General features: G+C 63.7%; 104 protein-coding genes and 1 pseudogene (2 of these 105 running past the window's edge). 58 read left to right on the top strand and 47 right to left on the bottom strand.

All coding sequences use genetic code 11. The annotated features are described in order from the left end of the window. Positions 1-503: the 3' portion of an ABC transporter permease gene (locus KYK29_RS09220; protein WP_254690588.1), read on the top strand. The gene continues 304 nt to the left of window position 1, outside the view; 503 of the gene's 807 nt are visible here — the last part of the coding sequence; the start codon falls outside the window, past its left edge; the stop codon is at positions 501-503. Between the two features lie 25 nt (positions 504-528). Beyond that, entirely contained in the window at positions 529-1287 is a 759-nt protein-coding gene (locus tag KYK29_RS09215; protein ID WP_254690587.1) for an SDR family NAD(P)-dependent oxidoreductase, read from the top strand. An 81-nt stretch (positions 1288-1368) separates the two neighbouring features. On the opposite strand, the gene KYK29_RS09210 is transcribed toward KYK29_RS09215, so the two are convergent. Then, positions 1369-2286 carry a LysR family transcriptional regulator gene (locus tag KYK29_RS09210; protein WP_254690586.1) on the bottom strand — a complete coding sequence of 306 codons (918 nt, stop codon included), beginning with the start codon at positions 2284-2286 and terminating at the stop codon, positions 1369-1371. A 157-nt stretch (positions 2287-2443) separates the two neighbouring features. Between KYK29_RS09210 and KYK29_RS09205 the strand changes: the two genes are divergently transcribed. The 8 genes from KYK29_RS09205 (at position 2444) to KYK29_RS09170 (ending at position 12078) form a co-directional block, all read left to right on the top strand. Further along, complete coding sequence (locus KYK29_RS09205) at positions 2444-4189, top strand: thiamine pyrophosphate-binding protein (RefSeq protein ID WP_254690585.1); 1746 nt, start codon at positions 2444-2446, stop codon at positions 4187-4189. A gap of 26 nt (positions 4190-4215) precedes the next feature. Beyond that, positions 4216-4884 carry an amino acid ABC transporter permease gene (locus KYK29_RS09200; protein ID WP_254690584.1) on the top strand — a complete coding sequence of 223 codons (669 nt, stop codon included), beginning with the start codon at positions 4216-4218 and terminating at the stop codon, positions 4882-4884. After that, positions 4881-5654, top strand: a complete 774-nt coding sequence (locus tag KYK29_RS09195; RefSeq protein WP_254690583.1) for an amino acid ABC transporter ATP-binding protein — start codon at positions 4881-4883, stop codon at positions 5652-5654. Before KYK29_RS09200 ends, KYK29_RS09195 begins: the two co-directional genes overlap by 4 nt. Before the next feature lie 203 nt (positions 5655-5857). Beyond that, complete coding sequence (locus KYK29_RS09190) at positions 5858-6703, top strand: transporter substrate-binding domain-containing protein (RefSeq protein ID WP_254690582.1); 846 nt, start codon at positions 5858-5860, stop codon at positions 6701-6703. A 193-nt stretch (positions 6704-6896) separates the two neighbouring features. Then, a complete protein-coding gene (locus KYK29_RS09185; RefSeq protein ID WP_254690581.1) occupies positions 6897-7067 on the top strand; it encodes a hypothetical protein in 171 nt (56 codons plus the stop codon). Further along, a complete protein-coding gene (locus tag KYK29_RS09180; RefSeq protein WP_254690580.1) occupies positions 7060-8439 on the top strand; it encodes an amidase in 1380 nt (459 codons plus the stop codon). The genes KYK29_RS09185 and KYK29_RS09180 overlap by 8 nt, the downstream gene beginning before the upstream one ends. A 398-nt stretch (positions 8440-8837) precedes the next feature. Next, the gene (locus KYK29_RS09175) at positions 8838-10109 is read left to right on the top strand and encodes an NAD(P)/FAD-dependent oxidoreductase (RefSeq protein ID WP_254690872.1); all 1272 of its coding nucleotides are present in this window, start codon (positions 8838-8840) and stop codon (positions 10107-10109) included. Between the two features lie 211 nt (positions 10110-10320). Beyond that, positions 10321-12078, top strand: a complete 1758-nt coding sequence (locus KYK29_RS09170; RefSeq protein WP_254690579.1) for an ABC transporter ATP-binding protein — start codon at positions 10321-10323, stop codon at positions 12076-12078. 4 nt (positions 12079-12082) lie between these two features. Here the strand turns inward: KYK29_RS09170 and KYK29_RS09165 are convergent, their stop codons facing one another. The 5 genes from KYK29_RS09165 to KYK29_RS09145 form a co-directional block, all read right to left on the bottom strand. Next, entirely contained in the window at positions 12083-12853 is a 771-nt protein-coding gene (locus KYK29_RS09165; protein WP_254690578.1) for an SDR family oxidoreductase, read from the bottom strand. Between the two features lie 91 nt (positions 12854-12944). Beyond that, positions 12945-14531 carry an ABC transporter substrate-binding protein gene (locus KYK29_RS09160; RefSeq protein WP_254690577.1) on the bottom strand — a complete coding sequence of 529 codons (1587 nt, stop codon included), beginning with the start codon at positions 14529-14531 and terminating at the stop codon, positions 12945-12947. A 176-nt stretch (positions 14532-14707) separates the two neighbouring features. After that, positions 14708-16810, bottom strand: coding sequence for an ABC transporter permease (locus KYK29_RS09155; protein WP_254690576.1), 2103 nt, complete (start codon positions 16808-16810; stop codon positions 14708-14710). Further along, positions 16807-17859, bottom strand: coding sequence for a quaternary amine ABC transporter ATP-binding protein (locus tag KYK29_RS09150; RefSeq protein ID WP_254690575.1), 1053 nt, complete (start codon positions 17857-17859; stop codon positions 16807-16809). Before KYK29_RS09150 ends, KYK29_RS09155 begins: the two co-directional genes overlap by 4 nt. Before the next feature lie 10 nt (positions 17860-17869). Further along, positions 17870-18832 (bottom strand): ABC transporter substrate-binding protein, encoded by a 963-nt coding sequence (locus KYK29_RS09145; RefSeq protein ID WP_254690574.1) that lies wholly within the window; start codon positions 18830-18832, stop codon positions 17870-17872. Between the two features lie 105 nt (positions 18833-18937). On the opposite strand from KYK29_RS09145, the gene KYK29_RS09140 reads away from it, so the two are divergent. From KYK29_RS09140 to KYK29_RS09080, 13 genes are all read left to right on the top strand, one after another. Next, positions 18938-19948 (top strand): GlxA family transcriptional regulator, encoded by a 1011-nt coding sequence (locus KYK29_RS09140; protein WP_254690573.1) that lies wholly within the window; start codon positions 18938-18940, stop codon positions 19946-19948. Positions 19949-20080: 132 nt separating this feature from the next. Continuing rightward, positions 20081-21220: an aromatic ring-hydroxylating oxygenase subunit alpha gene (locus KYK29_RS09135; protein WP_254690572.1), complete on the top strand. Its 1140-nt coding sequence runs from the start codon at positions 20081-20083 to the stop codon at positions 21218-21220. 60 nt (positions 21221-21280) lie between these two features. Further along, positions 21281-22081, top strand: coding sequence for an SDR family NAD(P)-dependent oxidoreductase (locus tag KYK29_RS09130; protein WP_254690571.1), 801 nt, complete (start codon positions 21281-21283; stop codon positions 22079-22081). 1 nt (position 22082) lies between these two features. After that, the gene (gene kce, locus KYK29_RS09125) at positions 22083-23015 is read left to right on the top strand and encodes a 3,5-dioxohexanoate:acetyl-CoA acetone transferase (RefSeq protein WP_254690570.1); all 933 of its coding nucleotides are present in this window, start codon (positions 22083-22085) and stop codon (positions 23013-23015) included. Continuing rightward, positions 23015-24436 carry an aminobutyraldehyde dehydrogenase gene (locus KYK29_RS09120; protein ID WP_254690569.1) on the top strand — a complete coding sequence of 474 codons (1422 nt, stop codon included), beginning with the start codon at positions 23015-23017 and terminating at the stop codon, positions 24434-24436. The genes kce and KYK29_RS09120 overlap by 1 nt, the downstream gene beginning before the upstream one ends. Positions 24437-24451: 15 nt before the next feature. After that, entirely contained in the window at positions 24452-25207 is a 756-nt protein-coding gene (locus KYK29_RS09115) for an SDR family NAD(P)-dependent oxidoreductase (RefSeq protein ID WP_254690568.1), read from the top strand. Then, positions 25207-26142, top strand: coding sequence for a 3-hydroxyacyl-CoA dehydrogenase NAD-binding domain-containing protein (locus KYK29_RS09110; protein WP_254690567.1), 936 nt, complete (start codon positions 25207-25209; stop codon positions 26140-26142). The genes KYK29_RS09115 and KYK29_RS09110 overlap by 1 nt, the downstream gene beginning before the upstream one ends. Before the next feature lie 17 nt (positions 26143-26159). After that, positions 26160-27395, top strand: a complete 1236-nt coding sequence (locus tag KYK29_RS09105; RefSeq protein ID WP_254690566.1) for an NAD(P)/FAD-dependent oxidoreductase — start codon at positions 26160-26162, stop codon at positions 27393-27395. A gap of 690 nt (positions 27396-28085) precedes the next feature. Continuing rightward, on the top strand, positions 28086-28769 hold the full coding sequence (locus KYK29_RS09100; protein WP_254690565.1) for an amino acid ABC transporter permease: 684 nt from the start codon (positions 28086-28088) through the stop codon (positions 28767-28769). Positions 28770-28777: 8 nt separating this feature from the next. Continuing rightward, positions 28778-29437 carry an amino acid ABC transporter permease gene (locus KYK29_RS09095; protein WP_254690564.1) on the top strand — a complete coding sequence of 220 codons (660 nt, stop codon included), beginning with the start codon at positions 28778-28780 and terminating at the stop codon, positions 29435-29437. Positions 29438-29448: 11 nt separating this feature from the next. Then, a complete protein-coding gene (locus tag KYK29_RS09090) occupies positions 29449-30195 on the top strand; it encodes an amino acid ABC transporter ATP-binding protein (RefSeq protein WP_254690563.1) in 747 nt (248 codons plus the stop codon). Between the two features lies 1 nt (position 30196). Continuing rightward, positions 30197-31459 carry a 3-oxo-isoapionate-4-phosphate decarboxylase OiaX gene (gene oiaX / locus KYK29_RS09085; protein ID WP_367880979.1) on the top strand — a complete coding sequence of 421 codons (1263 nt, stop codon included), beginning with the start codon at positions 30197-30199 and terminating at the stop codon, positions 31457-31459. Positions 31460-31562: 103 nt separating this feature from the next. Further along, positions 31563-32360 (top strand): transporter substrate-binding domain-containing protein, encoded by a 798-nt coding sequence (locus KYK29_RS09080; protein WP_254690562.1) that lies wholly within the window; start codon positions 31563-31565, stop codon positions 32358-32360. A gap of 71 nt (positions 32361-32431) precedes the next feature. Here the strand turns inward: KYK29_RS09080 and KYK29_RS09075 are convergent, their stop codons facing one another. Beyond that, positions 32432-33133, bottom strand: a complete 702-nt coding sequence (locus KYK29_RS09075) for a FadR/GntR family transcriptional regulator (protein WP_254690561.1) — start codon at positions 33131-33133, stop codon at positions 32432-32434. Positions 33134-33284: 151 nt separating this feature from the next. After that, positions 33285-34076 carry an SDR family NAD(P)-dependent oxidoreductase gene (locus KYK29_RS09070; protein ID WP_254690560.1) on the bottom strand — a complete coding sequence of 264 codons (792 nt, stop codon included), beginning with the start codon at positions 34074-34076 and terminating at the stop codon, positions 33285-33287. A gap of 129 nt (positions 34077-34205) precedes the next feature. Between KYK29_RS09070 and KYK29_RS09065 the strand changes: the two genes are divergently transcribed. Then, a complete protein-coding gene (locus KYK29_RS09065; protein ID WP_254690559.1) occupies positions 34206-35543 on the top strand; it encodes a four-carbon acid sugar kinase family protein in 1338 nt (445 codons plus the stop codon). Between the two features lie 14 nt (positions 35544-35557). On the opposite strand, the gene dhaL (KYK29_RS09060) is transcribed toward KYK29_RS09065, so the two are convergent. From dhaL (KYK29_RS09060) to KYK29_RS08980, 17 genes are all read right to left on the bottom strand, one after another. Further along, on the bottom strand, positions 35558-36193 hold the full coding sequence (dhaL, locus tag KYK29_RS09060) for a dihydroxyacetone kinase subunit DhaL (RefSeq protein WP_254690558.1): 636 nt from the start codon (positions 36191-36193) through the stop codon (positions 35558-35560). 29 nt (positions 36194-36222) lie between these two features. Then, positions 36223-38340, bottom strand: a complete 2118-nt coding sequence (locus tag KYK29_RS09055) for a bifunctional sugar-binding transcriptional regulator/dihydroxyacetone kinase subunit DhaK (protein ID WP_254690557.1) — start codon at positions 38338-38340, stop codon at positions 36223-36225. Between the two features lie 148 nt (positions 38341-38488). Next, a complete protein-coding gene (dhaL, locus tag KYK29_RS09050) occupies positions 38489-39130 on the bottom strand; it encodes a dihydroxyacetone kinase subunit DhaL (protein WP_254690556.1) in 642 nt (213 codons plus the stop codon). A gap of 14 nt (positions 39131-39144) precedes the next feature. Beyond that, positions 39145-40137: a dihydroxyacetone kinase subunit DhaK gene (locus KYK29_RS09045; RefSeq protein ID WP_254690555.1), complete on the bottom strand. Its 993-nt coding sequence runs from the start codon at positions 40135-40137 to the stop codon at positions 39145-39147. Between the two features lie 36 nt (positions 40138-40173). After that, entirely contained in the window at positions 40174-40947 is a 774-nt protein-coding gene (locus KYK29_RS09040) for an SDR family oxidoreductase (RefSeq protein WP_254690554.1), read from the bottom strand. 66 nt (positions 40948-41013) lie between these two features. Continuing rightward, positions 41014-42003 (bottom strand): substrate-binding domain-containing protein, encoded by a 990-nt coding sequence (locus tag KYK29_RS09035; RefSeq protein WP_254690553.1) that lies wholly within the window; start codon positions 42001-42003, stop codon positions 41014-41016. Positions 42004-42088: 85 nt separating this feature from the next. Further along, positions 42089-43093 carry an ABC transporter permease gene (locus tag KYK29_RS09030; RefSeq protein WP_254690552.1) on the bottom strand — a complete coding sequence of 335 codons (1005 nt, stop codon included), beginning with the start codon at positions 43091-43093 and terminating at the stop codon, positions 42089-42091. A 54-nt stretch (positions 43094-43147) separates the two neighbouring features. Further along, positions 43148-44626, bottom strand: coding sequence for a sugar ABC transporter ATP-binding protein (locus KYK29_RS09025; protein WP_254690551.1), 1479 nt, complete (start codon positions 44624-44626; stop codon positions 43148-43150). Between the two features lie 245 nt (positions 44627-44871). Further along, positions 44872-45654: an ABC transporter ATP-binding protein gene (locus KYK29_RS09020; protein ID WP_254690550.1), complete on the bottom strand. Its 783-nt coding sequence runs from the start codon at positions 45652-45654 to the stop codon at positions 44872-44874. After that, positions 45651-46373 (bottom strand): ABC transporter permease, encoded by a 723-nt coding sequence (locus KYK29_RS09015; RefSeq protein ID WP_254690549.1) that lies wholly within the window; start codon positions 46371-46373, stop codon positions 45651-45653. The genes KYK29_RS09020 and KYK29_RS09015 overlap by 4 nt, the downstream gene beginning before the upstream one ends. Next, positions 46373-47092: an ABC transporter permease gene (locus KYK29_RS09010; protein WP_254690870.1), complete on the bottom strand. Its 720-nt coding sequence runs from the start codon at positions 47090-47092 to the stop codon at positions 46373-46375. Before KYK29_RS09010 ends, KYK29_RS09015 begins: the two co-directional genes overlap by 1 nt. Positions 47093-47156: 64 nt before the next feature. Beyond that, a complete protein-coding gene (locus KYK29_RS09005; RefSeq protein ID WP_254690548.1) occupies positions 47157-48113 on the bottom strand; it encodes a succinylglutamate desuccinylase/aspartoacylase family protein in 957 nt (318 codons plus the stop codon). Between the two features lie 28 nt (positions 48114-48141). Further along, positions 48142-49293 carry an NAD(P)/FAD-dependent oxidoreductase gene (locus KYK29_RS09000; protein WP_254690547.1) on the bottom strand — a complete coding sequence of 384 codons (1152 nt, stop codon included), beginning with the start codon at positions 49291-49293 and terminating at the stop codon, positions 48142-48144. Between the two features lie 15 nt (positions 49294-49308). Next, positions 49309-50766 (bottom strand): FAD/NAD(P)-dependent oxidoreductase, encoded by a 1458-nt coding sequence (locus KYK29_RS08995; protein WP_254690546.1) that lies wholly within the window; start codon positions 50764-50766, stop codon positions 49309-49311. Then, positions 50763-51059, bottom strand: coding sequence for a (2Fe-2S)-binding protein (locus tag KYK29_RS08990; protein WP_254690545.1), 297 nt, complete (start codon positions 51057-51059; stop codon positions 50763-50765). Before KYK29_RS08990 ends, KYK29_RS08995 begins: the two co-directional genes overlap by 4 nt. 50 nt (positions 51060-51109) lie before the next feature. Then, entirely contained in the window at positions 51110-52210 is a 1101-nt protein-coding gene (locus tag KYK29_RS08985) for an NAD(P)/FAD-dependent oxidoreductase (RefSeq protein ID WP_254690544.1), read from the bottom strand. Between the two features lie 63 nt (positions 52211-52273). Next, positions 52274-53134 carry a transporter substrate-binding domain-containing protein gene (locus KYK29_RS08980; RefSeq protein WP_254690543.1) on the bottom strand — a complete coding sequence of 287 codons (861 nt, stop codon included), beginning with the start codon at positions 53132-53134 and terminating at the stop codon, positions 52274-52276. Positions 53135-53400: 266 nt separating this feature from the next. On the opposite strand from KYK29_RS08980, the gene KYK29_RS08975 reads away from it, so the two are divergent. Further along, the gene (locus tag KYK29_RS08975; RefSeq protein WP_254690542.1) at positions 53401-54318 is read left to right on the top strand and encodes a LysR substrate-binding domain-containing protein; all 918 of its coding nucleotides are present in this window, start codon (positions 53401-53403) and stop codon (positions 54316-54318) included. On the opposite strand, the gene KYK29_RS08970 is transcribed toward KYK29_RS08975, so the two are convergent. Further along, positions 54281-55216 carry a LysR substrate-binding domain-containing protein gene (locus KYK29_RS08970; protein WP_254690541.1) on the bottom strand — a complete coding sequence of 312 codons (936 nt, stop codon included), beginning with the start codon at positions 55214-55216 and terminating at the stop codon, positions 54281-54283. The two genes, KYK29_RS08975 and KYK29_RS08970, sit on opposite strands and share 38 nt — an antisense overlap. Before the next feature lie 122 nt (positions 55217-55338). On the opposite strand from KYK29_RS08970, the gene KYK29_RS08965 reads away from it, so the two are divergent. From KYK29_RS08965 to KYK29_RS08945, 5 genes are all read left to right on the top strand, one after another. Then, the gene (locus tag KYK29_RS08965) at positions 55339-56376 is read left to right on the top strand and encodes an ABC transporter substrate-binding protein (protein WP_254690540.1); all 1038 of its coding nucleotides are present in this window, start codon (positions 55339-55341) and stop codon (positions 56374-56376) included. Between the two features lie 79 nt (positions 56377-56455). Next, positions 56456-57472 (top strand): proline racemase family protein, encoded by a 1017-nt coding sequence (locus tag KYK29_RS08960; RefSeq protein ID WP_254690539.1) that lies wholly within the window; start codon positions 56456-56458, stop codon positions 57470-57472. Positions 57473-57499: 27 nt separating this feature from the next. After that, positions 57500-58534, top strand: a complete 1035-nt coding sequence (locus KYK29_RS08955; protein WP_254690538.1) for an ABC transporter ATP-binding protein — start codon at positions 57500-57502, stop codon at positions 58532-58534. Positions 58535-58538: 4 nt separating this feature from the next. After that, positions 58539-59372, top strand: a complete 834-nt coding sequence (locus KYK29_RS08950; RefSeq protein ID WP_254690537.1) for an ABC transporter permease — start codon at positions 58539-58541, stop codon at positions 59370-59372. A 1-nt stretch (position 59373) separates the two neighbouring features. Beyond that, on the top strand, positions 59374-60168 hold the full coding sequence (locus tag KYK29_RS08945; protein ID WP_254690536.1) for an ABC transporter permease: 795 nt from the start codon (positions 59374-59376) through the stop codon (positions 60166-60168). Between the two features lie 47 nt (positions 60169-60215). Here the strand turns inward: KYK29_RS08945 and KYK29_RS08940 are convergent, their stop codons facing one another. The 6 genes from KYK29_RS08940 to KYK29_RS08915 all read right to left on the bottom strand — a co-directional run bounded on the left by KYK29_RS08940 (position 60216) and on the right by KYK29_RS08915 (position 67494). Beyond that, entirely contained in the window at positions 60216-61268 is a 1053-nt protein-coding gene (locus KYK29_RS08940; RefSeq protein WP_254690535.1) for an ABC transporter ATP-binding protein, read from the bottom strand. A gap of 41 nt (positions 61269-61309) precedes the next feature. Then, positions 61310-62914 carry an arylsulfatase gene (locus KYK29_RS08935; protein ID WP_254690534.1) on the bottom strand — a complete coding sequence of 535 codons (1605 nt, stop codon included), beginning with the start codon at positions 62912-62914 and terminating at the stop codon, positions 61310-61312. 122 nt (positions 62915-63036) lie between these two features. Next, positions 63037-64389: an ABC transporter substrate-binding protein gene (locus tag KYK29_RS08930; RefSeq protein ID WP_254690533.1), complete on the bottom strand. Its 1353-nt coding sequence runs from the start codon at positions 64387-64389 to the stop codon at positions 63037-63039. 31 nt (positions 64390-64420) lie between these two features. After that, the gene (locus KYK29_RS08925; protein ID WP_254690532.1) at positions 64421-65305 is read right to left on the bottom strand and encodes a carbohydrate ABC transporter permease; all 885 of its coding nucleotides are present in this window, start codon (positions 65303-65305) and stop codon (positions 64421-64423) included. Next, complete coding sequence (locus KYK29_RS08920) at positions 65302-66216, bottom strand: carbohydrate ABC transporter permease (RefSeq protein ID WP_254690531.1); 915 nt, start codon at positions 66214-66216, stop codon at positions 65302-65304. Before KYK29_RS08920 ends, KYK29_RS08925 begins: the two co-directional genes overlap by 4 nt. 282 nt (positions 66217-66498) lie before the next feature. Continuing rightward, positions 66499-67494 (bottom strand): formylglycine-generating enzyme family protein, encoded by a 996-nt coding sequence (locus tag KYK29_RS08915; RefSeq protein ID WP_254690530.1) that lies wholly within the window; start codon positions 67492-67494, stop codon positions 66499-66501. A 71-nt stretch (positions 67495-67565) separates the two neighbouring features. Between KYK29_RS08915 and KYK29_RS08910 the strand changes: the two genes are divergently transcribed. The 6 genes from KYK29_RS08910 to scpA all read left to right on the top strand — a co-directional run bounded on the left by KYK29_RS08910 (position 67566) and on the right by scpA (position 75065). Next, a complete protein-coding gene (locus KYK29_RS08910; RefSeq protein WP_254690529.1) occupies positions 67566-68561 on the top strand; it encodes a LysR family transcriptional regulator in 996 nt (331 codons plus the stop codon). 41 nt (positions 68562-68602) lie between these two features. Beyond that, entirely contained in the window at positions 68603-68902 is a 300-nt protein-coding gene (locus KYK29_RS08905) for an XRE family transcriptional regulator (RefSeq protein ID WP_254690528.1), read from the top strand. Positions 68903-69083: 181 nt separating this feature from the next. After that, entirely contained in the window at positions 69084-70616 is a 1533-nt protein-coding gene (locus tag KYK29_RS08900) for an acyl-CoA carboxylase subunit beta (protein ID WP_254690527.1), read from the top strand. 12 nt (positions 70617-70628) lie between these two features. After that, positions 70629-70919 carry a hypothetical protein gene (locus KYK29_RS08895; protein WP_254690526.1) on the top strand — a complete coding sequence of 97 codons (291 nt, stop codon included), beginning with the start codon at positions 70629-70631 and terminating at the stop codon, positions 70917-70919. 25 nt (positions 70920-70944) lie between these two features. Then, positions 70945-72939 (top strand): acetyl-CoA carboxylase biotin carboxylase subunit, encoded by a 1995-nt coding sequence (locus KYK29_RS08890; RefSeq protein WP_254690525.1) that lies wholly within the window; start codon positions 70945-70947, stop codon positions 72937-72939. Beyond that, positions 72939-75065, top strand: a complete 2127-nt coding sequence (gene scpA / locus KYK29_RS08885; protein WP_254690869.1) for a methylmalonyl-CoA mutase — start codon at positions 72939-72941, stop codon at positions 75063-75065. Before KYK29_RS08890 ends, scpA begins: the two co-directional genes overlap by 1 nt. 118 nt (positions 75066-75183) lie before the next feature. On the opposite strand, the gene KYK29_RS08880 is transcribed toward scpA, so the two are convergent. Then, entirely contained in the window at positions 75184-75978 is a 795-nt protein-coding gene (locus KYK29_RS08880) for an IclR family transcriptional regulator (protein WP_254690524.1), read from the bottom strand. 166 nt (positions 75979-76144) lie between these two features. Between KYK29_RS08880 and KYK29_RS08875 the strand changes: the two genes are divergently transcribed. Together KYK29_RS08875 and KYK29_RS08870 are read left to right on the top strand one after the other, a co-directional pair. Beyond that, the gene (locus tag KYK29_RS08875) at positions 76145-76879 is read left to right on the top strand and encodes an SDR family oxidoreductase (RefSeq protein ID WP_254690523.1); all 735 of its coding nucleotides are present in this window, start codon (positions 76145-76147) and stop codon (positions 76877-76879) included. Between the two features lie 40 nt (positions 76880-76919). Continuing rightward, on the top strand, positions 76920-78203 hold the full coding sequence (locus tag KYK29_RS08870) for an L-fuconate dehydratase (RefSeq protein ID WP_254690522.1): 1284 nt from the start codon (positions 76920-76922) through the stop codon (positions 78201-78203). 111 nt (positions 78204-78314) lie between these two features. Here the strand turns inward: KYK29_RS08870 and tsaA are convergent, their stop codons facing one another. Further along, complete coding sequence (gene tsaA, locus KYK29_RS08865) at positions 78315-78839, bottom strand: tRNA (N6-threonylcarbamoyladenosine(37)-N6)-methyltransferase TrmO (protein ID WP_254690521.1); 525 nt, start codon at positions 78837-78839, stop codon at positions 78315-78317. 110 nt (positions 78840-78949) lie between these two features. Here tsaA and KYK29_RS08860 point away from each other — a divergent pair, with 110 nt between their 5' ends. Beyond that, on the top strand, positions 78950-80368 hold the full coding sequence (locus KYK29_RS08860; RefSeq protein WP_254690520.1) for a pyridoxal phosphate-dependent decarboxylase family protein: 1419 nt from the start codon (positions 78950-78952) through the stop codon (positions 80366-80368). Here KYK29_RS08860 and KYK29_RS08855 read toward each other — a convergent pair. Then, on the bottom strand, positions 80347-81375 hold the full coding sequence (locus KYK29_RS08855; RefSeq protein ID WP_254690519.1) for a L,D-transpeptidase family protein: 1029 nt from the start codon (positions 81373-81375) through the stop codon (positions 80347-80349). The genes KYK29_RS08860 and KYK29_RS08855 overlap by 22 nt on opposite strands. Before the next feature lie 341 nt (positions 81376-81716). Between KYK29_RS08855 and KYK29_RS08850 the strand changes: the two genes are divergently transcribed. Further along, positions 81717-82133, top strand: a complete 417-nt coding sequence (locus KYK29_RS08850; protein WP_254690518.1) for a MerR family transcriptional regulator — start codon at positions 81717-81719, stop codon at positions 82131-82133. 27 nt (positions 82134-82160) lie between these two features. Here the strand turns inward: KYK29_RS08850 and ribB are convergent, their stop codons facing one another. Both ribB and aroC read right to left on the bottom strand, forming a co-directional pair. After that, on the bottom strand, positions 82161-83261 hold the full coding sequence (ribB, locus tag KYK29_RS08845; protein WP_254690517.1) for a 3,4-dihydroxy-2-butanone-4-phosphate synthase: 1101 nt from the start codon (positions 83259-83261) through the stop codon (positions 82161-82163). A gap of 27 nt (positions 83262-83288) precedes the next feature. Next, positions 83289-84386, bottom strand: coding sequence for a chorismate synthase (gene aroC, locus KYK29_RS08840; protein WP_254690516.1), 1098 nt, complete (start codon positions 84384-84386; stop codon positions 83289-83291). A gap of 269 nt (positions 84387-84655) precedes the next feature. Between aroC and KYK29_RS08835 the strand changes: the two genes are divergently transcribed. After that, positions 84656-84916: a DUF1344 domain-containing protein gene (locus KYK29_RS08835; protein WP_254690515.1), complete on the top strand. Its 261-nt coding sequence runs from the start codon at positions 84656-84658 to the stop codon at positions 84914-84916. A gap of 22 nt (positions 84917-84938) precedes the next feature. Here the strand turns inward: KYK29_RS08835 and KYK29_RS08830 are convergent, their stop codons facing one another. The 4 genes from KYK29_RS08830 to KYK29_RS08815 form a co-directional block, all read right to left on the bottom strand. Then, the gene (locus KYK29_RS08830) at positions 84939-85520 is read right to left on the bottom strand and encodes a histidine phosphatase family protein (RefSeq protein WP_254690514.1); all 582 of its coding nucleotides are present in this window, start codon (positions 85518-85520) and stop codon (positions 84939-84941) included. Positions 85521-85528: 8 nt separating this feature from the next. Further along, positions 85529-86347: an enoyl-ACP reductase FabI gene (gene fabI / locus KYK29_RS08825; RefSeq protein ID WP_254690513.1), complete on the bottom strand. Its 819-nt coding sequence runs from the start codon at positions 86345-86347 to the stop codon at positions 85529-85531. A 131-nt stretch (positions 86348-86478) separates the two neighbouring features. Then, positions 86479-87516 carry a J domain-containing protein gene (locus KYK29_RS08820; RefSeq protein WP_254690512.1) on the bottom strand — a complete coding sequence of 346 codons (1038 nt, stop codon included), beginning with the start codon at positions 87514-87516 and terminating at the stop codon, positions 86479-86481. A 97-nt stretch (positions 87517-87613) separates the two neighbouring features. Continuing rightward, on the bottom strand, positions 87614-88066 hold the full coding sequence (locus KYK29_RS08815) for an RT0821/Lpp0805 family surface protein (protein WP_254690511.1): 453 nt from the start codon (positions 88064-88066) through the stop codon (positions 87614-87616). A gap of 42 nt (positions 88067-88108) precedes the next feature. Here KYK29_RS08815 and pdxH point away from each other — a divergent pair, with 42 nt between their 5' ends. Further along, positions 88109-88729, top strand: coding sequence for a pyridoxamine 5'-phosphate oxidase (pdxH, locus tag KYK29_RS08810; protein ID WP_254690510.1), 621 nt, complete (start codon positions 88109-88111; stop codon positions 88727-88729). Here the strand turns inward: pdxH and KYK29_RS08805 are convergent. The 3 genes from KYK29_RS08805 to KYK29_RS08795 all read right to left on the bottom strand — a co-directional run bounded on the left by KYK29_RS08805 (position 88726) and on the right by KYK29_RS08795 (position 91911). Beyond that, complete coding sequence (locus KYK29_RS08805) at positions 88726-89790, bottom strand: polysaccharide deacetylase family protein (RefSeq protein ID WP_254690509.1); 1065 nt, start codon at positions 89788-89790, stop codon at positions 88726-88728. The genes pdxH and KYK29_RS08805 overlap by 4 nt on opposite strands. A gap of 99 nt (positions 89791-89889) precedes the next feature. Continuing rightward, positions 89890-91305 (bottom strand): metalloprotease TldD, encoded by a 1416-nt coding sequence (tldD, locus tag KYK29_RS08800; protein ID WP_254690508.1) that lies wholly within the window; start codon positions 91303-91305, stop codon positions 89890-89892. A 75-nt stretch (positions 91306-91380) separates the two neighbouring features. Beyond that, positions 91381-91911, bottom strand: coding sequence for an invasion associated locus B family protein (locus tag KYK29_RS08795; protein ID WP_254690507.1), 531 nt, complete (start codon positions 91909-91911; stop codon positions 91381-91383). Between the two features lie 391 nt (positions 91912-92302). Here KYK29_RS08795 and coxB point away from each other — a divergent pair, with 391 nt between their 5' ends. The 11 genes from coxB (at position 92303) to rnhA (ending at position 101506) form a co-directional block, all read left to right on the top strand. Then, entirely contained in the window at positions 92303-93187 is an 885-nt protein-coding gene (coxB, locus tag KYK29_RS08790) for a cytochrome c oxidase subunit II (protein WP_254690506.1), read from the top strand. 19 nt (positions 93188-93206) lie between these two features. After that, positions 93207-94865, top strand: coding sequence for a cytochrome c oxidase subunit I (gene ctaD, locus KYK29_RS08785; protein ID WP_254690505.1), 1659 nt, complete (start codon positions 93207-93209; stop codon positions 94863-94865). Between the two features lie 96 nt (positions 94866-94961). After that, positions 94962-95906, top strand: a complete 945-nt coding sequence (gene cyoE / locus KYK29_RS08780) for a heme o synthase (protein ID WP_254690504.1) — start codon at positions 94962-94964, stop codon at positions 95904-95906. Further along, complete coding sequence (locus tag KYK29_RS08775) at positions 95906-96046, top strand: cytochrome c oxidase system small membrane protein (protein ID WP_496543702.1); 141 nt, start codon at positions 95906-95908, stop codon at positions 96044-96046. The genes cyoE and KYK29_RS08775 overlap by 1 nt, the downstream gene beginning before the upstream one ends. Before the next feature lie 3 nt (positions 96047-96049). Beyond that, positions 96050-96655, top strand: a complete 606-nt coding sequence (locus KYK29_RS08770) for a cytochrome c oxidase assembly protein (protein ID WP_254690503.1) — start codon at positions 96050-96052, stop codon at positions 96653-96655. 58 nt (positions 96656-96713) lie between these two features. Beyond that, positions 96714-97589, top strand: coding sequence for a cytochrome c oxidase subunit 3 (locus tag KYK29_RS08765; RefSeq protein ID WP_254690502.1), 876 nt, complete (start codon positions 96714-96716; stop codon positions 97587-97589). 217 nt (positions 97590-97806) lie between these two features. Next, positions 97807-98190 (top strand): DUF983 domain-containing protein, encoded by a 384-nt coding sequence (locus tag KYK29_RS08760; protein WP_254690501.1) that lies wholly within the window; start codon positions 97807-97809, stop codon positions 98188-98190. Beyond that, positions 98183-98920, top strand: a complete 738-nt coding sequence (locus KYK29_RS08755; RefSeq protein ID WP_254690500.1) for an SURF1 family protein — start codon at positions 98183-98185, stop codon at positions 98918-98920. Before KYK29_RS08760 ends, KYK29_RS08755 begins: the two co-directional genes overlap by 8 nt. A gap of 71 nt (positions 98921-98991) precedes the next feature. Continuing rightward, a complete protein-coding gene (gene ispH / locus KYK29_RS08750; protein WP_254690499.1) occupies positions 98992-99996 on the top strand; it encodes a 4-hydroxy-3-methylbut-2-enyl diphosphate reductase in 1005 nt (334 codons plus the stop codon). 104 nt (positions 99997-100100) lie between these two features. Beyond that, on the top strand, positions 100101-101066 hold the full coding sequence (locus KYK29_RS08745) for a homoserine kinase (protein ID WP_254690498.1): 966 nt from the start codon (positions 100101-100103) through the stop codon (positions 101064-101066). Further along, positions 101063-101506 (top strand): ribonuclease HI, encoded by a 444-nt coding sequence (gene rnhA / locus KYK29_RS08740; RefSeq protein ID WP_254690497.1) that lies wholly within the window; start codon positions 101063-101065, stop codon positions 101504-101506. Before KYK29_RS08745 ends, rnhA begins: the two co-directional genes overlap by 4 nt. A gap of 14 nt (positions 101507-101520) precedes the next feature. On the opposite strand, the gene KYK29_RS08735 is transcribed toward rnhA, so the two are convergent. Beyond that, positions 101521-103725 (bottom strand): heavy metal translocating P-type ATPase, encoded by a 2205-nt coding sequence (locus KYK29_RS08735; protein WP_254690496.1) that lies wholly within the window; start codon positions 103723-103725, stop codon positions 101521-101523. A 520-nt stretch (positions 103726-104245) separates the two neighbouring features. On the opposite strand from KYK29_RS08735, the gene nspC reads away from it, so the two are divergent. Together nspC and KYK29_RS08725 are read left to right on the top strand one after the other, a co-directional pair. Continuing rightward, positions 104246-105346 carry a carboxynorspermidine decarboxylase gene (nspC, locus tag KYK29_RS08730; protein WP_254690495.1) on the top strand — a complete coding sequence of 367 codons (1101 nt, stop codon included), beginning with the start codon at positions 104246-104248 and terminating at the stop codon, positions 105344-105346. A gap of 51 nt (positions 105347-105397) precedes the next feature. Continuing rightward, complete coding sequence (locus tag KYK29_RS08725) at positions 105398-106639, top strand: saccharopine dehydrogenase family protein (RefSeq protein WP_254690494.1); 1242 nt, start codon at positions 105398-105400, stop codon at positions 106637-106639. A 105-nt stretch (positions 106640-106744) separates the two neighbouring features. On the opposite strand, the pseudogene KYK29_RS08720 reads toward KYK29_RS08725, so the two are convergent. Further along, positions 106745-106900: pseudogene (locus KYK29_RS08720) on the bottom strand (transposase); the annotation flags it as partial. An 89-nt stretch (positions 106901-106989) separates the two neighbouring features. On the opposite strand from KYK29_RS08720, the gene KYK29_RS08715 reads away from it, so the two are divergent. Continuing rightward, complete coding sequence (locus tag KYK29_RS08715) at positions 106990-107427, top strand: acetyltransferase (RefSeq protein WP_254690493.1); 438 nt, start codon at positions 106990-106992, stop codon at positions 107425-107427. 125 nt (positions 107428-107552) lie between these two features. On the opposite strand, the gene KYK29_RS22550 is transcribed toward KYK29_RS08715, so the two are convergent. After that, positions 107553-110090, bottom strand: a complete 2538-nt coding sequence (locus KYK29_RS22550; protein WP_254690492.1) for a winged helix-turn-helix domain-containing protein — start codon at positions 110088-110090, stop codon at positions 107553-107555. A gap of 209 nt (positions 110091-110299) precedes the next feature. Between KYK29_RS22550 and KYK29_RS08705 the strand changes: the two genes are divergently transcribed. After that, entirely contained in the window at positions 110300-111721 is a 1422-nt protein-coding gene (locus tag KYK29_RS08705; protein WP_254690491.1) for an amidase, read from the top strand. Between the two features lie 29 nt (positions 111722-111750). Beyond that, positions 111751-112797, top strand: partial view of an ABC transporter substrate-binding protein gene (locus KYK29_RS08700; RefSeq protein ID WP_254690490.1) — the 5' portion only. The gene runs 501 nt beyond the window's last position; only the first 1047 of its 1548 coding nucleotides appear in the window; its start codon is at positions 111751-111753; its stop codon lies beyond the right edge, outside the window.

The raw sequence follows: 112797 nt of genomic DNA, 5'->3' as shown, positions 1-112797 counted from the left end.
GGATCGTCATCGGCATCGCCACGCTGATCGCGCTGGTGACGGTGTTCGACACGCTGAACCCGTTTCTCGCAACGCTGACCGGCCCGGACAACCCGTTCCAGCTCGGTCTCGGCAAGGGTTCGCTGATCGCCGCCCACGGCCTCTTCACGATGGCGCTGGTGATCATTATCGTTCGGGCGAGGCTTCAGGGCATGGACCGCTCGCTGCTGGAGGCTTCCGCCGATCTCGGCGCGCCGCCGATGCGCAGCTTCCTCCAGATCACCCTGCCGCAGATCGCGCCGGCCGTGATGGCCGGGTTTCTCCTGGCCTTCACGTTCAGCTTCGACGATTTCATCATCGCCTTCTTCGTTGCCGGATCGGAAACGACCCTGCCGATTTACGTCTTTTCGTCGATCCGGCGCGGGGTGACCCCCGAAATCAACGTCATCGGCACGCTCGTCATGGCCGCTTCGCTGATCAGCCTGATCACCGCGCAGGTGATCATGCGCCGGCGCAGCCATTGAGTCTCGACCCCAGGAGTTTTCAAGCATGGAACTGAAGGACCGTATCGCGCTGGTAACGGCGGGAGGATCGGGTATCGGCCGCGCGGGTGCGCTCGCCATGGCGCGCGCGGGCGCCCATGTCGTCGTCACCGACCTCGTCGCCGACCGGGCGGCGGCTGTGGCCGGCGAGATCGCCGCGGCGGGCGGGCGGGCCGAGGGCTTCGGCCTCGACGTCCTCGACGATGCCGCTCTGGAAAGGGCGATCCTGACGGCCGCCGAGCGTCATGGCCGGCTCGATGTGCTGCATTCCCATGCCGGCGTTCAGGTGCCGGGCCGGCTCGATCAGGTCGACGCCGGCGATATGGATCTTTCCTGGCGGCTCAATGTCCGCGCGCATTTTGTCGCCGCCAAGGCGGCGATGCAGGTGATGATGCCCCGTCGTCAGGGATCGATCATCGTCACCTCGTCGAATTCCGGCGTGCAATACGATCGCGAGATGATCGCCTATTGTACGACCAAACATGCGGTCATCGCCATGGTGCGCCAGATCGCCGCTGACTTCGCCCGTCACAACGTGCGTTGCAATGCGCTCTGCCCCGGTTTTGTCGATACGGTGTTCAATGCCGGCTTCGAGAGCCAGATGGGCGGCCGGTCCGCGCTGGAGGATTACGTGCGCGACACCATTCCCATGGGCCGCTTCGGCTCCGCCGCGGAAATCGGCGAGGCGATCCTCTATCTCGCCTCCGACAAGTCCGCCTTCATGACCGGCCATGCGCTGGTGATCGACGGGGCGGAAAGCTTGTGACGCCGCCTGCATGATGATGCTGGCTTGCAAGAGGTCGATAAACGCCTGAAGGCCGCTGTCGGCCCCGTCCCGGCATTGCCTTCAGCCGTCCGGTCGGGCCGGTGATCTGGCCGCTTCCATGAACTCGTTCTGGCAGGACTGGTACAGATGCGTGACGGCGGGATCGTCCTGCATGAAACTGGCCATTCCGAAATAGACCTGAACGGCCGCCAGGTCATCGAGATCGATGCTGAGGACACGGGTGTCGCCGGGGTGCACGCTCCATGCCGGCAGAATGCCGAAGCCGAACTCCTTTTCGATACAGCGCTTCACGCTCGTGCTGCTGGAAACCGAAATGAGCGGGGTGATATCCAGGCCCCTGAGCTTGAGGAAGTCGAAGGCGAGATTACGCAGGGTCTGTCCCGGCTCGTGCGTTATGAACGGACGTCCCTTGATCCATTCGACAGCGTCCTCCTGCGGTGGCGGGACGCCCCAGGACGCCGGATAGACGAGGCTGAGCTTGTAGTTGCCGAGAAGCCGCTGGGTCAGAATGGGATCGCCGAAATACCGCTCGGAGATGAGAACGTCGACGTCACCGTTCCGAACGAGGTCCGACAGGGCGGTGTCCCGCTCGTAGAACGCCAGTTCGTAGTCCGGGTATTTCGTCCGGAACCTGGAGATTATGTTTGGAAACATATGCAGGAAGAACCCCTGCGGGACGCCGATCCGGATGACTGCGCGCTGATTGTCGATCAAGGTCTTGATCCGTTCGAGCATGACGTCGAATTCCGGATTCAGGATATTGAATAGTATCGTTCCCTTCGGGGTGAGGGAAATTCGCTTCGCGCCCTGCTCGGAAACGATGAGCTTGCTTTCGAGTATCTGCTCAAGCCTGCGGATGTGGTTTGCAACCGACTGGTAGCTCAGGTTGAGTTCACGAGACGCCGCCGAGAAAGACCCGGATTTCGCCAGATGATAGAAGGTCTGGACCAGTGTCAGGCTCGGCTTCGGCTTAGCCATTTCGCTTCGATCCACGGCTGTCGAGGATGGATATCCGCTTTTCGCCTCCACCGGCTACAAAATTTCGCAAAAGCCTGTTCCAGTTTCTTGTATCGACATGCGTCAGACGCCTATGCCAGCTTTGACCCCACTGTGCAATCGCGGAGACGGTCTGGAAATGAATGGTGCGGCAGCTCTCGTGAAAATGCTCTCCGACTATGGGGTCGAGGTCGTTTTCGGCGTTCCCGGAGATACCAATGTGGCTCTCTACGGCGCGCTCAAGTCGGTGGAAGGCGCACCGCGTCATGTCCTTTGCCGCGACGAGCGCTCGGCCCTTTTCATGGCCGATTGCTATGCGCGCCTTTCCGGAAAACCGGGCGTTGCGGAAGTGCCGAGCGGCGCCGGCGCCATGTATGCGCTGCCCGGCGTGGCCGAGGCCAACAAGTCGTCCGTCCCGGTGATCCTGCTGGTCAACGACATTCCCCGCGCCGGCGTGGGCCGGGGCACGCTGACGGAGCTGCCGATTTCGGAACTCTTCCGTCCCGTCGCCAAACATGTCGAGACCCTGCCGTCCGTCGCCAAACTGCCCGAAATCGTCCGGCGCGCCTTTCGGCATGCCACCGCCGGCTGCCCGGGTGCGACGGTGCTCGCCCTGCCGGAGGATCTTCTCTACGAGGAGATGCCGGAAGAGAATGTCTCCCTGCATGTCGAGCCGCAATGCCGGGTCGCGCCGTCCTATCGCGTCCGGCCGCAGCCGGAGGCCATCGCCGCGGCGATGGCTGCATTACTTGAGTCGCGCAAGCCGCTGATCGTGGCCGGCGGCGGCGTGAACCGCTCGGGAGCCTCTGCTGCGCTGACGGCCTTTGCCGAGCGCATGCACGTCCCGGTCGTCACCACGATCACCGGTCAGGGCGCGGTGCGTGACGATCATCGTCTCAGCATCGGCATCATTGGTGACAACGGTTTCCACCCGCATGCGCTCTGGGCGCAGGAGAACGCCGACCTCATCGTCTATATCGGCTGCCGTATGGGGTCCGTCGCCACAATGAACTGGCAACGCCCGGCCCCGGGTGCAAGGTGCCGGATCGTACAGGTCGATCTGGACCCGGAAGCGATCGCCAATACCTACGAGATCGACTTTCCCATCTCCGGTGACGCCCGTGCGGTGCTGGAGGCCATGCTCGATGCGGTCGATCCGGATTATCGTGCGGACCGGACTTCCTGGGTTGACGATATCAACGCGCGCCGCCGGGAATTCTGGGAGCATGCCGCCTCGATGGTCGAACGGGAAGCCGCTCCCATCCGGCCGGAATTCGTTATCGAAACGCTCAACCGGCATTTGCCGACCCCCTGCAACGTCATTTCCGACGCCGGCACGCCGACGCCATATTCCACCCGCTTCCTGAAGTTTCGCGACGACCGGTCGCGGCTCGTCATCCCCCGTTTCTTCGGCGGATTGGGCTATGCGATTCCGGCCGTCATCGGCGCCTATTACGCGGCACCCGACGTGCGCCCCGTCGGCCTGTTCGGAGACGGTTCGCTCGGCATGTCGGCCGGCGAACTGGAGACCCTGTCCCGGCTGAACATTCCGGCGGTGCTGATCCATTTCAACAATGCCTGCTTCGGCTGGATCAAGGCCCTGCAACGGGTGACGAGCACCGGGCGCGAGAACGACGGCACGTTCAGCGTCGATTTCAACGCCTACAGCATGGACAGGCTTGCCGACGTCTACGGCATCCGTTCGTTCCGGGTCGAGACCCCCGAGGAATTCGAAAGCGCTCTTGTCGCAGCCTTTGGCCACGATGGTCCCTGCTTTATCGACGTGGTTGTCGAATCCATCGCAAACCGGCTACCTCCCGTTTATTCATGGTTGCAGAAAACAGGTGTGAACCCTGTCGCGCTTGAAGAAATGGCCTCGGTATAGCCGGCGCAAACAGCGGATCGAACATTATGTATGCTTGGGATTTCCAATTCCTCTGGAACTATCGATACCTATTTGCCGAAGGCATCGGCGTAACGATCGGCTTCACCATCGCCGTCGTTATTCTCGGGATCATCGCCGGCATGGTCGCGGGGCTGATGATGCTGTCGCGCTTTGCGGTGATCCGGCTCATTGCATCCGCCTATGTCGAGCTTTTCCGTTGCACCCCGCTGCTGGTGCAACTGATCTGGATCTATTATGCGCTACCGATCCTGTCGGGGATAGAACTGTCGGGCGTATCGGCCGGTTTGATCGCTCTGTCCCTCTATGGCGGCGCATTCTATGCCGAGATCATCCGCGGCGGCATCGTCTCGATCGACGTCGGCCAAAGCGAGGCCGGCATGGCGCTTGGCATGACACCCTTGCAGATCATGAAAAGGATCATCCTGCCGCAGGCGCTCAAGCGCATGGCGCCGCCGATGCTGAACCAGTCGATCATCCAGCTCAAGAACACGTCGCTGGTGTCGATCATCGCCGTTCCGGATCTGCTTTATCAGGGCCAGATCATCGCCCATGACAGCTACAAGCCGCTTGAAGTGTATTCGGCCATTGCGCTCGCCTATCTGGCGATACTCTTCCCGCTGACGACGTTGGCGCGCTACGGCGAGAAGAAGTTTTCAGTGAGGATTGAGCCATGACCAGCGAACCCAAGATCGAAGTCAGCGGTCTTCACAAGAGTTTCGGTTCCCTCAATGTCCTGCATGGTATCGATCTGACGGTCGAGCCGGGTGGCGTCGTCGCCCTGATCGGTCCGTCGGGCTCGGGCAAGTCGACGTTGCTGCGTTGCCTCAACCTTCTGGTGACGCCTGATCAGGGCAGTATCCGCATCGGCCGGAACCGGTTCTCGTTCGGACCGGGTACGGCCCAGCCGTCGAAATACAAGCTGGCCGGTTTCCGCGCCAATACCGGCATGGTGTTCCAGCATTTCAACCTGTTTCCGCATCTGAGCGTTCTGGGCAATATCGTCGAAGCGCCGATGATCGTCCGCAAGATGCCAAGGGCGGAGGCGGAAGCCCTCGGCCTCGAACTGCTGACGAAGGTGGGGCTGCCGGACAAGGCGCAGGAGTTTCCCGGCCGGCTCTCCGGCGGCCAGAAGCAGCGTGTTGCGATCGCCCGCGCCCTTGCCATGCAGCCGGAGGTCATGCTCTTCGACGAAGCGACCTCCGCGCTCGATCCCGAGCTTGTCGGCGAGGTTCTGTCCGTGATGCGTTCGCTGGCGCGCGACGGCATGACCATGGTGATCGTCACGCACGAGATGGCCTTCGCCCGGGAGGTTGCCGACAAGGTCATCTTCATGCGGGACGGCGTGATCGTCGAGGAAGGCCCGGCCAATCTCGTTATCGACGAGCCGCAGAACCCGGCGACGCGCGCCTTCTTGGCCCATTTCCACGGAAAGGACGGCGTCTAGAGCATTTCCAGCCGAAGCGAGACCGCCTCGGCGTCGGATAATGCGATAAAAACAATATATTAGAACAATTCCTGCCGGATTCTACCGGAATTGCTCTAGCCAAGATCTGTCACGAAATGCAGGAGGCTGCCGGGAAGAGGCCCTCCGCATGCGGCCGCCGCCGCAAGACCAACGGAAACGATAAAACGGGAGCAAGTGAAAATATGACTATGACCAATCGACGGAACCTGTTGACGGCCGGGCTTGCCGTGTCGGCCATCGCCATCCCGGCGACTGCCGCCGTCGCCCAGGAAGCTGGCGTGGAACGCGTTATGGACCGTATCGCCCGGACGAAGGAACTTCGGCTGGGGGCAGTGGCCGGCGGTGCGCCCTTTACCTACAAGGATCTTTCCAGCGGGGAGTGGAAAGGTTTCTGCGTCGACTTCGCCAAGGACATCGCCGCCACGTTCGACGCGCAGTTGAAGATCGTCGAGACGACCTGGGGCAACGCCGTCCTGGATCTGGAGGCGAACAAGATCGACCTTTTCTTCGGCATGTCGCCAACGCCGAAGCGCGCGCTGGTGGTGGATTTCTGCAATTCGCTCTTCATGAGCGCCTTCGCCATGATCCGCAAGAAGGGTTTTGAAGGAAACAACTGGGTCGACCTCAACGATCCCTCGGTGACGATCGCCGTCGACGTCGGCTCGTCCCATGACCAGATCGTCACGCGTCTTTGCCCCAACGCCAATGTCATGCGCTTCAAATCCGTCGATGAAGGGGTGGCGGCCGTCCAGGCTGGCCGGGCGGATTGCCAGATCGTGGATGTCTTCCTCGCCCTGACGATGGTGCAGAAAAACCCGCAGCTCGGCCCGCTTACGGTTCCCCAGCCGGCCTATGGCGCGTCGACCAACGGCGGCTTCCGGCGCGAGGACAGGGCGACCTGGCGCGACTTCATCAACGTCTGGATCAATTACCAGAAAAACATCGGCGGCATTCGCGAGATGGTCATCAACAACATGGAGGCGATCGGCGTCTCGGCTTCGACCATTCCCGAGGGCCTCGATCTCTAGAGCATTTCCAGCCGAAGCGATCTCGCTTCGGCGTCGGATAATGCAGAGCAATCCCGGTGAACCGGATTTCACCGGAATTGCTCCGGAACCCGCAGGATCGGGTGGAATTATCCGATCCCGTGCTTTCGTCCGCCAGCATCGGCGGCTGCAAACCGGCGGCCGTCGTTGAACTCGAAATGTAGGAACCTCTGGCATGATCCAGCGTCACACGCCGGCGGAGCTGCCGCCGCATGTCACCGATGAAGAACGGGCCGAGCTTGAACGGGGCCGCAGGCTTCTGGAGGCGATGATCGCCGTCGTCAGAAAGGCGAGCCCCGTCGCGCAGGACGTTACGCCGGAAGAAGAAGACGCCCCTCATGAATGACATCGGCGCCCTGACCATCGCTAAACTGCAAGACGCCATATCGGCCGGCCGGCTTTCGGCTGTGGATGTCACGGGGTATTACCTCGATCGTGTCGAAGCCAGCCAGCCGATCCTTTCCGCCTATACGTCCATCGATACCGGCGGAGCGCTCGCCCAGGCCCGTGCCATCGACGAGAGGGTGGCGCGCGGCGAGCCGGTGGGGCCGCTTGCCGGGGTGCCCGTCTCGGTCAAGGACATCATCGACGTCAGAGGGCTTGCGACCACGGGTTGCTCCCGTTCGGCTCTCGGAGAGGTGCCGGCCCGCGATGCGGAGGTGGTCGCGCGTCTGCGCGCTTGCGATGCCATTATCCTCGGGAAGGCCAATTGCCACGAATTCGCATTCGGCGGCCCCTCCTTCGACCTGCCCTTCCCGCCGGCCAGGAACCCGTGGAATCCGGAATATTTTCCCGGCGGATCGTCCAGCGGTTCCGGCGTGTCGGTCGCCGCCGGCCTCTGCCTCGCCTCGATCGGCACCGATACGGCCGGCTCGATCCGTACGCCAAGCGGCCATTGCGGCGTCGTCGGGCTGATGCCCGGTTACGATCGCCTGTCGAGACACGGTGTCCGCCCTCTCAGCATCACCATGGACCACGTCGGCCCGATGGCCCGCAACACGCGGGACTGCCGCACGGTTTATGAATGCCTTACCGGGTCCGACACCGGGGAGGGTGACGCCGGCATTCGCTACAGACGGGGCGATTTTTCCGGGCTTCGCTTCGGCATGGCCGCCGTCGGATGGGGACTGGAAGACCGTCTCCACCCCGAGGTGCGCGCAGCTTACAACGCCGCCGGCCTTCTCGTCGAAGACGGTGGCGGTTTCGTGGAGCAAGTTCGCCTGCCGTCGCTGGAACTCGTCCATGCAGCGGCTTCCGTCACGATGATGGCCGAGGTTGCGGCGAACCACGCTCCGGCCGTGCGCGCGAATTACGACGATTATGGCACCGTGTTCCGCAGCAGGACGCTGGCTGGCGAAGCCGTCCGGCTGGACGACTATATGGCCGCCATCTCGCTGCGCGACACGCTTTATCGCGCGACGATCAGGCTCTTCGACCGGGTGGAGTTTATCGCCCTGCCGGTTTCCGTGAATCCGCCGGGCAAACTGGCCGCCGTCGACCGCTTCTATTTTATGGGAGATCCGAACATCAACATCCTGGCCAACTTCCTGCATCTTCCGGCCGTCACGCTGCCGTGCGGTGTTTCGAAACAGGGCCTGCCGATCGGCATGCAGCTTCTGGGCCGCCGGGGAAGCGAAGCCTCGTTGCTCGATATTGCCGAAGGTCTCGAAAGGCGTATCGGCAGGTGGGATGATCAGAGAACAGATAAAGTGATTTAATTCAAGGAGGTGGAGCGCTCCTTGCGCGTCCGCCCGGACGCGTGGTGCTCGAAAACATGTGCATGGCAATTTTACCATCCTGCGCGGCGTCGCCGTGTGGGCGGCAGTTTGACGTCCATTTTTCCGGAGAAGCCAGTGAAGGCTTGCATAGAGAGAATGAGGCTTTTCTTCATCGAAAGTCCGATCAGGATGCCGGGCGCTGGGCCGACCGGCCCCGGCTCGGTATCCGGGTCGATGAATACACGATACGGCGAAACGTCCGTGTCCTTGTGGAAATCTAGAGCGGTTCCGGTGAAATCGGTCTCATCGGGATTGTTCTAATATATTGTTTTTACGGCATTATCCAATGCCGAAGCGAGGTCGCTTCGGCTGGAAATGCTCCAGGTCGTGGAATGATGATGACCAAGCATATTGCAGTTGTTGGTAGTGGTATCGTCGGCGCCTGTGTCGCCGCGGCGCTCGTTGCCGAGAAGCATCGTGTCACCCTGATCGAACCCGGGCCGGTAGGCGGCGAGCAGGCGGCGAGCTTCGGCAACGGCGCATGGATAAGCCCTGCCTCCGTGGTCCCGATGTCGATGCCCGGCACCTGGAAGAAGGTGCCGGGCTATCTTCTCGATCCGACCGGCCCGCTGACGATCCGTTGGCGTGACGTTCCGGCCATGCTGCCCTGGTTGCTTCGCTTTCTCTGGGCGGGCTGTACCGAGGCCAAGGTTGAGCGCACCGCAATGGCGCTGGCGTCGCTGCTTTCGGATGCGCCAGCGCGCCACCGCTTTCTTGCCGCCGAGATAGGACGGCCGGAAATGGTCGTGTCGAACGGGCTGCTCTATGTCTATCCGGATCGCCGCGCGTTCATGCTCGACGGGCTTGCCTGGCGTCTGAGGAAGCAGAACGGGGTAGAGTGGACGGAACTCGAAGGGGCGGCGCTGCATGAGCGCGAGCCGTCGCTCGGCACGCATTACGGTTTCGGGGTGTTTGTCGCCGGCGGCGCCCATTGCGTTGATCCGGGGGCCTATGTCGCTGCGATCAAGGATCATGTGATCGCGATGAACGGACATCTGCTGCCCGCCGTCGCAACCGGCTTTTCGATCACGGGAGGACGGCTGAAGGCGGTGGAAACGGATGCCGGTCCGCTGGCGTGCGATGCGGCGGTGATCTGCGCCGGCATCCGATCCCGCGCATTGGTGCGAATGTGCGGCGACGATGTTCCGCTCCACAGCGAACGGGGCTATCACGTTGTGGCGCAATCCCTGCACGAGGGGCCATCCATTCCCGTGATGACAAGCGATAGCAAGTCGGCCAACACGCCGACCCGCGCAGGCTTGCGGATCGCAGGCCAGGTGGAGATCGCCACCGTCGATGCGCCGCCCAACTGGCGGCGCTCCGATCTGCTGCTGGGGCAGGCGGCGGCGACCTATCCTTCGGTGCGCGAGGATCTCAAGAGCCGCAGGGTGTCGCGGTGGATGGGGCATCGGCCGTCGACGCCCGACGGTCTGCCGGTGATAGACGCGTCTACCCGGTCGCCGGATATCATCTATGCGTTCGGCCATGGTCATGTGGGTCTGGCGGCCGCGCCGATGACGGCGCATCTGGTGGCCGGTCTCGTGGCCGGCCGCGAACCGGCCGTAAGCCTATCCCCCTTTTCGCTCGACCGCTTTTCCCTCTGGCGGTGAAGCTGACGTCGTGACCGCCGCCGGGTCCCTTGCCGAAGCCGCCGTCGCCGTGCCATGCGTAGTCGTCGACGCCCTTGCCTTCGCCCCGTCATGGCCGTAGTGCGGGGGGTGACACTCATAAACCCGTGCAAGGCTCGAAAATCCTCCACCGGAGGCGGCGGAAACGGTGTAGTCGATCGTCTTGATCCCGAGCGGTATTGAAAGCATGCCCATGTCTGATCTCATCAAGCGCTTCGCCGCCTATTACCGCCCGCATCGCGGGCTGTTCGTGCTGGATTTCGGCAGTGCGGTCGCCGCCGGCCTGCTGGAGCTTGCCTTCCCGGTCGCCGTCACGCTCTTCATCGACCGGTTGCTGCCGACCGGGCGGCTCGATCTCATCGCGCTGGCGGCCCTCGGCCTTTTTCTGATCTATCTCGTCAATGCCGGCCTTCAGGTCATCGTCACCTATTGGGGCCATATGCTCGGCGTGCGCATCGAGGCGGAGATGCGCCGCAAGGCCTTCGACCATCTCCAGAAACTGTCCTTCGGTTTCTTCGACAACCAGAAGACCGGCCATCTCGTGGCGCGGTTGACCAAGGATCTCGAAGAAATCGGCGAGGTCGCCCATCATGGCCCGGAGGATCTGTTCATCGCCATCATGACGCTGATCGGCGCCTTCCTCCTCATGCTCTGGGTGCATGTGCCGCTGGCGCTGATCACGGCCGTCATCGTGCCGCTGACGGCTTTCGTCACGACCCATTACGGCGCTCGCATGACCTCGACCTGGCATGCGCTTTACGGGCGCGTTGCCGATTTCAACGCCCGCATCGAGGAGAATGTCGGCGGCATCCGCGTCGTGCAGGCCTTCGCCAACGAGGATCACGAGCGGAAATTGTTCGCGGAGAACAACCGCAACTATCTCGTCACCAAGCTCGAAGCCTACAAGGTCATGGCGGCCTCCCTGTCGCTCTCCTATCTTTCGATGCGTTTCGTGCAGGTCGTGGTGATGCTGGCGGGTGCATGGTTCGTGACGCGCGGCGAGCTTTCGGCCGGCGGTTTCGTCGGCTTCCTGCTTCTGGTCGGCGTGTTCTTCCGGCCGATCGACAAGATCAACTCGATCATCGAGACCTATCCGAAGGGCATTGCCGGCTTCACGCGCTATACGCAGTTCCTCGACACCCTGCCTGATATCCGGGATCGCGTCGATGCGCGCGAGGTGGTGAGGCTTGCGGGCGATATCGCGTACCGCGACGTTCGTTTCGGCTATAGCGCCGTGAAACCGATCTTCGAGGGCCTAGATCTTGCGATCAGGGCCGGGGAGACGATCGCTTTCGTCGGCCCCTCCGGTGCGGGCAAGACGACGATCTGTTCGCTCCTGCCGCGCTTTTACGAGATTACGTCGGGCGCGATCACCGTCGACGGCATCGACATTCGCGACATGACGCTGAAATCGTTGCGCTCCAACATCGGCATCGTGCAGCAGGACGTGTTCCTCTTCGCCGGTACGGTGCGCGAGAACATCGCCTACGGCCGGCTTGACGCCAGCGAGGCCGAGATCGTCGAGGCGGCGCGGCGTGCCCGGCTCGACGAGGTGATCGCCAATCTGGCCGACGGCCTCGATACGATCATCGGCGAGCGCGGGGTCAAGCTTTCCGGCGGCCAGAAGCAGCGTCTCGCCATCGCCCGCATCTTCCTGAAGAACCCGCCGATCCTCATCCTCGACGAGGCGACCTCGGCGCTCGACACGGAGACCGAACGGGCCATCCAGCAGTCACTTGCCGAGCTTTCCGAAGGTCGCACGACGCTGGTCATCGCCCATCGTCTCGCCACCATCGCGAATGCCGATCGCATTCTCGTCGTCGACGATGGCCGTATCGTCGAAAGCGGAAGCCATGCCGAACTTATCGCGAGAAAGAACGGTCGGTATCGCGATCTACAGAACGTTCAATCGTCCGGCGACACCGTTCATCGATTGCAGAGCAAGGGATAGCGGCTCACAGGTGATAGGTCTCGGTGTGCCCGTCGATCGCTATGGCCTGCCCGCTGATCATGCTGGCGGCCGGCGAGGACAGGAACAGGCAGAGGTCGGCGATTTCCCTGGGCTCGACGAAGCGCTTGATGGATTGGCCGCTGGTATATCCCCGCCTGATTTCTTCCGCCGATGTGGCGCGCATGGAGGCCTCGGCGGCAATGACGCGATCCATTCGATCGCCGGAGACGGATCCGGGGCAGATCGCGTTGACGCGAATATTCCAGTCCCCGAGTTCGATGGCCATCGACTTGGTAAGACCGATGACGGCCCATTTCGCCGCGGCATAGGGTGTGCGCAATCCGTAGCCGAAAAGCCCGGCCGTGGAGGACAGGTTGATGATGGAGCCCGATCCTCTTTCCTTCATGAGCGGAATTGCGCAACGGCCCGTCAGGAACTGGCTGTTCAGGCACACGTCGATGCACTGCTGCCAGCGCTCCACGGCGATATTCTCCAGCCGGTCGGTCGGCCCGGCGATCCCGGCGTTGTTGATCAGGACATCGAGGCCGCCCGCCTCGGCCTTGACCGAGGCAAACCACGCCTCGATTTCCGCCGGCGACGTCACATCGACGCGGCTTGCGGCAATGGTGGGGTTGCTTGCCGACATTTCCTCGACCGCGCGGGCATCGGCATCGCAGGCAAAGACGCGATGGCCGGCGGTTGCGAAAGCTTCGGCGACCGTACGGCCAATCCCCGAGGCGGCCGCGGTTATCATGACGATCAGGGGAGCGGACATCCTGTTGCTATCTCCGGAATGAGGTCAGTGGTTTTTGCCGGGAGGTATCGGTGCGAGCGGCTGGGTTGCCGCTCGCACCGGAAGGCGGCCGTCAGGTGTTCGACAGCCAGCATTTGACCGGCGCCAGCGCATTCATCAGCGGCGCGTTCGGGTCGTCGGTCCAGCCGCCGACGTTCTGGCCGACGGCGTCGATGAAGTTGCTGAACATCGGCACGATGGTGCCGCCATCGTCGCGGATCGTGGTGGCGAGCTTGCGGTAGAGGTCGACACGCTTGCCGGCGTCAAGCTCGCCGCGGGCGAGAACGACCGTCTCGTCGAACTCGGGGTTCGAATAGGCGGATTCGTTCCAGGCGGCGCCGCTCGTGTAGATCGTGGAATAGATCATGTCCTGGGTCGGCCGGCCGTTCCAGTAGGAAGCGCAGAACGGACGCTTGTTCCAGACGTCCGACCAGTAGCCGTCACCCGGAATGCGCTTGATCTCAAGCGGGATGTCGGCGGCCGCCGCGCTCTGCTGGAAGAGCTGGCAGGCGTCGACGGCGCCGGGAAACGCCACTTCGGAGGTTTCGATCACGACGGGGCCCTGATGCCCGGACTTCTGGAAATGGAAGCGCGCCTTGTCCGGGTCGTATTCGCGCTGTTCCAGATCGTCGCCGAAGAACGGGTAGAATTTGTTGATCGGAATGTCGTTGCCCACCGTGCCGTGTCCCAGCAGCACTTTGTCGAGCAGCGACTGCCGGTCGATCGCATATTTCAGGGCGAGCCGCAGATCGTTGTTGTCGAAGGGCTGGGCATTGGTCCGCATCACCAGAACGTAGTGGCCGCGGCTCGGCACCGATTTGACGGCGACCGACTGAACGCGCTCCAGAAGCCCGGCGACCCTCGGCGCGACGCGGTTGATCATGTCCACCTGGCCGGACTGCACGGCGGCGACGCGGGCGGTATCGTCGTTGATGATCGTCACGTCGAGCGTGTCGCAGTGACCCCGCGTGTCATCCCAGTAGCCGGCGTATTTTTCGAAGACGTAGCGCACGCCGGGCTGCTGGCTGACGACCTTGTAAGGGCCGGCGGCGATGCCGTCGGCCGGGTTTGCGCGGCCGCCCTCCGGCTGGATGAGCAGGTGATAGTCCGCCATGATATAGGGGAAGTCGGCGTTCGGATCTTCCAGTTCGGCGATGAACTCGTTGCCGGAGGCGCTCATTCTGGTAATGCCTGCCATCAGGCCGAGAGCGGCCGAATTGCTCTCGCTGTCGGCATGGCGCTTCATCGTTTCGACCACATCCTCGGCGGTCACGGACTTGCCATTGTGGAAGGTCACGCCTTCGCGGATCTTGAACGTCCAGGTCTTGGCGTCCTTGGAGGAACCGAATTCCGTTGCCAGACGTGGAACGATGTCGCCTTTCGCGTCGACTTCGAGCAGCTTCTCGCCGAATTGCGCCATGAGGGTATTCGGTCCCTCGCTTGCCGCCAGCGCCGGATCGAGCGTATCCGTCGTCTGGCCGCCGCCGAGACCGACGCGCATCGTGCCGCCCTTGACCGGTCCTTCGGCGCGGGCGGCGCTCGCCAGCAGGCCGGGCGCGAGCGCAGCTGCGCCGAGCATGGCGGCGCGGCCGAGAAAGGACCGGCGATCCATTTTTCCGCGGGCGACCATGGTGGCCAGATATTTCAACTCATCGGACATTGGAACCTCCTCCCAAACAGGCTCTGGACGTCAGCGATCCCCGTATTCCTCAACCGGGGACCGTGGTAATTTCCTACCAAGCCGATTATCGGAGGCTCGCATGTTTGCCGGGCGCGACATGACTATTTTAGACGGGAATTTGAGTATTTGCGCCATCCGTCGCGCGGCCTTGTCGCTCAAAGTCCGAGGGCGTGCCGCTGCCGTGCGGCAAAGCCCTGGATCAGGCGATCCGCCACCAGCGCCAGGATCGCCATTGACGCGCCGGCCGCGACGCCGAGGCCGACATCGCCCTGACCAAGCGCCAGATAGATCTGCTGGCCGAGATCGGTGGTGCCGATCAGCGCCGCGATCACCAGCATCGAGAAGGCGTAAAGGATCGTCTGGTTGAGGCCGAGGAGGATCGTCGGGGCGGAATAGGGAATCCTGACCTCGCGCATGACCTGCCACTCGCTCGCTCCGGAAGCGACGGCGGCCTCGATCAGTTCGTCCGGCGTGGAGGTGAGGCCATGGTGCGTATAGCGGATCATCGGCACGATCGCATAGGCGCAGATGGCGAGAAACGCCGAAAATTCGCCGATCTGGAAGAACATCAGCACGGGGATGAGAAAAACGAACAACGGAATGGTTTGCAGGAAATCGCACACCGGACGCATGACGCGCCAGGCGTTCTCGCTGACGGCGCAGCCGGCGCCGATGGCGCCGCCGACGGCCACGCAGATCAGCACCGAAGCGGTGCAGAGATAGATCGAGAGAAGAGCAGGCTCCCACAGGCCGATCGAGAGGATCGCACCCGTCATCGATACGGCGAAGACGGAGAGTTTCGTTCCGCCGGCCAGCCACCCGAGGCCCCCGAGGGCGACGAGCACGAACGGCCAGGGCAGGTTGGTGATGCCGGTGACCAGGATGCCGGTTGCGATCAGCAGGGAAAGGCCGGCGACGGCGTGGTTGCGCAGCGCCAGGACGATCGCGGCGACGGTGGCGATGGAGAAGACGGCGATGCTGATGCCGGTCGTCCACTGGAAGCCCCAGGTGAAGGGCAGCACGGCCTTTTCAAGCCCGATGCGCAGCGGCAGGAGAACGAAGAACATGGTCCCGTTCTTCACGCCATCCAGGATCACGCCATTGGCGGCTATGAAAGCGCCGAGGGACCTGTCTATGACGGCGGCGGCGCTCTTGAATGCCGCAAAGTCCTGGGCGGCCGGAAGGGCGGAATTCTGGAACAGGGCGATGACGACGGCCGCAAGCAGGATGCTGGCCGTCACCTTCCACGAATGGCGTTTGCCGTCGCGCGCCAGCGCACTGCTCATCCGGTCGGCCAGGATAGCGAAGATCACGATGACGACGCCGGCAATGAGGCTCTGGCCGAAGGCGGCCTTGCGCATCGTCAGCAGCACTTCCCAGCCGATGTCGTTGAAACCGCCGATGACCGCGGCGATGATGACCATGGAAAGGGCCGCCATGATCGTCTGGTTCACGCCCACCATGATCTGCCGGCCGGCCGACGGGATCTCGACGAGAAGGAGTTGCTGGCTGCGCGTCGCGCCGTTCATGATGGCGGCTTCCCGGATGTCGGGCTCGACCCGCTTCAGGCCGAGAAGGACGTTGCGCGCCATCGGCGGAGCGGCATAGATGACAGAGGCGATCAGGCCGACCACCGGGCCGAAACCGAACAAAAGCAGCAGCGGCGTGAGATAGGCGAAGGTCGGCACCGTCTGCATGATGTCGAGAACGGTTTCGATGGCGCGCCGGAGGGAGCAGATCTCATGGGCGAGGACGCCGATCAGGCCGCCGACGATGAGGGCGAGCGGCACGGAAACGAAAACCAGCCCCAGCGTGTTCATGCTGGCGATCCAGTAGCCGCTGGCAAGAACGAACCCAAGGCCCGCAAGCGCGAGGGCGGCCATGCGGATGCCGCCGATGTGCCATCCGAGAGCGGTGAAGACGCCGATCGTCAGGGCATAGGGCGACCCCACCAGAAGACGGTTCGCCCCGGCCATCGGATATTCGAGCAGCCGGGCGAGAGAGCGTGCGGCAGGCTTCAGGAATTCGAAAAGGGTCGTGAGGCCGGCTCCGATCCATTCCGTTGCGGGAAGCGTCAGGGCCGCGGGCCAGGTCCTGATCCATGCCTGATAGGGCGAAAGCGCGAGGCAGATTGCGCCGACGAGAACACACAGAAAGGCGATCCGGACGCCGGGTGTCATGCCGTTCATACCCGTCCTTCCAGTTCCATCCTTGCCGCCGGTGGCGGCGACGCTTCCGCTCGCGCTGATGTCGGTCATGTCCGCTCCACCTGAAGGGCGTCCGCCAGCTGGCTCGGATGGACGATGCCGGCCATCCGGCCGTCACGTCCCCAGACCGGCACGGGCTGGTAGAGCGCCATGCAGGAGGCGAGCGCGTCGTCGACCGTCATGTCCTCGCCGATCTTCGGATCGTCCGGCATCGCAGGCAGCGTCTCGGGCATGTTCATCATGGAGCTGACATGGGAATAGCGGCCCTTCGGCACGTCGCGCGTGAATTCGCGGACGTAGTCGTTGGCGGGGTTCACGATGATTTCGTCCGGCGTTCCGATCTGGACGACGACGCCGTCGCGCATGATGGCGATCCGGTCGGCAAGCTTCAGGGCCTCCGTGATGTCGTGGGTGATGAAGACGGAGGTCTTCTGGAGGCCGGCCTGGATCTTCAGGAACTCGTCCTGCAACTGACGCCGGATGAGCGGATCGAGAGCAGAATAGGGTTCGTCCAGGAAGAGCAGGTCCGGATTGACCGCCAGCGCCCGGGCGATGCCGACGCGCTGGCGCTGACCGCCGGAAAGCTCGCGGGGGAAGGCGTCTTCCCGACCGGAAAGCCCGACGAGATCGAGCATTTCGAGCGCGCGGGCGCGGCGGTCGGTCCGGCTCATGCCCTGCATCTTCAGCGGGAAACCCACGTTTTCTGCCACGGTCATATGCGGGAAGAGGCCGAAGTGCTGGAAGACCATGCCGAGCTTGTTCCGCCTGAGCTCGATCAGCCGCTGCTTGCTGGCCGTCAGGATATCCTCGCCATGAATGAGGATTGAACCGGCGGTTCCTTCGGCAAGTCTGGAAATCGTGCGGATCAGCGTCGACTTGCCCGAGCCGGACAGGCCCATGATCACGAAGACCTCTCCTTCCAGGACGTCGAAGGAGACGTCCTGGACCGCCGGGACGAGGCCGCGCTCGCGCAGGAGCGCCGCAGCGGCGCGGGAATCGTTGCCGGTTTCGGCAAGCGCCCGTTTCAGCTGTTGCGGCGCGTCGGCGCCATAGACCTGCCAGATGCCCCGGCAGGAGATGGCCGCATGAGGATGGGACATGATCCTCTCCTCACTTCGTCGCCGCGTCGACGATGGGCTGCCAGATATCCGTGTTTGCGCGGACCCATTCGGTCGTCACGGCCTCGGTGGGCTTGCCGTCCACATCGACGGCTCCCATCAGCGGCTGCTGCTGCTCGGTCGAAAGGCTAAGGTTCTTGAGAATTTCGTAGGCGGCCGGCCACTTGTCCTTGAGACCCGGCCAGACAGCCTTGAAAACGCGCGTGGGAATGAAATCGCAATCGCCGGTGACATCCTTGTTCGGCCCGTAGGCAGGATCGTCGTAGCATTCCTGGGTGCCTTCGGGCAGATCGACGAACTTCAGATCGTAGGCCGCGATTGCCCAATGCGGCTGCCAGAAGACGGCGATCAGCGGCGTCTTGCGTTCGGCGGAGGCGCGGAACTCGGCGACGAGCGCCCCTTCGGAGCCGGCAGGAATCGGCTTGTAGGGAAGGTCGAGCGCCTTGATGCGGTCCGCTCCGGGCGTCCCCCAGTCGCCGGGGTAATCCACCAGCCTTCCGGCCGGAATGGTGTCGGCGGTGGCGAAGGTCATCGCACATTCCCGGAGAGCTTCCCAGTCGGGAAGGCCGGGACAAAGCTCGGCGACATGGGGCGGATAGGCGATCCCTTCCCGGGCGACGAGACCGAGTTCGCCGAGGTCTTCGACCTTGCCCTCCGCATTCAGCTGCCGGTACTGGTCGGTGACGTTCGAGCCCCAGACTTCAAGCGCCGCGTCGAGCTGACCTTCCGCCACCGCCTGCCACATGTTCTGGTAGCCGGCGGTGATATATTCGACCTTGTAGCCTGCCGCCTCCAGCATCTGGCCCGCGATGCGGGTGGTGATCTGCTGTCCGGTCCATTCGTTGATGGCGAGTTTGATCGGTTCGTTCGTGGCGCCCAGTTCGGCCGCATGGAGTGAAGCTGCCGACAGGGCCGCGAGGCAGGTCGAAATGCCGAGCTTGCAGAAATTTCGCATTGTCACTCTCCCGTTTTTTTGGTTCCCGATGAAAGTGTTGCACAAAGCGAACGGGTGATTTAACTAATCGCGCCATCAATTTTACATATTTGGACGGCGCCACCGATGGACCAGAACGAAATCCAGATCCTCATCCTCGTCACGCCGAATTTCAATCTGGCGGCGACGACGGCTTTCATCGATCCCTTCCGGGCGGCAAACTATCTGGAAGGCGATACCCGCTTCCGCTGGGTCCTGGCGTCCGCTTCCGGCGGCCCGTGCCAGACGAGCAACGGTCTCGTCATCGAGACGCTGAAGCTTGCAAACATCCAGAACGAGCCTTTCGACATCGTCGTCATGTCGGCCAGCTGGACGCCCGAGACGGGCAGGACGCCCCAGCTTCTCGCGGCGCTCAGGAAATGGGCGCGTGCGGGCAGTATCATCGGCGCCCTCGATACGGGCGCGTTCATCGTGGCGGCCGCCGGGCTCCTGCGCGGCCACCGCGCGACGGTGCATTACGAACATATCGACGCCTTCAAGGAACTGCATGGCGACGTCGATGTTTCCGAGGATATTTTCGTCCGCGACGAGAAACGGTTCACCTGCGCGGGCGGCATCGCCTCCTCCGATATCGCGTTGCACATCATCCGGGCGATCTCCGGCGACGCCCTCGCGAATGCATCGGCGCGCTACATTTTCCATCCGTCGTTGCGGCCCGCCGGCACATCGCAGAACCCGGCCAATTCGGAACCGCTCGGCACGCATGTCCCGACCACGATCCGGCAGGCGATCATCGTGATGGAGCAGCATCTTGAAAACGCCCTGTCGATTCCGGAAATTGCGGATCAGGTCAAGATATCGCACCGGCAGTTGAACCGGCTTTTCCTGCGCTATGTCGGAAAGTCGCCGGCCGTCTATTATCGCGATATCCGGCTGGACCGTGCGCGGGGCCTTGTCACCCAGACGGATATGCCGATGTCCGAAATCGCCATCGCGTCGGGATTTGCGAGCCAGGTGCATTTCAGCCGCGCCTATCGGGAACGGTTTGGATTGTCGCCCCGCACGGACCGGGTCGACGGCCGGATCCCCTTCGAGTTCCGCGCCTGGCCCATGCATCGAAAGCCGGGAAGCGGCTGATGATGGCAAAGAGGATGGCGAAAAAAGCTAAACCGATGGCGTACAAAGCATAGAAAGGCCCCCCGGTTGGCGTGAAGCTAGGTCATCGTGAACGGCGACAAAGACGTCGCCTCTGGCTTGGGAGACGCCACCATGACCCTGCTTCCATCGAAGGACGAATTCGCAGCCATCCAGAAAGGCTATTCGCCGAATCCCTCTCGCTCGTTCTCGCTGAACGCCGCCGCCTATACGGATCCGCGCTGGTATTCCGTCGATCTCCAGGAAATCATCGCCAAGACTTGGCAATGGGTCTGTCATGTCGAAAAGGTGCGCCAGCCGGGTTCCTATATCGCGGTTGAAATCGCAGGTCAGCCGATCGCCGTCGTGCGCGACCGCGAAGGGGTGCTGCGGGCGTTCTACAATGTCTGCAAGCATCGCGCCCACGCCCTTCTGGAAGGCGAGGGCACGTCGACGCGGATCATGTGTCCCTATCATGCCTGGGTCTACCGTCTCGACGGCCAGCTCGTGCGGGCGCCGCACACCGAGACGCTTGAGGAATTCGACACCGGCGAAATCTGTCTCGATCAGGTGCAGGTCGAGGAATTCTGCGGCTTCATCTATGTGAACCTCGATCCGAACGCCGCTTCGCTGCGCTCCCAGTCCGGCGATCTGGAAACGGAAATCCGCCACTGGGCGCCGGATATCGACAAGCTCACCTTCGCACGCCGGCTGACCTACGACATCAAGTCGAACTGGAAGAACGTCGTCGACAACTTCCTCGAATGCTACCACTGCCCGACCGCGCACAAGGATTTCTGCACGCTCGTCGACATGGATACCTACAAGGTCACGACGCATGGCATCTATTCCAGCCATATGGCCGATGCCGGCAAGGACGCCAACAGCGCTTACGACGTGTCGAACGCCACCGTCACGACCCATGCGGTCTGGTGGCTGTGGCCGAACACCTGCATCATGCGCTACCCCGGCCGTTCGTCGATGATCATCCTGAACGTCATTCCGGCAGGCCCCGACCGTACGCTCGAAACCTATGATTTCTTCCTTGAGGATACCGAGCCGAACGAGATGGAGCTTCAGACCATCAAGTATCTCGACGAGGTCTTGCAGGTCGAAGACATCAAGATCGTCGAGAGCGTCCAGAAGGGGATGAACACATCCGCCTTCACCCAGGGCCGGATCGTCAACGATCCCGAAGGCTCCGGGCAGTCGGAACACGCGGTGCACCATTTCCACGGTCTCGTCCTGGACGCCTATGCCAGAACGGCAGTCTAAGGCGCGCCGGTTGCATATCGGAAAACCGAACAGGAAAAGTCTGGGAAAAGGAGGCATGTGATGGCCGGACGCCTTGAGGGGAAAGTCGCCTTCGTCACCGGAGGGCGCGGAGGCATCGGCCGGGCGATCTGCGCACGGTTCGTCCGGGAGGGGGCCGCAGTCTATGCGGCCGATCTCTCGGACGCCGGAAGCATGGCTTCCGCCGTCGAGGACGACGTGCGTTTCGTTCGCCTCGACGTGACGTCGGAGGAGGAGGCCGTCGCCGCGATGGCGACGGTCGGCGCGCAATCCGGCAAGCTGGATATTCTCGTCAATGCCGCCGGCATCGAACTGGAGAAGACGGTCGAACATACCACGCTCGATGAGTGGAACCGCAGCTTTGCCGTCAATGTGACGGGAACGTTCCTCGCGTCGAAGCACGCCCTGCCGTTGTTGCGGAAGGCTGCATCGGGAGGCACGACCGCATCGATCATCAACTTCGGCAGCTATGACGGCTTCATCGCCGATCCGGGTCTTGCCGCCTATTGCGCGACCAAGGGCGCGGTGCACGCCCTGACGCGCGCCATGGCGGTCGATCATGGTCCCGAGGGTATCCGCGTCAACGCGGTCTGCCCCGGTTATGTCGACACGCCGATGCTTCAGGGTTTCTTTTCCGGCGCCGGATCGGGGGGCGGGGGCGGGACGATCGACAGCCTCAAGGAGGCCGTCCGCAACGTCCATCCCATCCGCAACTACGGAACGCCCGACGATATCGCAAATCTCGTGAACTGGCTGGCAAGTGACGAAGCCAGATACGCGACCGGACAATTATGGGTGCTGGATGGCGGCCTTTCGGCGCAGGTCCAGCAAATGAGGCTTTGACATGGCGAAATCCGTTATCATCACCTGCGCCCCGACCGGCGGCATCCACACGCCGACCATGTCGGAATATCTGCCGATCACGCCGGCCGAAATCGCAACGGCCAGCATCGAGGCGGCGGAAGCCGGTGCCTCGATCATTCATCTTCATGCGCGCGATCCCGAGACGGGCAAGCCCGATCCGCGCCCCGAAATCTTCCAGCAGTTCCTGCCCGTCATCAAGCAATCCACGGACGCGGTGATCAATATCTCGACCGGCGGCGGGCTGGGCATGACGATGGACCAGCGTCTGCTCGCGGCAACCTCGGCCAGTCCGGAAATGGCGAGCCTCAACATGGGGTCGATGAATTTCGGCATTTTCCCCCTGCTCGGCAAATACAAGGAATGGAAGCACGATTGGGAGCCGAAATTCCTGGAGATGACGCGGGACTTCATCTTCCCGAACACCTTTGCGACCATCGAGTATGCGCTGACGAACCTCGGCGAGGCCCACGGCACGAAGTTCGAATTCGAATGCTATGACCTCAGCCACCTCTACAACATCAAATGGTTCATCGATCAGGGGCTGATCAAGCCGCCCTTCTTCGTGCAGATGGTGTTCGGCATCCTCGGCGGCGTTGGAGCGGATCTCGAGAACCTGGTCCATATGCACAAGGTCGCCGACAGGCTCTTCGGCCCGGAAAACTACGAATGGTCGGTGCTGGCGGCCGGCCGGCACCAGATGCCGTTCGCAACCCAGAGCGCGCTGCTCGGCGGCAATCTGCGCGTCGGCCTCGAAGATAGCCTGTTCATCGGCAAGGGCGAGCTTGCCACGTCGAACGCCCAGCAGGTGCGCCGCATCCGCGAGATCGTCGAAAGGCTGGGGCTGAGCGTCGCGACCCCCGCCGAAGCGCGCGAACGCCTCGGCCTCAAGGGCGGCGACAAGGTGGGCTTCTGATGAAGACCAGCCTTTTCATCGATGGCGCATTCGTCGCCGGCGGCGGGGAACCGCTTTCGGTCGTCGATCCTGCGACGGGAAGCGAGATCGCCGCCGTCAACGAAGCGACCTTCGAGCAGGTCGACGCCGCCGTCGAGGCGGCATCGGCGGCCTTCGAGAGCTTCTCCCGCACGACTCCGTCCGAACGGGCGGCAACCCTGCTGAAGATGGCCGACGTGCTCGAAGCGAACGGCCGCGCGCTTGCCGAGCTTGAAAGCCTGGATGTCGGCAAGCCGTGGCCGTCCGCGCATGACGACGAGATGCCGCTGATCATCGATACGTTCCGCTTCTTCGCGGGCGCCGCCCGCACGATGACCGGCCCCGTCGCCGGGGAATATGTTTCCGGTCATACCAGCATGATCCGCCGCGAGGCGGTCGGCCCGGTGGCGGCGATCACGCCCTGGAACTACCCGCTGATGATGGCGGCCTGGAAGATCGCCGCGGCGATTGCCGCCGGCTGCACGATCGTCCTGAAGCCTTCGGAGATCACGCCGCTTTCCACGCTGAAGGTGGCCGAACTCTTTGCCGGTCTCCTCCCGAAGGGTGTCTTCAACGTGATCCATGGCCGGGGACCCACGATCGGCGACCGGCTGATGAACGCGCCGCAGATCGAGGGGATCGCCGTGACGGGTTCGCCGGCCACCGGCATGGCGGCGATGCGGGCCGCCTCGCAGCAGATCCGGCACGTCCATCTGGAGCTGGGCGGCAAGGCCCCGGTCATCGTCTTTAACGATGCGGATGTGGAGGCGGTTGCGCAGACCATCCGTTACGGCAGCTTCTTCAATGCGGGTCAGGACTGCGCCCAGCCATGCAGGATCATCGCGCAGGACGGCATTTACGATGCCCTCGTCGCCGCGGTCGCGCGTCAGGTCGGCGAGATCCGTATCGGCGCCCAGAAGGCCGAGGGCACCGAGATGGGACCGGTGGTGTCGGCGATCCAGGCCGACCGTGTGGCCGGCTTCGTCGATCGCGCCCGCCGGACCTGCGACGTCGTCGTCGGTGGCGAGCGGGGCGAGGGCCGGGGTTTCTTCTACAAACCCACCGTGATCGCCAATGTGGACCACGACGCCGAAATCGCCACCAGCGAGGTCTTCGGGCCGGTGGTGACGATCTCGCGTTTCTCGGATGCCGAAGAGGCGCTTTCCATCGCCAACGCCGGACGTTACGGGCTTGCGTCATCGGTCTGGACGCGGGACCTGGGCCGGGCGATGGCGGTGACCAGCCGCCTGCGCTACGGCTTCACCTGGGTCAATACCCATGGCGTCGCCACGCCGGAAATGCCCTGGTCGGCCATGAAGGGCTCGGGAACGGGCTGCGACATGTCCATTCATGCGCTTGACGCCTATACGTCGGTGCGACACGTCATGATCGCGCACGGATAGCCGGAGATGGAAACCATGACGGACGCAAGAGGAAGGGTCGCCATCGTCACCGGCGGCGGACGGGGCATCGGGCGCGCCATCGTCGAGCGGCTGCATCGCGACGGGGCGACTGTCGTCACCTGCGGGCGGGGCGAGCGCCCGGCGGACTTGCCCCGGGATATCGTCTGGATCACCGGCGATGTTTCCCGTCCGCAAGACGCAAGGCACATCGTCGCCGGCGCGGCCCGGCACGGCGATGTCGCCGTGCTCGTGAACAACGCCGGCATCCAGATCGAAAAGACGGTGGCGGAGACGACCGACGACGACTGGGACCGGCTCATCGGCGCCAATTGCCGGGGTGTCTTCAACATGTGCCGCGAGGTCCTGCCGCTGATGGCCGAGCGCGGTGGCGATATCGTGAACCTCGGTTCGATCTCGGCCATGGTGGCGGATCCTTCGATGGCCATCTACAACGCCTCGAAAGGCTTCGTTCACAGCCTCACGCGGTCGATTGCCGTCGATCACGGCCCGAACGTGCGCTGCAATGCGGTCAGTCCCGGCTGGATCATGACGGAAATGGCTGAAAACGGTTTTGCGCTGGCGCGCGATCCGCAGAAGGCGCAAGACGATTCGCTTGCCCGCCATCCGGCCCGCCGCTTCGGAAAGCCGGAGGATATCGCCAATGCCGTCGCCTGGCTGATTTCAGCCGAAAGCGCCTTTGTAACCGGTCAATGCATTACCATCGACGGCGGATTGACCGCCGCCTCTCCCCTTCAACCTGGATTATTCTGATGATCGAATTCAAGCAGACTGCAGTATTGGGCGCAGGCGTGATCGGTGCGAGCTGGACGGCGCTTTTCCTCGCCTCGGGGCGGGATGTTGCGGTGCATGACATCGCGCCGGCAACGGAGAAAAATGTCCGCGATTACATCGACCGCGCCTGGCCGACCCTCGAAAGCCTCGGCCTGGTGAAAGGCGGAAGCCCCGATCGCGTCCGCTTCTGCGGCTCGGCCGCCGAGGCCGTCGAGGGTGTGTCCTTCGTTCAGGAGAATGTTCCCGAGCGCATCGCGATCAAGCACGCGCTCTATGCGGAAATCGAGCCCTCGCTCAGCGCTGACGCCGTTGTCGCGACCTCGGCCTCGGGCCTCACGCTCAGCGAGATGCAGGAGGGATGGAAGGATCCCGGCCGCCTCGTGCTCGGACATCCCTTCAACCCGCCGCACCTGATCCCGCTGGTCGAGGTCATGGGCAACGAGCATACCGCCGCCGGCGTCGTCGAGGCGGCGGAACGCTTCTATGAAGCCGTGGGCAAGGTCACGATCCGCGTCAACCGCGAGGTGCCCGGCCATGTGGCGAACCGGCTTCAGGCGGCGGTCTGGCGCGAGGCCATTCACCTCGTCAAGTCCGGCGTCGCCAGCGTCGAGGATGTGGACAAGGCGATGTGGGCCGGCCCCGGGCTACGCTGGGCGGCGATGGGGCCGACCATGCTCTTCCATCTGGGCGCCGGCGAGGGCGGTCTTGCCGCTTTCTGCGAACGCTATACGGACAGCTTCAATCGCTGGTGGGACGATCTCGGCGTCCTGCATCTCGACCCCTCCATCGCCGAGACGCTTGTCGTCGGCGTGACACAGGAGGCCAACGGCCAGTCGCCGGCGGATCTTTCAGCGCAGCGCGATGCGCTGATCGCCAGCATCCAGAAGGCGATGGCACCGCTTCGCGCGAACTGAAACGACAAGGGGGTTCCATGAGCGACGACCCAATCGATCCCGATGCCCGTATCGTGGTGATCGGCGCAGGGCAGGCGGGTTTCACCGCCTGCGCGCGTCTGCGCGACCTGGGGCATCGCGGCCCCGTGACGCTGATCGGTGACGAAGCGCATCCGCCCTACCAGCGGCCCCCCTTGTCGAAGGGCTATCTGCTCGGCGAGATCACGGAAGACCGCCTCTATTTCCGCCCGATGGACTTCTATCGGGAGCGCGGGATCGATCTGCGGCTCTCCCGGCCGGCGGCGTTCATCGATCGCGGGAAGAAAGCGGTCGGCTTCGCGGACGGATCGAGCGTTCCCTATGATCGCCTGATCCTGACGACCGGCGCGCGGCCGAGAACCCTGCCAGACGAGATCGGCGGGCGGCTCGATGGCGTCTTCGCGGTCCGCAATCTCGCCGACATCAACGCCATGGCCGAGCGGTTCCGCCCCGGCCAGCATGTCCTCATCGTCGGCGGCGGCTATATCGGCCTTGAGGCGGCGGCGGTGTCGGCCAAGCTGGGGTTGACGGTGACGATCATCGAAGCCGCGCCGCGCATTCTCCAGCGCGTCGCCTGCGCCGAAACCTCCGCCTACTTCCGCGATCTGCATGGCGGCAAGGGCGTCACGCTACGGGAAGGAGCGGCGCTGAAGGCGCTTGTCGGCGAAGAGGGCCATGTCCGTGCCGCGCAACTGGTCGACGGTTCTCTCATCCCGGTCGATTTCGTCATCGCCGGCATCGGCGTCATCCCGAACGCCGGGCTTGCCGAAGCCGCGGGCCTTGTGATCGAAGACGGCATCGCCGTCGACGAGAACTGCCGGACCTCCGATCCCGAGATCTATGCGGCAGGCGATTGCGCCTCCTTTCCGTGGCGGTCCCGGCGCATCCGTCTGGAAAGCGTCGGCAACGCCATCGAGCAGGCCGAGGCGATCGCCAGGATGCTGACCGGGCAACCGGTCCGATATGAGGCCAAGCCATGGTTCTGGTCGGATCAATATGACGTCAAGCTACAGATCGCGGGTCTTTCGACGGGCTACGATAGCGTGGTGACCCGCATCGGCGCGGAGGGCAGCGTGTCCCACTGGTATTATCGCGCCGACGAACTGCTCGCCGTCGATGCGATGAACGATCCCCGCGTCTATATGGTCGCAAAACGGCTGATCGAAGCGGGAAAATCCCCCGGCGCGGAGATCGTCCGCGATCCCGCCACCGACCTGAAGGCGCTTCTGCGATAACAGGGGCCTGGCCGACAGGCGTGAGCTTCAGGCGCGCGACGGTGAAACCATCGCCGCCGGGGCCGGGCTGCCGGGTGGTCGAAGGCGCTTCATGCAAGGAAAGCCGCGCCGATACCGGCTGAAACGGTTCGAGCGCGGCTTACGGTTTTGCCCCTTACAGGCGACCGTTAATTGCTCAGGTAAAAGCCGGCGGCAGTTTCTTTCCATCCCCAGTTTCGCGGCCGTGGTGTCGGATCGATGGCAAGGCCGCAGACCGTCGCGATGGCATGGTGATGCCCGTTCCCTGAACGAATGGTTTGCGTATAAGAGCACCTGATAAAACCCTCGCCCGGAGACTTTGACAGCTACTCCAGGTCTCGTCTTGCGTTTCGGATCACTCTCCCGACGGCGGACCTTCACGGGTTCTGCCTGAAGATGAGGAAGAACTGAAAAGAAATCTCTTGTCAAAATAGGTATGACCTTATACCTTGCATCCTCATCGACGGGAGGATCGGTCGGTCGGGGGGACTCATGCAAGATCGGTGTCAGGAACGAACGGCGACTTTGCTGCCGGTTGGCATGGCGCATTCGCTGACCGATCCGCATCGGGTTGCCTGGCGGGATGCGGCTTCGAGATAACCTGTGATGCAGGACGGGGCCGGACCGAGACGGCTCCCCCTTCAACCCCCGGCACATGTGCATGGAAAGGACATGGAAGTGTCGCTAGATTTCAGCCCGATTTTTGAACGCTGGCCGATGCTGCTTGACGGCGCGATCGTCACGCTGCTGCTTTCTGTCGCCGCGACCGTGTCGGGTTTCCTGATCGGAACGCTTTGCGCCGCCGGCAGGAATTCCCGCTTCCGGATCGTTTCGGCGATTTGCGCCATCTATGTCGAAGCGATCCGCAACACGCCGTTCCTCGTGCAGATCTTCCTGATCTTCTTCGGCCTGTCGACGCTGGGCTTTACCCTGAGCGCGATCACGGTGGCGCTTCTGGCGCTTACGATCAACGTCGGAGCCTATACGGGCGAAATCATGCGGGCTGGCTTCGATTCGGTGCATGCAGGGCAGTGGGAGGCGGCCGAATGCCTCGGCCTCTCGCGGCTTCAGACCTATTGGCACGTCGTTCTTTTCCCTGCGGCGGAGCGGGTTTTCCCGTCTCTCAGCAGTCAGTTCATCCTGCTGATGCTGGCATCGTCCATTACATCGCAGATCTCGGTTCCCGAACTCACCGGAAACGCGAACTATATCCAGGGCGTGTCGTTTCGGCCGCTGGAAACCTACCTCGTGATCGGGGTCATGTATTTCATCCTGTCGGTCATCATGCGCCAGATCTTCAACCTGATCGGCATGGTCGCCTTCCCCCGCCGCCGCCGGCTCGGCACACCGCTCTGAGGTTCGCCATGGTTCCGACTTTTGGTTTCATCCATATTCAGTTCCTGCTCGAAGGTGCGATCTGGACCGTCATTCTGTCCGTCTGCGCATTCCTCGGCGGCGGGCTGATGGGGCTTCTGATCGCCCTTCTGCGCATCTCGCCCATCCCTTTCGTGCGCAGGCTCGCGGCCTGGTACATCGAGCTGGTGCAGGGCATTCCGCTGCTCGTTCTGCTGTTCACGGGATATTTCGGCCTGCCGGCCATCGGCGTTCCGGTCTCGCCGCTGCTGGCCGCCACGATCTCCATGACGGTCTGGGTCGGCGCCTATCTGGGCGAGTTCTGGCGCGGCAGCCTCGAAGCCGTGCCGAAGGCGCAGTGGGAGGCGGCCGAATGCCTCGCGCTCACGCGCTGGCAGCGCATGTTCAAGGTGATCGTTCCGCAAGCCGTCAGGAATGCGACGCCCGGCACCGTGGGCTTCATGGTCCAGATCATCAAGAACACCTCGCTCGCCTCGGCCGTCAGTTTCGTGGACCTGACGCGGGCCGGCCAGCTCATCAACAATTCGACGTTCCAGCCCTTCGTCACCTTTGTGGCGGTGGCGATCATCTACTTCCTTCTTTGCTTTCCCCTGTCGGTTCTCAGCAGGCGCCTGGAGCGCCGCATGGCCCGGGGCATGGCGAAGGCTTGAGCGAGGACAACATGAATATTTCTCCGGACAACAAGGCGGTCATCGTTCTGCGTGACGTCGAAAAGAGCTTCGGCCAGGTGAAGGTCCTGCATGGCGTCAGCTTCGAAGTGGCGCGCGGGCAGGTCACCGTTCTCATCGGCCGGTCGGGCTCCGGCAAGAGCACGGCCCTGCGCTGCATGGATCGCCTCGAAAAGGTCGATGCCGGCTATATCGAGGTCTGCGGCCACGTCGTGACCGATCCGGCCCTGGAATTGCGCAAGCTCCGCCTGGATGTCGGCATCGTTTTCCAGAGCTATAATCTCTTTCCGCATCTGACGATCGGGGAGAACATCATGCTGGCTCCCCGCTCGGTCAAGAAGCTGCCGAAGAAGGAGGCCGCCGATCTGGCCCGGGCGACGCTCGCGCAGGTGGGGCTCGGCGACAAGTTCGACGCCTATCCCGAGCAGATGTCGGGCGGACAGCAGCAGCGTGCGGCGATCGCGCGGTCGCTGGCCATGCAGCCCAAGGTCATGCTGTTCGACGAAGTGACATCCGCGCTCGATCCGGAACTGACGGGGGAGGTGCTGCGTGTCATCGAGCGGCTGGCCGCCGATGGCATGACCATGGTCATGGTGACCCACGAAATGGGATTTGCGCGGCGTATCGCCGATCAGCTCGTGTTCATGCACCAGGGCAAGATCTGGGAAAAGGGCCACGGTAGCATTCTCGATGCGCCCCGCACGCCGGAATTGCAGCGTTTTGCAGCGCAGGAGCTGTGAGGTGTCGCAGATCGTCGTGACCTACGCCATCGAAACGCCGGGCAGCGTCGAGCGTATGGCGGAGAAAATCGCCAGCGATCAGTCGACGGGAACCTTTGTCGCCGTGCCGGGGGAAACCGAGGAACTGAAGACGCGGGTCGCCGCCCGTGTCCTTTCCGTCCGCGACCATTCGTCGGGGGAGCGCCCCAGTTGGCCCGAAGCTCCGGAGGCTCCCGTCAACCGCGGCGTTGCGGATATCGCCTTTCCCCTGGATGCGGTCGGAACGGATCTCGCGGCGTTGATGACGATCGCCATCGGCGGAGCCTTCTCCATCCGCGGCCTCACGGGACTGCGGGTCGTGGATATGAAGCTGCCGGAGGACTACAAGGCAGCCTATGCGGGGCCGCAATTCGGGATCGACGGCAGCCGGCAGCTTACCAATGTCTACGGACGGCCGATCATCGGAACGATCCTGAAACCCGCTCTCGGATTGCGCCCTGACGAGACCGCAGGCCTTGTCGGGGCGTTATTGAAATCCGGTGTCGACTTCATCAAGGACGATGAGAAGTTGATGAGCCCCGTCTATTCGCCCCTGAAGGAACGCATTGCGCATGTGATGCCGAAGATCAGGGATCACGAACAGGCCACCGGCAAGAAGGTGATGTACGCCTTCGGCATCTCCGCTACCGATCCGGACGAAATGGTTCGCAATCACGACATGGTCGTGAAGGCCGGCGGAAACTGCGCGGTCGTCAATATCAATTCCGTCGGCATGGCGGCATTCCATTTCCTGCGAAAGCGCTCGAACATCGTTCTTCATGCCCATCGCAACGGCTGGGACATGCTCACCCGCCATCCGGCCATCGGCTTCGATTTCAAGGTTTGGCAGCAGTTCTGGCGCCTGCTCGGCGTCGACCAGTTCCAGATCAACGGCATCCGGGTCAAATATTGGGAGCCCGACGAGAGCTTCGTCGAGTCGTTCAAGGCGATCAGCACGCCGATCTTCGACGGCAAGGACCGTCCCTTGCCGGTCGTCTGTTCCGGCCAGTGGGGCGGTCAGGCGCCGGAAACCTATCGGCGCACGGGCGAAACCATCGATCACATGTATCTCTGCGGCGGCGGGATCGTCAGTCATCCGCAAGGGCCCGCCGCCGGCGTGCTGGCGGTGCGGCAGGCGTGGGAAGCGGCCGTGGCCGGCATCCCGCTGTATGAATTCGCCCGGTCCCACCCCGAATTGAAAGCCTCGCTCGGCAAGTTCGATCCACAGGGCGAATACAGGAACTGAACGGGTGGACGGGATCTGCGGCGCAAGACGCCGCCGCGGAACAGAGAACCGATATTGCAACGCCGAAATGCCCTTAAGGGCCCGGCAACCATGGGAGAAGGAAATGAAACTGGGACGTCGTGAGTTCAATTTTGTCGCAGCCGCACTGGTGGGGCTTGTCATCGCCGCGCCGGCGATGGCGGATGTGCTGGACACGATCATGAGCACCAAGAAAATCCGCGTCGCCACGGATATGGGTATCCCGCCCTACGGCATGCTCGACGGATCGATGCAGCCGACCGGGTCGGACGTCGCGGTCGCCAAGCTGCTTGCCGCCGATTGGGGCGTCGAACTGGAGTTCGTGAACACCACCGGTCCGACCCGTATTCCGAACATCAACACCGACAAGGCGGATGTGGTCATCTCGTCGCTTTCGGTCACGGAGGAGCGCAAGAAGGCGGTGGATTTCACCCGGCCCTATTCGTTCATCCGCACGACGGTCATCGCCCCGACGGAGGATACCGCCAAGGAGTGGACGGATCTTTCGGGCAAGGCGATCGCCGTGGTGCGCAGCACGACGCAGGATATCGCGCTTACGGAAATGGCGCCGGAATTCGGCTTCAACGTCGTTCGCTATGACGACGACGCGACCGCGATCACGGCGGCGATATCCGGCCAGGCGATTTACCTCGGTCTGGCTGATCCGCAGATGCGCGCCATCAACGAGCGCTCCACGGCCAAGCAGTTCGAGGCCAAGATCGTGATCAACCAGTTCCCCATCGCCATGGCGGTGAAGCAAGGGGAGACGCGTCTTGCCGAAAAGCTGAATGAGTGGATTGCCGAAAACGCCGCGAACGGCAAGCTCAATGAAGCCTACAAGGCCTATCACGATCTGGATATTCCGGCAGAGATCCTGAATTAATCCAGACGGCGAAAATCAGGACGGCCGCCCCGGAGGCGGCCGTCTGTTTCTGTCGGATGCGGAAGAACGCGTCAGTTTTGCGTATCGAGGGATTGCATGAAGTGCTGCATGTTCGCCTCGACGCTGGAGCGGTTTTCCTGGCCGACCGTGCGGTTGCGAATGGATTCATACATCTGCTCATGCAGATCGACCGCGCGGATACGGCCGCTCCGGTCGAGTGATTTCTTCACCCAGGGCGCAACCATGCTCAAGACGAACTCGGCGATCGTCACGATCAGCTTGTTGCCCGTGGCGACATAGACCGCGCGGTGGAAATCGAGGTCGGCCTTCAGCATCTCGTCCAGATCGGGATCGGCCTGCCGGGAAAGCTGGCGCAGTCTCTGAATGCAATCACGCATCTTCGCCAGATCATCTTCGGTTCGCCGCTGTGCGGCAAGTTCCGTACAGTTGCGGTCGAAGATGTCCCGAAGCTCCATGAGCATTTCGGGCGTCGAATCCTGCAAGTAGAGCTGGAAGAGGGTTAGCGGCATCGCGGGCACGCCGGGCCCGTCGCGCACGTAACTGCCATGACCGTGCCGGATGTCGATGAGGCCTGCGATCGCGAGGGTCTTCATCGCCTCGCGAATAGGGGTGCGACTGATCCCCAGCTGCTCGGCGAGGTCCTTCTCATTGGGGAGCTTGTCGCCGGCTTTCAGATTGCCGCGCGCGATTTCCCCCGTGATGTAGTCCAGCGCGAACTCGAGGCGGGTCTGGTTCTTCTTAGGTTCGGCCAATACGGTCTCCCTTCCAACGGCTCCCCGGCGACACCAATTCTGGAGAGAGGAAATAATGGTAATACATTATACCATTCAATGGGATATCGGAAGGGCAAGTGGCGCGAGCGGCTGAACAAATCACCCGCGCCCTCAAGGCGGCTTGCCGCCCCTATTTTTCGTCGGCCAGCTTGGTCGACGTCTTGGGATCGAAGGGAAACAAAAGGCCCGCTGCGAGGAAGCCGCCATCCACATTCAGCGTGTGCCCGGTGATGTAGCGGGCTTCATCGCTGGCGAGAAAAACGGCGGCGTCGGCGATTTCCTCGGGCTCGCCATAGCGACGTTGCGGCACGAGACGATGATAGGCCTCGCGTGTCTCCAGCGTGTGCATCGTTCTGGAGACTTCGGTCAGAATGGGTCCCGGCGCAATTGCGTTCACGTTGATTCCGAAGTCGGCGAGTTCGACCGCCATGACCTTGTTGAGAAGTTCGACGCCTGCCTTGGACGCGCCATAGGCGGAGCGGCCGACCCCGCCCTTCTGGCCGGAAAGCGAGGCAATATTGATGATGCTGCCGCTTTTCCGCTTCGCCATCGTTCGTGCGACAGCCTGGGATACGAGGAACGTTCCCGTAAGATTGATGCGTACGACCCGCTCGAATTCCTCGCGCGAACTTTCGAGGAAAAGGGTCGTTGCGCCGATGCCGGCATTGTTGACGAGAATGTCGATCCTGCCGAACTGCGCAACGGCCTGCTTCACAAGCCCGTCGACATCCTCGTCAACCGAGATGTCGGCGCGCACGGCGATGGCGGCCGGCCCGATTTCGGCAGCCGTGGTCTTCGCCGCATCTTCGTCCCGGTCGCTGACGACGACCTGTGCGCCCTGGCCGGCAAACGCAAGGGCAATCGCTTTGCCGATCCCGCGGGCCGCGCCGGTGACGATCGCCGTCTTACCTGAGAGTCGCATTGTCCATCCTCCCGAAACTGGATTATATGTATAAGGTATGAGGTATGATCTTGTGCAGTTATGAGCTTAGCGCTAGATTGATGTCAAGCAAATACATTGCGGTTTATCCGAAGCGTCGGGAGAGATGGAATGACGGCTGCGCGCCCCCTGGTCGGCTTTTACGGTGACGATTTCACGGGCTCGTCCGAGAACCTGGCGCAGTTTCACCGAAGCGGATTGCGGACACGGCTCTATCTCAAGGTCCCGCCGATCGCGGAGCTTCGCGAGGCGGCCGGACAACTGGATGTCATCGGTTTTGCCGGAACCGCGCGCGCCATGAACTGCGAGCAGATGGCGGTGGAAATCCAGCCCGCCTTCGATGCGCTGAAGGCCCTCGGTTGCCGGATATTGCAGTACAAGATCTGCTCGACTTTCGATTCCGCCCCGGAGACGGGCAATTTCGGATTTGCGGCGGAAATGATCACCCGTGGCGGGCGGGACTTCGACACGGCGGTTCTGGCCGCGACCCCGGATTTCGGTCGCTATACCGCCTTCGGCAACCATTACGCCCGCTTCGGCAAGGATGTGCTCCGGCTCGATCGCCATCCGGGCATGAGCAGCCATCCAAGAACCCCGATGCGCGAGGCCGATCTTCGCCTGCATCTGGATACGCTGTGCGCATTGCCCTTTGCCAATATCTGCCTGCCGGAAATCGGATCGCCCGGGACGTTGACGGCCCGGATCGCGACCCTCTTCAGCGAGGGGAAGGGGATCGTCTTCGACGGTGTCACGAACGACGATGTCGCCGCCGTTGTACGGGCGTTGTGGGAACGCAGCGCCATACACCCGCTGTTTGTGATCGCCGCGCAGGGTTTTGCGCAGCATCTCGGCCGGACCCTGGCCGGCATGAGGGCGGAAAACGAGCTGGAGACGGTCCGGACCACCATCCCGCCGGTGGATAATCTTCTGGTGCTCTCGGGAAGTTGTGCGATCCAGACGGGTCGCCAGATCGACGCGGCGCTCGCGGCAGGATGGGCGGGGATCGCACTCGATCCTGCGGGACTATGCGATGAACGCACCGCCTCGGACGCGGTGGATGCCATTGAGCCGAAAGTCCTGGAGAACCTGGAGGCGGGACGGCCGACCATTGTCTATACCGCGCGCGGCAACGTCGTGGATCGCGAGGCGTTCGAGGATATTCCGCCGCAGCATATCGGACGGGTTTATGCAGCCCTCATGGGCGCCGTGAGACGCCAGACCGCGATCCCCCGTGTCGTGTTTGCCGGAGGGGACAGCTCAAGCTATTCCATACGCCATAGCGGCGCCGATGCGTTGACCATCAAGGTGTTCGACGAGGTGCAGCAGGGCCATTTATGCGAATTGATCAGCGAAGACCCGCATCTGAATGGTGTCGAAGTGTTACTGAAAGGCGGCCAGGTGGGGGAGGAGGATTACTTTCTGCGGGTGCGCAACGGGACAGACCGCTAGGGCGGGATTGCGGTTTAAAGCGCTTCCGCGATTGCCTTGACAAGGGCCGCCGCCGAGGCGGCGCCGGGATCGGGGTGGCCGAGGGAGCGTTCGCGAAGACGTGCCGCACGGCCCTTGGTGGCGACCATCGTCGCGGTGGCGGCGGCGCCGTTGTCCGCAGCGACCGTTATGGCTTTCCAGAAATCCTGTCTTGACCGGCCATCTGCGAGTGCGGTCGCCGCGGCCTCGGCTGCCGGCAACCAGACGTCGAGCATGGTCTTGTCGCCGCGTTGCGCCTTGCCGCGGTCGCGGATGCCGTCGGAAATGGCGACGAGCATGTCTGTGCAGGCGGCCAGGTCGAGGCTGTCGCGGCCGGCCAGCGCCTGGGCGGCGCGGCGGAATCCCGTGGCGTAGAGCGGCCCGGTCGACGCGCCGACGGCATCGAGAAAGCCTGCGGCGGCTGTGGACATCACGTCGGCCGGGCTCGCCTTGTCGAGATCGAGACCGCCGAGGGCGGCGATCACCGCCTTGAATCCGATGGACATGGTGATGCCATGGTCACCGTCGCCGATCGCGCCGTCCAGTTCGGACAGGGTGTCCTTTCTCGCCTCGATCATCTCGGACATCCGCCCGAACATTCTGGCGAGAGCCCGTGCCGCATTTTCGGACATGTTTTCCTCCCCTTTACCGCCGGCCGCCGTCAGCCCGGCGCCGAGCCGTCCGTTCCGGGCGTGTTGATGGTCAGGATCGCCGACTGGCATGGGTGATGCAGCAGTTCGGCCAGTTGCGAGTCAAGATGCAGGATGGAAATGGAAGCCCCCGCCATGTCGAGCGAAGTGCAGTAATGGCCGACCCAGTTCGCCTCGATGGCGATGTTCTTGGCGGAAAGACGCTGCTCCACGCGGCGATAGAGGATGTAGAGTTCCATCAGCGGCGTGGCGCCGAAGGAATTGACCAGCACGGCCACGCGGTCGCCTGCCTCGGCCTTCATCTCCTTGAAGATATTGTCCATGATCGTGTCGACGATCTCGTCGGCGGTGCGGATCCGCTCGCGCGAGACGCCCGGTTCGCCATGGATTCCCATGCCGATTTCCATGTCGTCCGGCCCGATCTCGAAATTGTGCCGCCGTGTCTGGGGCATGGAACAGGATTCGAGGGCCACGCCCACCGTATAGGTGCGGTCATTGGCCTTGCGCGTGACCGCCTCGCATTGATCGAGCGTCATGCCGCGGTCGCAGGCCGCGCCGGCCACCTTGAAGACGAAGAAATTGCCGGCGACGCCGCGCCGTCCCTCCTTGTCCTCGACCGGTGAGGACGCGATGTCGTCGGTCGTCAGGATCGTGCGGATCGGAATGCCCTGTTCCTCGGCGACTTCGGCGGCCATCTCGAAATTCATCACGTCGCCGGCGTAATTGCCGTAGACGAAGAGCACGCCGGCCCCACCCGAGGCGGCGACGGCGCATTTGACGATCGGGTCGGGCGGCGGCGAGGAAAAGATATTGCCGATCGCCACCGCGTCGGCGAGCCCCTTGCCGACATAGCCCACGAAACAGGGCTCATGTCCCGTGCCGCCGCCGATCACCAGGCCGACCTTGCCGGCACGGGGACCGTTGCGGGCGACAAGCGCGCGTTGCGCGGTCCCGACCGGCTTGAGATAGGCACTGTGGGCGGCGATCAGGCCGTCGAGCATCTCCTCGACCACGTCGTTCGGGTTGTTGAGGAACTTCTTCACCTGGGTGCGATAGGTATTGGCGGCCGCCGGCCCCTTCTGGCGCTGGGAAAGCCGGCCGTCGAGGCTTGTCACCCCGTCGGCTCTCAGGATGCCCGCGCCGGTCGCCGCATCCGTGACGAGGACGCTCACATAGCCGCCGCGCAGGGCGGCAAGCAGCGCCGGCACCTTGTCGAAGCCGCCGGCGACGGCGACGCGCGTCCCGATCCCCCGCAACATCTCCAGGGAAATCCCGATGGTGCGGTCATCGAGCGGACCGGCGACCGGGCGGCCGCGCTCATCGATGAAGCGGCCCGCCAGCACGCCGGCGGCCCCCTTGGCGAGATAATGCTGCAAAGGCACGGATTCGAAGAAACCGCTGGTGTGGATCGTTGAGTTGGGGCGCAGCGACGAGATGCCGAAAACGATGCGATTGGCGCGGGAGAGCGTATCGAACTGCTCGTGGATCAAGGGCTCTTCGAGCAGCATGCGGTGCGTTTGCGCCGAAGCGACGATGGCGGGCGCGGTGATGTTGACGCAGCGCGCGGAGATCGCCCTTGCAACGGCGGCCGTCGTCAGTTCCGGCGTATAGGCGAAGCTGGCCGTGGTGCCGCCGGTCGCCTGCACGACGGTGACATCCTGCAACGGCCCCGTTTCGAGATGTTCGCCGACCGACAGGATGGTGCGCCCCCAGGCGACGGCGAGCGTATCTCCCGACTTGACGATCTTGGAAAGCGCCTGCGCGCCGGCGGCGCCGAGCCGGCCGATCAGCGGGCGCGTGTCGTCGTCGTTCGGCACCACCAGGCAGTCGGCAAGGCCGAAATGGCGCTTCAGTTCCTGGGCGATGGTGAGCGAGGCGAGGCGGGCGGGCTCGATGGAGATATTGACGATGCCCTTTTCGCGGGCGTCGGCGAGATAGCTGTTGACGGTGGCGCGGGAAACGCCCATCGCCGCGGCGATCTCGCCCTGCGTCATGCCGTCTTCATAATAAAGCCAGCAGGCCCAGACATAGGGGTCGTCGCCATAGCGCAGAGGTATCGAATCGATGCCCTCCGCTCCGCTTGCCCGGCCGATGCCGCCCTTGCGCGGCGAGGAAGTCTTCAGTGCCATCGGTTTCGCCGGTCCCCCTTCAGGCGGCGAAGATGAAAGCAATGCCGCCGGTTTGCAACCGGATTCAGAGAAAAAGCGGCGCGCGGCCCCTCACGATGGAGTGGGCCGCGCATCCTGGGAGGAACTTCCGATATGCGGATGCCGGGTTTCAGGCGATGTTCGCCCGGGCGCCGTCCGCCAATTCCTTGAGAATGATCGCGCAGGACGTCGCTCCCGCATCGAGCACGCCGAGCGAACGTTCGCCGAGACGGCTGGCGCGGCCGATCTTCGCGACGAGGTCGATCGTCGAATCGCGGCCGGCCTCGGCGGCGGAAACAAGCGCAACCAGCGCTTCCGCGAAGGATTTTCCTTCTTCCGTCGCCTTATCGAAGGCTTCGGTCGCCGGGACGAATGTATCGAGCAGCGTCTTGTCGCCGACCTTGGCCGAGCCGATCGACTGGATGCCCGAAAGGCCGGCATGCAGCATCTTGCTGAAGGTCGGCGCGTCGATCTTATCGACAGTCTCGATGGTCTCGGCGAATTCGGTGAACATGACGCCGTAGAGCGGGCCCATCGAGCCGCCGATCTCCGTCATCAGCACGGTGCCGAGCGTATCGAGGGATTCGGCAAGCGAGGCATCCTTGCCCTTCAGCCGGTCGGCTGCCATGCCGAAACCCTTGGCCATGTTCACGCCGTGATCGCCGTCGCCGATCTTGCCGTCGATCTCGCTGAGGTAGGCGCGGTTCTCCACGATCCGGTCCGCCATCGCCAGAACGATGGCGCCCGAGGAGGCATTGTCGAAAGTCTGCATGGGGCGTCCTCCCGTTACAGGATGATGGTGCAACGCGTCTCGACATCGAGCAGCGTCTTCAATTCATCGTCGAGCGCCATGACGGTCAGCGTCGCGCCGACCATCTCCAGCGAGGTGAAGTAGTTTCCGATCCAGGTCTTGTAGACCTTCAGGCCACGGGCCGAAATCTCGCTCTCGATCGTGTCGTTGAGAATGTAGAGTTCGTTGAGCGGCGTGGCTCCCAGGCCGGAAACGAGAACGGCGACCTCGGTTCCTGCCGGCAGGTCATGATCGTCGAGGACGATCTTCACCATGTCGCGGGCGGTTTCCGCGGCGGTCTTCAGTTTCTCGATCCGCACGCCCGGCTCGCCGTGGTGGCCGATCCCGACCTCCATCGTGCCCGGCTCGATCTGGAAATTGGGGTGGCCGACGGCCGGCAGCGTGCAGGGGCCGAGGCCGACGCCGATGGAGCGGCAGTTGTCGATCGCCTTCTGCGCGGTGGCGCGGACGTCCTCGAGGCTTGCGCCTTCGGCCGCCTTCGCGCCGCCGATCTTCCACATGAAGATTTCCCCGGCCACGCCCCGGCGCTTCTCGCGCTCTTCCGGCGGAGCGGAGCAGACATCGTCGTTGGCGACGACGGTCGCAACCTCGATACCGCTCTTGGCGGCGAGCTTGGTCGCCATCTTCACGTTCATGTTGTCGCCGGCATAATTGCCGTAGAGAATGACGACGCCCTTGCCGCCATCCGCTTCGCGGACGGCGTCATGGAAGCTTTTAGCGGTGGGCGAGGAGAAGAGTTCTCCCACGGCGACGGCGTCCAGCATGTTCTTGCCGGTATAGCCGATGAAGGCGGGCTCGTGGCCCGAGCCGCCGCCGGTCACCACGCCGACCTTGCCGGCCACGGGCGCATCCCTGGCGACCACGACGCGCGGGTTTTCAGCCAGCCGCACGATGTCCGAATGCGCCTTCACGAAACCCTTGACGGTATCTTCGACAACCAGATCCGGGTCGTTGATGAAACGCTGCATGATAACTCCTTGCGAGTTGCGAGAGCCGGTGCGGGCTCAAAGAATGGTATAACCGCCGTCGACGAGCAGATCGGCGCCGTTGATCATGTCCGCACCCGAGGATGCGAGGAACACGGCGGCGGCCGCGATCTCTTCCGGAAAGGCGAAGCGCCCGTTGGGAATGCGCTTCCTGGCGGCCTCGCCCTTCTCGCCGGCCCAGGCCTTCTTGCCCAGTTCGGTCAGAACGATGGTCGGCGAAATGGTGTTGACCGTAATGCCGTGCCTGCCCCATTCGGCGGCGAAGGTCTTGGACATGCCGATGACGCCGAACTTGGAGGCGCAATAGGCCACATGTTCCTCGATCGCCACGGAACCCGCCTGGGACGCAAGATTGACGATCTTGCCGCCTTTGCCGGCCGCGATCATATGGCGGCCGACCGCCTGGGTGACGAGAAATGTGCCGGTCAGGTTGATGTCGATCGTCTTCTTCCACTGGGCGGCCGTCAGGTCCTCGGCGGGGGCCAGAACCGCGACGCCGGCGCTGTTGACCGCGATATCGATCCCGCCGAACGCCTCGATCACATCGTTGACCGCCTTTTCGACCGATGCGGCATCCGATACGTCACAGACGAAGGGCTTTGCCGCGCTCCCGAGTTCATCGGCCTTCGCCCGGGCGATGGTCGCGTCGATGTCGAGCACGGCGACCTTCGCGCCCTTTGCGATGAAGGCGCTTGCGACAGCCGCGCCGATGCCGGACGCGCCGCCCGTGACGAGCGCGACCTTTCCGTCGAGCGGGAAATTGAGGTCGATATGGGGGGATGTATCGGTCATCGGTCTGGCCTCATGCGTTCGGGGAAGGGCGAGGCGGCCTTGCGCCGCCTCGCAAGGCTTGATGGGTTACTGGCGCATTTCCAGCAGCTTATCGACGTTCTCGCTGGTAACGGGCGTCCACGGAACATTGTATTCCTTGTCCTTGCCGTCGTTGAAGGGCATGTCCGGATACTGCGCCCAGATGTCGGACTGCGGCGTGTAGCTGCCGTCCTTCGTCGCATGGAAGATGGCGAGATCGAGCGCGCCCTGGGCCTGTGCGCGGGCATCCTGGAGGATGGACGTCATCGTGCCTTCCTTGACGGCATGAAGCGCATCGGTGACGCCGTCGATACCGGCGATCGCGAAGTCGCCGACATCGAGCCCGGCGGCCTTGATGGCCTCGATCGCGCCGAGCGCCATCTCGTCGTTCTGGCCGATGACGCCGTTGATCTGGCCGGAATGGGATGTCAGCCAGTTTTCCATCAGCGTCTGGGCTTCGGCGCGCGACCAGTTGGCGGTCTGCTGTTCGAGGACCTTGACGTCCGGGCACTCGGCAAGCGCCTTCATGTTGCCTTCCAGGCGGGAGATCTGCGCCGACTGGCCGATCGGACCCTCGATGATCACGACGTTGCCCTTGCAGCCGATCTTGTCCAGCACGGTCTTGGCTTCCATGTAGCCGGAAACCGTGTCGTCGGAGCCGACATAGGCGGCGAGCAGGTCGGAGTTCACCCGGGTGTTGGAGCCAACGACCGGAATGCCGGCGTCATGGGCCGCTTCCACCGCGGTGGCGCCGGCGTCGATGTCGATCGGTACGAAGACGATCGCGTTGAACTTCTGCGTGATCATCGTGTTGAACTGTTCCTGCTGGACCAGCGCATCGTAGCGGCCGTCGAAGACGGTGAGTTCGATTTCACCGCTCTTGACGGCGGGATGTTCCTCAAGTGCGGCAGACCAGATCTGCATGAATTCGGCGTTGAGACCATAGGGCGCCGCGCCGACCTTCAGCTTCTCCTGGGCCATTGCGGACGAGGCGAGCAGGGCCGTTGCGGAAGCAAGGGCGATCATCAGTTTTTTCATGGCATTCTCCTCCTTTGAGAACTCCGGCTGCCATCTGGCATGCCGCTTTGTCGACGGGCGCGGGAGACGCCCGGCTTTCGTCGGGCTAGTCGCCCTGATTGCGTTTCTGGTCGAGCATGACGGCGCCGACGATGAGCGCGCCCTTGAGGACCTGCTGGTAGTAGGACTGGATGCCCATCAGATCGAGACCGTTGTTCATCACGCCGATGATGAGCGCGCCGATAAGCGTTCCGGTCACCCGGCCGACACCACCGGAAAGGCTGGTGCCGCCGATGACGACCGCCGCGATGGCGTCGAGTTCGTAGGCGATACCGGCCTGCGGCAGGGCGGAGCCGGTGCGGGCCGAGAGAATCATGCCGGCCAGCCCCGAGAGCGCGCCCGAGATCACATAGACGAGGAAGCGGATACGGCTGACATTGAGGCCGGAGGTCTTCGCCGCGCGCGGATTGCCGCCGACCGCATAGATGTAGCGGCCGAAGCGCGTGCGGGCCAGCACCCACCAGGAGACGAGAAAGACCAGGGCGAGCAGGATAACCGGCATCGGAACGCCGAGAATATTGCCGGTTCCGATCCAGCGGAATTCAGGCGTCAGCCCCGGGACCGGCCGGCCTCCACCGTAGATCAGCGTCGCGCCGCGGGCAGCAGACAGCATCCCGAGCGTCGCCACGAAGGCCGGAACCGAAAAGCGCGCGACGATCAGGCCGACCAGCGCGCCGCAGCCGACACCGACGAGGATGCCGATCACCAGCGCCAGAGCCATCGGATAGGGCGCTCCGAAGACGCCGGCGGTGGCCGAACTGGTGACGAAGCTGGCGCTGACGATGCCGGCAAGAGCCACGACCGACCCGACCGACAGGTCGATGCCTCTCGTCAGGATCACGAAGGTCATGCCGATCGCCAGAATGCCGTTGATCGACGTCTGCAACAGGACGTTGGAGATATTGCCGGGCGTCAGGAAGAATTCGTTCGAAACGGCAAGAATGCCGACGAGCAGCAGGAAGGCGAAGAAGATGCCGTATTCCTGCACGATCAGCCGGCGGCGATCGGAATTCAGCCAGGTATTGGATGTCTTGTTCTCTACGCTGGACACGTGGTCACCTCTTGCCATGCGGGTTGGATGCTGCGCCTTGTCGTCGTGGCTCCGTCAGGTCGACAGGTGCACGAGCGACTGGGCATCCGTCTCCTGCCGGTCATAGATTCCGGCGGATCGTCCCTGCCGCATGACGAGGATGCGGTCGGACATTCCCAGGATTTCGTCGATTTCGGAAGAGATCATCACGACCGTGCCGCCGGCGGCGGCGAAGTCGCAGATGATCCGGTAGATTTCGCGCTTGGCGCCGACGTCGACGCCGCGGGTCGGTTCGTCGAGCAGCAACACGCGCGGCTCGCGCAGGAACCATTTCCCGAGCACCACCTTTTGCTGGTTGCCGCCGGAAAGGCCGGAAACCGGCATCTTGTCGCGCGCCGCCTTGATGCCGAAGCGAGCCATCATATCGGCGCTGGCGGCCTGTTCGCTCTTGCGCTGCATGACGAAGGCCGGGCTCATTTCGGGCAGGCTCGCCAGGCAGATATTGTTGCGTACGCTGTCCGTCAGGTTGAGACCCGTCAGTTTCCGGTCCTCGGTCACGAAGGCGATGCCTTCCGCCATGGCGTCGGCGGGCTTGCGGATGGAGACCGGCTGCCCCTCGAGGTGGATTTTGCCGGCTGACGGGCGGTCCAGACCGAAAAGGCAGTCGAAGATTTCGGTGCGGCCCGACCCCATGAGGCCGTAGATTCCGAAGATCTCGCCCTTATGGGCGGTGAAGGAAATATCCTCGATCTTGCCGGACGCGGAAAGGCTTTGGACTTCGAGGCCAGGGATCTCCGTCGGCGTGTTCGTCTTGATGTATTCCTCGCCAAGCTCCCGGCCGACGATCATGCGGATGAGACCGGGACGGTCGATATCCGCGAGCTTTCCGTCGCCGACGAAGGCGCCGTCGCGAAAGACCGTGTAGCTGTCGGCGATCTGGAAGATTTCCGACAGCCGGTGCGAGACATAGACGATGCCCTTGCCTTCGGCCTTCAGGCGCTCGATGGCGGCAAAGAGGTGCTGGGCCTCCTTTTCGCCGATCGCCGAGGTCGGCTCGTCCATGAAGATGACGTCGGCCTCGTGGCTCAGCGCCTTGGCGATCTCCACGAGCTGCATCTGCGCAACCGAGAGGTTCATCATGTATTGGGTTGCGGAAATGTCGAACCCGAGACGATCCAGCAGCGCCTGCGCATTGCGGTTCATCGTCTTGAAGTCGATGCCGCCGAAGCGTGTTGAGGGTTCGCGGCCCAGATAGATGTTCTCCGCCACCGACATGTGCGGAACCGTGCTCAGTTCCTGTTCGATGATGGCGATGCCGGAGTGGAGCGCTTCGGCGGGGCTGCTGAATTCGACCGGCTTGCCATGATGCAGGATCGTGCCGCCGTCGCGCTTGTGTATGCCCATGAGGATGGAGAGAAAGGTGGATTTTCCCGCGCCGTTGCCGCCGCAAAGCGCATGGACCGAGCCGGCTTCCAGCTCGAAGCGACCATCCCGGAGCGCCGCGACGCCGCCGAACGATTTCTTCAGTCCTTCCACCTTCAAAAGCGGCTGCATGCTTTCCTCCGTGGGATACCGGACAACCCTCTTGATTTACAAATAACACCATCACGGCGACATTTGTCAATACGGGTAAGTGACAAACGCCGTCACATGGCTGTCATTTGTAAATCCGACAGGGTCCAGGCGGTGGATATCTTGCATATCGGCCTTGCTGCCGAGCCAAAGCATAGCCCCGCCGACAGCCGGTGCCGATGCCGTAGCCACCCGACCGGCAAAGCCGGCCTAGCGCCTTTCCGGTCCTAACGCTTGAGAAATTGCCGGAACCGTTCGGACCGGCTCGCTCCGAAGACCGCTTCGGGAGCGCCCTCTTCCTCCACGACGCCCTGGTGAAGGAAGATCACCTTGCTGGATACGTCGCGCGCAAAATCCATCTCGTGGGTCACCACAAGCATCGTGCGCCCTTCCTCCGCCAGCGTGCGCATCACTTTCAGCACTTCCCCCACCAGTTCGGGGTCGAGCGCGGAGGTGGGCTCGTCGAACAGCATGACGCGCGGTCGCTGGGCAAGGGCGCGGGCGATGGCGGCGCGTTGCTGCTGGCCGCCGGAAAGATGGGCCGGATAGTGTCGGGCCTTGTCGGCGATGCCGACCTTGGCCAGCAATTCCTTTGCCTCCTCGACGCATTCCGCCCGCGGCCGTTTCTGCACATGGATGGGGGCTTCGATCACGTTTTCGAGGATCGTCTTGTGAGACCAGAGATTGAAGCTCTGGAACACCATGCCGATGTTGGAGCGTAGCCGGTCGATCTGGGCGCGGTCGGCCGGCTTCTGCATGCCGCCGCGGCCCTGCTTCATGCGGATGACTTCCCCGCCGATCGCCACTTCCCCCGCAGTCGGGATCTCGAGCATGTTCACGCAGCGCAGCATCGTCGATTTGCCGGAGCCCGATGATCCGAGGATCGACACGACTTCGCCGTCGCTGGCCGACAGCGAAACCCCTTTCAGCACCTCATAGGCGCCATAGCTCTTGTGAAGGCCGCTGATGCGCACGGCCGGCGCGGCGCCGGCGTCCTCGATCGCGTTCATGTCGGTTCTCCGGTGCGGGCCGCCGTCGGCGTGGCTGCGGGCCTGAGATAGGGGGTGAGCCGATATTCGAGCATCTGGATAATCCGCGTGATCACATAGTTGATGGCGAGATAGATTGCGCCCGCCACGATGAAGACCTCGATGGCGCGATAGGTTTCGGAAATCAGTTTCGCGGCAAGTCCGGTGATTTCCATCAACGTAATCACCGAGGCGAGGGCGGTGGCTTTCACCATCAGGATGATCTCGTTGCCGTAACCGGGCAGCGCCTGGCGCACGGCGAGCGGCAGCACGATGCGCCGGAAAAGCAGCAGGCCCCCCATGCCGCAGGCGCGTGCGGCCTCGATCTGGCCATGCGGGACGGATTGCACGCCGCCGCGGATGATCTCGCTGCCATAGGCGGCGGTGTTCAGCGTCAGCGCGAGGATCGCGCACCAGTAGGGTTCACGCAGGATCGGCCAGAGCGCGCTGTAGCGCAGCTCGGGAAACTGGCTGAGGCCGTAATAGATGAGAAAGATCTGCACCAGCAGCGGCGTCGAGCGAAAGATGAAGACATAGGCGCGCGCCATGAGGACGAGCGGCCAGACGCGGGAAAGGCGCATGACGGCGAACAGCAGCGCCAGCACCATGCCGAACACTACGGATGTGAGCGCAAGCCGCAGGGTCAGCGGGACCCCCGGCGCAAGCCGAACGAATGTTTCGAGAAGGAAGGCGAAATCCATCACTCTCTCCTGAGCCCGCGCGTGAAGCGGTTCTCCGCCCTTTGCATCGTCCAGCCGGTGACGGAGGAGATGGCGAGATAAAGGATCGCCGCCGCGACGAAGAAGGTGAAGGGCTGGCGCGTGGAGCCGGCGCCCACCTGTGCCTGCCGCAGGATTTCGACGAGACCCGTCACCGATATCAGCGAGGACTCCTTGAGCACGAGCTGCCAGATGTTGCCGAGCCCCGGCAGCGCGTAACGCAGGGTGAGGGGAACGATGATGCGGCGAAAGGCAAGGGAGCGCGGCATGCCGACGGCGATCGCCGCCTCGATCTCCCCGCGCGCGACCGACCAGTAGGCGCTTCGCAACACCTCCGTGTGATAGGCGCCGGAAACGATGCCGATGGCGAGCGCTCCGGCCAGGAAGGCCGGCAGGCTGAAGAAGCCGCTCGCGCCGAAAAAGCGGCCTATCGGCGTCAGCACCGCGCTGGAGCCGAAGTAGAAGAGATAGATGACGAGGAGATCGGGAATGCCGCGCAACACCGTGGTATAGCCATCCGCAAGCACGCGTAGCGGGCGGCCTCCCGAAATCTTGGCCCATGCCCCCAGAGCGCCGATGACGGCTCCGACGAAAAAGCCCGTGAGCGCAACCGCCAGCGTCATGAGGGTCGCCCGGGCCATGGCCGGTCCCCAGCCGCCGGGGCCGAAGCTGAAAACGTCCCAGAGCCCGAAATCGCTCATCATCCGCTCCCGCCGGCACTTTTCACGAGGGGCAGCGCTTCCGCGCGATGGTGCGGCGGCCGGATCATCGTGGCGTGCCCGTGTTGCCGAGGCAGTCGCCCGGAACGACCCGTAACAGCGAGCGCTGGCTGATGACGATGCCCGCAGCCCGCGCCTCGATCCGTCGCGGTTCCCGCGCAAAATCGCCGAAGGGGTGGATCAGCGCCACGAGTTCTCCCGCCTCCACCATCTGTCCCATCCGGACCCGATGCTCCAGCAGGCCTTCCACCGGCGCCTCGAACATATTCTGCGGCCCTACATCGAGATGGCGGGGGACGGTTTCTTTTTCGGCAGGATCGATAGCAAGAACGCCGAATTGCGCAAGCCCGCGCAGCAGGGCCTCGAGGAAGAGGTCGACATTGCCGCCTTCGACAAGCGTCGTGCCGCCGCCTTCAAGCTCGATTGCGGCCGTTCCGGCTGCGGCCGCCGCGCCGACGAATGTGGTGCCGATGCTCTCTTGATGGGTGATATAGGGCAGGCCGCAGGCCTCCATCATGGACAGGAGCTGCGCTTCGGAGACCTTGCAGGCCGGGCTGTGGAACGCGAAGGCGATCATCTCGCCCTTGTAGGTCGGCCCGCCCGAATGCACGTCGATCAGCAAGTCGGCGTGGGGAAGTGCGTCATGGAACAGGAAGGCGGCGAGACGCTCGGTCGGGCTGCCCGTCCGGTTTCCGGGAAAGGTCCGGTTCATGTTGGCTCCATCCGATGGAGCGCAGCGGAGGCCCTTGCCCGAAGCGGGGAAATTCGCTTCCGGGATGACGATCAGCCTGCCGCGCACGATATCCGTATCAAGCCGTGCGACGAGCCGGTGCAACGCAAGCTGCGCTTCGTATTCATCTCCATGAATCCCCGCAACGACGAGAACGCGTGGACCCGGGCCGTTGTTGACGACGCAGGCGTGGCCGGCGGAGACCGGACCGGCTTCCGTTTCGATCGTGATTTCCTGAACCGATTTCCCGGCTTTCTCGAAATCTATGGTCATGGATGAGGACACTCCGGCTTGCGTGCGGTCAATGCGCCTGCGGTTTGAGCTTTCCCTCCGCCGTGAAGCGGGACGGGCTGAAGGCGTCGAGAGGGATCGGGCTCTCGCCGTCGAGGATCAGATCGGCGAGCACGGAACCGACGATGGGGCCGAGTTGGAAGCCGTGGCCGGAAAACCCGAATGCATGCCATAGTCCCCTGGCGACGCGGCTTGGCCCGATGACCGGAATGATGTCCGGCATCAAGGCTTCCAGACCGGCCCACGTTCTGACGATGGTCGCCTTTCGCAGGATGGGGAAGAATTCATAGACCGTCTCGGCGCTTTCCATCATCCGGTCGGCGACCGTTTCGGCGGTCTCCTCGTCAAGGTCGGGATCGCCGAGAATGCCCCCGCCGATGACGACGGTGCCGGCTTCCGTCTGCTTGAACGACAGGACACGGTCGATGCCGATCACCACGGGGTCGATGAAGTGCGGCATGCGGGACGTCACCATCAAGGTGGAGGCGAAATGGCTTTTCGGAAAACCCTCGCCCACCATCGCGCCGGCCTGCCAGGCCCAGGCGCCACCGCAGTTGACGACGATATCGGCGCGGAAGACGCCGTTGTCCGTTGTCACCGTCCACCCGCCGTCGCCCTGTTCCAGTCCGATGACGCGCGTGCGTTCCAGGATGCGGGCGCCAAGTTGCTCGGCGCGCCGGCGGAAGGATTGCGTGGTGCGGAAAGGATTGGCGTGTCCGTCGCGTCGCGAAACAAGGCCGCCCCTGCAGATATCGGCGACGGAGGGGACGAGACGGCGCAATTCCTCCTGGTCGATCACCTCCTCGAAGTCATAGCCCAGAGCATGCATCTCGGCGACGCGCTCATGGCACCAGTCCATTTCCTGGGCGCTCTGGGCAATGCCGATCTGGCCGACGCCGCCGACGAAACCGCAGTTGGCGGCAAGCTCCGGACCGAGCGTTTCGGCAAGCGTCTCCCAGGCGGCCATGGCCGCCATCGACAGGGGGATTTCCGCCGTATGCCGCATCAGTTGCCGGACCCCGCCGGCATTGACGCCGGAGGCATGGCGGCCGACCGTATTCTTCTCCAGGACGATCGGCCTCAAGCCGCGCCGTGCCAGATGGAGGGCCGTACAACAGCCATGAAGGCCGCCTCCAATCACGATGACATCCGTTCTGGTCATAATGTCTTCCCGCCGTCAGATGCGCTGGCTGGGGTCGCCGTCGGCGACCTCCAGGACCGGCCCGGAATTGCGATCGGCGTTTCCGAGCGCGGCAAGTTCGGCCAAGGGCAGCGGTTTGACCGGGATGCGCAGCCGATATTGCCCCATGTCCGCGATGTCGGCCTTCGTCTCGTCGGCAAGAAGGCGTCCGATCGTGCCGGCGCACATGCGCCCCTGACATTGGCCCATGCCGCAACGGCTGAATGATTTCAGCTGGTTGACGTCGCTGAAGCCTTCGCCGATCAGCTGCCGCAGTTCGCCTGCGGTCACTTCCTCGCACCGGCAGACGATCGTCTCGTCGTCAAGGCGGCGCATCGCTTCGGACGGCCGGTAAATCCGGTCGAGGAAAGACCTGAACCGCGCTTCCCGTAACAGCGCCTGCCGGTCTGCGCGCGCGCGATCATCGCGCTCGTTCCGGCTGATCCTGCCAAGGCGGAAGGCCGCATCGAGCGCCGCAAGCCGTCCGCGGTGAACGGCGGCGCGTGCGCCGGCGATGCCGGCGCCATCGCCGGCGACGGCCACCAGCGGCGAGGTTGTGGCGCCGAAGGCATCGGTTTCCGGCCGCCAGGCCAGCTGTGTCCGGTCCCAGGCATGCTGGCAGCGCAGACTTGTGGTGATCTGGTTGTTGGGGATAACGCCCTCGTGCAGCGCGAGGAGCGCCGTCGCGATCCGGATCCGCCGACCGCCGCTTCGGAATGAAACGGCTTCCACACGCGAGACGCCTTCGATGGACAGATAGCCGCCGCGATAAAGCGCAATGCCCCGCGCCTTGAGCGCGGCGATCCAGGACAGTCCCTTGAGGAGGTCGCCGGCAAAACCCGCCAGTATCGGCAGGGCCTGCCGTGCGGCCGACGCGAGGCTTCCTCCGGAGGTGTCCACCACCGCCTGCAACGGCGCGCCCGCCTTCGCCAGCTGGAAGGCGACGAGATAGAGCAAGGGGCCGGACCCCGCGAGCACGACCGGCCGATCCGGAATGATCCCGGAGGCCTTCATCAGGGTCTGTATCGCGCCGACTCCTATTACGCCGGGGAGCGTCCAGCCGGGAACGGGCACCGGCCGCTCCATCGCGCCCGTCGCCAGGATGACCCGCCGGGCGCGCACCAGACAGGCCCGCTCGTCACGGGAAATGCCGACCTTGCCGTTGGCGGCGACCTGCCATACGGCGCTCATCGGCTCGAAGCCCGCGCCGCTGGCCCGAAACGCCCGTACGAGGTCCAGTCCCCGGGCATAATCAGCGCCGAGAATGGGGGTGAGAAGGCCGGTCTCCCGGCTATTGGCCTCGATATTGCGATAGACCTGACCGCCGGGGGCGGGCTGCTCGTCGAAGAGCACCGTTTCCACCCCGAGCCTTGCGGCGAGCGTGGCGGCTGCAAGGCCGGCCGGGCCGCCGCCGATAATCGCCAGCTCGCAGTTCTCGCGTTCCGTCCCGGTCATTGGATATCGTACCTTCCCGCGCCCTCCTGGGAGCGCACGTCCATGCCGTCGACGACGGGAACGAGACAGGCCTGCCGATCGGCCTGCCCGTCGATTTCCAGCAGACAGTCGAAGCAGACGCCGATCATGCAATGGGGCATGCGGCCGGCACCGAGAACCGGGGTGCTGCGGAAACGTGCGATCCCCGCTGAAAGAAGGGCGGCGGCGACGCTTTCGCCCGATCGGCAGCGGATCGCACGGCCATCGAAATAGATTGTTGCGGACAGGTCGTCCGGCTGAAGCCTGCGAAACATGGCGGTCTCTTCTGGTGGATGATCGTGGACCATCGAAACGGAATGACGGGTCAGAAAAACCGGGCCGGCCGGAACGCCTTGAGGGTCTCTTCGGTCCTTCCGCCGGTAAGCTCCGCGGCCACCACCCGCCCGAGCCACGGGGCCAGGGTAACGCCGCTATGCGTGACCGCGGCATAATAACCGTCGATACCGGGCAGCGGGCCCACGGCCGACACGCCGTCGCCCGGAATGGCGCGCAAGGACAGGCGCATGGCTTCGGGAGCCGTATCGGCGAGATCGGGATAGAGGCGCGCGGCGCGTGCGATCATCGCCTCAGCCGCCGGCAGAGTGTCCTCGCGCGTGCTTTCCAGCGTGAATCTCGCCTCGTCGTGCTCGCTCTGGAGCATGATGCGCCCCGCGCCATCCGGCCGGAAGTTGACCCCGGAGGTGCGGATGACGCGCCGGATGCCCGATGCGGCGGGCATCGTCGTCACGAGAAGGCCCAGCGTCGGGGCGAGCGGAAATGACAGGCGTGCTTCCTGACCGAGATCGTTTGCCCAGCGTCCCGTGCAGTTGACCACCACGTCGCCCTCGATCGTCCCGCCGGAGGCGGTCCGCACACCGGTGACGGAAGCGCCGCGCAGCACGATCCCGTTGACGGTCTCCCGCCGCAGCACGACGCCCAATGCGCGCGCCTTCCGGAGGAAGAACTCGATATAGACCGTCGGGTCGACCCAGCCCTCGTCGGGAAAATAGGCGATTTGCGCGCCGCCCGAGGCGTTTTCCGCCAGCGCGGGTTCCAGCTTGTGGAGATCGGCGGGTGAAATCCATTCCGCCGGATAGTTCCAGCCTTGAAGACGTTCGACCCGGCCGGCCAGTTCGGCCGCCTCCGCCGGATCGCTCTTCCATTCGAGCGCGCCGCCGCCGTGATACCATGGCCGTGCGCCGAATTCGTTTTCGAGCGAGCGATGGGCGCGCATGCCGAGCACGTTGATGTGATGATAATGATGCGGCGTTTTCTCGTTGGAGTTGGTCCAGGCGAAGCTGGCGCCGCTCGTGCCGGCCCCGGGATGCCGGCGCTCGATGAGGGTTACCGCATGGCCGGCCTCGGCCAGCCGATAGGCGATTGACGTGCCGATGATGCCGGCACCCAGAACGATGAATTGGGTCATGCTATAAACTTTTCCGATGGTTCCGGAAGCAGCGGCGGCGCCAGGCCGCCGCTCTTCGGATGCTCAGTCCCGGGGCGTGATATCGACGCCGAACCATTTTTCCATCAGCTGACGGTTGAAGCCGTCGGCATTGACCGACTGGATGGCCTTGTCGAAGCGTTCCTTGAGTGCTGCGTCATCCTTGCGCATGGCGACATTGGCCGTGCCGCTGCCCAGAACGCCCTCGACGAAGGTTGGACCGGCGATCGTGGCCCCGGCAAGTTCCGGCTGCTCCATGGAGGCGCGCAGCATGGTGATATTGCCCAGCACGAGATCGACGCGGCCGGCGACGAGATCGAGATTGTGCTGATCCGTCGTCTTGTATTCGCGGATCTCGACGAGATCCTTGAGCATCGCATTGGCGAAGATCGCCGCCGTCGACGAGCCCTGCACGCCCAGAACCTTGCCCTTGAGCACCGGCGCCATCGTCTCGATCGCCCGTGCGGCGCCGTCCGGATCCTTGCGCAGATTGTAGTCGATGCGCTCGCCGAGTTCCGCGGCGAGCGGATTGTCCTTCATCGCCATGAATGTATTGGGCGCTTTCGCATAGGCTTCGGAAAAGGCCGCGACCTTCTCGCGTTCCGCGGTGACCCCCATCGAGGCGATGATGGCGTCGAACTTGCCGGCGTTGAGCGCGGGCAGCATGCCGTCCCAGTCCTGCGCGACGATCTCGCATTCGGACTCCATCCGGCGACAAAGCTCCGCGACGAGGTCGAGTTCGTAACCCACCAGCTGGCCGTCGGCGGAGGTGAAGTTCCAGGGAGCGTAGGCGCCCTCGGTGGCGATGCGGATTTTCGACCATTGTGCGGCATCGTCCGCCTGCGCGGGGCCGGAAAACAGGGTCAGTATGCAGGCAGCGACACCTGCCCAGCGTGCGATCTTCATGACGTTCCCTCTGGCTTGTTCTTGAATGCCCCGCAGGAGCGGCGGAGGCCTCCCAGCCTTCGCCCGATCGTATCGGAGCGATTGTCGTGGTTCCTGCGCCCGTATGCGGGTTGCGCTTTTTGTATTGCGGTGGCCGGCCGCGAGCCTGGTTCGGGAAAAATCCCTCGCCTGCCCCGGCATAGAAGCCGAATTCCCTCGTATTGACAAATATGAAAAAATTCGTAGCTGATAGTTTTTCCCTATAGTCAAACGTATGGGATAAGGCGGTGAACTACAGGCAGTTGCAGGCGTTTCGCGCCGTCATGGAGGCCGGTACGGTCGTCGGAGCCGCCCATCTCCTGAACATCTCGCAACCCTCCGTCAGCGCCCATATCGCCAATCTCGAACATTCGCTGAAGATCCAGCTCTTCATTCGCCAGGGCGGGCGGATCATTCCGACGGCCGAAGCCCATCTCCTGCACGAGGAAGCCGGCCATGTCGTGAAGGGAATGGCCCGGCTGCGGCGGCTTGCGGCGGATATCCAGCAACTGGAGGCCGGGCGTCTCGTCATCGGCGCCTATCCGGCGTTGTCGAGCATCGTCCTGCCGCGGTTCATCGGCGGCTTCGCCAGGCGGCATCCGAAGTTGCACCTCACCTTCCTGCCGGAGGCGTCGATGCGCATTGCGGAGCTGGTGGCGAGCAAGCAGCTGGATATCGGCCTCATGACGATGCCGGCGATCGATCCGGCAACGACCTGCGACCTGATCTTCGAAACGGCGTCGATATGCGTCCTGCCGCTCGATCATCCGCTGGCGTCAGCCGACGTGATCGATGCGGCGGATCTTCGTGACGAGACCTTCATCGCCCTCGGGCGGGAGGATGGTTCCCGCCAGGCCGTCGAGCGCAGCTTCGAAGATGCCGGCGTGCACGTGGAGCCTCGTTTCGAGGCGCACTTCAGCGATTCCGCCTGTGCTCTGGTGGCAGAAGGACTGGGGCTCTCGGTGGTCGATCCGTTCGCCGCCGAGCGATGGCGCGGAAAACTGGCGATACGGCCGTTCAAGCCCTACGTCCCCTGCCACGTTTATCTCACACGCAGCAGAACGCATGTCCCCTCGCTGCTTCAGGAAACCTTCGAGCGCGGGCTGCGGGAATTTCTGGAAGAGACCTTCAGAAATGATCCGGCGGCGTCGTATCGGCATTCCTGATCCATTGCAGGAAGCTCAGGAACGGTTCGCGAGCGAAGGACCCCCTGGGGGCGATCAGGGTAAATTGCTGGTGACCGGACGCCGTCTCCGGGCGTGCGATGGCGAGCCGCCGCGTCGCAAGGAGATCGTCGACGATCGGGCGCCAGCCGAGGGCGATGCCCTTGCCGGCCATCGCGGCCTCCAGGACGAGGGCATAGTCGGCGAAGCGCACCTCGTCATGGGTGACCACATGGTCGATGCCGTTGGCCGTAAACCATCCCTGCCAGTTCATCCGCGGGCGGACGCGCTCCTCGTAGTGAATGAGGGTGACCTTGAGGAGGTCCTCAAGGGTGGCGAAGGGGCCGTGCTCGCGCAGGAATTCGGGGCTGCAAACCGGCAGAACCTTTTCCGGCCAGAGGATGAACTGGTCGTAATCGGGATATTTGTGCGCGCCGAAGACGATGTTGAGGTCGATCCCCTCCGCATGGAGATCCACGTCCCGGTCGACGGTGTGGATCCAGAGCCGCAACTGCGGAATGGCCGCGATGATCTCGGGAAGGCGCGGCAGCAGCCAGTAGCGCGCCATGGAGGTCGAGACGGCGACCAGCAGCGCATCCTTCTGCGATTTCCGCCGGCCGGAAATCGCCGTGACGGCCCCCTCGGTGAGCAGGATGCACTGTTCGGCGCAGCGCATGAGCTGGTCACCTTCCGGCGTGAGGCTCAGATTGTGGTGTCCGCGATAGAAGAGTTTTGCTCCCAGCTGGTCTTCCATCTTGCGGATCGCATGGCTGACGGCCGATTGCGTCAGGTTCAGCTCTTCGGCGGCCCGCGAGAAATTGCCGAGCCGCGCCGCCGCTTCGAAGATCACGAAGCTCGACAGCATGGAACGCGTGATGGTGTTGCCGAACGGGCGCGCCATGGATCCCTCTCTTTCGAGTAGAAGATCAGGCATGAATCAAATTCATGCAAGGGGGAAATATTGGCGCTTGGCAGCCGGGGCGTGAAAACGCATTTTCGGTTCGGGAGCAATGGAGGATAAAAATGCGATACAGGCTGAGTGTTCTTCTGCTTGCGGCAAGCTGCGCAAGCATGATCGTCGTGGGAACATCCCGTGCAGAGGAGACGATGACCATCGCGGTGCCGGGCGCCAACTGGGGCGAGGCGTTCGACGAATGCGTGATCAAGCCCTTTGCCGAGGAAAACGGCGTAGCCTATCGTCTGGAGCTTGGAAATTCCACCACGTCCTTCGCCAAGCTTCAGCAGCAGCGGGCCGCCCCGGTCATCGATGTCGCGTGGATGGACGGGGGCATCAGCGAGATGGCCTATGAGGAAGGCGTCGTCGAGACGCTGGATCCCGCGCGGGTCCCCAATCTTGCGAATCTCCTGCCGCAGGCGGTCGCCGAAAAGGACGGCAAGCATTTCGCCGCCAGCGTCGGCTTCTACTCGCTCGGCATCGTCTATAATACCGAACTTGTCGACGAACCGCCGCAATCCTGGAACGACCTCTGGGACGAGCGTTATGCAAACGAGATCATCATTCCCGCGCCGGCAAATGCGGCCGGTATCCCGTTCATCCTGTTTCTCGACCGCATCTGGAACGGCAAGAGCGATCTCGATGCGACCTTCGCCAGGCTCAAGGACCTGAAGGCGTCGATGTATTTCGATACGTCCGGCACGGCGAGCAACGCCTTCCAGAGCGGCGAAGCGGTGATCGGTGCGAATTTCAACGTTTCCGCCTGGGACCTCGCCGACAAGGGGCTGCCGATCGCCTTCCTCGCGCCCAGGGAAGGTTTCTGGGCGAATGACGGCCGTATTCATCTCGTCAAGGGATCGAAGCATCGGGAGCTTGGCGAAAAACTCGTCAATGCCGCCCTGACGCCGGAAGCTTCCGCCTGCCTGGCCGACAAGCTCTACCTTGGCCCGGCGGTCAAGGATGTCGAGGTCTCGGAGGAGACCGCCGCGAAGATGCCATGGGGCGCGACGGGCAGCATCGACAGCCTTGTCCAGATCGACTGGGATGAAATCAATGCCCAGCGCGCGACGATCACCGATTTGTGGAACCGCGAAATCGCCCGTTAGCCGGGTTCGCCCCGCGGGTTGCCAGACCGGGCGTCAGCGTCCGGTCACCATCATTATTGTTCATACACAGGAGCGAATCTTGATCCGACAGCAGGACGTGTTCGATGTCATCTATACGCATACGGATGGGGACCCGTTGTGCATCGTGCACTCGGGAATCCCCTATCCCGCGGGATCGTCGATTCTGGAAAAACGCCGGTTCCTGGAGGAGAACTACGATTGGTTGCGCTGCGCGCTCATGCGCGAGCCGCGGGGACATAAGGACATGTTCGGCGTTTTCCTCACGCCGCCTTCCGGGCCGCAGTTCGATGCGGGCCTGATCTATGTCGACGGCACGCAATATTCGCATATGTGCGGACACGGGACGATAGCGATCGCCATGGCGATGGTCGCTCTTGGACTGGTCAGGCGCGCGCCGGGCGACAGGACCCTGATCCGCTTCGAAACGACGGCCGGCCTCGTCGTCGCGGAGGTGGCGCATGATGCGGAAGCGGCGTTGTGGACACGGTTCGAAAACGTTCCGGCCTTCGTCGCCGCTCAGGATATTCCACTTGAACTGCCGGACGTCGGGGAACTCAAGGCGGATATCGTTTGGGGCGGGAATTTCTTCGGGCTGATCGATGTGCGGGGCACGTCGCTGCGTATCGGGCCGGAAAACGGCGGCCTGCTGTCCCATCTCGGCGTGGTCGCGCGTGAACAGTTGCGCGCACGCTTCAAGCCGAAGCATCCCGTCGAGCCGCATATCGACAACTTCAATTTCGTGACGTTCTGGCATGAGCCGGACAATTCGCAGGCAAAATACAAGAACGTCCATGTCTGGAGCGCGGGCCAGATCTCCCGTTCGGCCGGAGGGACCGGAACCAGTGCGATGATGGCCATGTATGAGGCGAGAGGTGAGCTCCGGCTGCATGAGCCGATCCTTTCCGAAGGGCTCCTCGGCATGGGTGTCTTCGAGGGATGCCTGATCGGCGAGACCAGTCTCGGCGACGTTCGCGCCGTGCGGCCGACCGTGAAGGGAACGGCAAGCATCCTGGGGACAGCCCGCTGGACGATTGACCGCAACGACCCCGTGGGGTCAGGTTTTCTGGTCGCTTAACGTCAGGTGTCAAGGAGCGGAGCCCATATGAGTATTCTGGAGATCAGAGGGATTTCCAAGAGTTTCGGCGCCTATACGGCGTTGCGGAAAGTCTCTCTGGAGGTGGAGGCCGGCGAGTTCGTCTCCCTGCTCGGTCCGAGCGGTTGCGGCAAGACCACGCTGTTGCGCCTTGTCGCCGGCTTCCTGCGCCCGGATACGGGCGCGGTCCTGATCGAGGGCAGGGACATGACGGCGCTTCCTCCCAACAAGCGGCCCCTCAATACCGTTTTCCAGAACTACGCCCTGTTCCCGCACATGACCTTCGCGCAGAATGTCGCCTATGGTCCGTTGCGCGCGGGGGCGTCACGGACGGAAGCCCGCGAGCGGGCGGCCGAGGCCCTGGACATGGTGGGTCTTGGCGGACACGGTCAGCATTACCCTCGCGAAGCTTCGGGCGGCCAGCAGCAGCGGGCCGCTCTGGCGCGCGCGATCGTCAACCGTCCGAAGCTGCTGCTTCTCGACGAGCCGCTGAGCGCGCTCGATCTGCAATTGCGTCGTCGCATGCAGATCGAGCTCAAGCGGCTCCAGGAACGTATCGGCATCGCCTTCATCTTCGTCACGCATGATCAGGAGGAAGCGATGGCGATGTCGGATCGCATCGTCGTCATGAATGCCGGGAGAATCGAACAGGTCGGATGCGGCGGCGAGATCTATCGTGCGCCGCAGACCCGCTTCGTCGCGCAGTTTATCGGCGATGCGAACCTCTTTGCCGCCGGGCCGGCGGGGAACTGGGAAATGCAGCCGGTGCCGGCGGTGGAAGCGTGCGATGCGGCCCGGATCGCCGTGGTGCGCCCGGAGCATGTTTCGCTGATCGATGCGGCAGCCTGTCCCGAAGATGCGCTGGTTTTCGAAGGGACCGTCGAGGCCGTTGCAGGAATAAGCGGCATGACGCACCTCCATGTCGGCGTCGGCGAGGGGACGGTCACGGTCCGGATCCTCGGCATGGATACATCCGTTTCGGAAGGACAGCCGGTGAGGCTGTCGGTGCCCCGCCAGTCCGTTCACTTCATCGATAACAGGTGACGACATGAAATCAGCCCCCGCGGTGGTCGCAGGCCTTGTCGCGCTTCCCACGGCTTTCTTCCTGGCCTTCTTTCTCGTGCCGCTTGCCGTGGTGGCGCTGGCGAGCCTGACCAGTGGCGAAGGGGATGTCACCTTCACGCATTACGCGCGGGTGCTGTTCGATAGCTATCATTGGTCGATCCTTGGAGTCACCTTCCGCCTCGGCCTCTATACGACGGTCATCTGCCTGGTGCTCGGCTATCCGCTGGCGTGGTATCTGGTCCGCATGGTGGAGTGGCGTCTGTGGCGCCGCGTCTGCGTCATTCTGATCATCCTGCCGCTGTTCACCAGCAATATCGTGCGGTCGTTCGGCTGGATGATCCTTCTCGGCCGGCGCGGTCTCGTCAATTCCTGGCTGGTGGATTTCGGGCTGGTGGACCGGCCCGTGCGGTTCATTGGAACGGAAACGGGCATCCTGATCGGCCTCGTTTATATTCTGCTGCCCTTCGTCGTGCTCACCATCGGCAACGCTCTTGCGAAGATCGACGTATCCTACGAGCAGGCGTCCGCCGATCTGGGTGCCGGGGCGATGTCGACCTTCTGGCATGTGACACTGCCGCTCAGCATTCCCGGCGCGGTATCGGGGGCGATCCTGGTCTTCGCGCTGGCCGTCAGCGCCTATGTGACGCCGGCGCTGCTGTCCGGTGGACAGGTCACCGTGCTGCCTATGCTGATCTTCCAGCAATACAGCAGCGTCTTCGATTTCCACTACGGCGGGGCGCTTGCGATTACGCTGCTGGCCTTCACGCTGGCGATGATCGGGCTGGCGTCCCTCGTCGGCCGAATGGGAGCGAGATAGAATGATGGCGTCCTGGAGCCTGCGCATACTGGCGCTGCTGATACTTTCCTATCTGGCCCTGCCGCTGATCGTCATTATCGGCGCTTCGCTTACCACGACCAGCTTCCTGACCTTCCCGCCACGCGGCCTGACGTTCGACTGGTACGAGGTGGTCCTGACGAACAGCGCCTATCTCTCGGCCTTCGCGACGAGCGCATGGCTGGCCTTATGGGCGACCGTGATCGCCGTCCTGCTCGCGGTGCCGGCCGCGCTGGCCATCGCGCGTTACGAATTCCCCGGCCGGGCTTTCCTTTCGTCGCTGCTCCTGTCGTCGCTGGTGCTACCTCATCTCGTGCTCGGGGCGGCATTGCTGCAATTCGGCAGCATGATCGGCCTGACGCGGAATTTCACGGCGCTGCTCGTCGGCCATGTGGTGATCGTCACGCCCTATGTGTTGCGGACGGTCCTGCCGCTTCTTTCCGCCGACCAGAAAACGCTCGAGGACGCCTCCTGCGATCTGGGGGCGAGCGGCTTGGCGACCTTCCGCTATGTGACGCTGCCGCAAATCCGCCCCGGCCTGTTGTCGGGAAGCCTGTTCGCCTTCATCACGTCCTTCATCAACGTCGAACTGTCCATCTTCAACACGACCAGCGAGATCAATACGATCCCCGTGCTGCTCTTCACCTATGTCGAATATTCGATCGATCCGACCATCGCCGCCGTTTCCGCCGCGACGATCGTCGCGGCGGTCATCGCCGTGGTCGTCATCGATCTTGTCGTCGGCCTCGATTTCTTCTCGGACAGGGGAGGCAGGTAGATGGCGACGGCCGCAGATCTTGCGTCAGGGCCTTTCCGATCCCGCTTTCACGGAAGCCGCGTGCCGCTTTCCTTGTCGAAAAGATGCGCCTGGCGGCCATCGAAGACAAGCCGGATGATGTCGCCGGGCATGGCGGCGATGCGCTCGCGGAAGGCGCAGGTCAGTTCCTGTCCGGCCATTCGGACCACGAGCTGGGTTTCCGACCCGGTGGGTTCGGTGACGATCACCTCGGCCGGAGCGCCACTGTCGTCGATAGCCACATGTTCCGGCCTGATGCCGTAAAGCACGGACTTGCCTGAGAGCGTCTGCGTTGCCATTTCCGCCGGCAGGAGCAGATCGCCGATCCGTATGCCGCCGGCCTCGGCCCGTCCTTCGAGAATGTTCATGGCCGGGGAACCGATGAAACCGGCGACGAAGAGATTGGCCGGCCGGTCGTAGAGTTCGAGCGGTGCGCCGATCTGCTCGATCACGCCGTTGCGCATGACGACGATGCGGTCGGCCATGGTCATGGCCTCGACCTGGTCGTGTGTGACATAGACCGTCGTGGTGCCCAGCCGCTTCTGCAACGCCTTGCTCTCGGCACGCATCGAGACGCGCAGTTTGGCGTCGAGATTGGAGAGCGGCTCGTCGAACAGGAATACCTCCGGATCGCGCACGATGGCGCGGCCCATGGCCACGCGCTGGCGCTGGCCGCCGGAAAGCTGCCGTGGATAACGGTCGAGCAGCTTTTCGAGATTGAGGATCCGTGCGGCGCGCCCGACCTTGTCGCCGATTTCCTCACGACCGGCCTTTTTCAGCTTCAGCGAGAAGGCCATGTTCTCGGCGACCGTCATATGCGGATAGAGTGCATAGTTCTGGAACACCATGGCGATGTCGCGGTCTTTCGGCGGAACATCGTTGACGACGGTCCCGCCGATGCGGATGGCGCCGTCGCTGATCTCCTCCAGCCCGGCCAGCATGCGCAGAAGCGTGGATTTGCCACAGCCGGACGGCCCGACGAGACTGACGAATTCGCCGTCCCGGATATCGAAGGAAACGCCATGTATGACCGGCAAGGAAGCGTAGGATTTCTTGACGTCACGGATCTCGACCGAAGCCATTGCTGTTTTCCTGTTGTTTGTACGGATGGGACGACGCCCGTTCAGCCGGCCGCCTGCACCGGTTCCAGGCCGCGCTGCCGGTAGATGTCGAGGGTGACGTCCCACGGAATTACGCCAACGCGTGCCGCCCATGCCTCCCATTCCGCCTTGAGGGCCGCAACGATGTCCGGCCGTTGCGCGGCGAGATCGTGCAATTCCGTGCGGTCCGTCGACAGATCGTAGAGTTCCCAGTCGTTTGGTTCCTCGCGCACCAGCTTCCAGTCACCCGAGCGGATCGCGGCGTTGCCGGTGTGCTCCCAGAAAAGGGGCCGGAGGGGTATCGTTTCGCCCCGCAGTGCGGCGATCAGGCTGCGGCCCTCAAGCGGCTCGATATCGCGGTCGAGCCCCGGCGGCGGATAGAGCGCGCCGGTTGCCTCCAGAAGGGTCGGGACGATATCGACAAGCTGGGCCGGATGGTCGACGATCCGGCCCGCCGGCAGTTCCCCCGCCGGCCAGTGGATGATCAGCGGCGTGGCGATGCCGCCTTCGTGCACCCAGCGCTTGTAGTAGCGGAAGGGCGTGTTGGAGAGATTGGCCCAGGCGCGGCCGTAGCTTGCATAGGTGTCCTCGCCGCCGGGCACGATGTCGGGCGTATTGCCGATCCGCATCGCGCGGCCATCGCGCGTCGCCCGGGGCAGGATGTCGGTGCGCTCGATGAAACGTTCCAGTTCGAATTGCGGCAGCGTTTCGGGCGAAGCGCCATTGTCGGAGAGAAACAGGATGATGGTGTTTTCGAACACGCCGCCGGCCTTCAGCGCCTCGACGATCTTGCCGATGCCCCGGTCCATCCGCTCGATCTGCGCGGCATAGGCCTGCATGCGGCTGACCTCCCATGCCTTTTCGTCGGCCTCGTCCCAGGCGGGCTGGGTCGGGTCGCGCTCGCTGAGCCGGGTGCCGGCAGGCAGAATGCCTTCCTCGATGAGCCGCTGCATGCGTTCCTCGCGCAACCGGTCCCAGCCGGCGTCGAAGCGGCCCTCGTAACGGGCGACGTCTTCTTCCGGGGCGTGCAGCGGCCAGTGCGGCGCGGTGAAGGCGGCATAGAGGAAGAAGGGGTCTCCCGCCGCCGCCTTCTCGCGCACGAACTCCTCGCCGTGGCTGGCGATCGCGTCGGTGTAGAAGAAGGTGGGGTCCTCGAATTCGTGCGATGCGTCGCTTTCGCCGCGGGTCAGCGTTCCGGGTGCGTAGAAGCTGCCGCAGCCGGTCAGCGTGCCGAAGAAGCGCTCGAAACCGCGCCGTGTCGGCCAGGTGTCGTTGGGAACGTGCATCTCGGTGGCAAGATGCCATTTGCCGGAAAGGCAGGTCGCATAGCCGGCCGCCTTCAACGTTTCCCCGAGGGTTGCGCAGCGTTGATTGAGATTACCGGGATAGCCGCGCGGCGCGTCATTGTTGGTGAGGATGCCGATTCCCGTCTGATGGGGGTGGAGGCCGGTCAGCAGCGAGGCGCGTGACGGGCTGCAACGCGCGGTGTTGTAGAAATGGGAAAAGCGCGTGCCGGCACGGGCGAGGGCGTCGAGATTGGGCGTGGCTATCTCGCCGCCGTAGGCTCCCAGGTCGGAAAACCCCATGTCATCGGCAAGGATGAGGACGATGTTCGGACGACTTTTCATCAAGGATGTTCTCACTCGTTCACTGGGTAGGGGCCGCAGCCCCGATGCTTGAATGACGGCATGGCTTCACCGGGCCCGCCACCGGCACGGGCGGCGGGCTCCGGCATGGCGGTTGTCGCCCGCTACTCGCTGAAGCCGGCGGCGCTGGCGATTTCGGCGAGTTTGTCCTGGAGTGTATTCAGGCCCTGGTCGACGGGGATTTCACCCGCGCCGATCTGGCCGATCACCGGCTCGACGGCCTCCAGCATCTGCGCGGCGAAGACGTAGCGGATCGCCCGATGGGCGTGTGGCGCGGACTCCTGCACCGCCTCCAGAATCGGCGCGATGGCGCCGGTCCCGGAAAGGTCGATGTCGTTGCGCGTGGGAATGCCGCCGGCCTCGGCGAAGACGGCCTGCTGCTGTTTTCCCAGCATCCAGACGATGAAGTCGGCGGCAGCACTCTGGCGCTCCGGCGCGAGATCGTTCGGCACGCAAAGCGACCAGACCCCGCTCGTCGGCACCGGCTTGCCGAGCGAGCCCGCCGGCACGACGCTGTAGCCGCATTTCCCGACGACGGAGGAGCGTGATTCGTCTTCGAGCTGCGGCATTCCGGCGGCGACGAAATGGCCCTGCAACGCCTGGCCGTTCTGCATCAGCGCGATGCAGTCGGCCTGGCCGACGGTCTGCGGGCGCGATGGACCGAGTTCCAGCAGCCGGCGGAAGGTTTCCGCCGCCGCTTGCGCGGACTCGCTGTTGATCGTCGGTACGAGACGACCGTTTTCGGACGCAAACCAGTCGGCGCCGTAGCTGAAGAGGACATGCATGAATTCGAAACTTACCGACTGGCCGCCGGTGGTCGGCTGCCCGCGGGTCACGTAGCCGTAGCGGACTTCGCCGGCGTCGACCGCCTTGCGGCCGTTGTCGATCGCCTCGTCCCAGGTGCGCGGCGGCGTCAGTCCGAGCTTCTCGTAGATATCCTTGCGATAGACGAGAAGGTCGACGTTGCCGTTCATCGGCAGGCCCATGACGCGGCCGCCCGGTCCGCCCTGTCGTTCGGCGCTGTTCCAAAGCGGCAGGTCGTCGTAGGTGATGATCGCCGGGTCGGGCGTGTAACCGGGGATGATCTCGTCAAGCGGCTTCACCCAGCCGTTGTCGTAGAATTGTCCGGTCCACGGTTCGTCGAGCTGGAACACGTCGAAGGCCGCATTGCGGCTCTGGATCGCGTTGGTCATCTGCGTGCGCATGCCGCCATAGGGGAACGGGCGGAAGGTGATCTTCACGCCGCGTTCCTTCTCGTAGGCGGCGGCCGCTTTCTGATAGGCCGGCAACCATGGCGTCGTCCCGGTGAGGACGATCAGTTCATCGACGGTCTGCGCCGCGCTTGCCGTGCGCGAGAGGCCGGTCAGGCCGACGGCCGCCGTTGCGGCGAGGCTTTGCAAAACCCGGCGCCGGCTGAGCGGCAGGGTAAAATGCGGTTTGTCCGGATGTCTGGTCATGGTTTACCTCCCTGTGATCGGATGATGTGACTTACTTGACGGCGCCGCGCGTCATGCCGGCGATGATCCGTTTGCTGGCCACGAGGCTGATGATCATGATGGGCACGACGGCGAGGCTGCCGATGGCGGCAAGCTGTCCCCAGCGCACCTCATAGGGCTGGACCAGCGAGGCGATGCCGACGGAGAGCGGCGACGTCGTCCCGCCGGAGGTCATCGTCAGCCCCATGAGGAACTCGTTCCAGGTCATGATCGCGGTGATAAGCGATGTGGTGATCAGGCTCGGTGCGACGAGCGGCAGCATGATCGTGGTGAAGGTGCGCAGGTCGCTTGCCCCGTCGATGGAGGCGGCTTCCTGCAACGCCGGCGGGATCTCGTCGAAACCGATTTTCATCAGCAAGGTCGCGAAGGGCAGGTTCAGGATCGTGTTGAGCAGGATGAGGCCGGTGAGGCTGCCGAGCAGGCCGGTCTGGATCAGCGTGACATAAAAGCCCGGCACGAGCGCCATCGGCGGCAGAAGCGGCAGGATCGCGCAGGAGCCGGCCACGAGATATTTGAGCCAGCGGTTCATGCGCAGCCTCGACAGGCTGTAGCCGGCAAGCGTGGAGGCGATGCCGCAGAGGATCACCGTGCCCGCCACGATGGCGATGCTGTTGAGCGTCTGCGTGCGGAACGGCTCGTCCGGCGAGAGGATCGCCAGGATGTTCTGGACCGTGAACTGGAACTCCCACGACATGGAGATGATGGCGCGGTCGGTCTGGAAGGTCAGCAGGATCATCCAGAGGATCGGCGCGGTGAAGATCACCAGCGCGCCGGCAAGCGCGATCTCGCACAGCGACTGCGACCCTGTCAGCCGGCGTCGCCGGACGCGGCCCGGCGGGGCCGCAGGCAGGACGGTATTGGGTGTCGGACCGGTCATTGCGAATTCGCTTCACGCATGGGGTTGAGGAAACGGCTGCGGCGAAGCGCTCTGATCGCCAGCACGAGCGCGATGGCAAGCGAGAGCAGAACGACGGTCAGCACGCTGAAGGCGGAGCCGTAGCCGTAGTTCAGCTGATCGAAGAACACATCGCGGATATGCAGGGAAACCAGCGTGGTCGCATTGTTCGGGCCGCCGGTTGTCAGAAGGTACATTTCATCGAAGGCCTTCACGCCCATCACCGCGCGGATGAACACCGTTCCCAGGATGGCCGGCATCAGCATGGGCAGCTTGATGTGGCGGATGACCTGCCATTCGCTTGCGCCGTCGCAGCGTGCGGCCTCGATCGCCTCGCCGTCCAGCCCGCAAAGCGCGGTGTAGATCATGAGGAACGTGACCGGCGTCCAGTGCCAGACGTCGACGAGGATGATGGCGAACAGGGCGCCGATTTCGGTGCCCAGCCAGTCCTGTGACGGCAGGAACAGGGTTTCAAGCAGCTTGTTGAGTACGCCGATGTTCGGGCTGAGGATGAGGAGCCAGATGAGGCTCACCACGACCGGGGCGACGATGGCGGGCCAGAGCAGGATGATCTGCGAGACCCGGGCCAGCCGCCGGCTGCGTTCGACCAGAAGCGCAAGGCCGATGCCGATAGCGACCGAGAGGATCACGGTGGCCGCCACGAAGACCGCTGTGACGGCAATGGAATAGCGCGCCAGCGGATTGTTCATGATGGCGATGAAATTGTCCCAGCCGGCGGCCGACCAGACGAACTGTCCGGCCTCGATCCGCAGGTGGGAAAAGGCCATGACGACGACCTGCACCCAGGAATAGCCCGCAATACCGATCACCAGGACGAGGAATGGCAAAGTGCTGAGATTGGAGAATGCGAACAGGCGGCGATAGGCGGTCATCGGGCACGCTCTTGGCCGACAGGCGAGCGCCCGATCGCCGTCGTGCGGACGTCCCGTGTTAGCGTTTTCCGGCCTTTCCGGGGCGCGAATTCGGGTCGCCGGCCTGTCCGAGAAGACAGCATGTTTCCTCCTGGGTGATTGGATCTGGCAGATTTGCCGGCGGCTGTTCTTTACCTCTGTCAATACTAGCGCCGGCAGCCATAGTGAGAAATACTAAGTTTGTAGAATGCCATAAATTTAAGGTATGGCTTAGGTCGGCGAAGCCGGACGTGGGCGCTTGCGTCAGCCAAGTGCGGTATAGGCGACCCGAAAGCCGATATGGCCCGTGGATGTGTCGGCGCTGTGACCGATGCGGGCGGCGATGCGATAGCGATAGCAATAGCTGATGTGGCAGAGATAGGAGCCGCCTTTCAACACCCGGTCGCCGGACGCGCGCGCCTCGGCGTTGCGCTGCCGCGCGCCCTGCGTCGGCGAAGGGATATGGAAGCGGTCGGCGGTCCATTCCCATACGTTGCCGCTCATGTTGTAGAGGCCGGCGGGGTTGGGCTGGAACGCTTCCACCGGCGCCGTGCCGACGTAACCGTCGAGGGCGGAGTTCTCATGGGGAAAGCGGCCCTGCCAGATATTGCAGCAGATCGTCCGGTCGTCGGGCTCGGCGTCGCCCCATGGGTAGCGGACATCCGGGCGGCCGGCCCGGGCCGCATGTTCCCATTCCGCCTCGCTCGGCAGGCGGCCGCCGGCCCAATCGGCGAAGGCGCGGGCGTCGTTTGCGGAAACATGCACGACGGGATGGTCGAGGCGTCCGTCGAGGCCGGTCCCGGGGCCTTCCGGTGCATTCCAGCATGCGCCTGCGACCTGATGCCACCACGGCAAGCCGACGGGTTGCGCCGTCATCGTTCCGTCGCGCACGAAGAGATGAAAGACAAAGCTCCAGCCGAAGCGTTCGGCCTCCGTGCGATAGCCCGTTTCGGCGACGAAAGCGGCGAAGCGACGATTGCTGACGGCATGCTTTTCCAGCCCGAAGGACGCGAGTCTGATCTGGCGCCGCGGCCCCTCGCCGTCGCCGGCAATGACGGGGGAATCGGTGCCGATGCTGGACACGCCGCCGGAAAACCAGGCGATATCGCCGCGGCGGCCGTCAACAGGTTCCTGCGATACTGCCGGCGGCCGGCCGGCATCCTCCGATGGAATGAAACCGGTCTCCTGGCGCTCGGGCAGGCGACAGCAACTTTCGACCATCGCAGGAGAGGAAAGGGACGGGGCGGATTCTGTTTTCATGAGGTACGTGTTTACCATGGGATAGCGATGTCGTATAATTCCGTTATTGAAGATATCGATACGGATTGGTTATGGATCTGCTGCGAAACATTGGCCTGTTGCGCTCGTTTCTGGCGGTGGCGCGGGCCGGCAATGTGACGGCTGCGGCCGAGCGGCTCGGCATCAGCCAGCCGGCGCTGACGCGTAATATCCACCGTCTGGAGGAAGCGTGCGGCATCCAGCTTTTCGATCGCCATACCCGCGGCGTTTCGCTGACCGTCTACGGGCAGACATTGCTGCGCTATGCGCAGATGATCGACACCGAATGCCGCTTCGCGACCTCGGAGCTGGAAGCGTTGCGCCATGGGCACCGCGGCCAGTTGCGCATCGGCGGCGGACCTTTCTGGGGCGCGACGCTGCTGCCGCGGGCGATCGTTCGCCTGCACGAGCGCTTCCCGCAGGTACGGATCAACCTGGAGATCGGGGTGAACAAGATCGTTCATCCCAGGCTGTTTTCCGGTGACCTCGACCTGGTGGTCTCCGCAAGTCCGCGCGATATCGAGGCCTTGCCGGATCACATCTCCTTCACACCGATCACCACGATCGAAAGCCGGATCTTCGCGCGGCAGGGGCATCCGATCTTCGACCGCCCGACGGTCGACAATGACGATCTGTCCCGGTTCCCCTGGGTGCTCTACCAGCAGGATACTGACAATATCGAGCGGCTGACGGCGACCATGAAGGCGCTGGGCGTCGGGCCGCCGCGTATCGCCGTCGAATCCAGCGCCCTGATGTCGGTGGTCGAACTGGTCAGGACGGGGGACTTCCTCGCCTGTCTCGCCGCTCCGCTGTTCGGCACCTTCCACGACATAGGGATCCGCCCGGTTCCGATCTCCCGTGAAATATGGAGCTTCGATGCCGGCATCCTCTATCATCGGGCCATTGAATCGTCGGCGCCCTTCGAAGTGCTGAAACAGGCGCTGGTGGAGGATGTGAGCCGGATCGGCCTGATATCCAAGATCGATGCATCGCCTGCGGACCCGCTCCTACAGGCTGCCGGCATATTGACGTCACGGTTTGATTCCTGAAGATTGCCGAGGCGTCGTCCATCCCGCGAAAGGAAAGCGATATGATAACCGGTTCCCAATGCCGCGCAGGACGTGCGCTGGTGGAAGTCACCCGCGCCAAGCTCGCCACCCGATCGGGCGTCGATGAAACGGTGATCGAACAGTTCGAGCGCAAGCTGCAACTGCCCGAAGCCGATGCCATCGCGGCGCTGGAGGCGGCGCTTGAAGCGCTCGGGGCGGTGTTCCTGCCGGAGAACGGCGGCGGCATCGGCGTTCGGCTGAAATTCACCGAATCCGAGGCACGGCGGATCGCCCGTCTGGAGGCGGAAGGCGGCATCGTCGCCAGCGACCGGGTGCCCTGATCCCGGCGACCCCCGTCGGTCTTCGGGCAGGGGTCCGGCAAACATCCGTAAATGGCGGGCGGTCACCGGAGCCGGGTCGGGATGGCCGGGTGGCGGCCCGGCTTTTCGCAATTTTGCCGTTCAATGATTTTCACCGCGTTCCTCAGGCGCTAGGAAGGGAAGGCGGCGAGCAGGGGGTCTCATGCAGACGATTTTGGACGAACTGGAATCCCGGCGCGCCGAGGCGCGGCTTGGCGGCGGAGAGCGGCGCATCTCCATCCAGCACGGCAAGGGCAAGCTGACGGCGCGCGAGCGTCTCGACGTGCTGCTCGACGAAGGGTCCTTCGAGGAATACGACATGTATGTCACCCATCGCTGCACCGAGTTCGGCATGGCCGGGCAGAAGGTGGCGGGCGACGGCGTCGTCACCGGATGGGGCACCATCAACGGTCGTCAGGTCTATGTCTTCAGCCAGGATTTCACTGTGCTGGGCGGTTCCCTGTCGGAAACCCATGCAAAGAAGATCTGCAAGATCATGGATATGGCCGTGCGCAACGGCGCGCCGGTGATCGGGCTCAACGATTCGGGCGGCGCGCGCATCCAGGAGGGCGTGGATTCGCTTGCGGGCTATGCGGAGGTGTTCCGGCGCAATGCCGAGGCCTCCGGCGTCGTGCCGCAGATTTCCGTCATCATGGGCCCCTGCGCCGGCGGGGCGGTCTATTCGCCGGCCATGACCGATTTCATCTTCATGGTGCGCGACAGTTCCTACATGTTCGTCACCGGGCCGGACGTGGTAAAGACCGTGACCAATGAAATCGTCACGGCGGAAGAACTGGGCGGCGCGCGCACGCATACCACCCGCTCCTCCGTCGCCGACGGCGCCTTTGAAAACGATGTCGAGGCGCTGGAGAATATTCGCCTGCTGTTCGATTTCCTGCCGCTCAACAACCGCCAGAAGCCACCCTCCCGTCCCTTCCATGACGATCCGGCGCGCATCGAGGAGCGGCTGGACACGCTGATCCCCGACAGTTCCACCAAGCCCTACGACATGAAGGAGCTGATCGCGGCGATTGCCGACGAGGGCGATTTCTTTGAGCTTCAGGAGAGTTTTGCGCGCAACATCGTCACCGGTTTCATCCGCGTTGAGGGTGAGACCATCGGTGTCGTCGCCAATCAGCCGATGGTGCTGGCCGGCTGCCTCGACATCGATTCCTCGCGGAAGGCCGCGCGTTTCGTGCGTTTCTGCGATGCTTTTTCCATCCCGCTGCTGACCCTCGTCGATGTGCCCGGCTTTCTGCCCGGCACCGGCCAGGAATATGGCGGTGTCATCAAGCATGGCGCGAAGCTGCTTTTCGCCTACAGCCAGGCCACCGTGCCGATGGTGACGCTGATCACCCGCAAGGCCTATGGCGGCGCATACGACGTCATGGCCTCCAAGCATATCGGCGCGGACATCAACTATGCCTGGCCGACCGCCGAGATCGCCGTGATGGGCGCGAAGGGCGCAGCGGAAATCCTCTATCGCTCCGAACTCGACGATCCGGAGAAGATCGCGGCGCGCACGAAGGAATACGAGGAGCGCTTCGCCAATCCCTTCGTGGCGGCCGAGCGCGGCTTCATCGACGAGGTGATCATGCCGCATTCCTCGCGCCGCCGCATCGCCCGCGCTTTCGCCTCGTTGCGCAACAAGCAGGTGGATGTGCGCTGGAGGAAGCACGACACTATGCCGCTTTAGGGGCGAACCGCCATGAGAAGAACGAACAAGCCGGAATTGACGCCCGAAGAGGCGCGAAAGGATCATTGGCGCATGCTGCGCTTCATGGCGTTGAATGCGGCGATCGGCATGCTGATCGGGACGTTGGTCGCCATTGCGCTCATCTGGCTCGATGTCGGCGGCGTCGGTACGCGCGTGGCGCGTGCCGCCAATCCCGTCCTGCCGGTGCTGCTGCTGGTCGTGTCCTTTGCCGGGCTCTTCGGCGGCGCGGCGGCGGCCTCGGCCATTCTCCTGCTGCCCTATGAAAAGAAATACAGAGATTGAAAGCGCCCGGACTGGAAACCGCCTGATGTTCAAGAAGATGCTGATCGCGAACCGTGGCGAGATCGCCTGCCGGGTCATCAAGACCGCCCGCAGGCTCGGTATCGCTACCGTTGCCGTCTATTCCGACGCCGACCGCAATGCGCTGCATGTGCGCGAGGCCGACGAGGCGGTGCATATCGGCCCCGCACCCTCCGCGCAGTCCTATATCGTCATCGAGAAGATCATCGAGGCGATCCGCGCGACGGGGGCGGACGCCGTGCATCCCGGTTACGGTTTCCTGTCGGAGAACGCCGCCTTCGCCGAGGCGCTCGAAAAGGAAGGCGTCGCCTTCATCGGCCCACCGGCCGATGCCATCCAGGCGATGGGCGACAAGATCGTCTCCAAGACGCTGGCGGCGCAAGCCGGTGTTTCCACCGTGCCCGGCCATATGGGGCTGATCGGGGATGCCGGTGAGGCGGTGAAGATCGCCTCTGGCATCGGCTATCCCGTCATGATCAAGGCGTCGGCCGGCGGCGGCGGCAAGGGCATGCGCGTCGCCTGGAATGACGCGGAAGCGCGCGAGGGCTTCCAGTCGTCCAGGAACGAGGCGAAGAATGCCTTCGGTGACGATCGCATCTTCATCGAGAAATTCGTCACCCAGCCGCGCCATATCGAGATCCAGGTGCTCGGCGACCGGCACGGCAACATCGTCCATCTCGGCGAGCGCGAATGCTCCATCCAGCGGCGCAACCAGAAGGTCGTGGAGGAAGCGCCCTCGCCCTTCCTCGATGCTCAGACGCGCGAGGCCATGGGCGAGCAGGCCGTCGCGCTGGCCAAGGCCGTCGGCTACCATTCCGCCGGCACGGTGGAGTTCATCGTCGACGGGGAGCGTAATTTCTACTTCCTCGAAATGAACACCCGCCTTCAGGTGGAGCATCCGGTGACGGAGCTGATCACCGGCATCGACCTCGTCGAGCAGATGATCCGCGTTGCCGCCGGCGAGAAGCTGGCCTTCGGGCAGGATGACGTCAGGCTGAACGGCTGGGCCATCGAAAGTCGCCTTTATGCCGAGGACCCCTATCGCAACTTCCTGCCGTCCATCGGCCGCCTGACGCGCTATCGCCCCCCGGCCGAAGGCCCGCAGGCGGACGGCAGCGTGGTGCGCAACGATACCGGCGTCTTCGAGGGCGGCGAAATCTCGATGTATTACGATCCCATGGTCGCCAAACTCTGCACCTTCGCGCCGACGCGGCTCGCCGCCATCGACGCCATGGCGACCGCGCTCGACGATTTCGAGGTGGAGGGGGTTGGCCACAACCTGCCGTTTCTTTCCGCCGTGATGAGCAGCGAACGCTTCCGCGCCGGCCGGCTCACCACCGCCTTCATCGCCGAGGCGTTTCCGGATGGTTTTCACGGCGTCGCGCCGGATGCCACGGCGGCCCGTCAGCTTGCCGCCGTCGCCGCTTTCGTGCAGCAGGTCGTACAGGAGCGCGCCGCGCAGATTTCCGGTACCATCGGCAACCACCGCCGCATCGTCGGCAGCGATTGGGTCGTAAGCCTTGCCGGCGGCGAGCACGCGCTGATGCTGGAAGACGGAACGACTGCCCGTTTTGAGGACGGGGAAACGCTGAGCGTGACAAGCGACTGGACGCCCGGCCGCCGCCACGCGGTCTTCACCGTGGCGGGAACGCGCGTGGGCGTGAAGGTCGATCTCGTCGGCCCGGCGATCCGTTTGCGCTGGCGCGGCATGGATGTGACGGCGCATGTGCGCTCTCCCGGCGTCGCCGCGCTCGCCCGGCTGATGCCGAAGAAGGCGCCGCCCGACACGTCGAAGCTGCTGCTCTGCCCGATGCCCGGCGTCGTCACCGCGCTCCTCGTGTCCGAGGGTGATATGGTGGAAGCGGGACAGCCGCTCGTCACCATCGAGGCGATGAAGATGGAGAATGTCATGAAGGCGGAGCGCCGCGGCGCGGTCAGGCGCGTCGCCGTCAAGACCGGGCAGAGCCTTGCCGTGGACGAAACGATCCTGGAGTTCGAATGATGGCCGACAAGACGTTGAAGGACTGGCAGGCGCTTGCTGAAAGGGAACTGCGTGCAGGGCCGGAAACGGCCGTATGGAACACGCCGGAAGGCATCGCCGTCAAGCCCGTCTATACGGCCGCCGATCTCGACGGCATCGGTCATCTCGGCTCGCTTCCGGGCTTTTCCCCTTTCGTGCGCGGCCCGCGCGCGACCATGTATGCCGGAAGGCCCTGGACAATCCGCCAATATGCCGGCTTCTCGACCGCCGAGGCCTCCAACGCTTTTTATCGCAAGGCGCTTGCCGCCGGCCAGCAGGGTGTCTCCGTCGCCTTCGATCTGGCCACGCATCGCGGTTATGACAGCGACCATCCGCGCGTGGAAGGCGAGGTCGGCAAGGCCGGCGTCGCCATCGACAGCGTGGAAGACATGAAGATCCTCTTCGACGGCATCCCGCTGGAAGCCGTTTCCGTTTCCATGACGATGAACGGTGCGGTCATCCCGATCCTTGCGAATTTCATCGTTGCCGGGGAGGAGCAGGGGGTGTCGCGCGCGATCCTTTCCGGGACCATCCAGAACGATATCCTCAAGGAGTTCATGGTCCGCAACACCTATATCTACCCGCCGGAACCGTCGATGCGCATCGTCGCCGACATCATCGACTACACGGCGCGGGAAATGCCGAAGTTCAACTCCATCTCGATTTCCGGCTATCACATGCAGGAGGCCGGCGCGACGCTGGTGCAGGAGCTTGCCTTCACCATCGCCGACGGGCGCGAATACGTTCGCGCCGCCCTCGCCAAGGGCCTTGACGTCGACGATTTCGCCGGCCGTCTCTCCTTCTTCTTCGCGGTCGGCATGAACTTCTTCATGGAGGCGGCGAAACTGCGCGCCGCGCGCCTGCTCTGGGACCGCGTCATGGACGAGTTCCAGCCGAAGAAGGCGTCATCACGGATGCTGCGCACCCATTGCCAGACCTCCGGCGTTTCGTTGCAGGAACAGGATCCCTACAACAATATCGTGCGCACGGCTTTCGAGGCGATGTCGGCCGTCCTCGGCGGCACGCAATCGCTGCACACCAATTCCTTCGACGAGGCGATCGCCCTGCCGACGGAATTCTCCGCCCGCATCGCCCGCAACACACAACTCATCCTCCAGCACGAGACGGGTGTGACCAAGGTCGTCGATCCGCTCGCCGGTTCCTACTACGTCGAAAGCCTCACCAACGAACTGGCCGACAAAGCCTGGGCGCTGATCGAGGAGGTGGAGGCGATGGGCGGCATGACGCGGGCGGTGATCGAGGGCCTGCCGAAGCGGCTGATCGAGGAGGCCGCGACCCGCCGGCAGGCCGCCGTCGACCGCGGCGACGAGGTGATCGTCGGCGTCAACAGGTACCGGCTGGAGGATGAGCAGCCGATCGACATTCTGGAGATCGACAACAGCGCCGTGCGCGCCGCGCAGATCAGGCGGCTGGAGGACATCCGCCGCCGCCGTGACGGCAAGGCGGTGAGCGAAACGCTCGCAACGCTGGAAACCGTCGCGAAGTCCGGTGACGGCAACCTGCTGGAAGCCGCCGTCGCGGCGGCGCGGGCGCGGGCGACGGTCGGCGAGATTTCCGACGCCATGCGCCGCGCCTTCGGCGACCATGCCGCCGTGCCCGAAGTGGTGGGCGATATCTACGGTCCCGCCTATGGCGACGACCCGGAATACAGGACGCTTACCGGCCGCATCGCCGCACGCGACGTCAAGCCGAAGATCATGGTGGCCAAGCTCGGGCAGGACGGCCACGATCGCGGCGCCAAGGTGATCGCCTCGGCCTTCGGCGACCTCGGTTTCGAGGTGCTGGTGGGGCCGCTGTTCCAGACGCCCGAGGAGGCGGCGGACCTCGCCGTCGCCGAGAAGGTGCAGGTGGTCGGCATGTCCTCGCTCGCCGCCGGCCACAAGACGCTGGCCCCGGCGCTGGTCGCAGCCTTGCGGGAACGCGGGGCGGAGAATGTCGTGGTGGTCGTCGGCGGCGTCATTCCGCGGCAGGACTACGATTTCCTGCTGGAACACGGCGTCGCCGCTGTCTTCGGCCCCGGCACCAATGTGCTCGACGCGGCCAGCGCCGTTCTCGATATCGTCGAGGGCCGGCGTCGGAACCGCTAAAGCATTTCCAGCCGAAGCGAGGTCGCTTCGGCGTCGGATAATGCGGTAAAAACAATATATTATAGAAATCCTGGTCGGATTTCACCGGGATTGCTCCAGGCGATGGCCGGAATCCGGCTTATGCGTCGGCGTCGGCCTGCATGCCGGCGCCCGCCATCTTCGAAAGCCGGCGGGTCGTTTCCTTCAGGAGGACGATGGTTTCGGGCAGGCCCGGTGCTGCGGGCGTATTGATCAGCGGGATGAAGGGGATGGTGAGAGCGGCCAGCGCGACGCCGTCGGCACCCAATACCGGGGCCGAGAGATCGATGACGCCGACGGTCTGCGAGCTTGGCATCTTCTCGTAGCCACGGGCGCGCAGGCTTTCGAGCCGGTCGAGGATGTCTCCTGCGAGAGGCACGGGAACATCGCCGCCCCCGGCGTTTTCGGCGATCATCCTTTCGCGCTCTCCGGCGGAGCGGAAGGCGAGCAGCACATGGCCCGATCCCGTTTCGAAAAGACCGATCCGTGAGCCGACGCGAATGGAGATGCCCCAGTAGCCGGGCGCTTCCTGCTGGGCGACGACCACCGGATAGCCCCGGTCGAAAACCACGAGCTGGTTGGCCTGCCGCGAGGCTTCGGCAAGTTCGCGCATCAGCGGCACGGCGAAGGAGGCAAGCCGGCGCACCGGCGCATGAAGCTGGGCGAGGCCGAACAGCTTGAGCGTCAGGGCGAAACGGTCGCCATCGATGCGGGTGACATAGCCGCGCTTCACAAGCCGGTCGAGCATCCGGTAGAATTCGGTGGGACCGCGACCGAGCCGGCGCGCGATTTCGGCCTGGGTCAGGCCTTCCTCGACGCTGGCCAGCAATTCGAGGATATCGAGTCCCTTGTCGAGCGCCGGGGCGCGGTAGCGGTCGTTTTCGACGTCGGTCATTGCAGTCCTCCTGCGCTTTCCGTAGGCCGGCGCACGCGAGTTGGCTTGACTGGATATAAATAATTCGTTTGTATGTAAATTATCAACTGCTCTTGCGTGAGCCGCCGCCGGCTGTCCGGCATCCTGTGTACAATTCATCTGCCTTGCGTCTCTGAAAGAGGACCCCATGAGCCTTTCCCTCGAAAACAAGCGCGTTCTCGTCACCGCCGCCGGACAGGGGATCGGTCGGGCAAGCGCGCTCGCCTTCACCCGCGCCGGCGCGAAAGTCGTGGCGACCGATATCAATGCCGAAGCGCTGCGGTCGCTTTCGGCGGAGGCGGGCATCGAGACGCGGGTGCTCGATGTGCTGAAGGACGAGGCGGTGATGGCCGCGGTGGCGGAGGCCGGTCCCTTCGATGTGCTTTTCAACTGCGCGGGCTTCGTCCATGCCGGCACCGTGCTCGATATGACGGACGCCGACCTCACCTTCGCCTTTGATCTCAACGTCCGCGCCATGGTGCGCACGATCCGGGCGGTGCTGCCCGGCATGCTGGAGCGCGGCGACGGGGCGATTGTCAACATGGCATCGGTCGCCTCCAGCGTGAAGGGCGTGCCGAACCGCGCGGCCTATACCATCACCAAGGCGGCGGTCGTCGGCCTCACCAAGTCGGTTGCCGCCGACTACGTGGGGCAGGGTATCCGCTGCAACTGCATCTGCCCGGGCACGGTGGAAAGCCCGTCGCTCCAGGATCGGCTGCGCTCGCAGGGCGATTACGAGACGGCGCGCGCCGCTTTCATCGCCCGCCAGCCGATCGGCCGTATCGGCACGCCGGAGGAGATCGCCGATCTGGCCGTCTATCTTGCCGGCGCGACTTATACGACGGGGCAGGCCTACGCCATCGATGGCGGCTGGACCATCTGAGCGGCTGCGACGATCGAAAACACCGACCGGGGGACGTGCCATGACCAGGATCACCAGTCTTCGCGCCATAGACCTGCGCTTTCCCACCTCCCTCAGCCTCGACGGTTCGGATGCGATGAACCCCGATCCGGATTATTCGGCCGCCTATGTGGTGCTCGAAACGGACAGGGCAGGGCTCGAAGGCCATGGCCTCACCTTCACCATCGGGCGCGGCAACGAGATCTGCTGCGCGGCCATAGAGGCGATGCGGCATCTGGTGGTCGGGCTCGATCTTGATTTTGTGCGGGAAGATCCCGGCCGTTTCTGGCGGCATGTGACGAGCGACAGCCAGTTGCGCTGGATCGGCCCCGACAAGGGGGCCATGCATCTGGCCACCGGGGCCGTGGTCAATGCGGTCTGGGATCTTCTCGCCAAGGAGGCTGGAAAGCCGGTCTGGCGGCTGGTCGCGGATATGAGCCCCGAGGAGATCCTCTCCATCGTCGACTTCCGTTACCTGACGGATGCGCTGACGCCGGACGAGGCGCTTGCCATCCTGAAGCAGGCCGAGGCCGGCAAGGCGGAGCGGATCGCAACGCTTAAGACGGAAGGCTATCCCTGCTACACGACCTCGGCCGGCTGGCTCGGCTATGATGACGAGAAACTGCGGCGCCTTTGCCGCGAAGCGATCGGGCAGGGTTTCAATCATATCAAGATGAAGGTCGGGCGCGATCTGGAAGACGACAAGCGTCGCCTTCGGATCGCCCGTGAGGTGATGGGCGATGACCGCTACCTGATGATCGACGCCAATCAGGTCTGGGAAGTCGGCGAGGCTATCGAATGGGTGACGGCGCTTGCGCCCTACAAGCCCTTTTTCATCGAGGAGCCGACGAGCCCGGATGATGTGGCCGGCCACAAGGCGATCCGCGACGCGATCCGTCCCGTCAAGGTGGCGACCGGCGAGATGTGCCAGAACCGCATCATCTTCAAGCAGATGATCGCCGGCGGGGCCATCGATATCGTGCAGATCGACGCCTGTCGCATGGGCGGGCTCAACGAGGTGCTGGCGGTGCTGCTGATGGCCGCGAAATACGGCCTGCCGGTCTGGCCCCATGCCGGCGGCGTCGGGCTCTGCGAATATGTGCAGCATCTCTCGATGATCGACTATGTCGCCGTTTCAGGAACGCGGCAGGGCCGCGTGATCGAATATGTAGATCATCTGCATGAGCACTTCCTCGATCCCTGCCGCATCGAAAACGCCGCCTATATGCCGCCTTCGGCTCCCGGCTTCTCCATCGAGATGAAACCGGAATCGATTGCCGCCTATACGTTTCGCCCGGCCGTCTGACCGGCTGCAAAACCGCTTTCGGCTTTCACAAAATCGGCAGAACCGGTCACTCTCTTTCTTTTAGCCGCATTTCCGGACGCAAAACCGTTTCACACTTTTGCTGGAAATGCTCTAGGTGGTGGCTTTCCGGCAATAGGGGGCCTCGCTGTCCGGAGCGTCGCCCGGTTGCGGCTGTGTCGTTATCGTCTTGAGCTGGCCGCGGTCCGGCTTGAGGTCGATGAGCGGCGTGCCGTCGAGGCAATCGAGACCCCGCACGAACAGCCGGTTTCCCTCGATCTTTTCCAGTTCGACGATGGCCGTGCCGATGGGGTTGGGACGCACCGGCGAGCGCAAGGCGAAAGTGCCGTGGACCTCGCCCCTTGAGCCCGGGCTTTGCAGGACGAGATCGCGTCGCGACCGGTGCAGCCAGTAGAGAACCTCCAGCCGTTCGAACCGCTCGACGCCCCTGAGCGCTATGATCCAGGGTTCGAAGATCTCGATGGTGCAGACCGGGCCGTCGGGCCGGCCCTGTCGCGGCGTCTCCCCGCGCGCCGTCCAGGGGGTATGGATGCGGCCGATGAAGGTGAGCGCGGCGTCGGTCGGTTCGGGCGGCGTCACCGCCACCTCGTTTTCCCGAATATCCTGCACGGCGGTCATGCGTAGTCCTTTCCCAAAGCGCCGGCAACCTACCACATCCCGATGGGAAACCCATTGCCAAACAGCGGCGGAGGGGAAAGAAGGAGGGCGGCAACAACAGGAGAGCAGGAATGGACAGCCAGGAGTTCCGCCACTGGTCGCGCAAGGCCGCCGATTGGGGCGTCGATTACCGCGAGGGACTGGGCGAGCGGCCGGTGCGTGCAGGCGGCCGCCCCGGCGATATCGCCCGGCAGATCGGGCTTTCGGCGCCTGAGAGCGGCGACAGCATGGAGACGATCTTTGCGGATTTCGAGCGCATCGTGCCGGACGGGCTGACCCATTGGCAGCATCCGCGTTTCTTCGCCTATTTCCCCGCCAATGCCGCGCCGGTCTCCGTGGTCGCCGAACATCTCGTCTCCGCCATCGCCGCCCAGTGCATGCTCTGGCAGACTTCGCCGGCCGCGACGGAGATGGAGACGCGGGTGGTCGACTGGCTGCGCCAGGCGCTGGGGCTGCCGGAGGGTTTTGCCGGAGTCATTCAGGATTCTGCGTCCACCGCGACGCTTGCCGCCGTGCTCGTCATGCGCGAGAAAGCGCTTGCCTGGAAAGGCAACCGGGAGGGACTGGCCGCCCAGCCGACCGTTCGTGTCTATGCCAGCCGCGAAGTCCATACCTCGGTCGACCGGGCGATCTGGATTGCCGGTATCGGTGAAGAAAACCTCGTGCGTATTCCGACGAAGGGGCCGCGCAACGGCATGGACCCGCAGGCGCTTGCTGCGGCGATCGAGGCGGATCTTGCCGCCGGTCGTCTTCCCGCCGGTATCGTCGCCTGCACCGGCGGCACGTCCATCGGCGCTTGCGATCCGATCGGCGCCGTGGCGGCCATCGCGCGCCGATACGGCCTCCATCTTCATGTCGATGCAGCCTGGGCCGGATCGGCGATGATCTGCCCGGAATTCCGCCCCCTGTGGGAAGGGATCGAGGCGGCGGATTCCGTCGTCTTCAATCCGCATAAATGGCTGGGCGCGAATTTCGACTGTTCCGTCCAGTTCCTTCGCAACCCCGGGGATCAGGTCCGCACGCTGGCGATCCACCCGGAATATCTGAAGACCCACGGCCACGACGGCCTCGTCAACTATTCCGAATGGTCCGTACCGCTCGGCCGGCGCTTCCGCGCGCTGAAACTGTGGTTTCTGCTGCGCTATCACGGCCTGGAGGGATTGCGCGACGTGATCCGCAATCACGTCGCCTGGTCGACGGAACTGGCGGAGCGGCTGGCGACGGAGCCGGATTTCGAGATCGCCAGCGCGCCGGTGCTGTCCCTCTTCTCCTTCCGCCACAGGGGTGGAGAAGATCCAGATGCGCACAATATCGCGCTGGTCAACGCGATCAACGACGATGGCCGCATCTATCTCACGCAGACACGGGTTGACGGGCGTATCGCCATCCGGTTCCAGGCAGGATCCTTCGCGATGACGCGGGACGATGCCCGGATGGCCTTCGAGGTGATTACGGAGATCGCCCGCCGTCAGAAACCGAATTTCTCATAAGGGTCGGCAAGGGCGGCCTCCGGCCGGCTGATCGGGTATTTCGTACCCGAAATCTGTGCGGCCATGCGGTCGGCGCCCTGCCGTTTCAGGATATTGCGGAAGCTTGGATGCATGCCGCCGTCCGTATAGGCGGAAACGGGCGATGAGCCGGAAGCGGCGAGCGCCGTGTCCACTTTTTTGCGCTCCGCGTCGAGCTTCGCCACAAGGGCGTCGTCAATGGGCTTCGCCGCCGGGCATGCGGCGAGCGGATCGGTCGGCTCGCCATCGGCGAATTCGGCGTTGAACACATAGCGGCCGCCGCAAAGGGAGACCTTCGGCTGGCGCCGGGTGAACTCGAAGGCATCATAGCCTTCCTTCATGGTGCGCCAGAACGGCATGCTGGGGTCGTTGCTGTGTCTCGCCATGTTGGTGGCGGTCATGCGGAAAGGAAAAGCCTGGACCTGAAAGCGGCCCTGGCCGCCTCGCAGCGCGCCTTGCACGATGGCGTAGATCTCGCCGACGCCCTTGTCGGTCATGGCGTAGCAACCGGATGACGAACAGGCCCCATGGACCATCAGCGCGTCGCCGGTATAGCCGAGCGCCGATTCCAGCCGGTTGGGATAACCGAGATTGAACGCGGCGTAATATTGCGATTTCGGGTTCAGCATGCCCGCCGAGACGTGATAGAAACCCTCCGGCGCCTGCCGGTCGCCCGCCCTTGTCTTGGGGCCGAGCTTGCCGGACCAGCGGCACATCGGATAGGTCTTGAACAGCGCATAGCGACCGCTCGCATCGACCTTCCACACTTCCAGCTCGCTTTCCTGCTTGAAGATCCGCACGAGAACCGGGCTTTCCGGCTTCATCTTCTTGCGCGACATTTCCGCCACGGTCGCGCGTGAAAGCTGCGGCGCTTCCGACTCCGCGAAGTCCATGGCCATGCAGCCGGCCAGCAGGGTGCCGGCGACGATCGCGGCGGCGAGGCGCGGGATCACGGTGAAGCGGGAATGTCGGTGTTTCATAGCATGCATGGGTCGTTTTCAATCGAACATGGGTCTGGCGGCTCTCGCCGGTCGGGCTTTTCCGGATCAGATTCGAGCGGATTGATTAGAACTTCGTTAACCGGCGTGTGTCCTCCCGAAAGCGTGAACAGGGGCGAGGCGCGGCGAAAGGGCGCTTGGTGCCGGGTGCGTGCTTGATTTCGCGTCATCCCCTCCACATCTCCTGTCCCGGTCGCGGGCTATAGTGGCCGCGCCGGTTTCGCCGGGAGATTGTCGTATTTCCGGCTTTCGGGAAAAGCGGAAATGCGCCATGTCTTCTTTCTGCCGCGAGAAAGTGACGTGGTGAGGGCATCGGTTGGAAAGGTACAGACATGCTGACGATCGGCGATCTCTCCAAGTCCACGGGCGTCAAGATCCCGACGATCCGCTATTACGAGCAGATGGGACTGCTGTCCCATGCGCAGCGGACCGAGGGCAACCAGCGGCGCTATTCCACGGTGGAACGCGACCGGCTGTCCTTCATCAGACATGCACGTGACCTGGGGCTGACCATCGATGCGATCCGCGAACTGATCGACCTCAGCCAGCATCCGGAGCGCCCCTGCCGGGACGCCGACCGGATCGCCGCCGAGCAACTGGCGACCGTTCGCCGCAAGATCGTCCGGCTGAAGAAGCTCGAGACGGAGCTGGAACGCATCGCCACCCACTGCCATTCCAACCAGATACGCGATTGCTACGTCATTCGCGCGCTCGCCAATCACGATCTTTGCAGCGAGAACCACGACTGAACGGCCGCCGGCCCGGTCTTTCGATGGTCAGACGATCTCCGTCTCGGCGATACGGATACCGAAGCCTTCGAGCCCGACGTAATGCCGCTCGCGGGAGGCCATGAGGCGGATCGAGGAAACGCCGAGATCCTTGAGGATCTGGGCTCCAAGGCCGATCTCCAGCCATTCGTTCTCGCGGGCGCGCGCTTCCTCGTGACTTTCGCGGTCGAGCTTGCCCTTGCGGGCCGTTTGCGACACGCCGACGCCCACCGAACCCTCGCGCAGATAGACGATGACGCCGCGCCCGGCTTCGGCGATGCGCTTCATGAAGGCGTCGATCGGCCGGCCGGCGCCGAAGACATCGCTGCCGACGTTTTCGAGATGCAGGCGCACCGGAATGTCGACCCCGTCGCGGATATCGCCGAAGACGACGGCCAGATGTTGCATCGGATCCCAGGGAAGCGTGTAGGTCAGCGCCTGCGCTTCGCCATAGGGCGTCTGGATGGTGAAGCTGCCGACCTGCTCGGTCAGGGTTTCCTTGCGCTGGCGATAGGCGATGAGATCGGCGACGGAGACCTGTTTCAGGCCGTGCTTTTCAGCGAATGCCGTAACCTGCGCCCCCCGTGTCACGCTGCCGTCGTCGTTGACGAGTTCACAGATCACGCCGATCGGCGGCAGGCTTGCCAGTTTGCAAAGGTCGACGGCGGCCTCCGTATGGCCGGACCGCATGAGGACCCCGCCTTCGCGCGCGACGAGCGGGAAGATATGGCCGGGGCGCACGAAATCCGATGCGCCGACATTGGGGTTGGCGAGGTTGCGCACGGTCAGCGTGCGGTCCTCGGCGGAAATCCCGGTGGTGGTGCCGTGTTTGAAATCAACGGAAACCGTGAAGGCGGTGGTATGCGCGGAATCGTTTTCCGCCACCATAGCGTTGAGGTTGAGGCGTCGCGCCTCGTCGCGCGGCATCGGCGCGCAGACGATGCCGGAGGTGTGGCGCACGATGAAGGCCATCTTCTCCGGCGTGCAATGCACGGCCGCGACGATCAGGTCCCCCTCGTTCTCGCGGCCGTCGTCATCGGTAACGACGACGATCTCGCCGGCTTCGAAGGCGCGGATGGCGTCGACGACGCGTGTTTGGTCAAAGCTCATGGCAAGGCTCCCCGTCGTTGCGGCACATCATTTCAGGCGGCCCGTCTGGCCGCGGTCGCGAAGATAGTGATCGGCGACGACACAGGCGACCATTGCCTCGCCGATCGGCACGGCGCGGATGCCGACGCAGGGGTCGTGCCGTCCTTTGGTGCGCACGTCGACATCGTTGCCGTCGGCGTCGATCGAGCGGCGCTCGGTGAGGATGGAGGAGGTCGGCTTGATGGCAAAACGCGCGATCACCGGCTGGCCGGTGGAAATGCCGCCGAGCACGCCGCCGGCATGATTGGAAAGGAAGATCGGATTGCCGTCCTTGCCCATGCGCATCTCGTCGGCATTGTCCTCGCCGGTGAGTTCCGCGGAGGCGAAACCCTCGCCGATTTCCACGCCCTTGACGGCGTTGATGGACATCAGGGCGGAGGCGATATCCTGATCGAGCTTGGCGTAGATCGGCGCGCCGATGCCGGCCGGCACCCCTTCGGCGACGACTTCCACCACCGCGCCGACGGAAGAACCCGCCTTGCGGATGCCGTCGAGATACTCTTCCCAGACGGGGACGATGGCGGGATCGGGGGCGAAGAACGGGTTGCTGTCGACCGTGCTCCAGTCCCAATTGTCGCGATTGATCCTGTGCTTGCCGATCTGCACCAAGGCGGCGCGCACCTTCAGGCCCGGCACGACCTTGCGGGCGAGCCCGCCGGCGGCGACGCGTGCGGCGGTCTCGCGCGCGGAGGAGCGGCCGCCGCCGCGATAGTCGCGGATGCCGTATTTGAGGTCATAGGTGAAATCCGCATGGCCGGGACGATAGCGCCGGGCGATCTCGCCATAGTCCTTGGAGCGCTGGTCGGTGTTCTCGATCATCATCGAGACCGGCGTGCCGGTGGTGATCATCGTCTCGCCGTCGTCGTCCATCATCACGCCCGAGAGCACCTTGACGAGATCGTCCTCGCGGCGCTGCGTCACGAAGCGCGATTGGCCGGGCTTGCGCTTGTCCAGCCAGGCCTGGATTTCGCCAAGCGTGAAGCGGAGGCCGGGCGGGCAGCCGTCCACCACGCAGCCGAGCGCGACCCCGTGGCTTTCGCCCCAGGTTGTGACGCGGAAGAGATGACCGAAAGTATTGTGCGACATGAGCGAGACCGGACCCGAAAGAAAGTAGATCCACTCTTAGTGGATAACCGAGGCGCGGGACAAGGGCCTGCGAAGGGCGGAAACCGGTTTGGAGCAACTGCGACAATTCGGGGGATGGGCAGAAAGAGCGGCTTGCCTTGAAGGCCTTTTGCCGTCACCCCTTGCGACCCGAGAGGGAAATCCCGGCGGACGGAAGAAAATTTCGCCATATTTGGAGGGCATCCAGCGTGATCAGCAGGCTTCGTGATTCATCCGTAAGGATTGGCAGGATGCGTTTTCTCATTACCGCCCTTCTGGCCGTCGCCGGCCTTCTGTCGCCCATCAGCGCTTCGGCCGAAAGCGCCGACGTCGAGGCGGTCATCACCCGTGTCGATCTGAACGATCTCAGTCTTTCGCTTGACGACGGCAAGAGTTATCAGGCGCCGGAGGAGTTCAATTTCGAGGGGCTGGAGCCCGGCGTGAAGGTGCTTGTCTTTTACACCGAGGTCGATGGCCGGCGCGTCATCAATGATCTGGAAGTCTTGCAATAGGCTCCGGGCCGCGCATGGCGCGTCAGATCCAGTTCATCCCGGTTTCATCGATTCTGATCAAACGATCCTGATGGATCGGCGTGTTCGCCGCTTCCTCCTCCGCCATGCCGTGCAGCCGGAAGGCCGTGCGGATGACGCCGCCGTGGCTGATGCAAACGGTGGGGCGGCTGATGCTGCCGAGCCACGACCCGATGCGCCAGCAGAGGATCTCGTAGCTTTCCGCCGCTTCGCCGGGCGGAATGAAGTTCCATTTCGAACGGGCGCGTTCCGCGACCCTGTCAGGTGCGATCTCCCGCAATTCCGCGAGCGTGTGGCCTTCCCAGTCGCCGAAGGAGATTTCGACGAGTCGGTCGTCCGTGCGGTAGGCGGAGGGATCAAGGCCCATGGCGCGCCGCGTGATCTCCATCGTTTCGCGTGCGCGGCCGAGGGGGCTGGCCACGAAATCGAAATCCGCGACGGTCTCGCCGAGAAGGCTTTTCAGGGCAAGGCCGTTGCCGGCCGCCTGGCGGCGGCCGGACGCATTGAGCGGAATGTCCCTTTGCCCTTGCAGCCTGCCCTCGGCGTTCCAGTCGGTCTGGCCGTGGCGGATCAGGTAGATGAGCAAGGGACCCGTCAGTCCTTCACGACGGCGATGTCGGGAGCATCGACGGCCTTCATGCCGATGGCGTGATAACCGCTGTCGGCGTGATGGATCTCGCCGGTCACGGAGCGCGACAGATCGGAGAGCATATAGAGGCCGACGTCGCCCACTTCCTCGATGGTGACCGTGCGCCGCAGCGGCGCATTATATTCGTTCCATTTGAGGATATAGCGGAAATCGCCGATGCCGGAGGCCGCCAGCGTCTTGATCGGGCCGGCTGAAATGGCGTTGACGCGGATGTTCTTCGGGCCGAGGTCGACCGCGAGATATTTCACGCTCGCCTCGAGCGCCGCCTTGGCGACGCCCATGACGTTATAGTTGGGCATCACCTTCTCGGCGCCGTAATAAGTCAGCGTCAGCATCGAGCCGCCGTCGGTCATCAGCTTCTCCGCGCGGCGTGCGACCGCCGTGAAGGAATAGACCGAGATCTGCATCGTCTTGGCGAAGTTCTCCGGCGAGGTGTCGACATAGCGGCCGGTCAGTTCGTCCTTGTCGGAAAAGCCGATGGCATGGACGATGAAGTCGATCTTGCCCCACATCTTCCCGATGTTGTCGAACACCGCATCGATGCTGGCCTCGTCGGTCACATCGCAGTGACCCGCCAGAACCCCGCCGATTTCCTCGGCCAGTGGCTCCACGCGCTTCTTGAGCGCATCACCCTGATAGGTGAGGGCGATTTCACCGCCCTGGGCTTGAATGGCCTTGGCGATGCCCCAGGCGATGGAACGGTTGTTGGCCACGCCCATGATGACGCCGCGCTTGCCCTGCATCAGACCGGTTGCCTGAACCATGGTATGCCCCCTGCTATTAAATCGATTTTGCCTATGGCATAGGCAGCAGGGCGGTTCAAGCGCGTGAGGCTTCAGGAACTGTTAGCGCCCGTAACAATGGGTGCATGTTTCACACAAGCGTCATGAACGCGCTACAGGTAAAGGCCCTCGCGCATGCTGCGCATGAGATCGATCATCTTGTCGTCCGGCCTTTCCCAAAGCAGCAGCCTGACCTCCAGGAGAAGATCGCCGCGGACGCCGTCGTCGCCGGCCAGCCCCTCGCCGGCGATCCGGATCACCTGATCGGAACCCGACCAGGGCGGAACGGAGACCGCAAGCGGGCCGAGCGGCCCCTCGATCGTGGTTTCCCAGCCGAGCACGGCGTTCTCGATCGTGACGGGCAGGTCGACGCGCAGGTCGAAGCCGTCCGCCCGGAAGCGTCCCGGCGCCAGCCGCAGGGTGATCAGGGCGTCGCCGCGTTTCAGGTTCTCGACGCGATGGCCCTGCTCGCGCAGGCGAACTACCGTGCCCTCCGTCGAGCCGCAGCCGAGCGGCACGCGCAGGGTCTGGCCGTCGGGGGCCTCGACGCTCACGCGCGCCTTCTTCAGAATGTCCTCGACCGTCACGATGGTTTCGCAGACGAGGTCGGGAGCCTTTTCCGCCCGGATGCGGGCGCCGCGGACGCGGCGGATGATCGCCGAGATCAGGGCGGCGGCGGGGGCCGCCGGGCGTGCTGGCGGTGCGGGCGTGTCGCCGGCCTCATCCTCGACTGGACGCGGCGCCTCCGCCGATGCCGGCTGGGGTCTCGCCTGTGGCGCTGCGGCCTGCGGTTTTGCGTCTTCCTGCTGCGCGCGTGCGTCGACGCCGAAGATGCGGGCGATCATGTCTTCCGCGGCCTCGGCCGGCATCCGGGGCGATTCCGTCCGGCTCTTTCGTTCCGCATGCTGGCGGCGCATCTGGTCCATGCGGCGCATTTCCGCCTCGCGCTGGGTGCGATCGTAGCGGCTGCGCCTTTCCGGATCGCGCAACAGATCATAGGCCCGTCCGGCTTCCGTGAAGCGCACGGTGGCCAAGGGATCGTCATGATTCTGATCGGGATGCACGGCCTTGGCGAGCGAGCGCCAGGCTGCCTTGATTTCCTCCGTCCCGGCGTTGCGTTTCACGCCGAGAACCGAATAGGGGTCACGCATTCCTTGTCGCCCTCGTCCGTTTCCGGCTGGATGATAAGTGGCAGGTCCTAACCGGACGTTACGGGTCAGGGTTGAAGAAAGGCAAAGATGACACGCATCAACCCTGGCGGGTCAGGTTCAGCAACAGCCATTCGCCTGTCTTTCCAACGCAGGTCTTGCCCCGGAAATAGGCAATGCCCTGATAGGAATGACGGGTGGTGAGGAAGTCCCGGCACAGCCGCCCCGTGTCGTCCTTGCTTTCGGTGATGGCGTCGATCACTCCGGCGCTGCCCGAGGTGGAATTGGCCCAGGGAACGGGATTTCCCGCCGCGCGATCAAGGTCGGCGGAAGAGACGGCGTTGCGGATGGTCGCTTCATCGGAGGCGCTTTCCGTGCCGGCGGGGCGGACGGAACTCGTCTTCACGGACGTGTCGACATCACCCGGCGAAAAAAGATCGAGCGACCCCATGCAGCCCGACAGCATCACGCATGACGACGCCAGCGCCAGCAGTATCGGGCAACGCGGCGCATATGGGATTGTGTCCGGTCGCGACTTTGATATGACTTCCACTCCTGCCGCCCGAAGGCCAGAAAGATTGGCATTGAGTCGAATATGAGCGAAGAAGCGTTAACAAGCGGTGACTTCACCGAGGAAAGCGAGCCCTATTCCCTGTTTGCGACATGGTTGCGGGACGCGGAGAAGAGTGAGCCCAACGATCCGAACGCACTGGCGCTGGCGACCGTCGACGCCGACGGGATGCCCAATGTGCGCATGGTTCTCCTGAAGGGTTTCGATCCGCAGGGCTTTGTCTTCTATACCAATTTTGAAAGCCGTAAGGGTGTCGAGATCCTGGGCGCGCGCAAGGCGGCCATGGGTTTCCACTGGAAAAGCCTGCGGCGGCAGGTCAGGGTGCGCGGAAACGTGGAGGTCGTGCCCGACGCGGAGGCCGACGCTTATTATGCCTCGCGTCCGCGCGGCAGCCGCATCGGGGCGTGGGCCTCGAAGCAATCGCGTCCGCTCGAAAGCCGTTTCGCGCTGGAAAAGGCGGTTGCCGAATATACGGCCCGCTATCCGATCGGCGACATCCCGCGGCCGCCGCATTGGTCGGGGTTCCGGCTGAAGCCGGTTTCCATCGAGTTCTGGCACGACCGCCCCTTCCGCCTGCACGACCGGGTGGAGTTTCGCCGCACACCGGACGGCGAGGGCTGGACGAAGGTGCGGATGTATCCTTAAGCGTCGGTCGCGGAGATAAGCCGGAACGGGATTCCCGACGCCAGGGCGGCGACATATCTGCGCTTCTGGTAGAGACCGTTCAGCGAGATGCGGGGCAGGGCGGCGGGCGCGTCGAAGGAGCGCGGCACAAGCGTTCCCGGCCGGGTGGTGACGGCGACGCGGTAGCCCAGATCGCGGGCAAGCCGGAGTTCGCGCGACGAGACGGCGGCCCGGTCGCCATAGGGATAAGCGAAACTTTCCGGCGGCTGGCCGGTGATATGGCCGATCCATTCGGCTGATTCCGCCATTTCGCGCCGGGCCTGCGTGTCGTCGAGCCGCGCAAGCGACCGGTGGCTGACGCCGTGGCCGCCGATGGCGGCGAGCGGATTGCGTGCAAGGCTCTTCAGTTCGGTTTCCGTCATGACGAGTTGCCCGGTCAGCGCGAGGGGGTCGACCCCGTGACGACAGGCAGCCGCGTCGAGCCGCGCGACCGCGCGCGCCTCGTCCTCGCCTGAAAGAACGAAGGCGGCAAGGCGGGCAAAGGCCGCCTGTTTCTGGAGGTTCGTGGCAAGCGGCAGCCTCACCGGCCCGTCGCCGAAATCGAAATCGAGGACGGGCGCGGTCCGCAGGAGCGCCGCCAGCGTTTCCCACCAGATGCTCCGGGTTCCCTGTGAGAAGTCCTTTGTCGCGAAAACCGTGAAAGGGACTTTTCGTCGGGTAAAGACGGGCTGCGCATGGATCGCGTTGTTGCGATAGCCGTCGTCGAGGGTGAAGGCTGCGAAACGTTCGCCGGCGCGCGCGATGGCGATATGCGCCGGCATTTCCGCAAGCGGAACGAAACGATAGCCCGCCTCGGCGAGCTGGCCGATCGCCGCGTCGAGGAATTCCGGCGTGATCTCCAGATGCGCGTTTGGGTCGAAGGCCTGCGATGTGCGGGGGCGGACATGGTGCAGCGTGAAAATCGCGCCCATGCCGCGCGCCGCGGTCATGAGGCCGGCCCGCTCGACCAGTCGCGCCGCTTCGAGCCCGCCGGTGATCACGGCGCGTTTCAGCCCCTGCTGCATGGCCTTGCGGATTGGCATGACGGTCGTCTTTTCTCCGTTTTTCCAAGCCGCCTTATCGCAGTTGCGGGTATCCGGCCCGTTAACGGGGCCGGACGGGCGGCGGCGGTCCTGCGAACGTCAGGTTTTCGTGCCGCCGACGGTGATCTGGTCCATGCGCAGATGCGGCTGGCCGACGCCGACGGGAACCCATTGTCCCGCCTTGCCGCAATTGCCGATGCCGGTGTCGAGCCGGGAATCGTTGCCAATCATCGAGACCCGCTTCATGGCGTCGGGGCCGTTGCCGATCAGCATGGCGCCCTTGACGGGCGCGGTCACCTTTCCGTTCTCTATGAGATAGGCCTCCGTGCAGCCGAAGACGAACTTGCCCGAAGTGATGTCGACCTGACCGCCGCCGAAGGAGACGGCGTAGATGCCCTTTTTCACCGAAGAGATGATCTCCTCGGGCGTCCGGTCACCGGACAGCATGTAGGTATTGGTCATGCGCGGCATCGGGCGATAGGCATAACCCTGCCGGCGGCCGTTGCCGGTCGCGCGCATGTTCATCAGGCGCGCGTTCTGCCGGTCCTGCATGTAGCCGACCAGCTTGCCGTCCTCGATCAGCACGTTGCAGGCCGAAGGCGTTCCCTCGTCGTCGATGGTGATCGAGCCGCGACGGTTGTCGATGGTGCCGTCGTCGACGACCGTCACGCCCTTTGCGGCAATCTGTTCGCCCATCAGGCCGGCGAATGCGGAGGTCTTCTTGCGATTGAAATCGCCCTCCAGCCCGTGGCCGACGGCCTCGTGCAGCATCACGCCGGGCCAGCCGGAGCCGAGCACCACATCCATCGTGCCCGCCGGCGCTTCCACCGCCTCGAGATTGACGAGAGCCTGCCGCAGCGCCTCGTCGGCGCCGTTTCTCCAGGCGTCCTGCGTGAGGAAGGCGTCGAAGCTCATGCGACCGCCGGTGCCGTAGCCGCCGCTCTCCTGGCGGTCGCCCTTGCCGACGACGACGGAGATATTGAGGCGCGTCATCGGGCGCACGTCGCTGACGCGCTGGCCGTCGGCGCGCAGGATGTTGACGACCTGCCAGCTTGCCGCAAGCGATGCCGTCACCTGCCGCACATTCGGATCCCTGGCGCGCAGATAGGCGTCGATCTCCGTCAGGAGCGCCACCTTCTGCTCGAAGCTCGGGGAGCCGATCGGATTGTCGGGACTGTAAAGCTGGCGGTTGGTGCCCTGCGGCGCGGCGGCATAGTCGCCCGAATGTCCGCGCGTAACGGTCCCCGCCGCATCGGCCGCCCGCTTCAGCGCCGACAGCGTCATCTCGCCCGAATGGGCATAGCCCACCGCCTCGCCGGCCACGGCGCGAAGGCCGAAGCCCTGATCGGTGTTGAAACTGCCGCCCTTGAGGCGGCCGTTGTCGAAGGAAAGCGATTCCGCCTGCGCATGTTCGAGGAAGAGTTCCCCGTCGTCGGCGCCCTTGAGCGAACCGCGCAATACCGCCTGCACCGCTGCTTCGTCAGCGTCGAAAAGGGAAAGAAGGTCGGTGTTCATGGGATGCTCCGCGGCTTTTGGGGTCGCGGACCATGTAAGGGGCGGAGTGTCCGTCGGCAACCCCGCCGCAGCATCTCAGGGCAGCGCGTCGTAGCCCTCGCCGAAGCCTTTCAGGTCGACAGGAATGCCGATTCCCTCCTCGGGCGACTGGAAGACGATGAAGGTGGCCGTCGCGCCGGAGCGGAAGGTTTTCAGCAGTTCGTCCTCCAGAACGACCTCCGCGTAGCAGCCGTCGGCGAAGCAGCGCACGAAATAGGCGCGGCCGATATCCTTGCCGTCGACATTGAGGCCGAGGCCGTTCGGCAGAAGCACGCCGAGCGGTGCGAGCACGCGCAGGATCTTCGCCTGGCGGTCGGCGGTCTTGAGCACCACGACCGAAAGGCCAAGCTCGGGCCGGTCCTCGGCGATCACATTCTGCATGAGCGCGCATTGTTCGCCGGAAGCGCCGGCAGGCTGGTCGCAGACGATGGACCATGCGCCGTAATTCGCCTTGACCGTGCCGGGTTGCTGCGCCGCCAGGACAGATGGCAGGACGGTCGCGCCGAGCGCCATGACCGAAAGGCTGAAAACCACGCGGGCCAGCCTGGAAAGGGGAGCGAAACCCATGAAAACCTCGGTATCTCGAATCAGTCGGGCTATCTTTGAATAGCCGGCGACGAAATGAAAAGCCCTGCCGACCGTTTTCCGGTCGATTGGCCGCCGAAATCGGGTGACGGCGCCGGCTAATGGCAAAAGCGGGCTTCCTGATGACGGGCCGGGCGTTTCCGGCACGGGGGGGCAAGAGGGCTCGCCCGCCGCCAAGCGATCATGCTATAAGGAAATATCGAAGGAAACGGGCGGGAGAGGCCCCGGCATTTGCGTTTACGCAAAAATGCCGCATGACCATTCCCCCATGGCGGTTGCGGCAAACATGAAACTATGGTTTTAAGCACTCAGTATAGCAGGGATTCTGCACGCCTTGTTTGATCCCGATCAAACACCCTTGGGGAGACATGTTGTGAAAAACAAAGCCATCGCAGGCTTGACCGCACTCGGCAGTCTGCTTCTTGCTCAAAGCGCCTTCGCCGATCAGCCGTTCGACTGGCAGAAGGGGCTTCAGCCTGCGGCCACTTCGATCATGGAGGAAATCCGCTGGTTCGAGCAGTATACGCTCTGGTTCATCGTTCCGGTGACGCTGCTCGTGCTGGTCCTTCTCGCCGTCGTCATCGTGCGGTTCCGGGAAAGCGCGAATCCCGTCCCGTCCCGCACCAGCCACAACACGGCGATCGAAGTCATCTGGACGCTCGGCCCGGTCATCGCTCTCCTCTTTCTCGCCATTCCTTCCTTCCAGCTGCTGACCCGCCAGCTGGCGCCGACCGAGGAGCCGGAGCTGACGATCAAGGCGACCGGCTACCAGTGGTATTGGGGCTATGAATATCAGGAAGGCGAAGATCCGGTCTCCTTCGACAGTCTTCTCCTTCAGGACGCCGACCGCGCCGCCGCAGGCAAGGAAGACAGGGCCGTCTATCCGCGCCTTCTCGCCGTCGACAACGAGGTCGTGGTGCCCGTCGGCAAGCATGTCCGCCTTCTCGTAACGGCCGGCGACGTGATCCACGCCTTCGCGATGCCCTCCTTCGGCGTCAAGATCGACGCGGTTCCGGGCCGGATGAACGAAACCTGGTTCAAGGCCGATCGCGAAGGTCTCTTCTACGGGCAGTGTTCCGAGCTGTGCGGCAAGGATCACGCGTATATGCCAATCGCCATCCGCGTCGTCTCGCAGGATGCGTTCGATACCTGGCTCGCTGCCGCGGCGACAAATGTCGATGAGGCAAACAAGGCCCTGATGGCGTCTGTGGATGGTGCGGAGAAGTCCGTCGCCGTCGCGCAGACCGCCGCGCAGTAAATACATAGGAGTCAGATCCATGGCCGGAACAACCGCCGCACACGGCGATCACCAAGAACACAAGCCGCTCAGCTTCTTCCAGCGTTGGTTCCTGTCGACCAACCACAAGGACATCGGCACGCTCTATCTGATTTTCGCGATCATCGCGGGCCTCATCGGGGGAACCCTGTCGGTCGTCATGCGCATGGAGCTGCAGGAGCCGGGCATCCAGATCTTCCACGGTCTGGCCCATATGGTCTACGGCTTCGAAGGTGATGCCGCCATCGATGGCGGCAAGCAGATGTTCAACGTCTTCACCACCGCGCATGCGCTCATCATGATCTTCTTCATGGTCATGCCGGCGCTGATCGGCGGCTTTGCCAACTGGATGATCCCGTTGATGATCGGCGCGCCGGACATGGCGTTCCCGCGCATGAACAACATCTCCTTCTGGCTGATCGTTCCGGCCTTCGTGCTGGTGCTGATCTCGATGTTCGTCGAAGGGCCGGCGGGCGCCTATGGGGCGGGCGGCGGCTGGACGCTCTATCCGCCGTTCTCGACCTCCGGCCAGCCCGGCCCGGCCATGGATTTCGCGATCCTCGGCATCCATATCGCCGGCGCGTCGTCGATCCTCGGGGCGATCAACTTCATCACCACGATCTTCAACATGCGCGCGCCCGGCATGACCATGCACAAGATGCCGCTGTTTGCCTGGTCGGTGCTGATCACCGCATTCCTGCTCCTGCTGTCGCTGCCGGTCCTGGCAGGCGGCATCACGATGCTTCTGACCGACCGCAACTTCGGCACGGCCTTCTTCGCGCCCGAAGGCGGCGGCGATCCGATCCTCTACCAGCACCTGTTCTGGTTCTTCGGGCATCCGGAAGTCTACATCCTGATCCTGCCCGGCTTCGGCATCGTCAGCCACATCATCTCGACCTTCGCGCGTAAGCCGATCTTCGGCTACCTCGGCATGGCCTACGCCATGGTGGCGATCGGCGCCGTCGGCTTCATCGTGTGGGCGCACCACATGTATACCGTCGGCCTGTCGCTCAACACGCAGCGTTACTTCGTCTTCGCCACGATGGTCATCGCGGTTCCGACGGGCATCAAGGTGTTCTCGTGGATCGCGACGATGTGGGGCGGCTCGATCCGCTTCGCCACGCCGATGCTCTGGGCGATGGGCTTCGTGCTGCTCTTCACCATCGGCGGCGTCACCGGCGTCCAGCTCGCCAACGCCGGCCTCGACCGCGCCATGCATGACACCTATTACGTGGTGGCCCACTTCCACTACGTTCTGTCGCTCGGCGCCGTCTTCGCGATCTTCGCGGCCTGGTACTACTGGTTCCCGAAGATGACCGGCTACATGTATTCCGAGTTCGTCGGCAAGCTGCACTTCTGGGTCATGTTCATCGGGGTCAACCTGGTCTTCTTCCCGCAGCACTTCCTCGGTCTCGCCGGCATGCCGCGCCGCTACATCGACTATCCGGACGCCTTCGCCGGCTGGAACCTGGTGTCTTCCTATGGATCCTATGTCTCGGCCTTCGGCGTCCTGATCTTCCTCTACGGTGTGTTCGACGCCTTCGCCAAGAAGCGCGTTGCGGGCGACAATCCGTGGGGCGAGGGTGCAAACACGCTGGAATGGCAGCTTTCCTCGCCGCCGCCGTTCCACCAGTGGGAACAGCTTCCGAAGATCAAGTAGCTCGACGATATGCGGGCGGGGCTGCCGGTAACGGCGGCCCCATCCGCAAGACAGGCCGGATGAACCGGCTGATTTCCAGGAGAAGACGGTAAGGACATGGCAGTCATCGAGCATCACGAAGCGGCCAACGGTACGGGCGAGGTCTATCTCTCCGAAGCCGGTGCGCGTGATTTCTTCGCGCTGCTGAAGCCGCGCGTCATGTCGCTGGTGGTCTTCACCGCCTTCGCGGGGCTGGTGGTCGCGCCCGGCACGATCAATCCGGCGATCGGGCTCATCGCGATCCTCTGTATCGCCGTGGGCGCCGGCGCGTCCGGTGCCCTCAACATGTGGTACGACGCGGATATCGACGCAATCATGTCGCGCACCGCCCGGCGGCCGGTTCCCGCGGGCCGCATCCAGCCGCGGGAAGCGCTGGCCTTCGGCCTCACGCTCTCGGCTTTCTCGGTGGTCATTCTGGGCCTTGCGGTCAATTGGGTTTCCGCCGCCCTGCTGGCTTTCACGATCTTCTTCTACGCCGTCGTCTACACGATCTGGCTGAAGCGCTCGACGCCGCAGAATATCGTGATCGGCGGCGCCGCCGGCGCTTTCCCGCCGATGATCGGCTGGGCCTGTGTCACCGGCGGCGTCTCGATCGAGAGCGTCGTTCTCTTCCTCATCACCTTCTTGTGGACGCCGCCGCATTTCTGGGCGCTGGCGCTCTTCAAGATGCGCGATTACGAGGCGGTCGGCGTGCCGATGCTGCCGAACGTCAGCGGCGAGGCGACCACGAAGGTCCAGATCCTCGTCTATGCCGTCCTGACGGCGATCATCGCCGTGGTTCCGACGTTCCTCGGGTTCGCCAGCACCGGCTACGGCGTGATCGCCGCCGTGCTCGGCGCAGGTTTCGTCTGGTATGCCGTCGGCGTGTTCCGCATGCCGGATGGCGACCGTGCGATGGTCCCGGCCAAGAAGCTCTTCGCCTTCTCGATCGTTTATCTCTTTGCGATCTTCTCGGCGCTGATGCTGGATCATCTCGTCGCATCGTTCGGATGGGTGGCGTGATGGAAACCGTTCGTCTTACCGAAGGCCAGAAGAAGGCGCGTCGCGGCCGCAACCTTGCGCTCGCCGGCGTTCTCGTCGGCCTCGTTGTCCTTTTCTATATCATTACGCTGGTGAAATTCGCCGGCGGCGCGGCGGGCTGAACGATGACCGAAAAGAGCGAAGACACCAAGCGCAGCGGCGGTAACCGGACGGTCGTCACGATCTGTTGCGCCTTCGTCCTCGGGATGATCGGCATGTCCTATGCCGCCGTGCCGCTTTACCGGATGTTCTGTCAGGTCACCGGCTACAATGGTACGGTCCAGCGGGTCGAGCAGATGTCCGATCGGGTTCTCGACAAGACGATCAAGATCCGCTTCGATGCGAATGTCGCCCCGGGCCTTCCCTGGACTTTCACGCCGGTGCAGCGTGAGATCGAGGTGAAGATCGGAGAGACGGTGCAGGTGCTTTACATGGCCCGCAATCTCGCCACCGTCGCAACCACCGGCCAGGCGACCTACAATGTCACGCCGCAGTCGGCGGGCGCTTATTTCAACAAGGTCCAGTGCTTCTGCTTTACGGAGACGACGCTGGAGCCCGGGGAGGAAATGGAAATGCCCGTCGTCTTCTTCGTCGACCCGGATATCGTCGATCCGGTGGAGACGCGGGGCATCCATACGATCACGCTTTCCTACACCTTCTATTCGCACACTCCGTCGAAGCCGGTGGCCTCCGTCGGGGATGAGACGGACGGGGACGCGAAGCAGCTTTGAAAAAGAGTCGTTTCCGACTATGTCGGAAGCGCAACGCGATACATTCGGGGATTATGAAATGGCCGACGCGCACAAGAAAAATCACGATTACCATATCATCGATCCGAGCCCGTGGCCGTTGATCGCCTCGATCGGGGCTTTCGTTATGGCTTTCGGCGGCATCGCTTATATGCGTTATCTGTCCGGCAACGCCTTCACCCTGTTCGGCATCGACATGGCCACGCCGTGGATGTTCTACATCGGCGTGCTGATCGTTCTCTACACCATGTACGGCTGGTGGGCGGATACGGTCAAGGAAGCCCACGAGGGGCATCACACCAGGGTTGTCTCGCTGCACCTGCGCTATGGCATGATCATGTTCATCGCGTCTGAAGCGATGTTCTTCGTCGCCTGGTTCTGGGTTTTCTTCGACGCCAGCCTCTTTCCGGGCGAAGCCATCCAGGCTGCCCGCCTCGAACACACCGGTGGTGTCTGGCCGCCGAAGGGCATCGAGGTTCTCGATCCCTGGCATCTGCCGCTCTACAACACGGTTATCCTGCTGCTTTCCGGGACTTGCGTCACCTGGGCTCATCACGCGTTGCTGCACAATGACCGCAAGGGCCTCGTCAACGGTCTGGCGCTCACCGTTGCTCTCGGCGTGCTGTTCTCCTTCGTGCAGGCCTATGAATATGCCTATGCACCTTTCGCGTTCAAGGACTCCATCTACGGCGCGACCTTCTTCATGGCGACCGGCTTCCATGGTTTCCACGTATTGATCGGGACGATCTTCCTGTTCGTCTGCCTCATTCGCGCGATGCGGGGCGATTTCACGCCCAAGCAGCATTTCGGTTTCGAGGCGGCCGCCTGGTATTGGCATTTCGTCGACGTCGTCTGGCTTTTCCTGTTCTTCGCGATCTATGTCTGGGGCGGCTGGGGCGCACCCGTACACGGCTGATCGGGCAGCAAAACGAGTTTCGAGCGGCCGCAGCGATGCGGCCGTTTGCATTGCGGGCGAGACGGATGCCCGGCTTTTGGTTGGACGGTCAACGGGCGGGCGGGTATAGGGATGACAGGTTCGTCCCTGGCTCCTGCCCGATCCTGCGATTGGCGATAGGATATCGCCACGGTACGAACAGCGCGCGAAACGGCACAGGAACGATCGGATCGGAATCATGCATGAAGACGAGGCGCTCTATCCGCCTGTCGAGCCCTTCGGCGCCGGAGCACGTGGCTGCTGCCCGCGCTGCGGTCAGGGGAAGCTGTTCGACGGCCTCCTGAAGCTGCGGCCGGCCTGTTCGAACTGCGGGCTCGATTATTCCTTCGCCGATTCGGGTGACGGACCCGTGGTTTTCGTATTGCTGATCCTCGGCTTCATCGTTGTCGGGCTGACGCTGTGGATGCAGGTCAATATCGATCCGCCGCTCTGGGTGCATGTCTTGCTCTGGGTTCCGCTGACGGTGGTGCTCGGTCTTGCCCTGACGCGGGTCCTCAAGGGTATCCTGATCACGCTCCAGTATCGCAACAAGGCCCGGCCGGGCGAGATCGACCGTGGCTGAGGCGGCACGACCGCCGCGCCGGGGCAGGGCGCTCGTGGCGGGCGCGGCGCTTCTCGTCGCTCTGGTCCTCCTCCTTTCGCTCGGCACATGGCAGGTGAAGCGGCTTCACTGGAAGGAGGCGCTGCTTGTCCAGATGACCGAGCGCCGCGCCATGCCGCCGGCAACGCTGGGCGAGATCGAGGCCATGGCGGCCAGGGGCGAGGATATCGAGTATCGGCCGCTGCGGGTCGAAGGCGTTTTCGAGAACGATCGCGAACGGCATTTCTTCGCAACCTGGCAAGGCAGGTCGGGCTACAATATCTATACGCCCTTGCAGCTTGCGGATGGCCGCCATCTTTTCGTCAACCGCGGCTTTGTGCCTTTCGACAGGAAGGAACCGGAAACGCGGGAGGAGGGGCGGCTTGCGGGGGAACGCACGGTCGTCGGCCTGGCCCGCGCGCGCCTTGCCGAAAAGCCGTCCTCGCTGGTTCCCGATAATGATCTGGCGAAGAACATCTTCTACTGGAAGGACCTCGATGCAATGGCGCTGAGCACCGGTATCGACGCCGGCCGACTCGTGCCGCTTTTTATCGACGCCGACGATACGCCCAATCCCGGAGGATTGCCGATCGGCGGGGTGACACCGCTCGACCTGCCGAACAACCACTTGCAATATGCGGTAACCTGGTACGGGCTGGCGCTTGCGCTGGTCGCCGTCAGCGGCGCCTACCTGTGGCGGCGCAAGCGCTGAGCCGGCGAAGCCTTTCCCTTGCGGCGATTTGTGGTAAACCCGGAGCGGAGCGAAAGGACGGACGAATTTTCATGGGTATTCACGCAAAATCTCCTCTCACGATCAGGCTCTGCGGCCCGCGCGGCTTCTGCGCCGGCGTCGACCGGGCGATCCAGATCGTCGTGCTGGCGCTGAAGGCCTATGGCGCTCCCGTCTATGTCCGCCACGAAATCGTGCACAACCGCTATGTCGTTGAGGGGCTGGAGGCCAAGGGGGCGATCTTCGTCGAGGAACTGGACGAGATTCCCGAAGAACACCGGAACCAGCCGGTCGTCTTCTCCGCCCATGGGGTTCCGAAGTCCGTTCCCGCAGATGCGGTCGCGCGCAACCTGTTCTATCTCGACGCAACCTGCCCGTTGGTTTCCAAGGTTCACAAGCAGGCGATGCGCCACCAGAGGCTCGGCCGCCATGTCGTGCTGATCGGTCATGCCGGGCATCCGGAGGTGATCGGCACGATGGGCCAGTTGCCGGACGGCAGCGTCTCGCTGGTGGAGACCGTCGCGGACGCAGACGGTTACCAGCCGCCGGACCCGGACAATCTCGGCTATGTCACCCAGACGACCTTGTCGGTGGACGATACGGCCGGGGTGATCCGGCGCTTGCAGGAACGGTTCCCCAACCTTACCGCGCCGGCGGCCGACTCCATCTGCTATGCGACGACCAACAGGCAGGAGGCCGTCAAGCAGGCGGCGCCGGGCTGTGATCTCTTCCTGGTTGTCGGTGCGCCGAATTCCTCCAATTCCAAACGCCTCGTGGAAGTGGCGCTCAGGGCCGGGGCGAAGAAATCGGTGCTTGTCCAGCGAGCCGCCGAAATCGACTGGGAGGACATCGGCGCAATCCGCACGCTCGGCCTTTCCGCCGGGGCGTCCGCGCCGGAAGTCATCGTCGACGAGATCATCGAGGCGTTTCGTTCCCGCTACGATGCGGTTGTCGAACTGGCCGATACCGTCGAGGAGAACGAGCACTTCCTCGTCAATCGCGAGTTGCGCAATATCGAATTGACCACCGCCGACATGGCTTTCGTCAACGGAGAGTGAGGGCGTGCGAGCCGCGTCTTGCCGCCGGAGCCGGTTCCGGCATCTCGCTGGCTTCCCGCCGTCCGTCTCCTCTCTTCTCATTCCTTCATAACCCGGGATCTGCCGTGGCCGTCTATACCGATATCACCGAGGATGACCTTACCTCTTTCCTCACCGCTTACGACGTGGGGGAGCTTTTGTCCTACAAGGGCATCGCGGAAGGCGTCGAGAACACCAATTTCCTGCTGCACACGACCAGGGGCGCCTTCATCCTGACGCTTTACGAGAAACGGGTGGACCGGGGCGACCTGCCGTTCTTTCTTGGCCTGATGCATCATCTGGCGGAAAGGGGGTTGTCCTGCCCGCTGCCTCTGCCGCGCAACGACGGTGCGTTGCTCGGCGAGCTTTCCGGCCGCCCAGCGGCGGTAATTTCCTTTCTCGAGGGCATGTGGCTGCGCAAGCCGGCGGCGCAGCATTGCCGCGAGGTCGGCAGGGCATTGGCCGAAATGCATCTGGCGGGCGCGGATTTCTCCATTACCCGGAAGAATGCGCTTTCCGTCGGCGGATGGCGGCCGCTGTGGGAAAAGTCGGCGGAACGGGCCGATGAGGTCGAAAAGGGGCTTGAGCGCGAAATCGCCGGGGAACTAGCATTCCTGGAGGCGAACTGGCCTGCCGGCCTGCCCTCCGGCGTCATTCATGCGGATCTTTTCCAGGACAATGTCTTCTTCATCGGCGACCGGCTTTCCGGCCTGATCGACTTCTATTTCGCCTGTAACGATCTGCTGGCCTATGATGTCTCCATCTGCCTTAACGCCTGGTGCTTCGAGAAGGATTGCTCGTTCAATCTGACCAAGGGCATGGCGCTTCTCGCGGGTTACGAGAGCGTCCGCCCGCTGTCGGCTGACGAGGCTTCCGCACTGCCGCTTCTTTCACGTGGTTCGGCGCTTCGCTTTTTCCTCACCCGGCTCTACGACTGGCTGACGACGCCGGCCGGCGCTCTGGTGGTCAAGAAGGATCCGCTCGAATACCTGCGCCGGCTGCGGTTCCATCGTCAGGTGGCCGATGCGGTGGAATATGGCCTGACACGATGAAGCATGTGGATATCTACACGGACGGCGCCTGCTCGGGCAATCCCGGTCCCGGCGGCTGGGGTGCGGTGTTGCGCTACGGCGAGGTGGAAAAGGAACTGTCGGGCGGCGAAGCGCTGACGACCAACAACCGGATGGAACTGACGGCGGCGACAAGCGCGCTTTCCGCGCTGAAAAGCCCCTGCGAGGTCGATCTCTATACGGACTCGAAATACGTCATGGACGGCATTTCGAAATGGATCTTCGGCTGGAAGAAGAACGGCTGGAGGACCGCCGACAAAAAGCCGGTGAAGAACGGGGATCTCTGGCAGGCCCTTGATGAGGCCCGCCAGCGCCACAAGGTGGAGTGGCACTGGGTGAAGGGTCACGCCGGCCATCCGGAAAACGAACGCGCCGACGAACTGGCGCGGCGTGGCATGGAGCCGTTCAAGCGCGGCGGCTGAACGCCGCGCCCGTTTCAACGGATCGGCCGCAGCAACCGCAGGGCGTTCAGCGTCACCAGAACGGTTGCGCCGGTATCGGCGAGGATCGCTGGCCAGAGGCCTGTGATGCCGGCAATGGTCGTGACGAGGAAAACGGCCTTCAGTCCCAGTGCGATGGTGATGTTCTGGGCGATGTTTCGCATCGTGCGCCTCGACAGGTCCACCATCAGCGCCACGTCACCGACGCGACCGTGCAGAATGGCGGCATCGGCCGTTTCGAGCGCCACATCCGTGCCGCCCCCCATGGCTATGCCGATGTCGGCCGCCGCAAGCGCCGGCGCATCGTTGATGCCGTCGCCGACCTTGCCGACGACGAAGCCCTCGCGCTGCATCTCACCGATGATGCGCTGCTTGTCTTCCGGCATCAGTTCGGCCCGGACTTCGATGCCGAGCACGGAACCGACGGCCCGGGCGGTCGCGGCATTGTCGCCGGTCAGCATCACAATGCGCAATCCGGCATTCTTCAGCGCCTTCAGGCCCGTCGCCGCATCCGCGCGCGGTTCGTCGCGCATGGCGATCGCGCCGGCCGGCAGATTGTCCGCCAGCAGCAGCGATACGGTCTTGCCCTCGTCGTTGAGCGCCGCCACGGCGGCAAGTATCTCGCCGGAAAGCGGGCTCTGTTCGGCTGCGGCCTTCGGCGAGCCCAGGAACAGATCCTTGCCGTCGACCGTGGCGCTCACGCCCTTGCCGCCGAGCGCCCGTGCATCCGAAGCGGCCGGTACCGACAGGCCGTCCGTCGCGGCCCGCTCGAGAATGGCGAGCGCCAGTGGATGGCTGGAACCGGTTTCGAGGGCGGCGGCCAGTCGCAGCACCTCCGCTTCCGGCCGGTCGAAGGCGAGAATATCCGTGACCTTCGGCCGGCCTTGCGTCAGGGTGCCGGTCTTGTCGAAGGCAAGTGCGGTCAGTTCGCGCAATCCTTCCAGAACCGCGCCGCCCTTCATCAGAAGCCCCCGGCGCGCACCGGCGGAAAGCGCGGCGGCGATTGCCGCCGGCGTCGAGATGACGAGCGCGCAGGGGCATCCGATCAGCAGAACCGCAAGTCCCTTGTAGATCCATTCGCTCCAGCCCGCGCCGAACAGAAGCGGCGGAACGATCGCCACCAGCGCCGCCACTGCGACGACGCCCGGCGTATAGTAGCGGGAGAAGCGGTCGATGAACCGTTCGGTCGGTGCTTTCGCTTCCTGCGCCTCCTCAACCAGCCTGACGACCCGGGCAATGGTATTGTCGGCCGCTGCGGCGGTTACGCGGATCCTGAGCGCCGCATCGCCATTGACCGTGCCGGCGAAGACGGTGTCTTCGACGCTCTTGTACACGGGTGTGCTTTCCCCGGTGACCGGGGCCTCGTCGATCGTGCTCTCGCCTTCCAGGATCACCCCGTCGGCCGAGATGCGGTCCCCGGGCCGCACCAGAATGACCGTGCCGACGGGAAGCGTTTCGGCGGGGACCTCGCGGATCCGGCCGGCTTCCTCCACAAGCGCGGTTTTCGGGACGAGTGCGGCAAGCGACGTAATGCCGGCGCGCGCCTTGCCGGCGGCGACGCCTTCCAGAAGCTCTCCGATGAGAAACAGGAAAACGACCGCTGCGGCTTCCTCGGCGGCATTGATGATCACCGCGCCGATCGCCGCAATCGTCATCAGCATCTCGATGGAGAAAGGCGTTCCGGCGCGCGCCGCCATGAAGGCCCGCCGGGCAATGGGCACGAGCCCCACCAGCATCGCCGCGATGAAGGCGGGTGAAGCAATCGCCGGGAAGGCGAGGCCGAGAGCATAGGCAAGGGCAAGGGCCAGACCGGCCGTAATGGTCAGCCGTCCCTTGCGTCCGGCCCACCAGGGACCTTCCGTCGGGCCGTGATCGTGTCCGTGCAGCCCGGCCGTCCCATCGGCGTGATGATCGCCATGGCAGTGACCGCCGTTGCCGGCGCACCCGTCCGGCGAGGCGGGCTCGCTCCAGGCCGTCGTATCGTCCGCGGGTGTTGCGTCATAGCCGAGGCGCGAAACCTGTTTGCGGATCGTGGCGGCATCGCCGCTTCCATCATGCCGGACGAGCAGCGTGCCCGCGGTCACCGAAACCGAAACATCGCTGACGCCCGGAAGTCGCCGGACGGCCGTGTCGATCTTGCTTGCGCAGGAGGCGCAATCCATACCGGCAACGCGGAATCGTATCTGCCTTGTCTCATTCATCGTCCGGTCCTCGCTTTCTGGTCCGAAGCGGTTGTACGACCTCTAGCTACTAGAGCTGCAAGGGGTGATGTGGAAAATTCCTGCCCCTTGAAAATTCTCTCCTGTTGAATCGGGTGGGCGGCCTGTGCTAAAGGGCTCGCCTTGTTGCAGGTTTCATCTGCTGGTTGGAGAGAGCGCGATGCCTTACGACGCCCTCTTCCAATCGGGGATGGGCGCGGTCGTTGCCCCCCGAACGGAAGATCGCCTGACGAACCAGGCCAGTTCTGAAGTTTCTCGCGTCGCCTTTTCCCGAAGGCGGGCGCCCGCGATGCTTTTCCGCCGAACCATACGATCGCGGGGCAACAGCGCGAAAGCGCCCATGCACCGCCGGCTCACGGGCGCCGTCCCGGGCTGACGCCGGCTCTCTACTCCTGCGGCATTCTTGTATCGCTCCGGTCGGCCTGTTCGGCCCGCGTCATGCCGCCGATACAAACTTACGGCAATCATTTCCGCCACACCGCTAGCGAACGGGCAAGAAAGAATGCACCCTACGACTCCCTATTACCTCATCGACAAGTCGAAGCTCCTGCGCAACATGGAGATCATCGCGCGGGTGCGCGAAGCCTCCGGCGCGAAGGCGCTGCTGGCGCTGAAATGCTTCGCCACCTGGTCGGTTTTCGATCTGATGCGCGACTATATGGACGGCACGACCTCTTCGTCGCTGAATGAGGTGCGCCTCGGCCATGAACGGTTCGGCAAGGAGACGCATGCCTATTCCGTCGCCTATGCGGACTATGAAATCGACGAGGTCGTCAGCCACGCCGACAAGATTATCTTCAACTCGATCGGCCAGCTTGATCGTTTCGCAGACCGGGCCGACGGCATCGTCAGGGGCCTGCGCCTCAACCCGCAGGTCAGCTCGTCCACCTTCGATCTCGCCGACCCGGCGCGCCCGTTCTCCCGCCTCGGCGAATGGGATGTGAAAAAGGTGGAAGCGGTCATGGACCGGATTTCCGGCTTCATGATCCATAACAACTGCGAAAACGGTGATTTCGACCTGTTCGACCGTATGCTCGGCACCATCGAGGCGCGTTTCGCGCCGCTCCTGAAGAAGGCCGACTGGGTAAGCCTTGGCGGCGGCATCCATTTCACCGGCGACGACTATCCGGTCGAGCGTTTCGCTGAGCGGCTGAAACGCTTTTCCGGCGATTACGGCGTGGAGGTCTATCTGGAGCCGGGCGAAGCCTCCATCACCCGGTCGACGACGCTGGAAGTGACCGTCCTCGACATGCTGGAGAACGGCAAGAAGCTTGCGGTGGTCGACAGCTCCATCGAGGCGCATATGCTGGACCTGCTGATCTACCGCGAAAACGCGAAGATTGCGCCGGATACCGGCCCGCACCGCTATATGGTCTGTGGCAAGTCCTGCCTTGCCGGTGACATCTTTGGCGAGTTCGATTTCGAACAGGAACTGAAGGTGGGCGACCGTATCTCCATCGAGGATGCGGCGGGCTACACCATGGTCAAGAAGAACTGGTTCAACGGCGTGAAGATGCCGGCCATCGCCATCCGCGAACTGGATGGCTCGATCAGGACCGTCCGCGAGTTTTCCTATGCGGACTATGAGCAAAGCCTCTCGTGAGGCCTGTTTGATATCATGTATTTCCATGGGCAGAAGGAGTTTCCCCCTGAAATGAAGAAGAACGTTCTCATCATCGGCGCCGGTGGCGTCGCGCAGGTCGTGGCGCATAAATGCGCGCAGAATAACGATGTGCTCGGCGAGATTCATATCGCCTCGCGCACAAGGGCGAAGTGCGACAGGATCATTGCGTCGGTTCATGAGAAGAAGGCGATGAAAGAGCCTGGCGTTCTCGAGGGCCATGCGCTTGATGCGCTCGACATCGAGGCGACGAAGGCGCTGATCGAAAAGACCGGCGCGAAGATCGTCATCAATGTCGGGACCGCCTTCCTCAACATGTCGGTGCTGCGCGCCTGCATGGATACGGGCGTCGCCTATATCGACACGGCCATCCACGAAGAGCCCGGCAAGATCTGCGAGACGCCGCCGTGGTATGGCAACTATGAATGGAAGCGCGCCGCCGAATGCGAGGAAAAGGGCATCACCGCCATCCTCGGCGCGGGCTTCGATCCGGGTGTGGTCAACGCCTATGCCAGGCTCGCCAAGGACGAATATCTCGACAAGGTGACGGAGATCGACATCGTCGACATCAACGCCGGCAGCCATGGCAAATACTTCGCCACGAATTTCGATCCGGAAATCAATTTCCGCGAATTCACCGGCGTCGTCTACTCCTGGCAGAACGGCGCGTGGCAGACCAACCAGATGTTCGAGATCGGCAAGGAATACGATCTGCCGGTCGTCGGCAAGCGCAAGGCCTATCTGTGCGGTCACGACGAGGTCCATTCGCTCGCCAAGAATATGGACGGCGCCGATGTGCGCTTCTGGATGGGCTTCGGCGATCACTACATCAACGTCTTCACCGTGTTGAAGAACCTCGGCCTTCTTTCCGAACAGCCGGTCAAGACCGCCGAAGGGCTTGAAGTCGTGCCGCTCAAGGTCGTCAAGGCGGTGCTGCCGGATCCCGCGTCGCTTGCTCCCGGCTACGAGGGCAAGACCTGCATCGGCGACTACGTCAAGGGGCTGAAGGACGGCAAGGAAAAGACCGTCTTCATCTACAATGTGGCCGACCACAAGGAAGCCTATGAGGAAGTCGGCAGCCAGGGCATTTCCTACACCGCCGGCGTGCCGCCGGTCGCCGCCGCGATGCTCGTCGCCACCGGTGAGTGGGACGTGAAGAAGATGGCGAACGTGGAAGAACTGCCGCCGCGGCCCTTCATCAACATCCTGAACCGCATCGGCCTGCCGACCCGGATCCAGGACGAGAACGGCGACCGCCCCGTCGCCTTCGACTGATCCGCGAATAGGGCATTTCCAGCCGAAGCGAGATCGCTTCGGCGTCGGATAATGCGGTGAAAGCAATATATGAGAGCAATTCCGGTGAGCCCGATTTCACCGGAATTGCGCTAGATTGCGCCACGGCGCACCGGACCGCAGCACCCAGAAAATCCCATTCAGAACGCGACGATCGTCTACGCGTGGCACGCCTCGCGGTTTGTTGGGCAGTAGCGGCTCGATCACGCGCCACTCGAAGTCGGTCAAGTCATAACGGCTCATGCCCAGCTTGAATCAGAATAGGCAGCGAAATGTAAGTCTGTTCGGCAACTCGCTTTACTCTTTTGATCAAAGCATCGTATCCCGAGACCATGATTATGATCCGACCTTCCCGCCCCGACGAGGGCACCCGCATCATTGAAATTTGGCGAGGCGCAGTTGACGCTACGCACGACTTTCTAACGCCTGAAGATCGTCTCGCCATTGACGAAATGGTGTGCGGTTTCCTTCCGCAAGCTCCACTCTGGCTTGCGGTTGATGAAAATGACTACCCGCTGGCATTCATGCTGATCGACGAAGAACACATGGAAGCGCTATTCGTTGATCCCGCCCGGCGCGGAACCGGCATTGGTGCTGCCCTTGTGAAGCATGGCCTCGCCCTTCATCCAAAAATGACAACCGACGTCAACGAGCAGAATGATCAAGCTGTTCGCTTTTATGAACGAATGGGATTCAAGCAGACGGGCCGCTCGCCACTTGACGGACAGGGCAGGCCATATCCACTCATCCACCTGGAATATATGAACTGACTAGCCGACCTTTGGGAATCAAACTCGGCAGCTTCATTGCGCTGAAATCAATGGGTTCACGGCCTGGCGCAGGAGAGTTTGAAGCCCTGCATTCGGCTGGCCGGACGTTTCGAAGCCCCGGTCGTTCAAATGTCGTCCAGGGTTGCGAGAATGGCCTGGGTGCGGCTTTTGACGCCGAGCTTCGAAAAAACGTTCTTCGTGTGTGATTTCACCGTGTTGATGTTGATTTCCAGCTTCCTGGCTATTTCGTTGTTCGACATTCCCCAGCGCATCAGTTCAAGAACCTCCATCTCGCGCCGGGTCAGGATGCTGGCAAGGGTGGTGTTCGATGCGGCAGGCTTTCGGCCGGTCGTCGCAGCGGGACGATCGTCCTGCCGGGGCGGCAGGTAGACGTCGAGCAGGTGCCCGAGTTCGGGATGGGCCGGTTTGTCGGAGATTTCCGGCTCATCAGAGATGACTGCGATGAGATGCTCGATCTGCAAGGCGCTCAGGAGGCGCTCTTCGTGGCGGGCGCGATCCGCGGCGGCGTGAAGCGTCGTCAGCGCGGTACCGGTTCGGCCGTCTTCCATGGAGACCCTTGCCTCCACGATATGGAAGGCATCCCATATGTGCCAGGCTGAAGGCGGATAGCGCCGGCGCGCCTCGGGCAGGTGAAGGCACAGCCGCTCCCATTCCCGCAGACCCTCCGCGGGGTTGCCAAGGCGGAACGCCCGGTCCGCCCGTTCGATTGCGAGCTGGAACTCGAGCCGGAAGTCTTCGCCCTCGTAGGCACGCCGGCTCGCCCGCACGAGAACGGCGGTCCCGTCTTCGGAGCGGCCGGTGATGTCGTAGACGCGGGTCAACCCGATCGTCGCGATCAGGAGGCGTTCGCCAAGGCCGGAAACGTCGGTCGTGCTATCGGTGGGCGTGGCGAGTGTCCAGAGCCGTTCGGCCCGGTCGAAATCGCCGTCGTTAAAGGCGACTAGGCCGAGGAGGGCGGAGGGAAGGGCGACCATATAGGAGCGCTCACCGAAATGGTGCCGGGCGATGCGCAGCGCGTCCTCAAGGACTTCCGCCGCCTGACGAACCCATCCGCGCGCGAGATAGCACATGCCGGCGATGCAGCGCGAATGAATGCCGCCCCAGTGGCAGGACATCGCGTCATAGACGCCGTTCGCGCGCCAGGTGAGTTTTTCGGCGAGTTCCAGATTGCCTTCGTGCATGACGAGATAGCTGTGGATCGAATCGAGGTCCACCTGACCGAAGGCGAACTGGTCCAGTTCCCGCCCCCGCAGCGCCCTTATATGGCGGAGCCCTTCGGCCATGTCGCCGCCATAGGCGCCGATCAGCGCGCGCATCAGATGCAGGCGTCCCTCGATATCCAGCCCGGTTTCCCGGGCGATGACCGACATGCGGCTTCCTTCTTCGGCGGCCGTTTCCTCTATCGTGCGCAGCGTCTGCTCGGCTTGCAGGAAACGGCGAAGATTGATCGAGCGCCAGACCTGCAAAAAGAGCAGCAGCGGGCGCTCTTCGCGGGCTTGCCGGGGGAGTTGCTGCATCCAGCGCGAAAAGATCTCGAAACGTCCGTGGCTGAGATAATCGTAGAGGCAGTAGCTCTCGATCAGTTCGGCCGCCCAGGCGGGCCGGCGCGCCAGAAAGGCGTGGCGCACCGCATCCATCGGTGAACCGTTTTCGATGAACCATTGTGCGGCGCGCGCATGCAGTTCCGCCACTTCGTCCCGTATTTCCGCATTGAGCCGCGCCTGAAGAAACTCCTGGAACAGATGGTGATACTTGTACCAGCGCTGCGAGCCCGGAAGCGCCACGAGGAAGAGCTGCTCCTTCTCCAGGAACGCCAGGATCTCGTTGCCGTCGGTCCTTCCCGTGATGGCGTTGCACAGATCGCCGTTGAGCGCGTCGAGGATCGATGTCATGGTCAGGAAACCGTAGACTTCCTCCGGAAGGCCGAGGATGACCTCCTCCAGGAAATATTCCGCAAAGGCCCGGTGGCTGCCCGCCGGCGGGGAAGCGCCGAGCGCGCCCGGCAGGCGTCCGAGCACGAGCGAGGCAAGGCGAAGGCCCGCCGCCCAGCCCTCGGTATATTCGTGCATCTGGCGGCTTTCTTCCGTGCTCAACGCGACGGAGGAGGCTGTGCGGAAGAAGTCTTCCGTTTCCCGCTCGTTGAAGAACAGATCCTCCACCGGCACTTCGAGCATCTCCCCGCTGACGCGCAGCCGGCCGATGGGAATGGACGGGCGGTTGCGGCTGGCAAGGACGATGGTGAGTTGTGGAATGCGTGCGGCGAGGATGCGGTTGATGGTTTCTCCGCCGTCGCCGCCTTCGGCGAGATGATAGTCGTCTATGAAGAGCGCGACGACGCCCGTCCGTTTCGAAAGAAGCGCCACCAGCCGGGCCAATGCATCCGGCGTGTCGAGCGAGGGAATGGAGCCGCCGGAACGGCTGAGGTTCACCTCGATTGCGCGGATCAGCCCCTCGGCGAAGCTGAGCGGGTCGCGGTCCGTGTCGTGGGCGGAGTACCATATGGTCAGGGCGCCGGCCTCGAACAGCGCCGCATGCCATTGCGCAAGCAGCGTCGTCTTGCCGGAGCCTGCCGGTGCATGGACCAGGCAGAGCCGGTGTTCCGTGAGCGTGTCTGCCAGCGTCGTCAGTCGCGGCCGGTTCACGACACCCTGGGAAGCGCTGGGCGGCGATATATGGCGGTTGATTAGGCTGGTTCTTTGCGGCAACGCTCATCCATGTGGTTTGACGTCCTTGCGGCACCATATCACCCTTTGGGGTGAGGTGAACTTATTTCTCGCTCTCACCCTTCAGGATCATGCCAAATTCCAGCGGTGCCGTAGTTTCGGGTAAACTCGGAACGAGGGCGAAGAACGTGCAGCTGAATGAATACCGGAACTATGATGCGACAGGGCTTGCCGAACTGGTGGCGAAGGGGGAGGTCACGCCGGCCGAACTGCTCGATACGGCGCTGGCGGCGGTGGATGTGGTGAACGGCAGGCTCAACGCCGTGGTCGCCACGTTCGAGGACGAGGCGCGGCGCTTCATCGCGGAGGATCTGGCCGATGGCCCGTTCAAGGGCGTTCCGTTCCTGTTGAAGGACCTCACGGCCCATTATGGCGGCCAGCCGACCGGTGCGGGATGGCCGCCCCGGGCGGCGGTGAAGCCCGACGCCGATGCGGAACTGGTGCGCCGCTACAAGAAGGCGGGCGTCGTGATCTTCGGCAAGACGGCGGTTCCGGAGCTTGCGATGGACTGGACGACGCGGTCGCGCGCCCATGGCGTGACGAACAATCCGTGGAACACGGAGCGCACGGCCGGCACGTCGAGCGGCGGAACGGCGGCGGCCATCGCCGCCGGCATCGTGCCGATGGCCCACGGCAATGACGGCGGCGGGTCGATCCGCGTTCCCGCATCGGTCTGCGGCTGCTTCGGCCTGAAGCCGACGCGCGGGCGAAATCCGGCGGCACCGTCCGGCAGCACCTGGCAGGGCATGCTGGTGGAACATGTGCTTTCGCGTTCCGTGCGCGACAGTGCGGCGATGCTCGACGCGACGGCCGGCCCCCACGCCGGACAGTTCTTCAACAGTCCGGCCGGCGGGAGTTTCGCCGCCGAGGTGGGCCGCGATCCCGGCAAGCTGCGGATCGCGGTGTCGACGAAGGCGCCCTACGGTGCGGCCACCCATCCCGACTGCGTCGCTGCCGTCGAGGAGACGGTGAAACTGCTGGAGAGCCTCGGTCATGTCTGCGAGCCTTACGACATCGACCTGCCGGAAGACGGCTGGGTGGCTTTCGAGAAATTCATCCTTGCGGAATATGCGACGGACATGCGCCTTGAGGAAGGCGTTCTCGGGCGCGCACTCACCGCAGACGACTTCCCTCCCATGCTTTGGGAAATGATCGAAGCCGGAAACCGGCTCTCCGCGGTCGAGGTCAATGTCGCCACCACCCGGCTGCATGCCGTGGCGGCGGCCGTGCTGTCCACTTTCCGCCGCTATGACGTGTTCCTGTCGCCGACGCTGGCGCAGCCGCCGTTGCCGCATGAAGCCTTTCCGCAGGCGACCAGCATGCGCGGACATTATGAATTCTACCTGTCATGGATGCCTTACACGCATATTTTCAACGTCAGCGGTTCGCCGGCCATGTCCGTGCCGCTGGCCTGGAACGGGGAGGGCTTGCCCGTCGGCGTGCAGTTCGCTGCCGCCCCGGCCGCTGAAGGCCTCCTCTTCCGCCTGGCATCACAGCTTGAGACGGCAAGCCCATGGAATGGCAGGCGTCCGCCGGTATCCGTCGCCTGATATCCAACCAACAAGAGGGAACAACGCGCATGAGCTATCATATCTCACTCAATCGCCTGCGGCTTCTGACGGCAGCCGCGATGGTCACGGTCGCCGGTCTTTCGTCGGCCACGGCGGCCGAACTGATCGTCGCCCGCTCCGTCGACGCCGACAATCTGGATGGCTACAAGACCAGCAACACCCAATCGCTTCAGATCACCAACCTGATTTACGACACGCTGCTCACCATGGACAAGGATGGCTCCATCCATCCGGGGCTTGCAAGCGAATGGTCGGTGTCGGACGATGGGAAGACCTACGCCTTCACCATCCGGGACGGCGTGACGTGCCATGACGGCAGCACCTTCGATGCGGCCGCCGCCAAGGCGAGCCTCGACCGGGCGCTCGATCCGGCGACCGTCAACCCCAGTCTTTCCGCCTGGGGACCGATCACCGGCAGCGCCGCCGAAGGCAATGTCCTCACGGTCACGCTTTCCGAGCCCTATGGCCCGTTCACATCCTTCCTGACGAGCATCCAGGCGCCGTTCATGTGCCCGTCCTCCTTCGCCGAGGCGCAATTCAAGCCGATCGGGACCGGGCCGTTCAAACTGGCGAGCTGGATGCGCAACGACAGCATCGTCCTCGAAGCCAATGGGGATTACCACAACACCAATCCGCTTATCGACAATCCCGGCAAGCCGCATCTCGACAAGCTGACCTTCAAGGTCATCCCCGAAGCCGTCGCCCGCATGGCGGCCCTGCGTTCGGGCGAAGCCGATCTCGTGGAGCCCTCGCTGGAGGAAGCGACAGACCTGAAGGACGATGAAAACTTCAAGGTCTATGCCGCCGAGCTGTCCGGCCAGCAGGTGCTTGCAGCCTTCACCTGGAAGATCAAGCCGCTCGACAATCCGGATATCCGCAAGGCGATCGGCATGGCGATGAACCGCGACGCCTATGCATCGATCGCTTTCGAGGGCCTCGTCAACACCGCCAATTGCCCGGTTGCGCCGAATCTGTTCTCGACGGATGAGGACCTGTGCGCCAGCTGGGGCGTGACCTACGATCCGGAAGGCGCAAAGGCCCTGATGGAAGCCGCA

This window comes from Shinella daejeonensis, assembly GCF_024281235.1.
Classification (GTDB): domain Bacteria; phylum Pseudomonadota; class Alphaproteobacteria; order Rhizobiales; family Rhizobiaceae; genus Shinella; species Shinella daejeonensis.
The sequence above is the reverse complement of the archived record's forward strand: the minus strand, read 5'-3'. Positions and strand labels throughout refer to the sequence as shown.

What these genes read in the sequence shown, in the direction of transcription:
- KYK29_RS09215 (WP_254690587.1), top strand. Translation starts at nt 529, where the DNA reads ATGGAACTGAAGGACCGTATCGCGCTGGTAACGGCGGGAGGATCGGGT.
- KYK29_RS09210 (WP_254690586.1), bottom strand. Translation starts at nt 2,286, where the DNA reads ATGGCTAAGCCGAAGCCGAGCCTGACACTGGTCCAGACCTTCTATCAT.
- KYK29_RS09205 (WP_254690585.1), top strand. Translation starts at nt 2,444, where the DNA reads ATGAATGGTGCGGCAGCTCTCGTGAAAATGCTCTCCGACTATGGGGTC.
- KYK29_RS09200 (WP_254690584.1), top strand. Translation starts at nt 4,216, where the DNA reads ATGTATGCTTGGGATTTCCAATTCCTCTGGAACTATCGATACCTATTT.
- KYK29_RS09195 (WP_254690583.1), top strand. Translation starts at nt 4,881, where the DNA reads ATGACCAGCGAACCCAAGATCGAAGTCAGCGGTCTTCACAAGAGTTTC.
- KYK29_RS09190 (WP_254690582.1), top strand. Translation starts at nt 5,858, where the DNA reads ATGACTATGACCAATCGACGGAACCTGTTGACGGCCGGGCTTGCCGTG.
- KYK29_RS09185 (WP_254690581.1), top strand. Translation starts at nt 6,897, where the DNA reads ATGATCCAGCGTCACACGCCGGCGGAGCTGCCGCCGCATGTCACCGAT.
- KYK29_RS09180 (WP_254690580.1), top strand. Translation starts at nt 7,060, where the DNA reads ATGAATGACATCGGCGCCCTGACCATCGCTAAACTGCAAGACGCCATA.
- KYK29_RS09175 (WP_254690872.1), top strand. Translation starts at nt 8,838, where the DNA reads ATGACCAAGCATATTGCAGTTGTTGGTAGTGGTATCGTCGGCGCCTGT.
- KYK29_RS09170 (WP_254690579.1), top strand. Translation starts at nt 10,321, where the DNA reads ATGTCTGATCTCATCAAGCGCTTCGCCGCCTATTACCGCCCGCATCGC.
- KYK29_RS09165 (WP_254690578.1), bottom strand. Translation starts at nt 12,853, where the DNA reads ATGTCCGCTCCCCTGATCGTCATGATAACCGCGGCCGCCTCGGGGATT.
- KYK29_RS09160 (WP_254690577.1), bottom strand. Translation starts at nt 14,531, where the DNA reads ATGTCCGATGAGTTGAAATATCTGGCCACCATGGTCGCCCGCGGAAAA.
- KYK29_RS09155 (WP_254690576.1), bottom strand. Translation starts at nt 16,810, where the DNA reads ATGACCGACATCAGCGCGAGCGGAAGCGTCGCCGCCACCGGCGGCAAG.
- KYK29_RS09150 (WP_254690575.1), bottom strand. Translation starts at nt 17,859, where the DNA reads ATGTCCCATCCTCATGCGGCCATCTCCTGCCGGGGCATCTGGCAGGTC.
- KYK29_RS09145 (WP_254690574.1), bottom strand. Translation starts at nt 18,832, where the DNA reads ATGCGAAATTTCTGCAAGCTCGGCATTTCGACCTGCCTCGCGGCCCTG.
- KYK29_RS09140 (WP_254690573.1), top strand. Translation starts at nt 18,938, where the DNA reads ATGGACCAGAACGAAATCCAGATCCTCATCCTCGTCACGCCGAATTTC.
- KYK29_RS09135 (WP_254690572.1), top strand. Translation starts at nt 20,081, where the DNA reads ATGACCCTGCTTCCATCGAAGGACGAATTCGCAGCCATCCAGAAAGGC.
- KYK29_RS09130 (WP_254690571.1), top strand. Translation starts at nt 21,281, where the DNA reads ATGGCCGGACGCCTTGAGGGGAAAGTCGCCTTCGTCACCGGAGGGCGC.
- kce (WP_254690570.1), top strand. Translation starts at nt 22,083, where the DNA reads ATGGCGAAATCCGTTATCATCACCTGCGCCCCGACCGGCGGCATCCAC.
- KYK29_RS09120 (WP_254690569.1), top strand. Translation starts at nt 23,015, where the DNA reads ATGAAGACCAGCCTTTTCATCGATGGCGCATTCGTCGCCGGCGGCGGG.
- KYK29_RS09115 (WP_254690568.1), top strand. Translation starts at nt 24,452, where the DNA reads ATGACGGACGCAAGAGGAAGGGTCGCCATCGTCACCGGCGGCGGACGG.
- KYK29_RS09110 (WP_254690567.1), top strand. Translation starts at nt 25,207, where the DNA reads ATGATCGAATTCAAGCAGACTGCAGTATTGGGCGCAGGCGTGATCGGT.
- KYK29_RS09105 (WP_254690566.1), top strand. Translation starts at nt 26,160, where the DNA reads ATGAGCGACGACCCAATCGATCCCGATGCCCGTATCGTGGTGATCGGC.
- KYK29_RS09100 (WP_254690565.1), top strand. Translation starts at nt 28,086, where the DNA reads ATGGAAGTGTCGCTAGATTTCAGCCCGATTTTTGAACGCTGGCCGATG.
- KYK29_RS09095 (WP_254690564.1), top strand. Translation starts at nt 28,778, where the DNA reads ATGGTTCCGACTTTTGGTTTCATCCATATTCAGTTCCTGCTCGAAGGT.
- KYK29_RS09090 (WP_254690563.1), top strand. Translation starts at nt 29,449, where the DNA reads ATGAATATTTCTCCGGACAACAAGGCGGTCATCGTTCTGCGTGACGTC.
- KYK29_RS09080 (WP_254690562.1), top strand. Translation starts at nt 31,563, where the DNA reads ATGAAACTGGGACGTCGTGAGTTCAATTTTGTCGCAGCCGCACTGGTG.
- KYK29_RS09070 (WP_254690560.1), bottom strand. Translation starts at nt 34,076, where the DNA reads ATGCGACTCTCAGGTAAGACGGCGATCGTCACCGGCGCGGCCCGCGGG.
- KYK29_RS09065 (WP_254690559.1), top strand. Translation starts at nt 34,206, where the DNA reads ATGACGGCTGCGCGCCCCCTGGTCGGCTTTTACGGTGACGATTTCACG.
- dhaL (WP_254690558.1), bottom strand. Translation starts at nt 36,193, where the DNA reads ATGTCCGAAAATGCGGCACGGGCTCTCGCCAGAATGTTCGGGCGGATG.
- KYK29_RS09055 (WP_254690557.1), bottom strand. Translation starts at nt 38,340, where the DNA reads ATGGCACTGAAGACTTCCTCGCCGCGCAAGGGCGGCATCGGCCGGGCA.
- dhaL (WP_254690556.1), bottom strand. Translation starts at nt 39,130, where the DNA reads ATGCAGACTTTCGACAATGCCTCCTCGGGCGCCATCGTTCTGGCGATG.
- KYK29_RS09045 (WP_254690555.1), bottom strand. Translation starts at nt 40,137, where the DNA reads ATGCAGCGTTTCATCAACGACCCGGATCTGGTTGTCGAAGATACCGTC.
- KYK29_RS09040 (WP_254690554.1), bottom strand. Translation starts at nt 40,947, where the DNA reads ATGACCGATACATCCCCCCATATCGACCTCAATTTCCCGCTCGACGGA.
- KYK29_RS09035 (WP_254690553.1), bottom strand. Translation starts at nt 42,003, where the DNA reads ATGAAAAAACTGATGATCGCCCTTGCTTCCGCAACGGCCCTGCTCGCC.
- KYK29_RS09025 (WP_254690551.1), bottom strand. Translation starts at nt 44,626, where the DNA reads ATGCAGCCGCTTTTGAAGGTGGAAGGACTGAAGAAATCGTTCGGCGGC.
- KYK29_RS09020 (WP_254690550.1), bottom strand. Translation starts at nt 45,654, where the DNA reads ATGAACGCGATCGAGGACGCCGGCGCCGCGCCGGCCGTGCGCATCAGC.
- KYK29_RS09015 (WP_254690549.1), bottom strand. Translation starts at nt 46,373, where the DNA reads ATGGATTTCGCCTTCCTTCTCGAAACATTCGTTCGGCTTGCGCCGGGG.
- KYK29_RS09010 (WP_254690870.1), bottom strand. Translation starts at nt 47,092, where the DNA reads ATGAGCGATTTCGGGCTCTGGGACGTTTTCAGCTTCGGCCCCGGCGGC.
- KYK29_RS09005 (WP_254690548.1), bottom strand. Translation starts at nt 48,113, where the DNA reads ATGACCATAGATTTCGAGAAAGCCGGGAAATCGGTTCAGGAAATCACG.
- KYK29_RS09000 (WP_254690547.1), bottom strand. Translation starts at nt 49,293, where the DNA reads ATGACCAGAACGGATGTCATCGTGATTGGAGGCGGCCTTCATGGCTGT.
- KYK29_RS08995 (WP_254690546.1), bottom strand. Translation starts at nt 50,766, where the DNA reads ATGACCGGGACGGAACGCGAGAACTGCGAGCTGGCGATTATCGGCGGC.
- KYK29_RS08990 (WP_254690545.1), bottom strand. Translation starts at nt 51,059, where the DNA reads ATGTTTCGCAGGCTTCAGCCGGACGACCTGTCCGCAACAATCTATTTC.
- KYK29_RS08985 (WP_254690544.1), bottom strand. Translation starts at nt 52,210, where the DNA reads ATGACCCAATTCATCGTTCTGGGTGCCGGCATCATCGGCACGTCAATC.
- KYK29_RS08980 (WP_254690543.1), bottom strand. Translation starts at nt 53,134, where the DNA reads ATGAAGATCGCACGCTGGGCAGGTGTCGCTGCCTGCATACTGACCCTG.
- KYK29_RS08970 (WP_254690541.1), bottom strand. Translation starts at nt 55,216, where the DNA reads ATGGCGCGCCCGTTCGGCAACACCATCACGCGTTCCATGCTGTCGAGC.
- KYK29_RS08965 (WP_254690540.1), top strand. Translation starts at nt 55,339, where the DNA reads ATGCGATACAGGCTGAGTGTTCTTCTGCTTGCGGCAAGCTGCGCAAGC.
- KYK29_RS08955 (WP_254690538.1), top strand. Translation starts at nt 57,500, where the DNA reads ATGAGTATTCTGGAGATCAGAGGGATTTCCAAGAGTTTCGGCGCCTAT.
- KYK29_RS08950 (WP_254690537.1), top strand. Translation starts at nt 58,539, where the DNA reads ATGAAATCAGCCCCCGCGGTGGTCGCAGGCCTTGTCGCGCTTCCCACG.
- KYK29_RS08945 (WP_254690536.1), top strand. Translation starts at nt 59,374, where the DNA reads ATGATGGCGTCCTGGAGCCTGCGCATACTGGCGCTGCTGATACTTTCC.
- KYK29_RS08940 (WP_254690535.1), bottom strand. Translation starts at nt 61,268, where the DNA reads ATGGCTTCGGTCGAGATCCGTGACGTCAAGAAATCCTACGCTTCCTTG.
- KYK29_RS08935 (WP_254690534.1), bottom strand. Translation starts at nt 62,914, where the DNA reads ATGAAAAGTCGTCCGAACATCGTCCTCATCCTTGCCGATGACATGGGG.
- KYK29_RS08930 (WP_254690533.1), bottom strand. Translation starts at nt 64,389, where the DNA reads ATGACCAGACATCCGGACAAACCGCATTTTACCCTGCCGCTCAGCCGG.
- KYK29_RS08925 (WP_254690532.1), bottom strand. Translation starts at nt 65,305, where the DNA reads ATGACCGGTCCGACACCCAATACCGTCCTGCCTGCGGCCCCGCCGGGC.
- KYK29_RS08920 (WP_254690531.1), bottom strand. Translation starts at nt 66,216, where the DNA reads ATGACCGCCTATCGCCGCCTGTTCGCATTCTCCAATCTCAGCACTTTG.
- KYK29_RS08915 (WP_254690530.1), bottom strand. Translation starts at nt 67,494, where the DNA reads ATGAAAACAGAATCCGCCCCGTCCCTTTCCTCTCCTGCGATGGTCGAA.
- KYK29_RS08910 (WP_254690529.1), top strand. Translation starts at nt 67,566, where the DNA reads ATGGATCTGCTGCGAAACATTGGCCTGTTGCGCTCGTTTCTGGCGGTG.
- KYK29_RS08905 (WP_254690528.1), top strand. Translation starts at nt 68,603, where the DNA reads ATGATAACCGGTTCCCAATGCCGCGCAGGACGTGCGCTGGTGGAAGTC.
- KYK29_RS08900 (WP_254690527.1), top strand. Translation starts at nt 69,084, where the DNA reads ATGCAGACGATTTTGGACGAACTGGAATCCCGGCGCGCCGAGGCGCGG.
- KYK29_RS08895 (WP_254690526.1), top strand. Translation starts at nt 70,629, where the DNA reads ATGAGAAGAACGAACAAGCCGGAATTGACGCCCGAAGAGGCGCGAAAG.
- KYK29_RS08890 (WP_254690525.1), top strand. Translation starts at nt 70,945, where the DNA reads ATGTTCAAGAAGATGCTGATCGCGAACCGTGGCGAGATCGCCTGCCGG.
- scpA (WP_254690869.1), top strand. Translation starts at nt 72,939, where the DNA reads ATGGCCGACAAGACGTTGAAGGACTGGCAGGCGCTTGCTGAAAGGGAA.
- KYK29_RS08880 (WP_254690524.1), bottom strand. Translation starts at nt 75,978, where the DNA reads ATGACCGACGTCGAAAACGACCGCTACCGCGCCCCGGCGCTCGACAAG.
- KYK29_RS08875 (WP_254690523.1), top strand. Translation starts at nt 76,145, where the DNA reads ATGAGCCTTTCCCTCGAAAACAAGCGCGTTCTCGTCACCGCCGCCGGA.
- KYK29_RS08870 (WP_254690522.1), top strand. Translation starts at nt 76,920, where the DNA reads ATGACCAGGATCACCAGTCTTCGCGCCATAGACCTGCGCTTTCCCACC.
- tsaA (WP_254690521.1), bottom strand. Translation starts at nt 78,839, where the DNA reads ATGACCGCCGTGCAGGATATTCGGGAAAACGAGGTGGCGGTGACGCCG.
- KYK29_RS08860 (WP_254690520.1), top strand. Translation starts at nt 78,950, where the DNA reads ATGGACAGCCAGGAGTTCCGCCACTGGTCGCGCAAGGCCGCCGATTGG.
- KYK29_RS08855 (WP_254690519.1), bottom strand. Translation starts at nt 81,375, where the DNA reads ATGCATGCTATGAAACACCGACATTCCCGCTTCACCGTGATCCCGCGC.
- KYK29_RS08850 (WP_254690518.1), top strand. Translation starts at nt 81,717, where the DNA reads ATGCTGACGATCGGCGATCTCTCCAAGTCCACGGGCGTCAAGATCCCG.
- ribB (WP_254690517.1), bottom strand. Translation starts at nt 83,261, where the DNA reads ATGAGCTTTGACCAAACACGCGTCGTCGACGCCATCCGCGCCTTCGAA.
- aroC (WP_254690516.1), bottom strand. Translation starts at nt 84,386, where the DNA reads ATGTCGCACAATACTTTCGGTCATCTCTTCCGCGTCACAACCTGGGGC.
- KYK29_RS08835 (WP_254690515.1), top strand. Translation starts at nt 84,656, where the DNA reads ATGCGTTTTCTCATTACCGCCCTTCTGGCCGTCGCCGGCCTTCTGTCG.
- fabI (WP_254690513.1), bottom strand. Translation starts at nt 86,347, where the DNA reads ATGGTTCAGGCAACCGGTCTGATGCAGGGCAAGCGCGGCGTCATCATG.
- KYK29_RS08820 (WP_254690512.1), bottom strand. Translation starts at nt 87,516, where the DNA reads ATGCGTGACCCCTATTCGGTTCTCGGCGTGAAACGCAACGCCGGGACG.
- pdxH (WP_254690510.1), top strand. Translation starts at nt 88,109, where the DNA reads ATGAGCGAAGAAGCGTTAACAAGCGGTGACTTCACCGAGGAAAGCGAG.
- KYK29_RS08805 (WP_254690509.1), bottom strand. Translation starts at nt 89,790, where the DNA reads ATGCCAATCCGCAAGGCCATGCAGCAGGGGCTGAAACGCGCCGTGATC.
- tldD (WP_254690508.1), bottom strand. Translation starts at nt 91,305, where the DNA reads ATGAACACCGACCTTCTTTCCCTTTTCGACGCTGACGAAGCAGCGGTG.
- KYK29_RS08795 (WP_254690507.1), bottom strand. Translation starts at nt 91,911, where the DNA reads ATGGGTTTCGCTCCCCTTTCCAGGCTGGCCCGCGTGGTTTTCAGCCTT.
- ctaD (WP_254690505.1), top strand. Translation starts at nt 93,207, where the DNA reads ATGGCCGGAACAACCGCCGCACACGGCGATCACCAAGAACACAAGCCG.
- cyoE (WP_254690504.1), top strand. Translation starts at nt 94,962, where the DNA reads ATGGCAGTCATCGAGCATCACGAAGCGGCCAACGGTACGGGCGAGGTC.
- KYK29_RS08775 (WP_496543702.1), top strand. Translation starts at nt 95,906, where the DNA reads ATGGAAACCGTTCGTCTTACCGAAGGCCAGAAGAAGGCGCGTCGCGGC.
- KYK29_RS08770 (WP_254690503.1), top strand. Translation starts at nt 96,050, where the DNA reads ATGACCGAAAAGAGCGAAGACACCAAGCGCAGCGGCGGTAACCGGACG.
- KYK29_RS08765 (WP_254690502.1), top strand. Translation starts at nt 96,714, where the DNA reads ATGGCCGACGCGCACAAGAAAAATCACGATTACCATATCATCGATCCG.
- KYK29_RS08760 (WP_254690501.1), top strand. Translation starts at nt 97,807, where the DNA reads ATGCATGAAGACGAGGCGCTCTATCCGCCTGTCGAGCCCTTCGGCGCC.
- ispH (WP_254690499.1), top strand. Translation starts at nt 98,992, where the DNA reads ATGGGTATTCACGCAAAATCTCCTCTCACGATCAGGCTCTGCGGCCCG.
- rnhA (WP_254690497.1), top strand. Translation starts at nt 101,063, where the DNA reads ATGAAGCATGTGGATATCTACACGGACGGCGCCTGCTCGGGCAATCCC.
- KYK29_RS08735 (WP_254690496.1), bottom strand. Translation starts at nt 103,725, where the DNA reads ATGAATGAGACAAGGCAGATACGATTCCGCGTTGCCGGTATGGATTGC.
- nspC (WP_254690495.1), top strand. Translation starts at nt 104,246, where the DNA reads ATGCACCCTACGACTCCCTATTACCTCATCGACAAGTCGAAGCTCCTG.
- KYK29_RS08725 (WP_254690494.1), top strand. Translation starts at nt 105,398, where the DNA reads ATGAAGAAGAACGTTCTCATCATCGGCGCCGGTGGCGTCGCGCAGGTC.
- KYK29_RS08715 (WP_254690493.1), top strand. Translation starts at nt 106,990, where the DNA reads ATGATTATGATCCGACCTTCCCGCCCCGACGAGGGCACCCGCATCATT.